Annotated in this window: 114 protein-coding genes and 4 tRNA genes (2 of these 118 only partly in view); 59 read left to right on the top strand and 59 right to left on the bottom strand. The window is 70.4% G+C overall.

From position 1 onward, the window contains the following. The 7 genes from NI26_RS01125 to NI26_RS01095 all read left to right on the top strand — a co-directional run. Positions 1 to 711: the 3' portion of an SDR family NAD(P)-dependent oxidoreductase gene (locus NI26_RS01125; RefSeq protein ID WP_066651536.1), read on the top strand. 75 nt of this gene lie to the left of the window's left edge; 711 of the gene's 786 nt are visible here — the last part of the coding sequence; the start codon falls outside the window, past its left edge; the stop codon is at positions 709 to 711. A 154-nt stretch (positions 712 to 865) separates the two neighbouring features. Continuing rightward, entirely contained in the window at positions 866 to 1,387 is a 522-nt protein-coding gene (gene msrA / locus NI26_RS01120; protein ID WP_066651533.1) for a peptide-methionine (S)-S-oxide reductase MsrA, read from the top strand. A 136-nt stretch (positions 1,388 to 1,523) separates the two neighbouring features. Next, entirely contained in the window at positions 1,524 to 3,542 is a 2,019-nt protein-coding gene (gene glgX / locus NI26_RS01115) for a glycogen debranching protein GlgX (protein WP_066651531.1), read from the top strand. A 117-nt stretch (positions 3,543 to 3,659) separates the two neighbouring features. Further along, the gene (locus tag NI26_RS01110; RefSeq protein ID WP_066651529.1) at positions 3,660 to 4,370 is read left to right on the top strand and encodes a GntR family transcriptional regulator; all 711 of its coding nucleotides are present in this window, start codon (positions 3,660 to 3,662) and stop codon (positions 4,368 to 4,370) included. Beyond that, positions 4,367 to 5,383, top strand: a complete 1,017-nt coding sequence (locus tag NI26_RS01105) for an ADP-ribosylglycohydrolase family protein (protein ID WP_066651527.1) — start codon at positions 4,367 to 4,369, stop codon at positions 5,381 to 5,383. The genes NI26_RS01110 and NI26_RS01105 overlap by 4 nt, the downstream gene beginning before the upstream one ends. 144 nt (positions 5,384 to 5,527) lie before the next feature. After that, positions 5,528 to 7,012, top strand: a complete 1,485-nt coding sequence (locus NI26_RS01100) for a purine-cytosine permease family protein (RefSeq protein ID WP_066651526.1) — start codon at positions 5,528 to 5,530, stop codon at positions 7,010 to 7,012. Further along, positions 7,009 to 7,932, top strand: coding sequence for a PfkB family carbohydrate kinase (locus NI26_RS01095; RefSeq protein ID WP_081984544.1), 924 nt, complete (start codon positions 7,009 to 7,011; stop codon positions 7,930 to 7,932). Before NI26_RS01100 ends, NI26_RS01095 begins: the two co-directional genes overlap by 4 nt. Before the next feature lie 331 nt (positions 7,933 to 8,263). Here NI26_RS01095 and NI26_RS01090 read toward each other — a convergent pair whose 3' ends face one another. Beyond that, positions 8,264 to 9,169 carry a carbohydrate kinase family protein gene (locus NI26_RS01090; protein ID WP_066651525.1) on the bottom strand — a complete coding sequence of 302 codons (906 nt, stop codon included), beginning with the start codon at positions 9,167 to 9,169 and terminating at the stop codon, positions 8,264 to 8,266. Between the two features lie 129 nt (positions 9,170 to 9,298). On the opposite strand from NI26_RS01090, the gene NI26_RS01085 reads away from it, so the two are divergent. Together NI26_RS01085 and NI26_RS01080 are read left to right on the top strand one after the other, a co-directional pair. Then, positions 9,299 to 9,718: a BLUF domain-containing protein gene (locus NI26_RS01085; protein ID WP_066651524.1), complete on the top strand. Its 420-nt coding sequence runs from the start codon at positions 9,299 to 9,301 to the stop codon at positions 9,716 to 9,718. A gap of 81 nt (positions 9,719 to 9,799) precedes the next feature. After that, positions 9,800 to 10,843, top strand: coding sequence for a hypothetical protein (locus NI26_RS01080; RefSeq protein ID WP_066651522.1), 1,044 nt, complete (start codon positions 9,800 to 9,802; stop codon positions 10,841 to 10,843). Positions 10,844 to 10,939: 96 nt separating this feature from the next. Here NI26_RS01080 and NI26_RS01075 read toward each other — a convergent pair whose 3' ends face one another. Continuing rightward, the gene (locus tag NI26_RS01075) at positions 10,940 to 12,055 is read right to left on the bottom strand and encodes an N-acetylglucosamine-6-phosphate deacetylase (protein WP_066651520.1); all 1,116 of its coding nucleotides are present in this window, start codon (positions 12,053 to 12,055) and stop codon (positions 10,940 to 10,942) included. Next, positions 12,052 to 13,101, bottom strand: a complete 1,050-nt coding sequence (locus NI26_RS01070) for an ROK family protein (protein ID WP_066651518.1) — start codon at positions 13,099 to 13,101, stop codon at positions 12,052 to 12,054. The genes NI26_RS01075 and NI26_RS01070 overlap by 4 nt, the downstream gene beginning before the upstream one ends. Positions 13,102 to 13,232: 131 nt before the next feature. Here NI26_RS01070 and NI26_RS01065 point away from each other — a divergent pair, with 131 nt between their 5' ends. The 5 genes from NI26_RS01065 (at position 13,233) to NI26_RS01045 (ending at position 18,747) form a co-directional block, all read left to right on the top strand. Next, the gene (locus NI26_RS01065; RefSeq protein ID WP_066651516.1) at positions 13,233 to 14,021 is read left to right on the top strand and encodes a DeoR/GlpR family DNA-binding transcription regulator; all 789 of its coding nucleotides are present in this window, start codon (positions 13,233 to 13,235) and stop codon (positions 14,019 to 14,021) included. Positions 14,022 to 14,224: 203 nt separating this feature from the next. Then, positions 14,225 to 15,463, top strand: coding sequence for a Gfo/Idh/MocA family protein (locus NI26_RS01060; RefSeq protein WP_066651513.1), 1,239 nt, complete (start codon positions 14,225 to 14,227; stop codon positions 15,461 to 15,463). After that, complete coding sequence (locus NI26_RS01055) at positions 15,460 to 16,773, top strand: ABC transporter substrate-binding protein (protein ID WP_066651512.1); 1,314 nt, start codon at positions 15,460 to 15,462, stop codon at positions 16,771 to 16,773. The genes NI26_RS01060 and NI26_RS01055 overlap by 4 nt, the downstream gene beginning before the upstream one ends. Positions 16,774 to 16,882: 109 nt before the next feature. Further along, positions 16,883 to 17,842: a carbohydrate ABC transporter permease gene (locus NI26_RS01050; RefSeq protein ID WP_081984542.1), complete on the top strand. Its 960-nt coding sequence runs from the start codon at positions 16,883 to 16,885 to the stop codon at positions 17,840 to 17,842. Next, positions 17,839 to 18,747 (top strand): carbohydrate ABC transporter permease, encoded by a 909-nt coding sequence (locus NI26_RS01045; RefSeq protein WP_235426419.1) that lies wholly within the window; start codon positions 17,839 to 17,841, stop codon positions 18,745 to 18,747. The genes NI26_RS01050 and NI26_RS01045 overlap by 4 nt, the downstream gene beginning before the upstream one ends. 328 nt (positions 18,748 to 19,075) lie before the next feature. On the opposite strand, the gene NI26_RS01040 is transcribed toward NI26_RS01045, so the two are convergent. The 5 genes from NI26_RS01040 to NI26_RS01020 form a co-directional block, all read right to left on the bottom strand. Next, positions 19,076 to 19,978 (bottom strand): carbohydrate ABC transporter permease, encoded by a 903-nt coding sequence (locus NI26_RS01040; protein ID WP_081984540.1) that lies wholly within the window; start codon positions 19,976 to 19,978, stop codon positions 19,076 to 19,078. Further along, positions 19,975 to 20,925 carry a carbohydrate ABC transporter permease gene (locus tag NI26_RS01035; RefSeq protein ID WP_066651510.1) on the bottom strand — a complete coding sequence of 317 codons (951 nt, stop codon included), beginning with the start codon at positions 20,923 to 20,925 and terminating at the stop codon, positions 19,975 to 19,977. The genes NI26_RS01040 and NI26_RS01035 overlap by 4 nt, the downstream gene beginning before the upstream one ends. A gap of 9 nt (positions 20,926 to 20,934) precedes the next feature. Further along, complete coding sequence (locus NI26_RS01030) at positions 20,935 to 22,290, bottom strand: ABC transporter substrate-binding protein (protein WP_081984538.1); 1,356 nt, start codon at positions 22,288 to 22,290, stop codon at positions 20,935 to 20,937. 41 nt (positions 22,291 to 22,331) lie between these two features. Further along, complete coding sequence (melA, locus tag NI26_RS01025) at positions 22,332 to 23,648, bottom strand: alpha-galactosidase (RefSeq protein WP_066651509.1); 1,317 nt, start codon at positions 23,646 to 23,648, stop codon at positions 22,332 to 22,334. A 234-nt stretch (positions 23,649 to 23,882) separates the two neighbouring features. Next, complete coding sequence (locus NI26_RS01020) at positions 23,883 to 24,671, bottom strand: DeoR/GlpR family DNA-binding transcription regulator (protein ID WP_066651508.1); 789 nt, start codon at positions 24,669 to 24,671, stop codon at positions 23,883 to 23,885. Between the two features lie 158 nt (positions 24,672 to 24,829). Here NI26_RS01020 and NI26_RS01015 point away from each other — a divergent pair, with 158 nt between their 5' ends. From NI26_RS01015 to NI26_RS01000, 4 genes are read left to right on the top strand one after another with little or no spacing between them, the layout of a single operon-like run. Next, positions 24,830 to 26,161: a D-tagatose-bisphosphate aldolase, class II, non-catalytic subunit gene (locus NI26_RS01015; protein ID WP_235426417.1), complete on the top strand. Its 1,332-nt coding sequence runs from the start codon at positions 24,830 to 24,832 to the stop codon at positions 26,159 to 26,161. Continuing rightward, the gene (locus NI26_RS01010) at positions 26,158 to 27,291 is read left to right on the top strand and encodes an SIS domain-containing protein (protein WP_066651506.1); all 1,134 of its coding nucleotides are present in this window, start codon (positions 26,158 to 26,160) and stop codon (positions 27,289 to 27,291) included. Before NI26_RS01015 ends, NI26_RS01010 begins: the two co-directional genes overlap by 4 nt. After that, complete coding sequence (locus tag NI26_RS01005) at positions 27,288 to 28,271, top strand: N-acetylglucosamine kinase (protein WP_066651504.1); 984 nt, start codon at positions 27,288 to 27,290, stop codon at positions 28,269 to 28,271. Before NI26_RS01010 ends, NI26_RS01005 begins: the two co-directional genes overlap by 4 nt. Positions 28,272 to 28,329: 58 nt before the next feature. Next, the gene (locus tag NI26_RS01000) at positions 28,330 to 29,835 is read left to right on the top strand and encodes a glycoside hydrolase family 36 protein (protein WP_066651502.1); all 1,506 of its coding nucleotides are present in this window, start codon (positions 28,330 to 28,332) and stop codon (positions 29,833 to 29,835) included. Positions 29,836 to 29,856: 21 nt separating this feature from the next. On the opposite strand, the gene NI26_RS00995 is transcribed toward NI26_RS01000, so the two are convergent. Beyond that, positions 29,857 to 30,786 carry an NADP-dependent oxidoreductase gene (locus tag NI26_RS00995; RefSeq protein WP_066657609.1) on the bottom strand — a complete coding sequence of 310 codons (930 nt, stop codon included), beginning with the start codon at positions 30,784 to 30,786 and terminating at the stop codon, positions 29,857 to 29,859. A 105-nt stretch (positions 30,787 to 30,891) separates the two neighbouring features. On the opposite strand from NI26_RS00995, the gene NI26_RS00990 reads away from it, so the two are divergent. From NI26_RS00990 to NI26_RS00975, 3 genes are all read left to right on the top strand, one after another. Continuing rightward, positions 30,892 to 31,404, top strand: a complete 513-nt coding sequence (locus NI26_RS00990) for a MarR family winged helix-turn-helix transcriptional regulator (RefSeq protein WP_066651500.1) — start codon at positions 30,892 to 30,894, stop codon at positions 31,402 to 31,404. A 993-nt stretch (positions 31,405 to 32,397) separates the two neighbouring features. Then, positions 32,398 to 32,727, top strand: a complete 330-nt coding sequence (locus NI26_RS00980; protein ID WP_066651492.1) for a hypothetical protein — start codon at positions 32,398 to 32,400, stop codon at positions 32,725 to 32,727. Between the two features lie 329 nt (positions 32,728 to 33,056). Further along, a complete protein-coding gene (locus tag NI26_RS00975; protein WP_066651491.1) occupies positions 33,057 to 33,245 on the top strand; it encodes a hypothetical protein in 189 nt (62 codons plus the stop codon). A 38-nt stretch (positions 33,246 to 33,283) separates the two neighbouring features. Here NI26_RS00975 and NI26_RS00970 read toward each other — a convergent pair whose 3' ends face one another. Together NI26_RS00970 and NI26_RS00965 are read right to left on the bottom strand one after the other, a co-directional pair. After that, a complete protein-coding gene (locus tag NI26_RS00970; protein ID WP_144411198.1) occupies positions 33,284 to 33,670 on the bottom strand; it encodes a hypothetical protein in 387 nt (128 codons plus the stop codon). Positions 33,671 to 33,690: 20 nt separating this feature from the next. After that, complete coding sequence (locus tag NI26_RS00965; RefSeq protein ID WP_066651486.1) at positions 33,691 to 34,212, bottom strand: hypothetical protein; 522 nt, start codon at positions 34,210 to 34,212, stop codon at positions 33,691 to 33,693. Positions 34,213 to 35,260: 1,048 nt separating this feature from the next. Between NI26_RS00965 and NI26_RS00960 the strand changes: the two genes are divergently transcribed. Then, on the top strand, positions 35,261 to 36,445 hold the full coding sequence (locus NI26_RS00960) for a permease (RefSeq protein WP_200884126.1): 1,185 nt from the start codon (positions 35,261 to 35,263) through the stop codon (positions 36,443 to 36,445). A 34-nt stretch (positions 36,446 to 36,479) separates the two neighbouring features. Here the strand turns inward: NI26_RS00960 and NI26_RS00955 are convergent, their stop codons facing one another. After that, complete coding sequence (locus tag NI26_RS00955) at positions 36,480 to 36,980, bottom strand: DUF4396 domain-containing protein (RefSeq protein ID WP_066651481.1); 501 nt, start codon at positions 36,978 to 36,980, stop codon at positions 36,480 to 36,482. Between the two features lie 203 nt (positions 36,981 to 37,183). Here NI26_RS00955 and NI26_RS00950 point away from each other — a divergent pair, with 203 nt between their 5' ends. The 3 genes from NI26_RS00950 (at position 37,184) to NI26_RS00940 (ending at position 39,439) form a co-directional block, all read left to right on the top strand. After that, the gene (locus NI26_RS00950) at positions 37,184 to 37,639 is read left to right on the top strand and encodes a hypothetical protein (protein WP_066651479.1); all 456 of its coding nucleotides are present in this window, start codon (positions 37,184 to 37,186) and stop codon (positions 37,637 to 37,639) included. A 107-nt stretch (positions 37,640 to 37,746) separates the two neighbouring features. After that, positions 37,747 to 38,343: a DUF305 domain-containing protein gene (locus NI26_RS00945; protein WP_066651478.1), complete on the top strand. Its 597-nt coding sequence runs from the start codon at positions 37,747 to 37,749 to the stop codon at positions 38,341 to 38,343. 382 nt (positions 38,344 to 38,725) lie between these two features. Continuing rightward, positions 38,726 to 39,439, top strand: coding sequence for a M23 family metallopeptidase (locus NI26_RS00940; RefSeq protein ID WP_066651477.1), 714 nt, complete (start codon positions 38,726 to 38,728; stop codon positions 39,437 to 39,439). 105 nt (positions 39,440 to 39,544) lie between these two features. On the opposite strand, the gene NI26_RS00935 is transcribed toward NI26_RS00940, so the two are convergent. Next, the gene (locus NI26_RS00935) at positions 39,545 to 40,609 is read right to left on the bottom strand and encodes a TDT family transporter (protein WP_232750747.1); all 1,065 of its coding nucleotides are present in this window, start codon (positions 40,607 to 40,609) and stop codon (positions 39,545 to 39,547) included. 163 nt (positions 40,610 to 40,772) lie between these two features. On the opposite strand from NI26_RS00935, the gene NI26_RS00930 reads away from it, so the two are divergent. Continuing rightward, a complete protein-coding gene (locus NI26_RS00930; RefSeq protein ID WP_066651474.1) occupies positions 40,773 to 41,678 on the top strand; it encodes a LysR family transcriptional regulator in 906 nt (301 codons plus the stop codon). A 40-nt stretch (positions 41,679 to 41,718) separates the two neighbouring features. On the opposite strand, the gene NI26_RS00925 is transcribed toward NI26_RS00930, so the two are convergent. Both NI26_RS00925 and NI26_RS16385 read right to left on the bottom strand, forming a co-directional pair. Continuing rightward, positions 41,719 to 42,687: a helix-turn-helix domain-containing protein gene (locus tag NI26_RS00925; protein WP_066651473.1), complete on the bottom strand. Its 969-nt coding sequence runs from the start codon at positions 42,685 to 42,687 to the stop codon at positions 41,719 to 41,721. A 441-nt stretch (positions 42,688 to 43,128) separates the two neighbouring features. Next, on the bottom strand, positions 43,129 to 43,629 hold the full coding sequence (locus tag NI26_RS16385; protein WP_139266334.1) for a hypothetical protein: 501 nt from the start codon (positions 43,627 to 43,629) through the stop codon (positions 43,129 to 43,131). 503 nt (positions 43,630 to 44,132) lie between these two features. Here NI26_RS16385 and NI26_RS00915 point away from each other — a divergent pair. Continuing rightward, positions 44,133 to 45,242 carry a fatty acid desaturase family protein gene (locus NI26_RS00915; protein WP_066651471.1) on the top strand — a complete coding sequence of 370 codons (1,110 nt, stop codon included), beginning with the start codon at positions 44,133 to 44,135 and terminating at the stop codon, positions 45,240 to 45,242. 275 nt (positions 45,243 to 45,517) lie between these two features. On the opposite strand, the gene NI26_RS16380 is transcribed toward NI26_RS00915, so the two are convergent. Both NI26_RS16380 and NI26_RS00905 read right to left on the bottom strand, forming a co-directional pair. Next, positions 45,518 to 45,697 (bottom strand): hypothetical protein, encoded by a 180-nt coding sequence (locus tag NI26_RS16380; protein WP_139266335.1) that lies wholly within the window; start codon positions 45,695 to 45,697, stop codon positions 45,518 to 45,520. Positions 45,698 to 45,949: 252 nt separating this feature from the next. Beyond that, positions 45,950 to 46,264, bottom strand: coding sequence for a hypothetical protein (locus tag NI26_RS00905; RefSeq protein WP_071282834.1), 315 nt, complete (start codon positions 46,262 to 46,264; stop codon positions 45,950 to 45,952). A 668-nt stretch (positions 46,265 to 46,932) separates the two neighbouring features. Here NI26_RS00905 and NI26_RS00900 point away from each other — a divergent pair. The 3 genes from NI26_RS00900 to NI26_RS00890 all read left to right on the top strand — a co-directional run bounded on the left by NI26_RS00900 (position 46,933) and on the right by NI26_RS00890 (position 47,988). Further along, positions 46,933 to 47,166 (top strand): hypothetical protein, encoded by a 234-nt coding sequence (locus tag NI26_RS00900; protein ID WP_139266336.1) that lies wholly within the window; start codon positions 46,933 to 46,935, stop codon positions 47,164 to 47,166. A 21-nt stretch (positions 47,167 to 47,187) separates the two neighbouring features. Next, complete coding sequence (locus tag NI26_RS00895) at positions 47,188 to 47,601, top strand: hypothetical protein (protein WP_066651463.1); 414 nt, start codon at positions 47,188 to 47,190, stop codon at positions 47,599 to 47,601. Between the two features lie 96 nt (positions 47,602 to 47,697). After that, positions 47,698 to 47,988, top strand: coding sequence for a hypothetical protein (locus NI26_RS00890; RefSeq protein WP_066651462.1), 291 nt, complete (start codon positions 47,698 to 47,700; stop codon positions 47,986 to 47,988). 158 nt (positions 47,989 to 48,146) lie between these two features. On the opposite strand, the gene NI26_RS00885 is transcribed toward NI26_RS00890, so the two are convergent. The 3 genes from NI26_RS00885 to NI26_RS00880 form a co-directional block, all read right to left on the bottom strand. Continuing rightward, positions 48,147 to 48,722 carry a hypothetical protein gene (locus tag NI26_RS00885; protein ID WP_144411197.1) on the bottom strand — a complete coding sequence of 192 codons (576 nt, stop codon included), beginning with the start codon at positions 48,720 to 48,722 and terminating at the stop codon, positions 48,147 to 48,149. A 1-nt stretch (position 48,723) separates the two neighbouring features. Then, positions 48,724 to 48,942 carry a DUF4177 domain-containing protein gene (locus NI26_RS16375; protein WP_144411196.1) on the bottom strand — a complete coding sequence of 73 codons (219 nt, stop codon included), beginning with the start codon at positions 48,940 to 48,942 and terminating at the stop codon, positions 48,724 to 48,726. 445 nt (positions 48,943 to 49,387) lie between these two features. After that, positions 49,388 to 50,479 (bottom strand): tyrosine-type recombinase/integrase, encoded by a 1,092-nt coding sequence (locus NI26_RS00880; protein ID WP_066651460.1) that lies wholly within the window; start codon positions 50,477 to 50,479, stop codon positions 49,388 to 49,390. A gap of 841 nt (positions 50,480 to 51,320) precedes the next feature. Here NI26_RS00880 and NI26_RS16370 point away from each other — a divergent pair. Next, entirely contained in the window at positions 51,321 to 51,575 is a 255-nt protein-coding gene (locus NI26_RS16370) for a hypothetical protein (protein ID WP_144411195.1), read from the top strand. Positions 51,576 to 52,215: 640 nt separating this feature from the next. Here the strand turns inward: NI26_RS16370 and NI26_RS16365 are convergent. After that, the gene (locus NI26_RS16365; protein WP_144411194.1) at positions 52,216 to 52,695 is read right to left on the bottom strand and encodes a hypothetical protein; all 480 of its coding nucleotides are present in this window, start codon (positions 52,693 to 52,695) and stop codon (positions 52,216 to 52,218) included. 996 nt (positions 52,696 to 53,691) lie between these two features. Between NI26_RS16365 and NI26_RS00870 the strand changes: the two genes are divergently transcribed. After that, positions 53,692 to 54,042, top strand: a complete 351-nt coding sequence (locus tag NI26_RS00870; protein ID WP_066651456.1) for a histone-like nucleoid-structuring protein Lsr2 — start codon at positions 53,692 to 53,694, stop codon at positions 54,040 to 54,042. Between the two features lie 51 nt (positions 54,043 to 54,093). On the opposite strand, the gene NI26_RS00865 is transcribed toward NI26_RS00870, so the two are convergent. After that, a complete protein-coding gene (locus NI26_RS00865; RefSeq protein ID WP_066651454.1) occupies positions 54,094 to 54,396 on the bottom strand; it encodes a hypothetical protein in 303 nt (100 codons plus the stop codon). 36 nt (positions 54,397 to 54,432) lie between these two features. Beyond that, on the bottom strand, positions 54,433 to 54,621 hold the full coding sequence (locus NI26_RS00860) for a hypothetical protein (RefSeq protein WP_066651452.1): 189 nt from the start codon (positions 54,619 to 54,621) through the stop codon (positions 54,433 to 54,435). A gap of 396 nt (positions 54,622 to 55,017) precedes the next feature. Between NI26_RS00860 and NI26_RS00855 the strand changes: the two genes are divergently transcribed. The 4 genes from NI26_RS00855 to NI26_RS00845 all read left to right on the top strand — a co-directional run bounded on the left by NI26_RS00855 (position 55,018) and on the right by NI26_RS00845 (position 56,759). After that, entirely contained in the window at positions 55,018 to 55,668 is a 651-nt protein-coding gene (locus NI26_RS00855; RefSeq protein ID WP_066651450.1) for a hypothetical protein, read from the top strand. Continuing rightward, positions 55,665 to 55,904, top strand: a complete 240-nt coding sequence (locus NI26_RS16360; protein WP_144411193.1) for a hypothetical protein — start codon at positions 55,665 to 55,667, stop codon at positions 55,902 to 55,904. The genes NI26_RS00855 and NI26_RS16360 overlap by 4 nt, the downstream gene beginning before the upstream one ends. Before the next feature lie 91 nt (positions 55,905 to 55,995). Then, the gene (locus NI26_RS00850) at positions 55,996 to 56,337 is read left to right on the top strand and encodes a hypothetical protein (protein WP_066651448.1); all 342 of its coding nucleotides are present in this window, start codon (positions 55,996 to 55,998) and stop codon (positions 56,335 to 56,337) included. Between the two features lie 209 nt (positions 56,338 to 56,546). Further along, positions 56,547 to 56,759 carry a hypothetical protein gene (locus tag NI26_RS00845; RefSeq protein WP_066651446.1) on the top strand — a complete coding sequence of 71 codons (213 nt, stop codon included), beginning with the start codon at positions 56,547 to 56,549 and terminating at the stop codon, positions 56,757 to 56,759. Positions 56,760 to 57,004: 245 nt separating this feature from the next. Here the strand turns inward: NI26_RS00845 and NI26_RS00840 are convergent, their stop codons facing one another. The 4 genes from NI26_RS00840 to NI26_RS00825 all read right to left on the bottom strand — a co-directional run bounded on the left by NI26_RS00840 (position 57,005) and on the right by NI26_RS00825 (position 61,427). Then, positions 57,005 to 57,394 (bottom strand): hypothetical protein, encoded by a 390-nt coding sequence (locus NI26_RS00840; RefSeq protein WP_066651444.1) that lies wholly within the window; start codon positions 57,392 to 57,394, stop codon positions 57,005 to 57,007. 103 nt (positions 57,395 to 57,497) lie between these two features. Then, on the bottom strand, positions 57,498 to 58,373 hold the full coding sequence (locus NI26_RS00835) for a competence protein CoiA family protein (protein WP_144411192.1): 876 nt from the start codon (positions 58,371 to 58,373) through the stop codon (positions 57,498 to 57,500). Positions 58,374 to 58,618: 245 nt separating this feature from the next. Continuing rightward, positions 58,619 to 61,000, bottom strand: a complete 2,382-nt coding sequence (locus tag NI26_RS17025; protein ID WP_200884125.1) for a hypothetical protein — start codon at positions 60,998 to 61,000, stop codon at positions 58,619 to 58,621. A 337-nt stretch (positions 61,001 to 61,337) separates the two neighbouring features. After that, a tRNA-Ser gene (locus NI26_RS00825) sits at positions 61,338 to 61,427 on the bottom strand. 140 nt (positions 61,428 to 61,567) lie between these two features. Between NI26_RS00825 and NI26_RS00820 the strand changes: the two genes are divergently transcribed. Both NI26_RS00820 and radA read left to right on the top strand, forming a co-directional pair. Further along, entirely contained in the window at positions 61,568 to 62,623 is a 1,056-nt protein-coding gene (locus tag NI26_RS00820) for an SGNH/GDSL hydrolase family protein (RefSeq protein WP_144411191.1), read from the top strand. 9 nt (positions 62,624 to 62,632) lie between these two features. Beyond that, positions 62,633 to 63,994, top strand: a complete 1,362-nt coding sequence (gene radA / locus NI26_RS00815; RefSeq protein WP_066651439.1) for a DNA repair protein RadA — start codon at positions 62,633 to 62,635, stop codon at positions 63,992 to 63,994. A gap of 151 nt (positions 63,995 to 64,145) precedes the next feature. Here the strand turns inward: radA and NI26_RS00810 are convergent, their stop codons facing one another. Continuing rightward, positions 64,146 to 64,529, bottom strand: coding sequence for an SseB family protein (locus NI26_RS00810; RefSeq protein ID WP_066651438.1), 384 nt, complete (start codon positions 64,527 to 64,529; stop codon positions 64,146 to 64,148). 343 nt (positions 64,530 to 64,872) lie between these two features. On the opposite strand from NI26_RS00810, the gene cspE reads away from it, so the two are divergent. Continuing rightward, positions 64,873 to 65,079: a transcription antiterminator/RNA stability regulator CspE gene (cspE, locus tag NI26_RS00805; RefSeq protein WP_022904520.1), complete on the top strand. Its 207-nt coding sequence runs from the start codon at positions 64,873 to 64,875 to the stop codon at positions 65,077 to 65,079. 333 nt (positions 65,080 to 65,412) lie between these two features. On the opposite strand, the gene NI26_RS16725 is transcribed toward cspE, so the two are convergent. Then, positions 65,413 to 65,562 (bottom strand): hypothetical protein, encoded by a 150-nt coding sequence (locus NI26_RS16725; RefSeq protein ID WP_158407719.1) that lies wholly within the window; start codon positions 65,560 to 65,562, stop codon positions 65,413 to 65,415. Positions 65,563 to 65,720: 158 nt separating this feature from the next. Between NI26_RS16725 and NI26_RS00800 the strand changes: the two genes are divergently transcribed. Beyond that, on the top strand, positions 65,721 to 66,452 hold the full coding sequence (locus tag NI26_RS00800; protein WP_066651435.1) for a DUF3800 domain-containing protein: 732 nt from the start codon (positions 65,721 to 65,723) through the stop codon (positions 66,450 to 66,452). Positions 66,453 to 66,565: 113 nt separating this feature from the next. Here NI26_RS00800 and NI26_RS00795 read toward each other — a convergent pair whose 3' ends face one another. Beyond that, positions 66,566 to 67,264 carry a hypothetical protein gene (locus NI26_RS00795; protein ID WP_144411190.1) on the bottom strand — a complete coding sequence of 233 codons (699 nt, stop codon included), beginning with the start codon at positions 67,262 to 67,264 and terminating at the stop codon, positions 66,566 to 66,568. A 139-nt stretch (positions 67,265 to 67,403) separates the two neighbouring features. After that, positions 67,404 to 67,946: an amino-acid N-acetyltransferase gene (locus NI26_RS00790; protein ID WP_066657606.1), complete on the bottom strand. Its 543-nt coding sequence runs from the start codon at positions 67,944 to 67,946 to the stop codon at positions 67,404 to 67,406. Positions 67,947 to 68,056: 110 nt separating this feature from the next. Here NI26_RS00790 and NI26_RS00785 point away from each other — a divergent pair, with 110 nt between their 5' ends. Both NI26_RS00785 and NI26_RS00780 read left to right on the top strand, forming a co-directional pair. Next, entirely contained in the window at positions 68,057 to 68,509 is a 453-nt protein-coding gene (locus NI26_RS00785; protein WP_066651432.1) for an SRPBCC family protein, read from the top strand. A gap of 106 nt (positions 68,510 to 68,615) precedes the next feature. Beyond that, the gene (locus NI26_RS00780) at positions 68,616 to 69,425 is read left to right on the top strand and encodes a hypothetical protein (RefSeq protein WP_144411189.1); all 810 of its coding nucleotides are present in this window, start codon (positions 68,616 to 68,618) and stop codon (positions 69,423 to 69,425) included. Positions 69,426 to 69,678: 253 nt separating this feature from the next. On the opposite strand, the gene NI26_RS00775 is transcribed toward NI26_RS00780, so the two are convergent. Next, a complete protein-coding gene (locus tag NI26_RS00775) occupies positions 69,679 to 72,195 on the bottom strand; it encodes an ATP-dependent Clp protease ATP-binding subunit (RefSeq protein WP_066651428.1) in 2,517 nt (838 codons plus the stop codon). A gap of 167 nt (positions 72,196 to 72,362) precedes the next feature. Between NI26_RS00775 and NI26_RS00770 the strand changes: the two genes are divergently transcribed. Next, positions 72,363 to 73,295, top strand: a complete 933-nt coding sequence (locus NI26_RS00770; protein WP_066651419.1) for an NAD(+)/NADH kinase — start codon at positions 72,363 to 72,365, stop codon at positions 73,293 to 73,295. A 164-nt stretch (positions 73,296 to 73,459) separates the two neighbouring features. On the opposite strand, the gene NI26_RS00765 is transcribed toward NI26_RS00770, so the two are convergent. From NI26_RS00765 to tilS, 15 genes are all read right to left on the bottom strand, one after another. Continuing rightward, on the bottom strand, positions 73,460 to 74,533 hold the full coding sequence (locus NI26_RS00765; protein ID WP_066651417.1) for a sigma-70 family RNA polymerase sigma factor: 1,074 nt from the start codon (positions 74,531 to 74,533) through the stop codon (positions 73,460 to 73,462). A gap of 346 nt (positions 74,534 to 74,879) precedes the next feature. After that, positions 74,880 to 75,011 carry a hypothetical protein gene (locus NI26_RS17250; RefSeq protein WP_268746767.1) on the bottom strand — a complete coding sequence of 44 codons (132 nt, stop codon included), beginning with the start codon at positions 75,009 to 75,011 and terminating at the stop codon, positions 74,880 to 74,882. A gap of 74 nt (positions 75,012 to 75,085) precedes the next feature. Then, positions 75,086 to 75,229, bottom strand: a complete 144-nt coding sequence (locus tag NI26_RS16720) for a hypothetical protein (RefSeq protein ID WP_158407718.1) — start codon at positions 75,227 to 75,229, stop codon at positions 75,086 to 75,088. 54 nt (positions 75,230 to 75,283) lie between these two features. Further along, positions 75,284 to 75,487: a hypothetical protein gene (locus NI26_RS00760; protein WP_066651415.1), complete on the bottom strand. Its 204-nt coding sequence runs from the start codon at positions 75,485 to 75,487 to the stop codon at positions 75,284 to 75,286. A gap of 113 nt (positions 75,488 to 75,600) precedes the next feature. After that, a complete protein-coding gene (gene lysS / locus NI26_RS00755; RefSeq protein ID WP_066651413.1) occupies positions 75,601 to 77,136 on the bottom strand; it encodes a lysine--tRNA ligase in 1,536 nt (511 codons plus the stop codon). Between the two features lie 120 nt (positions 77,137 to 77,256). Then, positions 77,257 to 77,949, bottom strand: coding sequence for a Rossmann-like and DUF2520 domain-containing protein (locus NI26_RS00750; RefSeq protein WP_235426412.1), 693 nt, complete (start codon positions 77,947 to 77,949; stop codon positions 77,257 to 77,259). After that, complete coding sequence (locus NI26_RS00745) at positions 77,946 to 79,709, bottom strand: PH domain-containing protein (RefSeq protein ID WP_081984531.1); 1,764 nt, start codon at positions 79,707 to 79,709, stop codon at positions 77,946 to 77,948. Before NI26_RS00745 ends, NI26_RS00750 begins: the two co-directional genes overlap by 4 nt. Before the next feature lie 9 nt (positions 79,710 to 79,718). Further along, positions 79,719 to 80,240, bottom strand: a complete 522-nt coding sequence (locus NI26_RS00740) for a PH domain-containing protein (protein WP_066651411.1) — start codon at positions 80,238 to 80,240, stop codon at positions 79,719 to 79,721. A gap of 22 nt (positions 80,241 to 80,262) precedes the next feature. Continuing rightward, complete coding sequence (locus tag NI26_RS00735; protein WP_066651410.1) at positions 80,263 to 80,751, bottom strand: DUF3180 domain-containing protein; 489 nt, start codon at positions 80,749 to 80,751, stop codon at positions 80,263 to 80,265. Beyond that, positions 80,748 to 81,281 (bottom strand): 2-amino-4-hydroxy-6-hydroxymethyldihydropteridine diphosphokinase, encoded by a 534-nt coding sequence (gene folK, locus NI26_RS00730; RefSeq protein WP_235426411.1) that lies wholly within the window; start codon positions 81,279 to 81,281, stop codon positions 80,748 to 80,750. The genes NI26_RS00735 and folK overlap by 4 nt, the downstream gene beginning before the upstream one ends. Further along, entirely contained in the window at positions 81,278 to 81,667 is a 390-nt protein-coding gene (folB, locus tag NI26_RS00725; protein ID WP_066651406.1) for a dihydroneopterin aldolase, read from the bottom strand. The genes folK and folB overlap by 4 nt, the downstream gene beginning before the upstream one ends. Then, complete coding sequence (gene folP / locus NI26_RS00720; protein WP_235426409.1) at positions 81,664 to 82,668, bottom strand: dihydropteroate synthase; 1,005 nt, start codon at positions 82,666 to 82,668, stop codon at positions 81,664 to 81,666. Before folP ends, folB begins: the two co-directional genes overlap by 4 nt. A gap of 6 nt (positions 82,669 to 82,674) precedes the next feature. Beyond that, positions 82,675 to 84,663, bottom strand: a complete 1,989-nt coding sequence (ftsH, locus tag NI26_RS00715) for an ATP-dependent zinc metalloprotease FtsH (RefSeq protein ID WP_066651404.1) — start codon at positions 84,661 to 84,663, stop codon at positions 82,675 to 82,677. Positions 84,664 to 84,828: 165 nt separating this feature from the next. Continuing rightward, on the bottom strand, positions 84,829 to 85,380 hold the full coding sequence (gene hpt, locus NI26_RS00710; RefSeq protein ID WP_031272831.1) for a hypoxanthine phosphoribosyltransferase: 552 nt from the start codon (positions 85,378 to 85,380) through the stop codon (positions 84,829 to 84,831). A 9-nt stretch (positions 85,381 to 85,389) separates the two neighbouring features. Then, on the bottom strand, positions 85,390 to 86,409 hold the full coding sequence (gene tilS / locus NI26_RS00705; protein ID WP_066651402.1) for a tRNA lysidine(34) synthetase TilS: 1,020 nt from the start codon (positions 86,407 to 86,409) through the stop codon (positions 85,390 to 85,392). Positions 86,410 to 86,460: 51 nt separating this feature from the next. Here tilS and NI26_RS00700 point away from each other — a divergent pair, with 51 nt between their 5' ends. Further along, on the top strand, positions 86,461 to 86,952 hold the full coding sequence (locus tag NI26_RS00700) for an inorganic diphosphatase (RefSeq protein WP_066651400.1): 492 nt from the start codon (positions 86,461 to 86,463) through the stop codon (positions 86,950 to 86,952). A gap of 153 nt (positions 86,953 to 87,105) precedes the next feature. On the opposite strand, the gene NI26_RS00695 is transcribed toward NI26_RS00700, so the two are convergent. Together NI26_RS00695 and NI26_RS00690 are read right to left on the bottom strand one after the other, a co-directional pair. Further along, positions 87,106 to 88,551, bottom strand: coding sequence for a C40 family peptidase (locus NI26_RS00695; protein WP_066651399.1), 1,446 nt, complete (start codon positions 88,549 to 88,551; stop codon positions 87,106 to 87,108). Between the two features lie 33 nt (positions 88,552 to 88,584). Further along, positions 88,585 to 89,868 (bottom strand): M23 family metallopeptidase, encoded by a 1,284-nt coding sequence (locus NI26_RS00690; RefSeq protein ID WP_066651398.1) that lies wholly within the window; start codon positions 89,866 to 89,868, stop codon positions 88,585 to 88,587. 255 nt (positions 89,869 to 90,123) lie between these two features. On the opposite strand from NI26_RS00690, the gene NI26_RS00685 reads away from it, so the two are divergent. From NI26_RS00685 to NI26_RS00675, 3 genes are all read left to right on the top strand, one after another. After that, positions 90,124 to 90,196 (top strand) — tRNA-Glu (locus NI26_RS00685). A gap of 50 nt (positions 90,197 to 90,246) precedes the next feature. Then, a tRNA-Asp gene (locus NI26_RS00680) sits at positions 90,247 to 90,323 on the top strand. A gap of 1 nt (position 90,324) precedes the next feature. Further along, positions 90,325 to 90,397: transfer RNA gene (locus NI26_RS00675), tRNA-Phe, on the top strand. A 171-nt stretch (positions 90,398 to 90,568) separates the two neighbouring features. Here the strand turns inward: NI26_RS00675 and NI26_RS00670 are convergent. Beyond that, the gene (locus tag NI26_RS00670) at positions 90,569 to 91,579 is read right to left on the bottom strand and encodes an aldo/keto reductase family protein (protein ID WP_066657594.1); all 1,011 of its coding nucleotides are present in this window, start codon (positions 91,577 to 91,579) and stop codon (positions 90,569 to 90,571) included. A 208-nt stretch (positions 91,580 to 91,787) separates the two neighbouring features. Between NI26_RS00670 and NI26_RS16355 the strand changes: the two genes are divergently transcribed. Both NI26_RS16355 and NI26_RS00660 read left to right on the top strand, forming a co-directional pair. After that, entirely contained in the window at positions 91,788 to 92,453 is a 666-nt protein-coding gene (locus tag NI26_RS16355) for a hypothetical protein (RefSeq protein ID WP_144411187.1), read from the top strand. 58 nt (positions 92,454 to 92,511) lie between these two features. Then, positions 92,512 to 93,507, top strand: coding sequence for an SDR family oxidoreductase (locus tag NI26_RS00660; protein WP_066657592.1), 996 nt, complete (start codon positions 92,512 to 92,514; stop codon positions 93,505 to 93,507). Positions 93,508 to 93,767: 260 nt separating this feature from the next. On the opposite strand, the gene rocD is transcribed toward NI26_RS00660, so the two are convergent. Next, entirely contained in the window at positions 93,768 to 95,039 is a 1,272-nt protein-coding gene (rocD, locus tag NI26_RS00655; RefSeq protein ID WP_066651395.1) for an ornithine--oxo-acid transaminase, read from the bottom strand. 2 nt (positions 95,040 to 95,041) lie between these two features. Next, entirely contained in the window at positions 95,042 to 95,929 is an 888-nt protein-coding gene (gene ddaH / locus NI26_RS00650) for a dimethylargininase (protein ID WP_066651393.1), read from the bottom strand. 235 nt (positions 95,930 to 96,164) lie between these two features. Here ddaH and NI26_RS00645 point away from each other — a divergent pair, with 235 nt between their 5' ends. The 5 genes from NI26_RS00645 (at position 96,165) to NI26_RS00625 (ending at position 100,075) form a co-directional block, all read left to right on the top strand. Beyond that, positions 96,165 to 96,602 carry an Lrp/AsnC family transcriptional regulator gene (locus tag NI26_RS00645; protein WP_058729711.1) on the top strand — a complete coding sequence of 146 codons (438 nt, stop codon included), beginning with the start codon at positions 96,165 to 96,167 and terminating at the stop codon, positions 96,600 to 96,602. Between the two features lie 111 nt (positions 96,603 to 96,713). Next, positions 96,714 to 97,085, top strand: a complete 372-nt coding sequence (locus NI26_RS00640) for a hypothetical protein (RefSeq protein ID WP_066651391.1) — start codon at positions 96,714 to 96,716, stop codon at positions 97,083 to 97,085. Positions 97,086 to 97,112: 27 nt separating this feature from the next. Beyond that, on the top strand, positions 97,113 to 97,943 hold the full coding sequence (locus NI26_RS00635) for a nitroreductase family protein (RefSeq protein ID WP_066651387.1): 831 nt from the start codon (positions 97,113 to 97,115) through the stop codon (positions 97,941 to 97,943). Beyond that, a complete protein-coding gene (locus NI26_RS00630) occupies positions 97,940 to 98,722 on the top strand; it encodes a YqjF family protein (protein ID WP_066657590.1) in 783 nt (260 codons plus the stop codon). Before NI26_RS00635 ends, NI26_RS00630 begins: the two co-directional genes overlap by 4 nt. Positions 98,723 to 98,803: 81 nt before the next feature. Next, positions 98,804 to 100,075 carry a phosphatidylserine decarboxylase family protein gene (locus NI26_RS00625; RefSeq protein WP_066651385.1) on the top strand — a complete coding sequence of 424 codons (1,272 nt, stop codon included), beginning with the start codon at positions 98,804 to 98,806 and terminating at the stop codon, positions 100,073 to 100,075. Between the two features lie 48 nt (positions 100,076 to 100,123). Here the strand turns inward: NI26_RS00625 and NI26_RS00620 are convergent, their stop codons facing one another. Then, the gene (locus NI26_RS00620; RefSeq protein ID WP_066651382.1) at positions 100,124 to 100,747 is read right to left on the bottom strand and encodes a hypothetical protein; all 624 of its coding nucleotides are present in this window, start codon (positions 100,745 to 100,747) and stop codon (positions 100,124 to 100,126) included. Positions 100,748 to 100,832: 85 nt separating this feature from the next. On the opposite strand from NI26_RS00620, the gene NI26_RS00615 reads away from it, so the two are divergent. Together NI26_RS00615 and NI26_RS00610 are read left to right on the top strand one after the other, a co-directional pair. Beyond that, positions 100,833 to 101,828: an SDR family oxidoreductase gene (locus NI26_RS00615; RefSeq protein WP_066651378.1), complete on the top strand. Its 996-nt coding sequence runs from the start codon at positions 100,833 to 100,835 to the stop codon at positions 101,826 to 101,828. Beyond that, positions 101,825 to 102,190, top strand: coding sequence for a hypothetical protein (locus NI26_RS00610; RefSeq protein ID WP_066651376.1), 366 nt, complete (start codon positions 101,825 to 101,827; stop codon positions 102,188 to 102,190). Before NI26_RS00615 ends, NI26_RS00610 begins: the two co-directional genes overlap by 4 nt. A 10-nt stretch (positions 102,191 to 102,200) precedes the next feature. Here NI26_RS00610 and NI26_RS00605 read toward each other — a convergent pair whose 3' ends face one another. Then, positions 102,201 to 102,413, bottom strand: coding sequence for a hypothetical protein (locus NI26_RS00605; protein ID WP_066651373.1), 213 nt, complete (start codon positions 102,411 to 102,413; stop codon positions 102,201 to 102,203). A 97-nt stretch (positions 102,414 to 102,510) separates the two neighbouring features. Between NI26_RS00605 and NI26_RS00600 the strand changes: the two genes are divergently transcribed. Further along, the gene (locus tag NI26_RS00600; protein ID WP_066651371.1) at positions 102,511 to 104,085 is read left to right on the top strand and encodes a glycosyltransferase family 39 protein; all 1,575 of its coding nucleotides are present in this window, start codon (positions 102,511 to 102,513) and stop codon (positions 104,083 to 104,085) included. 48 nt (positions 104,086 to 104,133) lie between these two features. Beyond that, a complete protein-coding gene (locus NI26_RS00595) occupies positions 104,134 to 105,735 on the top strand; it encodes a glycosyltransferase family 39 protein (protein WP_066651369.1) in 1,602 nt (533 codons plus the stop codon). Positions 105,736 to 105,809: 74 nt separating this feature from the next. Here NI26_RS00595 and NI26_RS00590 read toward each other — a convergent pair whose 3' ends face one another. After that, complete coding sequence (locus tag NI26_RS00590) at positions 105,810 to 109,388, bottom strand: proline dehydrogenase family protein (protein ID WP_066651367.1); 3,579 nt, start codon at positions 109,386 to 109,388, stop codon at positions 105,810 to 105,812. A 118-nt stretch (positions 109,389 to 109,506) separates the two neighbouring features. Between NI26_RS00590 and NI26_RS00585 the strand changes: the two genes are divergently transcribed. After that, complete coding sequence (locus tag NI26_RS00585) at positions 109,507 to 109,971, top strand: MarR family winged helix-turn-helix transcriptional regulator (RefSeq protein ID WP_158407717.1); 465 nt, start codon at positions 109,507 to 109,509, stop codon at positions 109,969 to 109,971. A 25-nt stretch (positions 109,972 to 109,996) separates the two neighbouring features. Here NI26_RS00585 and NI26_RS00580 read toward each other — a convergent pair whose 3' ends face one another. The 4 genes in view from NI26_RS00580 to NI26_RS00565 are tightly spaced (at most 7 nt apart) and all read right to left on the bottom strand, a layout consistent with a single transcriptional unit that may run on beyond the window. Beyond that, a complete protein-coding gene (locus NI26_RS00580; RefSeq protein ID WP_066651363.1) occupies positions 109,997 to 110,872 on the bottom strand; it encodes a serine hydrolase domain-containing protein in 876 nt (291 codons plus the stop codon). A 7-nt stretch (positions 110,873 to 110,879) separates the two neighbouring features. Then, entirely contained in the window at positions 110,880 to 111,614 is a 735-nt protein-coding gene (locus NI26_RS00575) for an anti-sigma factor family protein (protein ID WP_066651362.1), read from the bottom strand. Then, positions 111,611 to 112,126 (bottom strand): sigma-70 family RNA polymerase sigma factor, encoded by a 516-nt coding sequence (locus NI26_RS00570; RefSeq protein WP_066651360.1) that lies wholly within the window; start codon positions 112,124 to 112,126, stop codon positions 111,611 to 111,613. Before NI26_RS00570 ends, NI26_RS00575 begins: the two co-directional genes overlap by 4 nt. Beyond that, positions 112,123 to 112,261 carry the end of a YceI family protein gene (locus NI26_RS00565; protein WP_066651358.1) on the bottom strand. The gene runs 560 nt beyond the window's last position, so only the last 139 of its 699 coding nucleotides appear in the window; its start codon lies beyond the right edge, outside the window — the gene reads right to left on this strand; the stop codon is at positions 112,123 to 112,125. Before NI26_RS00565 ends, NI26_RS00570 begins: the two co-directional genes overlap by 4 nt.

Below are 112,261 nucleotides of genomic sequence, written 5' to 3'. Positions count from 1 at the left end.
CGCGGCATCGGTGCCGCCGCCGCCCGGCTCTTCGCCGACGAGGGCGCCGCAGTCGTGCTCGCGGCGCGGAGCACCGGGTCCCTCGACGCCGTCGTCTCCGGCATCCGCGACGCCGGCGGGACTGCGGACACCGTCGCGCTCGACCTCGCCGACCCGGCGAACATCCGGGCCGCCGTCGACCGGGTCGACGAGCTGCACGGGCGACTCGACGGCGCCTTCAACAACGGAGCCGCGATCCAGCAGCCCGGCCCGCTGGACGCCACGAGCGACGAGGACATCGACACCCAGTTCGCGGTCAACTTCCGGGGCCACTGGGTCGCGATGACCGCCGAGGCCGCCCTGATGCGCCGCTCCGGCGGCGGGGCGATCGTGAACACGTCGAGCATCGGCAGCCGCCGGGCCAACCCCGCACTGCCGGCCTACGGGGCGATGAAGCGCGCCCTGAACAGCATCACCGAGACGGCAGCCGTGACGTGGGCGCCCGAGGGCATCCGGGTCAACGGCATCACCCCGGGTGGCACCGCGACGGACATGATCGCCGCGTGGGAGGCGGCGACCCCGGGGATCACGGAGCAGATCGACGCCTCGGTACCGCTCGGCAGGATGGCCCGCCCCGAGGAGGTCGCCGAGGTGGCGGCCTGGCTGCTCAGCGACCGGGCCTCGATGGTGACCGGAGCGAGCATCCCGGTGGACGGCGGCGCCGGGGCCTGACGCACCCGCGGTGGCGCCCGGCTGGACGTGGGCCGTCCGTGCACCGACGACCGGGGCGCACGATGGACCACGACCCGGGAACACGCGCCCGGGGTCGCCGGTTGCACCCGGTGATGCCGCAGCCAGCGGCAACGACGACGCCCAGGAGGCCAGCATGACCACGACCGAGACCGCCATCCTCGCCGGCGGGTGTTTCTGGGGAGCGCAGCAGCTCCTCCGCCGCCGACCCGGCGTCATCAGCACGCGCGTCGGCTACTCCGGCGGCGACACCCCGAACGCCACGTACCGGAACCACGGCGACCACGCCGAGGCCGTCGAGATCGTCTTCGACCCGTCGCAGATCTCCTACCGCGACCTGCTCGAGTTCTTCTTCCAGATCCACGACCCGTCCACGAAGGACCGGCAGGGCAACGACGTGGGTCGCAGCTACCGTTCGGCGATCTACTTCACGAACGACGAGCAGCGCCAGGTCGCACTCGACACCATCGCGGACGTCGACGCCTCCGGCATCTGGCCGGGCAAGGTCGTCACCGAGGTCGAGCCCGCTGGCGACTTCTGGGAGGCCGAGGAGGAGCACCAGGACTACCTCGAGAAGTACCCCGCCGGGTACACCTGCCACTTCGTGCGCCCGGGCTGGAAGCTCCCGCACCGCGACGAGGCGACCGCCACGGTCTGACGTGACGTCGTGACGACGTGACGGTCTGAAGGCGCGGTGCCAGCTGGCACCGCGCCTCCCGTCCGTCGTCGGTCCGGCATGTCCGGGGTACGTCACCGACCCGAGGACACAGTCGCCGACCACTACAAGTGGGAGCATGACCACTTCCTCCCGCACCCCGCTCGGCGTCACGCTCGTCGACGGGGGCGCCAACGTCGCGCTCTTCTCCAGCACCGCCGAGCGGGTCGAGTTCTGCCGCTTCGACGAGGACGGCACCGAGCACCGCACCGAGCTCCGCAACCGCACCGGCTACACGTTCCACGACGTCGTGCCGGACGTGACCGTCGGCACCCGCTACGGCTTCCGCGTGCACGGCGCCTGGGACCCGGCGAACGGCCTGCGCCACAACGCCGCGAAGCTCCTGCTCGACCCCTACGCGACCGCCGTCGACGGCTCGTACGAGTGGGGCCAGGCCCTGTTCGGCCACGACATGGAGGACCCCGAGCAGATCGACGAGACCGACTCGGCGAGCGCCATGCCGAAGTCCGTCGTCGCGGACCGCGAGTTCGACTGGGACGGCGACACGCTGCTCCACACCCCGTACCGCGACACCGTCGTCTACGAGGTGCACGTCAAGGGCTTCACGAAGCAGCACCCGGACGTGCCCGAGGAGATCCGCGGCACGTACGCGGGCCTGGCGCACCCGGCCGCGATCAAGCACCTGACCGACCTGGGCGTCACGGCCGTCGAACTGCTGCCGACGCACCAGTTCGTGCAGGACTCGACCCTGGCCGACAAGGGCCTCCGCAACTACTGGGGCTACAACAGCATCGGCTTCTTCGCCCCGCACGACGAGTACTCGTCCTCGGGCACGGCGGGCCAGCAGGTCACCGAGTTCAAGGAGATGGTCAAGGCCCTGCACGCCGCGGGGCTCGAGGTCATCATGGACGTCGTCTACAACCACACCGCCGAGGGCAACCACATGGGCCCGACGCTGTCCTTCAAGGGCATCGACAACCAGTCGTACTACCGCCTGGTCGAGGGTGACGAGGCGAACTACTTCGACACGACCGGCACGGGGAACTCGCTCAACGTGTCGCACCCGTCCGCGCTCGGGCTCATCACGGACTCGCTCCGCTACTGGGTCGAGGAGATGCACGTCGACGGCTTCCGCTTCGACCTCGCGACGACCCTGACCCGTCAGGACGGCGAGGCCGAGAAGCACTCCGCGTTCCTCGACATCATCCACCAGGACCCGGTGCTCCGCGAGGTGAAGATGATCGCCGAGCCGTGGGACACCGCCGGCTACCAGGTGGGCGGGTTCCCGGCCGACTGGTCGGAGTGGAACGGCAAGTACCGCGACGACCTCCGCGCGTTCTGGCGCGGCGACGAGGGCACGCTCGGCGACGCCGTGCAGCGCACGCTCGGCTCCCCCGACGTGTACGAGGGCTCCCGTCGCTCCCCGCTCTGCTCGGTGAACTTCGTCACCGCGCACGACGGCTTCACGCTGGCCGACCTGACGATGTACGCCGAGAAGCACAACGAGGCCAACGGCGAGGACAACAACGACGGCGAGAGCAACAACACGTCCTTCAACGGCGGCATCGAGGGCCCGACCGACGACGGCGCGGTGAACGACTACCGCGACCGCCAGCGCCGGAACTTCCTCGGCACGGTCATGCTCTCCGCGGGCATCCCGATGATGCTCGGTGGCGACGAGATCGCCCGCTCGCAGGGCGGCAACAACAACGCGTACTGCCAGGACGACGAGATCTCGTGGTTCGACTGGGAGGCCGCCGACCAGGACCTGCTCGCCTTCACGACCGCGGCGATCGCGTTCCGCAAGCAGCACGAGGCGCTCCGCCCGCTCTGGTACCGCACAGCCCCCGGTGACTCGGAGTCGACGGTGCAGGTGCTCCGCGCGGACGCGCAGGGCTTCGAGGACGGCGACTGGGCCGACGCGGGCAACCGCGCGGTGATCCTGGTGCTGCAGCAGGGCGACGACACCGTCGCGGTGCTGCTGAACGCCTCGGGGACGACCGTCGAGTTCACGCTGCCCGAGAAGCCGGGCGGCGGCACGTGGTCGCTCGGCCTGTCGAGCGACCACGACCAGGCCGTCGAGGGCGACGCGACGACGCTGCTCGTGCGCGACGCGTCGTTCACCGCACTGGTCTAGTCCCCGGACGCACGGACACGAGGACGGGAGGCGCGGTGCCAGCTGGCACCGCGCCTCCCGTCCGTCGTGTGATCGCCTCGGTGACTGGACAGGCGTTGTACATGTACACTCCTGTCCATGCCCGTCTCATCGAAGCGACGCCTCGTCGCCGACGCCCTCCGCGACGCGATCGCGACGGGCCGGTACCGCGCCGGTGAGCGCCTGCCCGGCGAGCACGACCTCGCCGCCCGCTTCGCGGTGAGCCGCGGCACCGTCCGCGCCGCCCTCGCCGACCTGGCCGACGACGAGTACATCTCGACCCACGGGGGCGTCGGCTCGGTCGTCACGTTCGACGGCGCCGCCCTCGACCCGCGGGGTGGCTGGGCGCGGTCGATCGCCGCCTCGGGCACCGAGGTGACCACCCGCATCCTGCGACTCGCCCGCGTGGACGACCCGGGCCTCCAGGCCGAGGTGGACGCGGCGGACGCGGCGTTCGTCGCGGTCGACCGGCTGCGCACCGTCGTGGGCGGGCGGCCGGTGTCGCTCGAGCGGAGCATCCTGCCCGCCGTCGGCCGTCTGGCCGCTGCACCGACCGACGGACTGGTCGAGGACTCGCTCACGGCGACCATCGCCGAGGCCGGCCTCGTGCCGGCGAGCGCCGAGCAGTGGGTCGACGTCGTGCCCCTCGACGCCGAGGACGCCCGCCTGCTCGACCGCGCCGAGGGAACCCCGTTCCTCCGGAGCCGACGTGACTCGCGCACCGCCCAGGGCGCGTTCGTCGAGCGCGTCGACAGCCTCCTCGACCCGGACCGCTTCCGCCTGCACATGCGCTTCGGGACCGCACGATGACGACTCGACAGGACACCGTGAACGACCAGACCCACGCCCTCGGAGCCCTGACCGGCCTCGCGATCGGCGACGCCCTCGGCATGCCCACGCAGTCGATGTCCCTCGCGCAGATCCGAGCCGACCACGGCACGATCTCCGGGTTCGTCGACGCCGGACCGCACCAGCGGATCGCCGCCGGCATGCCCGCGGGCACGATCACCGACGACACCGAGCAGGCGGTCATGGTCGCCGAGCTCCTCGTCGAGGGCGAGGGGCACATCGACCCCGCCCGCTTCGCCGAGGCGCTCATCGCCTGGGAACGCGCGATGCAGGCCAAGGGCTCGCTCGACCTGCTCGGCCCCAGCACGAAGACGGCCGTGCAGCGCATCCTCGACGGCGTCCCGGCGTCCGAAGCCGGGTCGACGGGGACGACGAACGGCGCCGCGATGCGGATCGCGCCGGTCGGGATCGCCGTGCCCTCCGGTGACCTCGTGCGTCTGGTCGACGCCGTGCAGGACGCGTCGCGCGTCACCCACGACACGGGGATCGGCATCGCCGGGGCGAGCGCCGTCGCCGCCGCCGTGAGCGCGGGCGTCGGCGGCGCCTCCCGGACCGAGGCGCTCGACGCCGCGGTCGCGGCCGCCACGATCGGCGCGGGCCGCGGCCACTGGGTCGCGGGCGCGGACATCGCTGCGAGGACGACCTGGGCGCGCGGCTTCCTGCCGACCGTCCCCGCCGACGACCGGATCGACACCGTGTCGCAGCTCGTCGGCACGAGCGTCGCCAGCCAGGAGTCGGTCGTCGCAGCGCTCGCCCTCGTGGCGCTCGACCTCGACCCCTGGGAGACGCTCTGCACGGCCGCGTCGATCGGCGGCGACACGGACACCATCGCCGCGATGGCCGGTGCCGTGCTCGGTGCCGTGCACGGTCCGGACGCCTGGCCCGTCGACGCGGTCACCACCGTGACGGCCGTGAACCACCTCGAGCTCGGCCCGCTGGTCGACGGACTGCTCGCACTCCGTCACCGGGCCTGACCCGACGCCGGACGGCGGCGGTCCCCCCTCCGCCGCCGCCCGGTCACCACCCCTCCCCGCAGCACCCCGCTCTCCCGCAGCACCCGCTCCCCGCGGCACCCTCACCTCCCCCGCAGCACCCTTCCGATGACGTAAGAGGACCCCATGGCCCAGGACACCACCACGCGCTCCGGCGGCACGCTCTCCAGCGGCACGCTGACGAGCGTCGAACAGCGCGGCATCGAGCCCGTGCCCCACGACGAGCGGAACGGCGCCCCCGGGGCCCTGTTCTGGGTCTGGTTCGCCGCGAACATCTCGATCCTCGGGCTCCCCCTCGGTGCGACGCTCGTGGCGTTCCAGGGGCTGACGATCTGGCAGGCGCTCGTCGTCGCGGTGATCGGCGCCGCCGGGTCCTTCGCGGTCGTCGGGGTGATCTCCATCGCCGGACGCCGCGGCGGGGCTCCCGGTCTGACCCTGAGCCGCGCGGTGTTCGGCGTGCGCGGGAACATCGGTCCGACCGCGGTGTCGCTGCTCTCCCGCCTCGGCTGGGAGACCGTGAACACGACGACCGCGGCCTTCGTGCTGCTGTCGCTCTTCACGATCCTGTTCGGCACCGAGGGCGACGCGAAGGCGAACCCGGTGCTGACGATCGTCGCCATCCTCGTGTTCGTCGTCGCGACCGTGCTCGTCTCCGGGCTCGGCCACGCGTTCATCGTCGCCGTGCAGAAGTGGGCGACGTGGGTGTTCGGCGCCCTCAACGTCTTCGTCGCCGTGTTCCTGGTGCTGCGTGTCGACTGGGACGTCGTCGGGTCGCAGCCCGCGGGCCCGGTCGCCGCGATGGTGATCGGCATCGGCACCATCGCCGCGGGCACCGGCATCGGGTGGGCGACCGCCGGTGCGGACATCGCCCGGTACACGCGCACCTCGGTGAAGGCGGGCGCCCTGATCAGCGCCAGCGCCGCCGGCGCGGGCATCCCCCTCGTGGTCCTGGTCGGTCTCGGCGCCCTCGTCTCCGCCGGCGACCCCACCCTCGCGCAGGCCGGTGACCCGGTCGCGGCGATCCGCGACCTGCTGCCGAGCTGGATGGCGATCCCGTACCTGGTCGCGGCCTTCGGCGGACTGCTGCTGTCGAACCACCTGTCGGTGTACTCGGCGAGCCTCACCACGCTGACCCTCGGCATCAAGGTGCCCCGCGTGTGGGCGGTCGGCGTCGACGTGGTCGTCACGACCCTCGGCGCGATGTACTTCATGCTCGTCGCCGACGGCTTCTACGCGCCCTTCATCACGTTCATCTCGGTGCTCGCGGTGCCGATCACCGCCTGGCTCGGGGTGTTCATCGCCGACATGGCGAAGCGACGCTGGTACGACCCGGCCGCGCTGCTCGACCTCCGCGCCGGAGGCCGCTACTGGTACCGCGGCGGCGTCGCCTGGGGCGCCCTCGCCGCCTGGGTCGTCGCGATCGTCGTCGGCTTCCTCTTCACCTCGGTGCAGGTCGGCGACGCGGACCCCGTGTTCGTCGGAGCACTCTCGGACAGCTGGATCGGCGCGAACGGCCTCGGGTGGATCGTGACGTTCGTCGTCGCCGCCCTCGTGTACCTGCTCACCGGCGGTGCCCGCGGCCAGCTGCACGCTCCCGAGGAGCGCGCGTGAGCCGCCTCGTCTCGGTCGGCAACGTCGTCGTCGACATCGTCATGCGCGTGGGCGCGATCCCCGAGCCCGGCGGTGACGTCATCGCCTCGGCGTCGGAGATCACCGCGGGCGGCGGGCTCAACACGATGGTCGCCGCCGTCCGCGACGGCCTGCCCGTGGTGTTCGCCGGGCAGTACGGCACCGGGCCGTTCGGCGACGTCGTCCGTGCGGCGCTCGTCGACTCGGGCGTCGAGGTCCTGCAGCCCGGGCTCGACGACGTCGACAGCGGGTACTGCGTCGCACTCGTCGACGCCTCCACCGAGCGCACCTTCGTGACGAGCGTCGGCGCCGAGGGCCGGCTCGGCCGCGCGGACCTCGACCGCGTCGCGCTCCGGCCGGACGACACGGTCGTCGTCTCCGGCTACGGCCTCGCGCACGCCGTCAACGGTCCGGCCATCGCCGACTGGCTGACGACGGTGCCCGACTCCGTCCGTGTCGTGCTCGACCCGTCACCGCTGGTCGACACGCTGCCCCCGGCGGTGCTCGGCCCCGTCATGGCGCGCGCGGACGTGGTCAGCGCCAACGGCCGGGAGGCACGGCTCATGGCACCGACCGCCGCGGGACTCCCCGAGGCGGTCGCGGCGATCGCCGCATCCGCCCGCGGCACCGCGCTGGCCCGTGACGGCGCAGCGGGCTGCTGGGTCGCCGAGCCGGGGCGCGCCCCGGTCCTGGTGCCCGGGTTCCCCGTCGACGCGGTGGACTCGAACGGCGCGGGTGACGCCCACGGCGGCGTGCTCGTCGCTGCCCTGGCGCGCGGTCACTCGCTGGTCGACGCAGTCCGGCGTGCCAATGCCGCGGCGGCACTCGCGGTGACACGGCGGGGGCCGGCGACGGCTCCGACGGCCGCGGAGACCGACGCGTTCCTCGCCGCGCACGCCTGACGGCGGGGGCCCGGCCGGTGCGCGGCCGTGCGCCCGCGCGGGCCGCAGCGGTCGCGCGGTCGGCGGTCGCGCGGTCGGTGGTCGAGCGGTCAGCGGTCGCGCGGTCGGTGGTCGAGCGGTCAGCGGTCACGCGGTCGGTGGTCGGGCGGTCAGCGGGCACGCGGTCGGCCGCCGGTGCGATGTGCTCGCGCACAACCGGGAGCACCTCGCGCCACGTCGATCCGCGGCGCCACGTGCTCCCCGTTGTGCGGGCGACGCGAGGCTCACCCGTGGCGAGCACCGGTCGCTGCCCCGTACGTCCGGTCCGGGCGTGCGGCAGGGCGACGAGCGGTCAGGCGCCCAGGACCCCGGCGGCGTCCGTGTCGAGCTCGGCCCGGACGGGTGGGTCCGCGCCCGGGCGGGACACCGTGACGGCGGCACAGGCCAGCGCGAGCGACGCCAGGCGTCCGAGCTCGTCGGTGTCGAGGCCGGTGGGCGCGGATCCCCGTGCGAGCACGCCGGCGAGCAGCCCCGCCATGAACGAGTCACCCGCGCCGATCGTGTCCGCGACCTCGACGCGCGGCGCCGGCACGGTGGTCCGCGCGCGGGCGGACGCCATCGCGCAGCCCGACCCGCCGAGCGTCACCGCGGCGAGCGCCGCCCCGTGCGCCAGCAGCCCGTCGAGGACCTGGTCGACGCTGCGGTCCGGCCAGAGCCACGCGGCGTCCTCGTCGCTGAGCTTGATCACGTCGGCCTCGGCGAACAGCGGTTCGAGGGTGGCGAGCACGGCATCCCGGTCGGGCGTGATCGACGGACGGACGTTCGGGTCGAGGGAGACGAGGGCGTCCGTCGGGCGGGTACGGAGCGCCTCGAGCACGGTCCGTGCGCCCGGCTCCAGCACGGCACCGATGGAGCCGACGTGCACGAGCGGCGTGCCGACCGGCACCTGCACCGGGTCGAGGCGCCAGTCGAGGTCGAACTCGTAGGACGCACCGCCGTCGTCGCCGATCGTCGCGACGGCGGTGGAGGTGCGCTCGATCGCGGTCGCGTCGACCTCGACGTCGCTCGCGCCGACGTGCGCCCGGATCGAACCGCCGTGGTCGTCGTCGCCGAGCGCGCACACGAGCCGTGCGGCCCGGCCGAGGCGAGCGAGGCCGACGGCGACGTTCATCGGGCTCCCGCCCGGGTGCTCGACGCGCCCATCGGGGCGGTCGACCACGTCGACCAGGGCTTCTCCGATGACGATGACGGGGTCCATGGCACCAGCCTCCCAGAGCCGACGGCCGTGCGACGTCGGCCTGGCCGCTCGTCCCCCGGTGGTCCGTGGACGCACGGGTGCCGCGGAGTTGACTGACGGACCCGGCACGACCGCCACCAAGGAGCCCCGATGCTGTCCCTCATCTACTCGAGTGTCGCCACCCGATCCCTCGACGACGACGACCTCGCCGGCCTGCTCGCGCAGAGTCGGCGGGCGAACGCGGAGAACGACATCACCGGCGTCCTGCTCTTCCGGAACGGCTACTTCCTGCAGCTGCTCGAGGGTCCGGACCAGGCGGTCCGCGCGAAGATGGCGACGATCAAGCACGACGACCGGCACACCAAGGTCACGGTGCTCACCGAGGAGCTCATCGAGGAGCGGCAGTTCCCGGAGTGGACGATGGGCTACCCGGCCGAGGACACCGACGTCGAGCAGGCCCCGGGCTACCGGACGACCTTCGACGACCTCGACGCCGCGGACGGCACGCAGATCAGCTCGCTGCCGGCGCTCCGCGAGCTGATCCGCTGGTTCCGACCCTCGCCCCGCTGACGACCCGGCCCGACCGCGACGGCACGCGGCGTGCGAGGATCGGCTCGGTCGGACAGGGGGTCCGACGGACGGGGGCACAGCGTGGGCGACACGACCAGCGAGCAGACCAGGACGCACCCCTGGGTGCACGTGCTCGGCGCGACGGCGATCGGCGTCGGCGCCGCACACCTCGCGCGCGCGGCCGCCCTCCTCACGTTCTTCGTCGGCGTACCCGGCCTCGTGGCACTGCTGGTCCACACGGTCGTGGCGTGCGGAGCACTCGGCGGTCTGGCGGTCCTCGCCACCCGGCGTCGCCGGACGGCGTGGCTCGGTGCTGCGGGCCTCGTCCTCGTCCCCGCGGTCCTCGTCGCGGCGCTGCTGCCCGCTGCCCTCGCCGGCCCCGAGCCGACGTTCCCGCTCCTCGCGTCCACGCCCACGCCGTACCTGGTGGGCGCGGTCGTCGCCGCGGTCCCGGCGATGCTCGTGCACCGCGGGGTCCTGCGGAAGCTCGGCGTCGTCCTGGGGACGGGCGCCGCGGTCGCGGTCGTCGCGGTGGTCGTCGCGGTCGGCGTCCGCGTCCACGGGAGCGACGCGCAACGGGACGAGCAGGCCATCGCGCGGGCGCAGGTCGCCATCGGCGCGGACTTCCGGCCCGTCACGATCTCCCCCGACGGGTACGGCTCCGTGTACGAGGCGAACATCGAGCAGCGGCTGCCGGGGTTCCTGCAGGTGTTCTCCTCGCCTGCCGAGGAGGCGCACGCGCCCGGCGACGCGTCGGGATCGGACCTGACGGTCGTCACGCTCGCGGCGACGACCCCGCCGTGCGGCCGACCGATCGAGGGCGTCGCCCCCGGGGGCGGTTCCGAGGCGGAGACGTCGTGCGACGAGGACGGCGGGGTCGTGCGGCGGACGAGCGAACACGGCCACGAGGTCGCCGCGGTCGTGGGCGACACGCTCGTGGCCGTCAGCGCCCTGCCGGAGGTCGACGACAGCCTGCTCGAGGCTGCCGTGCGCTCCGCGGAACCGATCGACGACGAGGCGTACCGGCACGTGCTGCTCGGTGACGGCGACGAGTACACCGACGAGCTCGACGGCAACCGGTGTCCGCTCGTCGGCGCGGCGTGCGGCCCGCCGGCGCGTCGCTGATCCGGACGGGAGGCACGTGGCGGGCCGGCACCGCGCCTCCCGTCCGACGGCGCCGGCTCCGTGACACGGGCCGCCCGGGCAGGCGGCCGCGCTCGGTCAGGCGGCCGGTCCGAGCGGCAGCGGGTGGATCCGCCCGTCGGGTCCGATCACCACGAGGTCGGCGGCGGATCCGACGCTGAGCGGCGGACGCAGACCGAGCACCGACGCCGCTCGTGTGGAGGACGCGTGCACCGCCGCCGGCAGCCGGTCCGGGCGACCGTCGACGAAGCGAGCGACGGCGTCCGCCACCGTGATCGTGCTCCCCGCCAGTGACGAGCCGTCCGCGAGCCGGGCGACTCCGTCGGAGACGACGACCTCCGAGCCGGCGATCCGGTAGCTGCCGTCGGGGCAGCCGGTCGCGGCCATGGCGTCCGAGACGAGCACGAGGCGGTCACCCGCGGCTCCGCGCACGACGTCGACGGTGACCGGGTCGAGGTGGTGGCCGTCCACGATGCACTCCACGGTGAGACGCTCGTCCGACAGCGCGACGCCGACCGGGCCGGGCGCACGGTGGTGCAGCGGCGGCATCCCGTTGAACAGGTGCGTGACGAGGGTCGCACCGGCGTCCACCGCCGCCCGGACCTGGTCACCGTCGGCGTCGGTGTGCCCGATCGCGACGACGACGCCCGCCGCCACCAGTCGCCGGACCGCGTCGAGCGCACCCGGGAGCTCGGGCGCGAGGGTGACGATCCGGAGCGCCGCACCGCCGGCGTCCACGAACAGGTCGACCTCGTCGGGGGTCGGCGGGTGCAGCAGCTGCGCGGCGTGCGCACCCCGGCGGGCGGGTGCGAGCCAGGGCCCCTCGAGGTGCAGTCCGGCGAGCGTGCCGTCGTCGACGAGCGGTCGCAGGCGGTGCAGGGCGGCGACCGTGTCCGGGACCGTGCCCGTCGCGATCGACGCCACCAGGCGGGTGGTCCCCCGCGCGGCGTGGTGGTCGGCGGCCGCCCGCGCCTCGGCGACCGAGCACGAGGCGAAGTCGTGCCCGAGGGCACCGTGCGCGTGCAGGTCGACGAAGGCCGGCAGGACGGTGCCCGGCGCCTCGACCACACGGTCGTGCACCGGTGCCGCACCGGTGCCGACCGCGGCGACCCGGCCGTCCTCGACGGCGAGCCACGCCTCCGACAGGTCGACCGCGGCGGTGACGATCCGTGGGGCGCGGACGAGGACGGTCACGCGGTCACCGCCACGTCCGGCACCGACCCGGCACGCACCGACGCGGCACGCGCGGAGCCGGCCTGCGCCGAGCCGGCTCGGGCCTGGCGGGCGAGCAGCACCGCACCGATGGCGCCGGCCGCATCGCCGTGGCGCGCCCCCACGAGTTCGGGCAGTCGGACCCCGGCGAGGCGGTCCGCGACGGCGGCGCGCAGCGGGTCGAACAGCAGCGGCCCGGACTGCGCCAGCCCGCCGCCGACGATCAGGGTGTGGCACCCCGCGACGGCCGTCAGCCAGGCCAGGGTGTCGGCGAGCACGTCGACGCAGTCGTCCCACGCCCGTCGGGCGACCGGGTCCCCGTCGAGGACCCGGAGCATCGCGTCGTGGGCGCTCGGAGCACCGCTGCGGCGTGCGACGGCGCCGGCCGAGGCGACCTCCTCGACCCGGAGGCCCGCGTGCGCGCCGTCCCGGATCCGGACCTGGCCGACCTCCCCGGCCCACCCGCCGCCCGGCACGACCCGGCCGTCGACGACCAGGGCACTCGCCAGGCCGGTCCCCACGGGGACGAAGGCGACGGTGCCACGGCCGAGCGCGGCGAGGGTGTCGGTGTCGGTGTCGGTGTCGGTGTCGGTGGCGAGCGGACCGCCCGGGGCCGCTCCCGGACCGGCGGCCCGGACCTCGGCGAGCGCTCCGGCCCGGACGTCGTGGCCGAAGGCGAGCGGGACGGCGTCCACGCCTGCCGCGCGCAGGGCGTCGTCGACCCGTGCCCGGACCGGAACGTCCCGCCAGCCGAGGTTCACGGAGAGCACCGATCGGCCGGCGTCCTCGTCGACGACCCCGGGGACGACCAGACCGATCGCCCCGAGTTCCGTCCCCCGTCGCCGGGCGACCGTCCGGGCCCGCTGTCCCAGCGTCGCGACGAGCTCGGCCAGCGCGGTGGCCTGCGGGTCCTCCCGGGGTGTCGGGACACGCTGCTCCTCGAGCACCCGCCCGTCGTCGGCGACCAGGCGCACCTTGATGCTCGTGCCCCCGACGTCGATGCCGAGCGCTGCACCGTTCGCGGTCATCGCGAGCCCTCCGGTCGTGCCGATCGGGACTGATCGGACGCCGACAGCCTGCCGACCGATCGTGATCGGTGCAAACAACGCGCATCATTTCCGCTCACATCGCGCAGCGAACACGCCCGTAGGATGACGCCATGACCCCGCAGCAGAGGCTCAACGCGCTCCTCGAGCTCGTGAGCGACCGCGGGAACGTCTCCATCGCCGAGATCGGCGAGGCGCTCGGCATCTCCGCTGCGACCGCCCGGCGCGACCTCACGACCCTGGCGGACCAGCGGCTGGTCACGCGCACCCACGGTGGGGCCGCAGCGCTGGGCGCGGGGTACGAGCTGCCGCTGCAGTACAAGATCGCCCGGCAGGCCGAGGCGAAGACCGCCATCGCCCGGGCGACCGCCGCGCTCGTCTCCCCGGGGGACACCGTCGGCCTGAACGGCGGGACGACGACGACCGAGGTCGCGCGGGAGCTCGGCAAGTCCGAGCGCTTCATCCGCGCCGACGGCGAGTGCGGCATCACCATCGTCACCAACGCCCTGAACATCGGCTACGAGCTGTCGATCCGCGCCAACGTCAAGATCGTCGTGACGGGCGGTGTGGCACGGCGGCAGTCGTACGAGCTCATCGGCCCGACGGTCCGGGACACCCTCGACGGGTTCGCGCTCGACGTCGTCGTGCTGGGGGTCGACGGGCTGTCCGGCCAGTACGGCGCCACGACCATGCACGAGGGCGAGGCCGAGGTGAGCCGGCACTTCGCGTCGGTCGGACGGCGGATCATCGTGGTCGCCGACTCGACGAAGATCGAGCGCTCCACCTTCGCGCGCATCTGCCCGCTCGACCGCATCGACGTGCTCGTCACGGACCAGGCGGTGCCGGCGTCGTTCGCCGCAGACCTGGCGTCCGCCGGCGTGGAACTCGTCGTCGCGAGCTGACGCCCCGCGGCCCAGGTCACCCCGGATCCGCCCGTCGTCGGCTGCGCAGCCGCAGTCGGCCGGCGCCGTCCCGTGCCGTCGTCGTGACGTTGCCGACATGTAACAACCTCGGATGCACGCTTCCGTGATCGAGCCGTGCGTGCTTATTGTGCACTCATGATCGATTTGGCAACATTGCCGTCACATTCACGCAAGGGAGCGAGATGACCACCACGAGCACACGCCTGCTCCGGGTCGGCGTCGTCGGCATCGGACAGCGGTCGGCCATCGCCGACCACGTGGCCGCTGCGGGGCTGGACGCCGACGGCGTGGACGCCCGGATCACGGCCGCCGCCGACACCACGGAGGGCGGCCGGACACGTGCCGCCGCGCACTGGCCGGAGGCCGAGGTGGTCGCCGACCACCGGGCACTGATCGGCTCGGACGGCGTGCCGAACCTCGTGGACGCGGCGATCGTCACCACCCCGGACTGGACCCACGCCGAGATCGCGATCGACCTGCTCCGTGCCGGCATCGCCGTCTACCTCGAGAAGCCCCTGGCGATCACGGTCGAGGACGCCGACGCCGTCCTGAACACCGCCGCCGAGACCGGGACGCCCCTGTACGTCGGCCACAACTTCCGGCACGCCGCCGTCGTCCGACTCATGCGCGAGGTGATCGCCCGCGGTGAGATCGGCGAGGTCAAGGCGGTGTGGGTCCGCCACTTCGTCGGCAACGGCGGCGACTACTACTTCAAGGACTGGCACGCCGACCGCAGCCGCGTGAACTCCCTCCTGCTGCAGAAGGCGAGCCACGACCTCGACGTCGTGCACGCCCTCGCCGGTGCGTACACGAGCCGGGTCGTCGGGATGGGGTCGCTCTCCGTGTACGGCGACGTCACCGACCGGCGGGACCGCAGCGACGAGCTCATGACCGACTGGTTCTCGTTCGACAACTGGCCGCCCGCCGAGCAGACCGGCCTGAACCCCGTCGTCGACGTGGAGGACGTCTCGATGGTGATGATGACGCTCGACAACGGCGTGCAGGCGAGCTACGAGCAGTGCCACTTCACGCCCGACTACTGGCGCAACTACACGGTGATCGGCACCCACGGACGGCTCGAGAACGTCGGCGACACCGGCGGTGGTGTCGTCAAGGTGTGGACCCACCGCCGCAACTGGGACGTCACCGGTGACGTCGAGTACCCCGTCGACGGCGTCGAGGACGGTCACGCCGACGCCGACCTCCTCACGATGACCGAGTTCCTCCGCTCGGTGGCCCTCGGCGAGCCGACGACGCTGTCCCCGATCGCGGCGCGCATGGCGGTCGCCGCCGGCGCACTCGCCACCCGCTCGCTCCGCAACGGCTCCGTCCCGCTCGACGTGCCGCCCCTCCCCGATGCCACGATCCGTCACTTCTCGGCCGCCGGCCGCGACGACCTCTCCGGAAGGAACACCCGATGACCCTCCCCTCCCCCCGTCACGGCCGCGGTCGCCGCCGCGCCCTGCTCGGTCTCGCTGCCGCGGTCAGCGCCGTCGCCCTCCTCGCCGGGTGCAGCAGCGCCTCGTCCGCCGGCTCCGACTCCGGGAAGGGCACCGTCGCGAAGGACACGAAGGCCGACCTGACGTACGCCGTGTGGGACCAGAACCAGGTCGACGCGATCAAGGCGAACATCAAGGGCTTCAACGAGGAGTACCCGGACATCACCGTCAACGTCGACGTCACGCCGTACGCCAACTACTTCACGAAGCTGCAGACGCAGGGCTCCAGCAACACGCTGCCCGACCTGTTCTGGATGAACGGCCCGAACTTCCAGCTCTACGCGGGCAACGGCAAGCTCGCACCGATCACCGGCGCCGTGGAGTCGGGCGCGATCGACCCGTCGAAGTACTCGAAGGCGCTCGACGACCTGTACACCTACGACGGCAAGCAGTACGGCGTGCCGAAGGACTTCGACACGATCGGCGTCTGGGTGAACAAGGCCCTGTTCGAGCAGGCCGGCGTCGCGATGCCGTCGAAGGACTGGACGTGGCAGGACTTCCAGGACACCGCCGCCGAACTGTCGCAGAAGCTGCAGGGCGACGGCGCGTACGGCGCCGCCGGCGGCATGGACGGACAGACCACCTACTACGACACGATCTTCCAGGCCGGCGGGTCCGTCATCGACGACGGGAAGTCGGAGTACGACACGAAGGCCGCGCAGGAGGGCATCCGCTTCTGGACCGACCTGATCGACTCGGGCGCTTCGCCGACGATCAAGCAGCTCACCGACACCACGGCGGACCAGTGGTTCACCTCCGGCAAGCTCGCGATGTACCAGGGCGGCAGCTGGTTCCGGTCGGCGCTGATCGGCACCGACATGGAGCAGGACGTCGTCGTCTACCCGCTGCCGAAGGGCAAGGAGCAGGCGACCGTCATCCACGGCGTCTCGAACGTCGTCGCCGAGGGGTCGGGGAACAGGGCCGCAGCCCAGGCACTGCAGGCGTACCTGGCGAGCAAGCCGGCACAGCAGCAGCAGGGCGACATGGGCGCGGTCATCCCGGCGTACGAGGGCACGCAGGACGCCTTCACGAAGACCATGCCCGACGCGGACCTGCAGGTCTTCCTCGACGCGGTCGACTACGCGAAGCCGCTGCCGGTGTCGAAGAACACCGCCGCGTGGAACACCCTCGAGACGAACCTGCTGCCGAGCGCCTTCGACGGCTCCGAGCCGGTCGACCAGGTGACGGAGAAGCTCGCCCAGGAGATGGACGCAGCACTCGCGAAGGAGTGACGACGAGCCGGTCGGTCGGGCCCGCGCCCGGCCGGCCGGCTCCGTCCCGTCCGCCCATCCGCACCGCACGGACCACCCGATCCGACCGCCCTGGCCGAGGAGCGACCTGATGACGATCAACACCCAGCAACCGGACGCCACACAGATGGCCGCACCGCCCGACACCAGTCCCGACGGCCCCTCGCGACCGTCGCGGGCACCACGCACCGACGGCATCTGGCCGTGGTTGTTCGTGCTCCCGCTGCTCATCGGCGTCGGGACGTTCTTCATCTGGCCGATCCTCCAGACGTTCTGGTACTCGTTCACGAGCTGGGGCGTGTTCGGCGGCGCCACCTTCACGGGCCTGGCGAACTACGGGCGCCTGCTGACCGACCCGCAGCTGTACCAGTCGCTGGTCAACACGATCGTCTACACGGTGATCGTCCTGCTCGGCATCCCGATCGCGGTCTGGCTCGCGAGCCTGCTGAACACGCCGGGCCTGCGCTTCGCACAGTTCTACCGCGTGCTGTTCTTCCTGCCCTACGTCGCGATGCCCGCCGCGATCGCCCTGGTGTGGCGCATCATGTACAACGGCGACTTCGGCATCGTGAACTGGTTCCTCGGGCTGGTCGGCATCGACGGCCCGTACTGGATCTCCACCCCGGGCTTCGCGCTCGTCGCGGTGTCCCTCGTCGGCCTGTGGTCGTCGCTCGGCTTCTCGATGATCATCCTCGGTGCCGGGCTCAAGGACATCCCACCCGAGCTGTACGAGGCCGCAGAGCTGGACGGCGCGAGTCGCTGGCGCCAGTTCCACGCGCTCACCGTGCCGCTGCTGACCCCGAGCATCTTCTTCGTGCTCGTCGTCACCACGATCTCGAGCTTCCAGCTGTTCGACCTGCTCTACGCGATCCTCGGCTCCACCAACCCGGTCATCCCGAAGACGATGTCCCTCGTCTTCTACTTCTACAACGCCGGGTTCATCGACAACGACAAGGGCTTCGCGGCTGCCATCGCGATGGTGATCTTCGTGCTCATCGGCATCATCACCGTCCTGCAGTTCCGGGTCCAGCGGAAGTGGGTCCAGTCATGACCGGCATCATCGAAGCGCGCGGCAGCAAGGTCGCGGCGGCCACGAGGGCGGCGAGCCGCAGCCGGGCGCAGACGACGACGCGTCCGGGGCGCCGCGGGGGCAGCCACTGGTGGATCCACGTGGTGCTCGGCATGGGTGGGTTCGTCATGGCGTTCCCGTTCCTGTGGCAGATCGTCATGGCGCTGTCCACGAACGCGCAGGTGACCTCGCCGACGCCGACCTTCTGGCCCGGTGAGCTGCAGTGGAGCAACTTCGCCCGGGTGTTCGAACGGCTCCCCTTCCTCGACCAGCTCGCGACCTCGATCTGGGTGACCCTGATCCGCACCCTGGCGCAGATCGTGCTGTGCACCCTGGCCGGGTACGCGTTCGCCCGCATGCGGTTCCGCGGCCGCGCGGTCATCCTCGGGATCGTGCTGTCGATCCTGCTGGTGCCGTCGCAGGTCTACCTGATCTCGCAGTACCAGATCGTCCAGGGCCTCGGGTGGCTGGACAGCCTGGCCGGCATCGTCGCACCGGGCCTGTTCAGCGCCTTCGGCACCTTCCTGATGCGGACCGCGTTCCTCAACATGCCCGCGGAGCTCGAGGAGGCGGCACGCATGGACGGGGCCAACCCGTTCCAGACCTTCTGGCGGATCATGCTGCCGCTCGCCCGCCCGTCGATCAGCGTGCTCGCGATCACGACCGTGCTCTGGTCGTGGAACGAGCTGCTCTGGCCGCTGGTGGTCTCCACCCGGGCCGAGGACATGCCGCTCGCCGCCGGGCTCGCGACCCTGTCCAGCGACCGGACCATCGACTACCCCCTGCTCATGGCGGCGAGCCTGATGGCGATGGCCCCGGTGCTGATCCTGTTCATCGTGCTGCAGCGGCGGGTGATCGACGGACTCGCGTCCTCCGGCCTGAAGTGAGCGGTGGCCGACACGGCCACCGGACGGAGCGCCCCTCGGGATCCGAGGGGCGCTCCGTCGTGGTCGCTGCGGCCGCGTGGACGGCCGATGCGCCCGGACGGGAGGCACGGTACCGGCCCGCCCCGCGGCTCCGGTCCGTCCGTGCGCACGACGGGAGGCGTGGTACCGAGCCGACCCGCGCCTCCCGGCCGGCAGTCCGCGCCCAGCCGGCGGCTCGGTTCCGGGCGGACCCGCGCCTCCCGGCCGGCAGCCGTGCCTGCGGACCGCCCGCACGGACGACGGGAGGCACGGTGCCAGTGAGCACCGTGCCTCCCGTCGTCCGTGCTGCTCAGCCCTTCAGACCGGCCGAGGCCATCGTCGCGACGAACTGCTTCTGCGCCACCAGGAAGAGCAGGATCAGCGGCAGCGTGGCGACCACGTTCCCCGCCATCAGCAGCGACCAGTCGGTCCGCCGCGCCCCCTGGAAGTTCGTCAGACCGAGCTGCAGCGTGAACGAGTCGGCGTCGTTGATCGCCACGAGCGGCCAGACCAGGTCGTTCCACGACCCGAGCAGCGTGAAGATCGCGAGCGTCGCCAACGCGGGACGGGCGAGCGGCAGCACGATCCGGAAGAACACCTGCAGGCGGGTGCACCCGTCGATCTGGCCGGCCTCCTCGAGCTCGGCGGGCAGGGACAGGAAGAACTGCCGCATCAGGAAGATGCCGAAGGCCGAGGCGAGCCAGGGCACGATCGCGGCACCGAGGCTGTCCACGAGGTGCAACCGGGCGAACATGACGTAGGTCGGGATCATGAGCAGCTGCGACGGGATCATGATCGTCGCGAGGATCGCCAGGAACCCGAACGTCCGCCCCGGGAACCGCAGGCGCGCGAACCCGTACCCGGCCAGCGAGCACAGGACGAGGTGCGAGACGATCGCCGACGCCGACACGATGACCGTGTTGAGGAGCCAGTGCAGGATGTCCGACTCGGCGAACAGGCGCGTGTAGCCCGACAGCGTGAACTGCGTCGGGAGGAACGACGGCGGGAACTTGTTGATCTCCGAGGCCGGTTCGAGCGACGTCATGAACATCTCGACGAACGGCAGCAGGAAGAGGAGCGCCACCGGTGCGAGCAGGAGGTGCCACGGGCTGAACGGCAGGCGACGTCGACGACGGGGTGTGGTGCGCTCCGCCGGTGTCGCGACGGCGTCCGGCCGGTTCGGGGTCTCGAGTACTCGGGTCTCGACGGTCATCGTGACGCGTTCCTTCCGGCTCGGCGCTGCACGAGCGTGACGATCACGGTCGCGGTGAGGGTGACGAAGAACATGCCGTAGGCGATGGCGGACCCGTAGCCGAACTGCAGGTTCTGGAAGGCCGTCTTCCACAGGTAGTAGACGATCGTCTGGGTCGCGTCGAGCGGTCCGCCTCGGGTGGTGGCGTAGACGAGGTCGAAGAGCTGCACGGCCTGCAGGGTCTGGTAGATCCCGACGAACGCGGTGACGGGCGCCAGCTGCGGCCACACCACGCGCCAGAACGTCTGCCAGTTGTTCGCGCCGTCGATCCGGGCCGCCTCGAGCACGTCACCGGGGACGTCCTGCAGGGCGGCGAGGTAGATGACGGTCGTGAACGCCGCCTGCCCCCACAGGGACATGATGACGATCACGACCATCGCCTCGGCGCGGTCCTCGAGCCAGCCCTGCGGCGGGACGTGCAGCACGCGCAGCACGTTGTTGACGATGCCGAACTGCGGGCTGAACAGGTAGGTGGTCAGGATGCCCGTCGCCGCGGCCGAGGCCACGAACGGCACGAAGATCGCCGTGCGGTACAGCCCGATGAACCGGATGCGCCGGTTCAGCGCGACGGCCAGGGCGAGCCCGAGCAGCAGGGACGCGGGGACGAACAGGACCGTGTACAGCAGGGTGTGCACGGCGGCCGCGAGCGCGCTCGCGTCGGTGGCCAGGTCCTGGTAGTTCTCGATGCCGGCGAAGGACGGCGGGCTGAAGCCGTCCCAGCGCTGGAAGGAGAGGACGAGCGCCCAGACCCCGGGGAAGATCGTGAGGCCGAGGACGACCGCCAGGGCCGGGGCGACGAAGCCCCAGCCGGCGAGGCCCTCGCGGGCGGCGGCCGATCGACGTCGGCGCGGTGGCCGCGGCGGCGCGGTGTCGGTGGTCGGACGGGTGCGGAGTGCGGGAGTGGTCACGGGGGCCTCCTAGCCCTGACGGAGTGCCTTGTCGGCGGCGACGGTCGCCTGCCGGAGTGCCTCGGCCGGTTCGCCCTCGCCCTGCAGCACGCGGGACACCGCGTTGCCGAACGCCTCGGACAGGCCGTTGTAGCCGGGCAGGGTCGGGCGGACCTGCTTCGCGTCGGCGGAGTTCGCCTGGATCACGTCGAGTCCGGGCAGGGCGTCGACCTGCTTGCGGAACGCCTCGCTGTCGGCCTCGCTCGAGCGCAGCGGCAGGTTGCCGACGGCGACGTTGAACCGCTCGTCCTGCTCGGGTGAGGTCAGCCACTTCGTGAAGTCCTTCGCCCAGTACGCGCGGTTCACGTCGTGGTTGTCGAAGAGGGTCCAGAGGTCCGGCCCGGACACCGTCTGGTGGTCACCGTCGGTGCCGGGGAGCCGCACCACGCCGTACGAAGTGCCGGCCGTCTGCAGGGCGGAGAGCTCCCACGGACCGGAGGTGATCATGCCGACGCGGTCGCTCTCGAACAGCTGGGCGAACTTCGTGTCCGTCTGGTCGAGGTACACGCTGCGGTCGGTCACGGCCATGGACCGCATGAACTCCAGGGCCTCGACGCCGGCCTCCGAGTCGAACGCCGCGTGCTCGCCGTCCTCGGACAGGATCGAACCGCCGTTCTGCCAGAGGTGCGGCCACATCTGCCACGTGGTCTCCTCGCTGCCCGAGACCGAGTAGCCGTAGCCGAAGGTCTGGCTGTCCCGGTCCGTCAACGCCTTCGCGGCGCGACGGAAGTCCGACCAGTCCCAGTCCGCCGTCGGGTACGGCTCGCCGGCGGCGTCGAAGACGGTCTTGTTGTAGAAGAGCGAGATGTTGTCGACGACCGCGGGGAAGCCGATCACCTTCCGCCCGGTCGGCTGCGCGGTGCCGCGAGCCGCCGGGGAGAACTCGTCCCAGTGCGTGTCCGGGTCCTCCGCCTCGGCGCGCAGGTCGAGCGTCCGCCCGGAACGCTCGAGCTGGCTCGCCCACGACCCGAAGGTGTACGAGATGTCGGGTGAGTCGTTCCCGGCGAACGACGCCGCGAGCTTCTGGAGCAGTTCGTCGGTCGACGAGGCCCCGGAGGACATGTCGATCGTCACGTTCGGGTGCTCGTCCTCGTACTCGTCGACGAGCTCCTGCAGGAGCTTCGCCGCCTCGTCGCTCTGGCCCGACCACATGGTCAGGTGGACCGGTGCCGTGGTGTCGAGCTCGGTGGCACCCTGCGGTGCGCAGCCGGTGAGGACCGTCGCGGCGACCGCGATCGCGACGGCGAGCGCGCCGCGTCCGGTGCGGCGGCGGGCGGTGCGTGTGCTGCTGCTGGTGCGTGTGCTGCTGCTGGTGGTGCGTGTCACTGCGGACTCCTTCGTCGTCAGTGGTGCGTCGGCCGGCGAGCTCAGATCCCGCGTGCGGGGATCGTCGCGCGCAGCGGTTCCGGCAGCAGGTCCCCGTGGGCGACGACGAGGTCGTTGCACAGCTCCCAGATCTGCTCGGGCGTGAGCGTCGAGGACGCGTTCGGGTCCATGAGCACCGCCTGCCGGATCGCGACCGGGTCACCCGTCCGCGCGGCGTGCACGGTGAGCTCGTTCACGGAGACGTACGGCCGGTTCAGCGCCGCTGCCTGCACGGGGAGCGCCCCCATCGGGATCGGTGCGATGCCGCCAGCGCCGACCGTGGTCGGGACCTCGACGACGCACCCGTCCGGCAGGTTGTCGATCAGGCCCCTGTTCGGCACGTTCGCGTGGATCTCGCGCTCGGTGCCGGTGACCAGCGAGTGGATGACCTGCGGGGCGTACTCCGAGGCGCCCTCCTCGAGCTGCACGGGTCGGCCGGCCGCCAGGTCGCGCTCGGCGGCCTCGAACTCGGCGACGTTGTCCTCGGAGATGCCGACGTACTCGAGCGGACGCAGGCGGAACCGGTCGACCTGCTCCGGCGAGCGGAGGAACCACGACAGGTACTCGGAGGAGTGCTCGCTCGTCTCGGTCGGGTAGGAGCCGATCCGCTTGAACACCTCGACCCGTACCCGCCGCTCGAGCTCCGGGTCCTGCCGGATGCGCTCGCGGAGCCGCGGGTACAGGTCCTCGCCCTCGTGCGTCCACTCGAGCAACCACGACTGGTGGTTGACGCCTGCTGCGCGGAACCGAGTCTGCTCGACGTCGAGGTCGAGGAGTCCGGCGAGGTCGTGCGCGGTCCAGTAGACGCTGTGGCAGAGCCCGAGCGCCGTGATGTCCGGCGCGACGGTGTCCGCCCACCAGATGTTCATCGCCATCGGGTTCGTGTAGTTGAGCAGGACCGCGTCCGGGGCGACCTCGCGCATGTCCGCGGTCAGCTCGGTGAGGAACGGGAAGGTGCGGAGGGCACGGAAGACGCCGCCGACCCCCGTGGTGTCACCGATGGTCTGGTGCAGGCCGTACCGCTCCGGGATCTCGAGGTCGGTCCGGGTCGCGGCGATCCCGCCGATCTGCACCATGTCGACGACGAAGTCCGCGTCGGCGAGGGCGCGGCGTCGGTCGGTCGTCGCCGTGAGGGTGACCGGCCGGCCGAGGCGCTCGCTCACCTGGCGGGCGGTGGCCTCGGCGACGGCGAGGCGACGCTCGTCGACGTCGAACAGCCGGAGGTCCAGCTCGGGGAGGTCGTCGTACCGGAGGAGGTCGGCGAGCAGCTGTCGCGTGAAGACGACGCTCCCGGCGCCGACGAACACGATGCGGGTCATGGGAAGCCCTTCGTTCGGGGTACCGCCGAGGGACGACGGTCGGGGCCACCCGGCGGGTGGCAGAGGGCACGGAGGGGTGGGAGGTCACGCGTCCCGACGCGGGCTCCTGCGGCGTCCGGGTGCGCGGCCTCGACGGGGTTCGCCGGCCGGGCCCCACGGTAGGGCGCGGTGGGCACGACCACCACGCAGCCTCGCGAAACGCGCAGGACGAGTGCGCGTTCGGGCGTGGAGCGCTCAGGCGATGAGGACCTCGACCCCGGCCGCGGCGATCTGCTCGAGCGCCTCCGCCGGGGCGTGCTCGTCGGTCACCAGGACCGACACGTCGCCGATGTCGGCCATCCGCGCCATCGTCTGCCGCCCGACCTTCGAGCCGTCGCACACCACGACCACGCGGTCGGCGTGCGTCACCATCACGCCGTTCGTCCGCGCCTCGGTGTCGTCGTGCGTGGTGACGCCGCCGGCCGCGCTGATGCCGTCCGTGCCGAGGAACGCCGTCGTGACCTTGAACGCCGCGAACGCGGCCTCGGCCAGGGGACCGACCGCCTCGAGCGAGGTGGCGCGGAGCGTGCCGCCGGTCAGGATCGTCTTCACCCGCGGGCTGCGCGAGACCTCGAGCGCGATGGTCACGGCGTTCGTGATCACCGTCAGACCGTTCCGGTCGCCGAGCGCCCGCACGACCTCCTTCGTGGTGGTCCCCCCGCTGACCGCGACGGCCTGTCGCCCCGGGGGCAGGAGCCGTGCGGCGAGCCGACCGACCGCGCGCTTGGCGGCGTCGGCCTCCGAGGCACGCATCACGACGGGCAGCTCCGGGAGCGCACCGACGGACTCGACCCGGCCGTAGCTGCGCACGACGAGACCGCGCGCCTCGAGCTCGCCGAGGTCGCGTCGGACCGTGGCCGCCGAGACGCCGCAGGCCCGGATCAGCTCGTCGGTGCTCGTCGAGCCCTGCTCCCGCACCCGCTCGAGGATGTCCCGCATCCGGTCCCGCCGCTTGCGGCCGACGTCCGGCGAGTCGTTGTCCATGGACCCATCATGCGCCAGAACGATCACTGCGAATGACCGGAGTGATCGTTGTGGCAGCGGAAGTGATCGGTCGTTGCCGACACTGGGTCCGGACGCGGCGCCGGACGGTGCCGCGTCGGCAGCGCCGCCGACCGCGGCGCACGCACCAGGAGAACCACGTGAACCCCATCACTGCGCTCGTCGCTCGCCACCGTGCCGGATCCGGTGAGGGCATGTACTCGGTCTGCTCGGCGAACCCGTACGTCCTGCGGGCCTCGATGCGCCAGGCACTCGAGGACGACGCCCCCCTGCTCATCGAGGCGACCTCGAACCAGGTCGACCAGTTCGGCGGGTACACCGGCATGACCCCCGCGGACTTCCGGGCCGCGGTGCTCGACCTCGCCGAGGCCGAGGGCTTCCCGGCCGACCGGCTCGTCCTCGGCGGCGACCACCTCGGCCCGAACACGTGGCAGGACCGCCCGGCCGCCGAGGCGATGCCGCTCGCCGTCGACCTCGTCCGCGCCTACGTCACCGCCGGCTACACGAAGATCCACCTCGACTGCAGCATGCCGCTGCAGGGCGAGGTCGCCCCGCTGACCGACGCGGTCGTCGCCGAGCGGGCCGCCGTGCTGCTCGCCGCCGCGGAGTCCGCCGCCACCGACGCCGGGATCGACCGCGACGGCATCGTCTACGTCATCGGCACCGAGGTCCCGACCCCCGGCGGGGCGAAGGAGACGCTGCACGACCTCGAGCCGACCCCGGCGACGGCCGCGGTCGGGACGCTCGACGTGCACCGTGCGGCGTTCGAGCGCGCCGGCCTCGCCGACGTGTGGCCACGCGTCGTCGCGCTCGTCGTGCAGCCCGCGGTGGAGTTCGACCACCTGCAGGTCATCGACTACGTGCCCGAGGCCACGACCGCGCTGCAGGAGGTCATCGAGGCGACGCCCGGACTCGTGTACGAGGCTCACTCGACCGACTACCAGACGCCCGAGGCGCTCCGTGCCCTGGTCGACGACCACTGGGCGGTGCTCAAGGTCGGCCCCGGCCTGACCTTCGGGCTCCGCGAGGCGCTGTTCGCCCTCGACGCCGTCGAGTCCGAACTCGTCCCGGACGGCAGCGCGGTCGACCTGCGCGGCGTCGTCGAGCGTCGGATGCTCGCGGAGCCGGACCGCTGGGAGCGCTACTACGAGGGCGACGCGCACGAGCAGCGCATCGCCCGCACCTACAGCTACAGCGACCGCATGCGCTACTACTGGCCGGACCCGGAGATCACCGCCGCGACCGAGGCGCTCGTCCGCAGCCTCGACGAGGTCGGCATCCCGCTCCCGCTGCTGAGCCAGTACCTGCCCGTGCAGTACGAGCGGGTCCGCGAGGGCCTGCTGCCGAACCGTGCCGAGGACATCGTGCTCGACCGCGTCCGCGACGTCCTGCGTCCGTACGCCGCCGCCGTCGCCCCGCGCGCGCAGGCCACCGGTACGGTCACCACCACCACCAGCAAGGAGTCCCTGTGACCACCACCGCCCCCGTCCGCGCCGACGAGACCGCGACCCACCGCGAGATCCTGCAGCAGCCCGACAGCTGGCAGCGCCTCGTCGCGTCGCTCGACGACCGCCGTGCCGCGCTCGACGCCTTCCTGCAGCCGCTGCTCGCCGACGAGGACCTGCGCATCGTGCTCACCGGGGCCGGCACCTCGGCCTTCGTCGGGGACATCGCGAGCGTCGACCTGCGCCGCCACCTCGGCCGTCGCGTCGAGTCGATCGCCACGACCGACATCGTCGCCGACCCGCACGGCTCGCTCGGCGACCCCGGCCGGGTGCTCCTGGTCTCGTTCGCCCGCTCGGGCAACAGTCCGGAGAGCGTCGCAGCGACCCGCGTCGTCGACGACGTCGCGCCCGGTGCGCACCACCTGGTCGTCACCTGCGACCCCACGGGCGCCCTCGCCCGCGAGCACCGCGGGCAGGACCGGTCCTTCGTCCTCGACATGCCGGCCGAGACGAACGACACCGGCTTCGCGATGACGTCCAGCTTCTCCACGATGCTCCTCGCCGTCCTCCTGGCCTTCCGGCCGGAGCTCGTGGCCCGCACCGGCGCGCTGGTCGCGGCGGCACGGACGATCGCCGGCCTGGAGGCACGGATCGCCTCGCTCGCGGAGGGCACCGAACGCGTCGTGTACCTGGGCAGCGGAGCGCTGCAGGGCCTGGCACGCGAATCGGCGCTGAAGCTGCTCGAGCTCACCGCCGGCGGGGTCGTGTCGTTCTTCGACACCCCGCTCGGCTTCCGGCACGGCCCGAAGGCCGTCGCGGGCGCGCACACCCTGGTGGTCGTCTACGGCTCGTCGGACCCGTACACGGCGCGGTACGACGCGGACATCCTCCGCGAGCTCCGCGCGGACGGAGCCGTCCGGGTCGTCTCGGTCGGCGGGGACGCGGACGACGAGCGTTCCTTCCCGCTCGACGACCTGGCGGGCCTCGACGACGCGTTCCGCAGCGTCGCCCTGGTCGGCTTCGCCCAGCTCCTCGCGCTCGCCACGTCCGTCGCGCACGGGTGCACCCCGGACAACCCGTTCCCGGGCGGCACGGTCAACCGCGTCGTCCAGGGCGTGACCATCCACGACCACCGCGCGGGAGCTGCACGGGCATGACCGTCTTCCTCGGCATGGACGGCGGCGGCACCAAGACCGCGTTCCTGCTCACCGACGGCGAGGGCACCACGCTCGCCGAGTCGCGGCAGCCGGCCTCCTCCTGGTTCGACGCGGGGACCGGTCTCGTCGGCGACGTCGTCCGTGCGGGCGTCGACGCGGTGACGTCGGCGGCCGGCATCGCCCCGGCGGACATCACGTTCGCGCACTTCGGCATCCCCGGTCACGGGGAGTCGAGTCGTGACACTCCCGTGCTCGACGCCCTCCCCGCCGACGTGCTCGGACACGACCGGTACTCCTGCGGCAACGACATGGTCGGCGGCTGGGCCGGATCGCTGGCCGGCCGCGACGGCGTCAACGTGATCGCCGGCACCGGGTCGATGGCCTACGGCGAGCGCGGCGGCACCGCGCACCGCGTCGGCGGCTGGAGCGAGGTGTTCGGCGACGAGGGGTCCGCGTACTGGGTCGCCGTCCAGGGGCTCAACGCCTTCTCGCGGATGGCGGACGGCCGACTCCCCCGGGGTCCGCTGCACGCACTCGTGCGCGAGCGGGTCGGGGTGACCGAGGACCTCGACCTGATCGGCGTCGTCATGGACGAGTGGGGCGCGGACCGCGGCACCGTCGCCGACCTGGCGAAGGTGGTCGTCGCAGCCGCCGACGCCGGCGACGACGCTGCTGCCGACGTCCTGCGCCGCGCCGCCGCGGAGCTCACGACCCTGGTCGGCACGACGGTCCGCGCGCTCGGCTTCCCCGCCGACGAGCCGGTCCCCGTGTCGTACTCCGGCGGGCTCTTCCGGGCGCCGCGGTTCCGCGAGGCGTTCGCCATCGCACTGCTCGCCGAGGACACGACCCTCGAGCTCGTCGAACCCCGACACGATCCGACCGTCGGCAGCGTCCTGGTCGCGATGCGCCGGGCCGGGGCACCGATCCCCGAGCGGTTCACCGCGGAGACGGTCCCGGCCACCTCCAGCGCCGCCCGCTGACACCACGCACCGACACCAGGCATCGACACCACGCACCGACACCACGAGGAGACCACCCGTGCAGTACACGTTCGAGTTCGACGGCCTCCGGGTGCCCGCGAACGTCTCCGGACCACCCCGCCGGACGGCGGACGGGTGGCTCGTCCCGGCGGGCCCCGTCGCGCTGCTCCACCCCTTCGGGCACCGCGCCGAGTTCTACCGGCACGGCTGGAACTCGTGGAGCCCGAGCGGGTGGACGCGGGTCGACGGCGACACCATCGGGATCAAGGACAGCCCCGAACGCCTGCTGACCGCCGACGACGCCGCGAACGAGACACCGCACGCGCACTCCGGCAGCGCGGTGGGTGCGGTGACCGGTCCGGACGGCGGCACCCTCCTCGTCGGGGCGCTCGGGCTCGGCACCCCGCGGGTCGGCGCCGACGGCAACGTCCTGTGGGCGTCGAGCGAGCAGGACGACGCGGAGTGGTTCGTCGCGTACGGCGCCGAGCAGGACGTCTTCGCCGCGTACGCCGACCGGGTCACCGAGCGGCTCGGTCGCCGGACGGCCCGCGCCGGCACCGTGTGGAGCAGCTGGTACTCGTACCACGAGGACATCACCGAGGACCGGATCGCGCGGGCGGCCGCCGACCTCGAGGGCTACCCGGTCGACGTCTTCCAGCTGGACGACGGGTGGGAGCCCATCGTCGGCGACTGGACGGCGGGGCCCGACTTCCCGAGCGGGATGGCGGCGACCGCACGGACCATCGCGCGCCACGGCTTCCGTCCGGGCATCTGGCTCGCGCCGCTGATAGCCCTGCCCGGCTCGACGATCGCCACCGAGCGCCCCGACCTGCTCGTCGCGGGTGACGACGGCCGTCCGCTCGTCACCGGGCACAACTGGGGGTCGCACTACCACTCGCTCGACACGACGAACCCGGAGGTGACCGACCACCTCCGCGGGGTGTTCGACCGGATCACCGCGGACGGCTACAGCTACCTGAAGCTCGACTTCATGTACGCCGGGGCGATCGCCGGGCACCGACACGTCGACCTGCCCCGCGAACAGGTCTACCGGCAGGCGATCGAGCACATCCGAGCCACCGTCGGCGACGACGTCTACCTGCTCGGGTGCGGGGTCCCGATGATCCCCTCGGTCGGGGTGTTCGACGGAGCCCGTGTCGGACCGGACGTCGCGCCGTTCTGGGACAACGCCGAGCGGGTGGGCGACCCCTCCGGCGAGGGCGCCCGCAACGCGCTGGTGTCCTCGGTCAACCGGGTGTGGATGCGGCGGCTGTACGAAGTGGACCCCGACTCGGTCTACTTCCGCAGTGCGCGGAACCTGCTCGGTCCGGACGAGCGTCGGGCGCTGCAGGACACCGCGGCGGTCCTCGGGTTCCGGTCGACGTCCGACCCCGTCGACTGGCTCCGACCGGAGGAGCGCTCCGAGGCCGCGGACTGGCTCGGCCGGAGCGCCGTGGTCGAGCAGGTCGGCCGGTACGTCTTCCGCCTCGACGACCGGGTGGTCGACCTCACCCCGTACGTCACGGGCGAGCACGCGGTCGACGCGGCGTCCTTCATCGGCTGACCGGCCGGCGGTCGTCCTCCCTCAGACGGTGACGACGACCTTGCCGGCGATCCGCCCGGCCGCGCCCTCGGCGTGCAGCGCCGGGAGGTCCTCGAGCCGGATGCGCCGGGTGACCTCGACCGTCAGCTGCCCGGCGTCGACGAGCGCGACGAGCTCGGCCAGGCGCCCGCGGTCCGGCAGGACGAACACCGTGGCGGCGCGGACGCCCCGGGACTCGTCGTCCGGCGTCGCCATGAACGCCGTGGTGCTCACCACGACCCCGCCGTCACGCACGGCGGCGACGAGCGCCCGGAACTGCTCCGGCTCGATCGGCGCGAGGTTCAGCAGCACGTCGACCGGCTCGTCGACCGCCGCCAAGACGTCGGTCGTGGTGTGGTCGATCACCTGCTGGGCCCCCGCGGCGCGGACCGCGTCGGCGCTCCGCGGGCTCGCGGTGGCGACCACGTGCACACCGGCACGGACGGCGAGCTGGATCGCGTACTTCCCGACCACGCCACCGGCGCCGTTGATCAGCACGCGCTGGCCCGCCTCGAGGCGACCCTCGTCGAACAGTGCCTGCCATGCCGTCAGCGCCACCGACGGGAGTGCCGCGGCGTCCACCAGCGGGACGCCCGTCGGGGCGGCGACCAGTGCCTCCGCGGGTGTGACGACGTACTCGGCGGCACCGCCGTCGCGTTCCATCGGCAGGAACCCGACCACCGCGTCGCCCACGGCGAGGCCGTCGACGCCCTCGCCCAGCGCGGCGACCGTGCCGGACACGTCGTAGCCGGGAACGTGCGGCAGCTGGACCGGGATCGGCAGGAACCCGCCGCGCATGCCGTTGTCGGCGGCGTTGTAGGCGGAGGCGGTGACCTGCACCAGCACCTCGCCCGTGCCCGGAACCGGGCGCTCGACGTCCTCGATCCGCAGGACCTCCGGACCGCCGACCTCGTGGAACCGCACTGCCTGCATGGTGTCCTCGTTCATGATGTTCCCCTTCATTGTTTGCTTCGAATTCGAAGCGATGGGTCGACCGTACACCTGCTTCGAGTTCGAAGCAACAGGTAGGATCGGGGCATGGACTCTCCCCCGTCGGCGCTCACCCCGACCCAGCTCGGCGCGTACCTGTCGTTCACCGAGGTCGCGGCCCTGCTGCGCCCAGCCGTCGAGCAGCAGCTCCGCGACGCCGGCGAACTCAGCTACGTGCAGTTCCAGCTGCTCGCCCGGCTGGGCGATGCGCCGGACGGGCGGCTGCGGATGACCGACCTGGCGGACGGGGTCGTCTACAGCCGGAGCGGGCTCACCTACCAGGCACAGGTGCTCGAGCAGCGCGGGCTCGTCACGCGGGGACCGTCACCCGACGACGAGCGGAGCACCGTGGTCTCCCTCACCGACGCCGGGCGCGACGCGCTCGCCACCGTGCTGCCCGGGCACATCGCGACGGTGCACGGACTGCTGTTCGCGCACATCAGCGACGACGACGCCGCGCAGCTGGGGGACGTCCTCGGGCGGATCAGCGGGCACCTGCGGCAGCACCCGCCGCGGTCGGCGGGGCGGGTGCGGCGGAAGACGGCGGGCGACTCGACGTGACGACGGCCGGACGGGAGGCGCGGGGCGGGCTGCCCCCGCGCCTCCCGTCCGCCAGTGGCGAGCCGACAGGCGTCCGGTCCGGCCCGAACAGGGGCCCGCGGTGGTCCGGGCCGCCTCAGCAGCCTCGCCGCGTGGAGCACCTGCCGATGAGGACGTCCGTGCACGTCGTGCGGGCGCAGATGCGGACAGGCGGGTCGCTCGAGGCGGCGCGTCCGCTGGTGGGACCTCGCCGTCGACACGGCACTGGCGATCGGTGCGCAGGACGACCGCTCCTCGGACACCGGGGTGGCGCCCGACCGTCTCCGTCGCCGACGTGCGCAGCGCCAGACGGGGCGCTGTGGCTCGGTGCGAGCCTCTCGATCCTGGCGCTCGTGGCCGGGGTCGGCAGCTGGGTGACCCCGACGCCCGAGCCGGACCGGCCTCAGGCGGTCCTCCTGGACGCGGCCGCCGAACCCCTGCCGACGCCCACACCGACCACGACGTCGACACCGACCGGTGGCGCACCCCGCGGCGCGCGCGGTCTCCCCGTCGCACCGTTCACCGTCGAGGGCGGGGCCCTGCGCATCGCGCAGTTCGACGAGGAGGACGCGTGGGCGGCGATCTGCGAAGCGGCCATGGGCGACTCCGACTGCCTGGCGTGGGGCATCGTCGCCTCGATCGAGTGCGACCTGCTCGTGAGGAAGCTGGGGAGAAGGCGCGCATCGCGGCATACGGTGCAATCTCTTGTGACCGACCAGCTGGCAGCATGGACAGCTGGACGGGGAACAGCATCGCATTCGGTGCCATCCCGCTCGTTCGCTCCTGTTGCTCCTCGAACGACTTCGTCTGCCAGGTCGGGAGTACGGCGAGCTTCGGACCCTCCGACTCCTACAACGAGGACACCAAGATCCGCTCGGATGCGTCGAGCTTCCTCCGGAACGTCATCACGGATCCCCAGCGGCGATTCGCTGACGAGTCGGAGCTCGGTCAGGATCGAGCAAGCGAAGGGATGAAATGACCACCTCACTCGGGCGGGACGTGACCTTCATTCTCCTGAACGTCGTAGCGGTGGTCACGGCGACGTTCGTCTGGTTCATCTACCAGTTCGCCCTCATGGTCTACACGCCCTGCGGGGGAACGGAAACGTGCTCAGAGGGCGCGCAGCAAGGAATCTACATCGGCTTCCTCATCGCAGAGCTCCTGAGCATCGTGCTCCCGCTCTGGGGAGGTCTTTCTCGTCGCAGGAAGGGCGTGAGCTTCTGGTGGCTCCCGCTCATCTCGATCGTCTGCGTCATTGCGGCGCTGGTGCTGTCCTGGCCACTCAACCTGTGGGCGGCGTCCTGAACCGAGGTTCGACGCCTGCGGCGTCCCGCGGCCCGCGTCGACGCTCGCGTCGAGCCCCGCCATCCGCCGGCGGTCCTGGTGTCTGCGTCGTCGCCCCTCCTCGTGCACGATCATCGCGCCACACCAGTGTCGGCGCATGGGCTTCTGGGGCAGACGCAGCGCGCTCCACTGAACGTCCGAGCGCTCGTCGCCATCGCGCTGATCGTCGTGACGGGAGGCGTGGTCTGGCCCCCGCGGCGTTCGATCTTGCCGCCCGCACACCGCCCTCCCAGTTCGACCACGACGCAGAGGACACGCCGCCCACCTCGGAGGATCGCGCCATCGCTACTGTGCAGGCTGTCGCGCTGATCGGGACCCCGCCCGCGGCCGTGGTCGCCCTGGTCATCGCGACGAGTTCACTCCGGCTCTGGAAGGAACAGGCGTCCGCGATCATCGCGACCAGTCTCGTGAGCCTTGCAGCGCTGACCGGCGTCGCCTTCGTCTGGATCGGCATCGGCACACTGGTGTTCTTGACCTAGCACGCGCGGCGGTCGGGCCTGCACCCCGAAGCGGTCCGTCATGAGCTCAGGATCTCCAGGACGGCGAGCACTGCGAGAACGACACCCGCGACGGAAGTGGTGACCCCAGCTACTGTGACCGTCTGCGCGAAGGTGTGGACCGCACCCTGGGCGCAGAAGCGGTCGATGGCCGATACGGCCAGCATCGTCGCGGCCATCGCCACGGGGACAGTCGCCATCCAGATCAGGGCGAGAGCCCGCCGCGCCGCCCAGACACCCGCCGGATGAGCGTGCAGGACGCCGCGGAGACGCTCAGGGTCGGCCTCCCATGCCGCGTCGATCGGAGCCACGTACCGGTAGGCGAGGACGCAGGCCATGATCTGCGCGATGAGGACGACGAGGGCTGCACTCGGCAGGATCCATGTCAGCCTCGAGGCACCGCGCACGCTCGGGCTCCGCGAGGCGCTCACTTGTCGAGGAAGTGGCCGAGGTAGACGTACGAGCCGCCCGAGCAGGCCCCTCCGAGCTGGAGCCACTGGTCGGCTCCGAGTGCCGCCGCTCGATGCACCTCGAGGTCCGTGGGCTGCTTGTCGGACCAGTCGCGGCGTTCGGGGTGGTCGGAGGGTGTGCGCGGGACGAAGCCGTCGGCCTCGGCCGCGTCGAACACCCGCTGCGCCTCCGGTACGCACGCCACCGCCCACGATTCGTCCGCCTTGAACATGTCCCGGCTCCCGGAGGAGACGAGTCGTGTTCCTGCCGGGAGGCTGATCCCGACCATCTGCTCGACGGCAGAACGCGAGAGCTGGCTGCACTCACCGCCGAGCGGGCTGCAGGTGCTGCCGTCCGCGGTGTGCGAGGGCCCGAGCGTGCGCTGAGCTGCGGTGCCGACGGCGGCGAGCACGCCGATGACGAGCGCTCCGGCCAGGACCAGCAGGCCCGCGAGCGTGACGAGCAGTCGCGTCAGGCTCGGACCGCGTACGTCTTCCACGCGGCCACCCTAAGCGGCAGGGTCACCGCCGACCACGAGGGTCCTCGTGGATGTGTCCCAGGGGCCACGACCGGGACCATCAGCTCAGGCCGGCCTGATCGCGACCCCCTCGGTACCCGTCGACGTCGCCGGTCTGGATCGCGCCGGTCACGCCAGCGTCGAGCTCGTCCTGGAGCACGCCCGACCGCGGCGCCAACGAGCTGGCGCGTTGCCGGGAAGCCCGACGAGCTCGAACTCGCCCTCACCGGTCTGGATCGTGAGCGTGCCGGTGGCCGGATCAGCGTCTGCGTGCAGGAGCCCGCCGGGGCGCCCACCCAGATGTGCGCCGGCAGCGCCGGTGGCAACGGGAACGGCACCGCACGGGCGGGCTCCTCAGCTGCGCGGTCGGGGATCTCGCTCGACGTCCCACTGCGCCGGGTCACGAGCACGAACGCGGCCGTCCGCGCCGCGGGCCCGTTCTGCACCGCGGAGACGATCGCCGGCACAGGGTGCGGCAGGTCCTCGAAGCCGACCTCCACCTCGAGGCGGTCGATGATCAGCAGGTCGTCGCGATCGAGGACCTCGGCGGCTCGACCGATTCCACGTGAGAAACAAGAAGACCCCCGCGTGAACGGGGGTCTTCTGTGGCGGTACCGGTGGGATTTGAACCCATCGCTGCGTGTTCGTGCCTTCACGGGCGCGCCCCCGATCGCCGGATTCATGGGGAAGTTGCCGACGGGTCGGGCCAGTCGGAGCCGTTCCCGGACAGGTGGTAGTGCACCAAATTGCACCACAGCGCTGCTGGGGGACGCCCGCTCCCGAGAGCGGCGCGGAGACGCAGCACCCGCCCCCGGATGGGCGTCCGGATAGCGCCCCGCCATCGCGACTGTCTGCGGACCACCTATGTGAGACAGATGGTGAGCGCTGCGTGCGACCGCGATGACTCGTACGCCGGAGGACCGTCTATTGAGACAGTGGCCCGGGCTTATCGTGTGTGACCTCACATGCTTGCTGTGACACCCAATTCCTTACGGCGGAGCAAGCTCGAACACCGATGGAGGAGGTAGCGGTGTTCGTGCTGCAGGCGATTGGTGACGCGTTGGCTGCGGCTGGCTCGATGGGGTGGGAGATCCTCTGGCCCCTCGTACTCGGCTTCACCCTGTCCGGCATCATCCAGGCCGTCGTCCGGACTGACCAGATCACCAAGCTGATGCGCGACGACTCGCCACGCGCGATCAGCGTCGCGACCGGGCTCGGCGCGCTGTCATCGTCGTGCTCCTACGCCGCGGTCGCGCTCGCGCGTGCCCTGTTCCGGAAGGGCGCGAGCCTGTCATCCGCGATGGCGTTCGAGGTGGCGTCGACGAACCTCGTCGTCGAGCTCGGGCTGATCCTGGCGTTCGTGATGGGGTGGCAGTTCACCATCGCAGAGTTCGTCGGCGGGCCGATCATGATCATCCTCATCGCCCTCGGGTTCCGGCTCTGGATGCGCAGCAAGATCCTCGACGCCGCCCGTGAGCAGGCCGACAAGGGCCTCGCCGGATCGATGGAGGGGCACGCGGCGATGGACATGTCCGTGCAGGGCGATCAGGGGTTCTGGCGACGGCTGTTCTCGAAGCCTGGGCTGACGAGCGTGTCGCAGTACTTCGTCATGGACTGGGCGTCCGTGCTCCGCGACATCATCATCGGTCTGCTCATCGCCGGCGCGTTCGACGCGTGGGTGCCGAACGCGTGGCTGCAGGCGGTGTTCTTCGAGGGGCATCCGACGTTGGCGTTCATCATCGACCCGATCATCGGCCCGGTGCTGGCGATGGTGAGCTTCGTCTGCTCCGTCGGGAACGTGCCCCTCGCCGCGGTGCTGTGGAACGGCGGGATTAGCTTCGGTGGGGTGATCAGCTTCATCTTCGCGGACCTGATCATCATCCCGATCATCGTCATCTACCGGAAGTACTACGGCTGGAAGGCAGCCCTCCGCATCACCGGGATCTTCTACGGGGCGATGGTCCTCGCCGGCTACGCCGTCGAGCTGCTGTTCACCCCGCTAAGCCTGATCCCGACGAATCGGCATCTGAGCATCGTGACGACCTCGATCAGCTGGAACTACACGACCTGGCTCAACATCGTGTTCCTGCTGATCGCCGCGTTCTTGCTCGTCGTGTTCATCCGCAGCGGCTCCTGGTCGATGCTGCGAATGATGAAGGGCGCACCCGACGACGGTGGCCACGACCACGCCGCACACGAGCACTCACACGCCTGACAGCATGCCGCGATCGAGCTAACCCGCGGACCGGTCAGTGGTGGCCGTGGACGACGGCGTGGCCGAGACCGCGGCTGATCATCCACCGGTTCACGGGCGTGGTGATCACGAACGCGATCGCGAGGGAGAACAGCAGCGCCGTCCAGAACAGCCAGTCGCTGAGTTGCGCGTCCATCGCACCGGGGATCGCAACGATGACGGTGTTGTCGATCAGCTCCATGACGGCGATCGATACGGTGTCCGCGGCGAGAGCGACCTTGAACGCGGCTCCCAGGGTCAGGCCCGACTTGATGACGCCGCGCATGGTGAGGGCGTAGCCGAAGATGAACGCGAGGACGATCGACAGGACGATCGTGCCGGCGTTGTGGAAGCCGGCAGCGGTACCGATCACCATGCCGAGGACCTCGCCGATTGCGCAGCCGGTCAAGCAGTGCAGCGTCGCTTGCGCCGCCATCGACCACGTCGTCGCCCCGTGACCACCGCCGTGGCCGGCGTGCTCGTTCCCGCTCATCTGGTGGTGCTCGTGCGTGTCCATGCTGCTCCGATCCGACGCCGCTGACGCCAACAGTTCACGTATACCCCTGGGGGGTACCATGCGCTGTAACGCTGAACCTTCCGCCGTGTTCCCGATTCGTCCGGTCGCGGCGGGTTCGGTGTGAATCCGGACACCAGGTTGCCGCCGCCCGCGGGGTACCGCACCATAGAAACGCTCACTCCACCCGTCTGCTCGAAAGACTGATGCTCACCACCACCGCCACCCCGCGTCGCCGACTGCTATTGCAGGCCACGGCGACGCTGGCATTGCTGCTGCTGGTCGGGTTCACGGTCCTGATGCACACGATGGCCGGGCACACCGCCGACCACGAGCATCCGATGGCGGCTCCCGCTGCCGCGGCCGAGCACGGCCATGTCGCGGCCGCCGGCCACTCCGAGCACGTAGCTCCTGCGACTGCGGTGATGACCGTCCTCACCGACGCGGGTTGCGACAGCGGCCTGTGTGCGCTGATGTGCTCGCTGATGGGGATGGCGTGCGCGCTGACGATCGCGCTGTTCACGTGGGCGCTGCTACGTGCACGGACCGGCGGTGTCCTCCACCTGATCGCGCGGCTGCTCGCGCTGGCCGACCGGCTGCCGCGCCGCATCGCGGCACCGAAACCGCCGTCGCTGACGGCGCTGCAGATCATCCGCATCTGATCCGCCCCTGCGGGACCCCACCCCCGAAGGGTGGCTCCCGCATGCCCAGATCCGGGAGGCGTCCGCCTGCCCGGACCACCTGACGCATCCACGGGAACGGACCAACCATGCACACCACCACCACGCGCACACTCGCAATCGCTGCTGCACTCACCCTCGGCCTCACCCTCGCCGGCTGTTCGACCGGCAACAGCGGCTCCGACACGGGCTCGTCGTCCTCGTCGACGTCGGCGGCGTCGGCGCACAACGACCAGGACGTGATGTTCGCGCAGATGATGCTGCCGCACCACAAGCAGGCCGTCGAGATGAGCGACATGCTCCTCGCCAAGGGCTCCGGCGTCGACACCGACGTCACCACCCTCGCGAAGCAGATCAAGGCCGAGCAGTCCCCGGAGATCAAGCAGCTCACCAGCTGGCTGCAGGGCTGGGGTGAGCCGACCGAGTCGGAGCACTCCGGGATGGGGCACTCCATGTCCGGGATGATGTCCGACTCCGACATGAGCGACCTCGACCAGGCGTCCGCGAAGGACGCCGCGAAGCTCTACCTCGAGCAGATGGTCCAGCACCACAAGGGCGCCGTCGACATGGCCAAGACCGAAGTCGACAAGGGCAAGAACACCGACGCCATCGCGATGGCGAAGTCGATCGTGTCGAGCCAGACCGAGCAGATCACCCAGATGCAGGACATGCTCGCGTCCCTCTAAACCCCGGCGTGGGTCGCGGCAGGCTCCCCCCTTCCTGCCGCGGCCCACGACCGGCCCCACCCTCCCCTTCCCGCTCGACCCGCGTTCGGGCCACCCCACGTTTCGGCCTGCCGGCCACCACCCCTCTTGGAGCCTGCCCGTGCCTCAGCAGCACCCCCAGACCCCCACGACTCCCGCACCCCGGACGCGCCGCGAAGCCCTCGCCGCCGAACGCGCCGCCGCAGCCCCGACCGCCAGCCGCACCCGAACCGCGACGATCACTGCCGCTACTCAGCCGGCACTGCGGCCGCTGCCGACCGTCGCGACTGCACCCGCAACACCGGTCCGCTCACTGCGGTCACGCGTTCTCGCCGCGGTCCCGATCACTGGTGCCACGGCCGCGATGGCGCTGTTCACCGCTGCCGCAGCGCTGCCCGCGCAGGCAACGACCGGCCCCGCGGCAGTCGTGCCCGGTGTCGCTCCTGCCACCGCCGAGCAGAGCTTCACCGCGTCCGGGTTGGCTCTCGCGGTCGACCGCGACGGGTACACGATCACCAAGCCGGCCCCGAAGCCCGTCATCACCAAGACCGCACCCGCCTCGCAGGCCGCGTCAACGGGGGGCGCACCGGCCTCGACGAAGCAGAGCGTTCCCACGACCACGGGCGGCACGATTGTCAACACCGGCACCGGCGACATCCGCTGGCCCGTCGCCGGAACCATCACCGTCAGCTCACCGTTCGGCCCGCGAAGCGCCCCGTGTGCGACCTGCTCGTCGATTCACCAGGGCGCGGACCTTACCCCCGGCGCCGGCACCCCCATCGGAGCTGTCGCTGCCGGTACTGTCCGAGTGTCGACAACGCACCCCGAGTACGGGCAGTACGTCATCATCGACCATCAGATCGACGGTCGGCTTGTGTCCACCTTGTACGCGCACATGATCTTCGGCTCCTCGCCGCTCCGCCCAGGTGACACCGTCGCCGTCGGGCAGCTCGTTGGCCTCGTCGGCAACACCGGCGCGAGCACCGGTGCGCACCTGCACCTGCAGGTCATGCCCGGCGGCACCACACCCATCGACCCGATCCCGTGGCTCACCGCCAATGCCGGACGTACGCTGTAGGAGCTGGTCCCAGCGGTGTCCGGCCAGCCATCGGCTACCGAGACGCGGTCATGGATCCTGGTAACGCCCTATGGCTGGTCGCAAGGCTGATCCGCGCCAGGGTCGTCACGCTGTCTTGGGTGGTGCGAGGAGTGTGCCGCGGATGACGGAGCCGTGGAAGGTGCGGACGGCGACGGTGATCCATGCGGCGACGAGGCCGGCGTAGTAGACGACTGCGAGCACGGCGACGACAGTGAGTCCGGAGTGCAGGGCCAGGCCGTTCAGGCCGGTGACGCAGGTACCGACGGGGAACGTGAACGACCACCACGTCAGGCTGAACGGCAGGTGCTCGCGGGCGGTCCGGATGGTGATGGCAAGGGCGATGACGGTCCACAGCAGCGCGAAGCCGAGCATCGCGAACCCGTACACCAACGCCACGACCAGCAGTGCGTGGGCGGTGGAGGCGTCGACGACGGTGGGGGCGTTTGAGGCGAGGAGGTTCACTGCGGTGATCGACTGCCCGACCGGTCCGAGCACGATCCACAAAGTCGGGACCATGCCTGCGGCGCCGACCTTGTGCTGCGCGAGCCGGTTCCAGATCAGTGTGATCACGACCAGGGACGTGATGAGGCTGAGGCCGAAGAAGCCGTAGCAGGACCACAGCAGTGTCTCCCGCGCCTGCCCGGCGGGCGCGTACGGCAGCAGGAGCGCGCCGGTGGAGGCGGACACCATCGGCGGGACGATCGGCATCAGCCAACCGCCAAACGCGGAATCGGGCGTGTTCTCGTGACGGGTGAACGCCAGGTACGGCACCAGGACCGCCGTGAACAGTCCGCCGACGGTACCGATGCTCCAGAGGACCCAGTCGACGGTGACGGCGGCGGGAAGGCCGATCCAATCCTTACCGAGGAGGATCGTGCCGGCGCCGACGGTGAGGAACGCCATCGGCGGTGCCCCGTAGAAGTGGGAGATGACCGGGTTGAGGTGGTGCTTCGCTGCGGTGCTCCGGTAGCGGACCCAGTGCAGGGCCGTCGCGATGGTGAGGGCGACCAGGAGGGCCGCCGCGATCGCCCACACGATCGTCGCCGCCGTCCGGACACCGGGGAACTGCAGCGGCAGCGATGCGGCCGCGACGGCGACGATCCCGGTGCCCATGATCGACGCGAACCAGTTCGGGGTCAGATTCGACACGATCAGACCAGGCCGCTCCAACTCCCGGAACAACCGCCGATCGCGCACACCATGCTCGGACGTCGCGGGTGCGTGGGCGAGGTGAGCGGACATGCACCCAGCGTGCGCGTGTGCCCCGTGGTTCTGGAACGGCGAACTCGTTGGCAGGGCACAATGGTTGCTTGTGGCACTGCGGCGGCTGACGGACCGGACTCTGGACCTCGACACCCTCGAGGTCCTCGTCCGCGTCGCGGAGACCGGTTCGTTGACCCGAGCGGCCGACGTGTTGGGGGTGACACAGCAGGCGGTGTCAGCGCGCTTGCGTGCCGCGGAACAGGCAATCGGCCAGCCGCTGGCGCACCGGACGGCATCAGGGACCGCGCTGACCGACGCAGGCCGAGTGGTGCTCGGCCTGGCCGTCCCGGTGTTGGAGGCCTCCCGGCGGCTCGAAGCAGGAGTCGCCGCGCTTCGAGAACCCGCGGGATCCCTCGTGGTCGCAGCGTCGCAGACGATCGCCGAGCTGCTGCTGCCCGGATGGTTGCTCGCCCACCGGGCTATCGCGCCGGATGCGTCGGTGCGCCTGATCGCGGGGAACTCCGCCGCCGTGATCGACCTCGTTCGCTCCGGCGCTGCCGATCTCGGATTCGCGGAGACCCCTGCTGCGCCACCTGACCTGTCCTCGCTGGTGGTCGACGAAGACGAACTCGTCGTCGTCGTCGCTCCGCACCATCCGTGGGCAAGCGCGTCGGGCATCACCGCGGATGACCTCGCGGAGACGCCGCTGCTACTCCGAGAGGAAGGGTCCGGCACCCGCGCCACGGTCGAGGCGTGGCTCGACCGTGCTGGGCTCCGCCTGGTCGTCCCAGCGGCGGTGCTGGAGACGACGGGCATCATCCGCGCCAACGCGCGGGCGGGCATCGCGCCCGCGGTGATGAGTCTCCGCACCGTCGGCAGCGACCTCTCCGACGGTGCCCTCGTCCGGGCACCGCTGCTCGGCCCGCCACTGATCCGATCGCTGCGCGCAATCTGGACCGGCCACCCGGGGCCCGCCGTCATGGCATTCCTCGATAGCGCTCAGCAGTCCCGATAGCCAATCGGCTATCGGGACCCAATTCTGTGTTGCTGCTGAGTCACCGTGACGGTCTGCGGAGCGTGTCGGATGGTCGTTCTCCGAAGGTGTCGGCGTAGTAGCTGGCGAATCGTCCGAGGTGTCCGAAGCCCCAGCCTCGTGCGACGTCTGCGATGACGGTCGTTGGGGCTTCGCCGGCGACGAGCTGTGCACGGACCCGGTGGAGCCGGATCTGGCGGAGGAAAGCCATGGGGGTGGTGTCCGCGTGGCGTTGGAAGGCTGCTTGCAGGGCGCGGGCGTTGATGCCGGCCGCCTGAGCGACGTCAGTGCTGGTGATGTGTCGATGAGCGTTAGCGACCATCCACTCCTGCGCAAAGCGCATCGTCGCTGGGCCGTCGTGGAAGACGATGTCGACGTCGGGGGTGGCGTGGAAAGCGTCGACTGTTGCTTCTGCGACAAGCATGTTCACAGCTGCTCGTCGCCACCGGCCCGTTCCGGAGTGCAGCAGCTCGGGTGCTGCCGCACGGATCACCTGTCTGAGGCGTTCGAGTTGTTCCGGGTCGGGAAGGTTCCGGAACTGCAGCGGACCGGGGATTGCGCCGAGCTGGGCTGCGGCGACGTTCTCGAGGAAGGTGCCGTCGAAGCGGATCATGTGCTGGGTACCTGGCGCAGCGTTGAACTCGAACGGGCGCCCCGATGGGTACATCACGGGCACGTTCGGTGGCATCGCGATCGCGTCTCGCGTGTCGACGTCGAGGACGATGCCCGGGGTGGTGGTCCAGGCGAGGATGTAAGTGCCGTGTTGGCCGATGGTGCCCCAGCGGTTCGCGTCGACAGCGGATGTGCCCAGCGTGAGCTCGTCGTCGTCGTCGTCGCCGACGGCGCGGTACCGCCATGTGAATCCGTCGGCGGTGGGCTTGCCGATGTGAATGTCCTGGCTCGCGTAGACGTCTTCGTAGAACGCGACCGCTTCGTCGACATTCGTACCTCGGCGGTCGACGGCGACTGGGGGCAGGTTGTCCGACGGCATCCGCGAGTCAGTATGCCGCCAACCGCCGACATCGTTGCTCGCGGCTGGAACCGTTTCACGCCTTCCGGTGATTCGGCGGTCTGCGACGGAGCTGTCAGGGGTGTTCCGGGGAAGCTTTCGGGGGTTGCAGGAGCGTGTACTGGTAGCCGTTGCGGGCCATTGGTCGATGGAGCCGGTGGTGGGTGGCTGCCCAGATCCGCCCGTTGTACTGCAGCGTTTCTGGGGCGGTTCCGCGGAGAGTGAGGGTGATGTCTGGGTGGTCGGGCTCTTGGAGGACGAGGGTTCGCAGTACTCCGGCGGGGTCGAGCGTGACGTGGGTTGCGTGATCCGGCATGCTGTTCTCCTTCGTCGCCGCCGTCAAACCGGTGGTGATCAGCCCATCCGGACGGAGCCGCATCCTGGACGGTTCCGCAGAGACCGTCACTGCCGGGGAAGGCTGGCTCACCGGGTTGCCGGCTTCGGCTCTGCGACCGTGTTCGGCGCGCCGTTGTCAGGCGTGATGGACGTGTCGGGGGTGAAGTGGATGCGTTCGGCTGCGCGGGTGGTGTCTTGGGCGCGAGCGAGTTGTGCATCTTGCGCGGTCTGCGCGTCAGCTCGTGACTGGCGGATCGTGGCGAGGGCGTTGCTGCTGATCTGGTGCACCAGGTTCGCGATGGTGGTCGAGAGGCCCCGTTCGAGTTGGCCGAGGTTGGTGTTGCCGATGATCAGACGCCGGTCGTGCACAGCGAGCGTCACATCCGGGTAGCCGGCGCGCTGTAACGAATGGTGACTTCCGGAGCCTTCCAGCGCTGCGATCTCTTCAGGATTGGGTCGTCGGTTGAAGACTGCGGGGACGTCGTAGAACCGTTCGGCGGCGTCGGTGCCGAGCGATGCCGGCAGGCCGGATGCGACGACGCTGGTCAGGGCGAGGTGCTGGTCAGCGGTTGTGGATGGGCCGGTCATGATGACTGCTTCCGTTGACGGTGGTGACCGCCAGGATGCGTGCGCTTCGGCGAGCATCGTGGTCGGAACCGTCTGAGATGAGTCTCCTCCTGCCGGTTGGTCGCAGCATGCAGGTTGCAGACGGACGCGTCCGGCGGTTCCTCTGTTGCCGGCCATCTGCGTACGAGGAGGGTCAGGGGATGACCACACGACTCTGTGCACGCGGCCGATGGGGATGGCCGATCGGCGAGGTCGGGAATCCGGTTGGCCGAGTTCGGCCGCAGCGGGATGGATTTCGGGCGTTGGCTCATCAGGAAGACGGTGTCGTCCGGCTCCTGGGCCTGTTCGATAGCAGGAGCCGCGCAGCCGCTGCCGTGGAGACAGCAGACCGCAGCTTGAGGGCGGAGGTTCCTGCCGACTCACGGGTGGTATGCATCCCGGCGCCGTAGCGTGACGGCAAGCGCGGATGCGTGAACTCTCCGGACCGGTCGAAGGATCGCTCAGCACCAGAAGGTCGGTCCTCGATGACGACGATCCCGCTCGCCCCCGGTTTCACCCGCACCCGTCCCGGGAACGGCGGCCGCTCCGGCACCTCCACCTACTCGGTGCTGCTCGCGCAGGTCAAGGACCACGGTCTCCTGCGTCGCCGCACCGGCTTCTACTGGTCGCTGTTCGGCGGCCTCGTCGCCACCCTCGCCCTGGCGTGGGTCGCGTTCTCGTTCCTCGGCGACTCGTGGTTCCAGCTGATCGTCGCGGGGGTGCTTGGCGTGCTGTTCACGCAGTTCGCGTTCTTGTCGCACGAGGCCGCGCACCGCCAGGTGTTCGCGTCGCAGAAGTGGAACGACCACGCGGGCCGCTGGGTCGGGACCTTCCTGGTGGGCTTGAGCTACTCGTGGTGGATGAACAAGCACACCCGTCACCACGGCAACCCGAACACCGTGGGCAAGGACCCGGACATCGCCCCCGACGGCATCCGTTTCCTGCCCGATGACGCCGCCGCGGCGAAGGGCCCGCTGATGCGGACGTTCCTGCGCTTCCAGGGATGGCTGTTCTTCCCGCTGCTGACGCTCGAGGGCGTCAACCTGCACCGGTACGCCGTGACCTCGGTCCTGACGGGCACCGGCACCAAGGCGGACGTCCGACACCGCTGGCTCGAGGGCGTCCTGCTCCTCGCCCGCTTCGGCATCTACCTGACGGTGGTGTTCTGGTTCCTGCCGTTCGGGATGGCGTGCGCGTTCCTGGGTGTGCAGCTGGCCGTGTTCGGCGTGATGATGGGCGCCTCGTTCGCGCCGAACCACAAGGGCATGCCGACGATCGCGCACGACGCGAAGGTCGACTTCTTCTCGCGCCAGGTCCGGACCTCGCGCAACATCCGCGGCGGGTGGTGGGTGTCGTCCCTGATGGGTGGCCTGAACTTCCAGGTCGAGCACCACCTGTTCCCCTCGATGCCACGGCCGGCGCTCCGGCAGGCGCGGCTGCTGGTGCGGGACCACTGCGACACCCTCGACGTGCCGTACACCGAGACCACGCTGCTGCGCTCGTACGGGATCGTCGTGCGGTACCTCAACCGGGTGGGTCTCAGCGCCCGCGACCCGTTCTTCTGCCCGATGGTCGCGCAGATGCGGATCCACTGACGTGAGCGGAAAACGGATCTCACCGTTGCACTGGAGCTCACATGACACGGAGCTGTGGACTGCGACGGACGATGCCGGAGCGGTCGTCGGCTCCGGCATCGCCGCAGGCGACTACACAGCGGTGACCTTCGATGGCTCCGTTCACGGCACCCACCACTCGCTCGAAGCCGCACAAGACCAAATCGACGCCTGGCACCGCTGGACCACCAGCACCTAACCGGCAGCCATCCACATCACGGCGACAACCGGCTCGGATCGGCGGTCTGACGGGCCGTTCACCGCTGACGATACTTCGCAGCGATCTCGGCCCGCGCCCGCTCTGCGGTCAGGTCGCCGGCGAGGATCCGTGCAATGCGGTCAGTGGTGTCCGCATCGACGACATGACCTCGTGCCCGCAGAGCACCGACCACGAACGCCATCGTCTCGGCCGGGCTTCCTCCCGGCTCAGCTTCCATGGGCCTTCCGATCTCCGATGTGCAGCAATCCGCTCGGGCTCTGCCCAATGACCTGCCCAGCGGGCACAACGATGCAGCTCGGCTCCGTATCAGGCGCGCGCAAGTGGACCGCCTGAGCGCCGGTGCGCGCAATCGGCTGTTCACCACCGTCACGTCACCGCGCGGTACGAGACGAGGGCTGACGGTGCACAGGCTTCTTGCTGGTCCCCCGGGAGCCGCTACAGCTCTTCGTGGCACCTCTGGTGTGCCTACTCATCTGCGGTCCCGGGCATCGGGACCGGTTGGGGGAAGGGCGCTGATTCTCCAGCGCGCATCCGTGAGGAAGTCTTGCGCGGCGAGGTCGCCTGCGTCCTCGAGGGCGTCCTCCGGCGCCGGCTCCAACAGGATCGGGATCGCCGGAGCGAGCATGACCTGCACCGTCACCGGTAGTCCAGCATCATCAACGGTCGGCACTGCGACGGTGTCAGCGACCGCGGCTTGCGCCAACGAGGCGCTGTAGGCCAGCACCGCTTTGCCGACCATGTCGGTGACGAGGATGCGGGTATGCCCGTAATGGAGGTACTGCACGATCAACCGCTCTCGCCGCGGGACAAGGCGGGATTGAGAAGACGGCGACCGTGAAAATCATCCCCGACGCGCCCAGTCCAACGACGCTCCTGTACCGTACGCGCCGCTCCCGGAGGCACATCCAACGGGTGTCCCTCATGCGCGGGCCGAGGAGACGCACCGGTGGCTGGAACTGTCATCGCGGTGCCCAAACGCGCGGGGCGATGTCAGCTCCTTAGCGCGATGTCGACACGGGAACGATTACCTCGCAAAAGATCCTTCTGGCAACGACCTCGCAGCGATCAGCCTGCAGCCGCTGGTGACGAGGACCAGTACGGCGTCGGCCATGCCGATTGCGCCCGACCCGTGTTCAGATTCGAGTCACGCTCATCGCAGCGGACGATCAGATCAGGCCGTCCGCTGACGGCCTGACGCACTCCAGCTTCACCACCTGTCGACGGACGCCCGCTCCGAACTAGCCAGGCGATGCGAACGAGTGACCGCTTACCTCAGATCAGTCGAATGCATGAGACGGATACCTCGACCGCGTCACAGGCGCCTTGACGATCAGCAACGTAATCCCGCTTGACCAGCGAGGCGACCGGTGGCCCATGGTTCATCGGGACCGCCAGCATCACCCTGAGTACCGTCGAATCGACAGCTACCGAGGCGAATGGGACTGTAGCTGTGTGGCAACGATGTCGAAGCGCGCCAAGGGCTGGGTCTTCATCTGGGTCAGCCTGCTGTTTCCCGCGATGGCGATCAGCACGCTCGTCTCCGGGGCGCTCGGCGACCCGGACCGTTCCGACTGGCTCATCTGGACGGTGGTGATCGTGCTCCTGTCGGCAGTCATCGTCGTTGCGTACATCTGGGTGTTCCGCAGCATGCGCGCTCTCCGAGCGCCGGATCGTAGCGGCCGATAAGCCACCGGCCACACCGCGCGCGTGAGCATCGTGTCATACCAGCAACCAAAGGGCGCAATCCAGCGTCTCGCCGCACCGTGGCGTCCGCTGCTCGGCAATCGCTACGCCGTCGAGATCGCGCGCAGGAAGCTCTCTTTCGCCATCGCGTTCCCCGCGCAACTCACGATCTGGGCGCTGGCTTGGGCCCTCGGGCTCATGCATATCGGTCCGACCTGGATCTTCCCGGTCCTGATCATCGGGTCGGGCGCAGTGACGGTCGCGACGATCGTGCGCTTCGGCCGATTCGGTGCGCGGGTCCGGCGCGACCTCGCAGCTCACGACGTGCACGTACAGGAGCTCCTGGTCGCCCGACGACCAAACGACGTCCAGCAGTGGGCCGGTCGCAACCGTGTTGATCTCCACGTCGTCGCCCAGATCGGAGACGATCATCGCTGACAGCGATTCGCCCAGCCCTCTCCAACCGGCGCCAGAGCTGTCCTGTGATCGATCGGCCACCGGACGGCGTTTTGCCTGCTGTGCGATCCTGCGGGTATGCGCTACCGGCTGATGAACGAGTACAGCGTCGACTGGCCGCTGTGGGACGACGACGGCCCTTGCGACGCTGGCACGCCGTCGTTCTCGCCCCAACTTGAGCGCGAGATTCTCGAATGGGCTCGCGACTTCAACGAGAACTACGGCATCGAAATTGGCTGGCCGACTGAGGCGGCTGCGCGCTCCCACGAACGCCAAGGACGTCGTCTGCTGCTGCTCGTCGAACGAGAGCTGCCGGAGGATGACGTGGTACTCGGCTACTGGGAGACCAACAAGCGCAAGGGGTTGTAGACCGCAGAACCGTCCGCCCAGGCATCCGCTCTCGGACACACTCGTTCGAGAACGCATCGACCAGTGCGCAGCGATCAGCCCTGGTCGCGCTCGCCACCGTCGTCGAATGGCTCTCTCGGGCATCCAGGCCGCCGCCGAGCGAAGGCTGAGGACCTGATTTAGTCGCTCGGCAGCTGCCAGGCATCGCCCATGAGCTTCTCCCAACGCTCCCGGATGTTCTCTTCCTGGGCGCGACTCATCACCAGCGGAATGCGAACGCCCTCGAATGTCTGGTCTATGAACCGCTCCAAATACCCCGCGATCTTCTCGTAGTAGTTCGCGACTTCCCTCGCGTCATCGAGTGTCCAAACGGCGTGCTCTGACGTCGATGCACCGTTTCGGGAGGTGGCGGGCCGGCTGCTCCGCTCACCGTAGTGCTCACCGGGCGTCTTCATCCGGTACCAGACCGAGTGCACGAGGAAGTTGCGCTGCGGCCGAGCCGCGGTGATCGCCCTGTCAATCGCGATCAGCTGTTCCAGCTGCGCCTCGGCGATCTTCTTGTTGTAGCGGGCGACTCGTAGGCACATCTGCTGAAGCCGGGAGATGTCCTCGCCCGCCGCGAGCACCCGGCCGTAAGGCGACTCGATCAAGAGCGCGAACAACTCGCGCAGGTTCTGCTCGACCCGGGCCGACTCCGCCGCCGTGCGTCCAATCGCGGCGTACATCGCCTGGGTAGGGCGTTCTGTGCGAGCCACCTTAAGCTTCGTCTCGCTCGAAGAGCACCCCAAGTGGACCGACGACGGACGGGCGAACCATCTGCGCGACCGTCCATCCCTCTGCCGCGTAACGGTTGATGGTCTCGTTGAAGGCCGCGACGTGCTTCGGCTCATCGCCAGACACATTGATAGTGACGTACTCGTAGCGCTTCATGATGCCCTCTCGACTCGTGTCGACAGTAGCAATCTGGGAGGGCACGATTGCCCTGCTATGAAGCGACCCTCAACCCTGGCGCACGATCGCCGTTCCCTGCCGACGGCCCGGATCTCCGCGAGGTCTTGGCGCTGTGCCTCGATGTTCGCGAGCATTACGAGGTTCCCGGGTGCAGCTGACACCAGGATCAGCCGGGCGCACCGTCCATCGCGACGCCACGCCGATCGTCGCCGTCCCGCATCCATATCCGAAAAGGCGGCCTTTTCCGTGACGTCTCAGTAGCCGGTCGTTCACCGAGACGGAGCGTCGTCTGTCTCCGTTCACGTACTTCCGGGGCTCCGACTGTCTCAGATAGCTGGTCCGAAACTGATTCCGGCAAGGTGCCCTATGCGAGACGGTGTCCTGCAATGGGGCTCGGGCATCAAGACGGATGAGGTCGCGCCCGCGGACGCGGCCGCCACCACGACCACGACCACGAGCACGACCACCGCTACAGCTGTTCCGCTCGTTGCCGGCTCAACGCGGAGGTAACGTTGTCCAGATCGTCGGGGAACAGCGCCGCGTAGGTGTCAAGAGTCACCTTCGCCGACTTGTGGCCCAGCATCCGCTGTACGACTTTGACGTTGGCACCAGCGCTGATCGCGAGTGACGCAGCGGTATGCCGGAGGTCATGTGGTGTGACTCGACGGAAGCTTGCGTCGGCCGCCATCGTCCGCTGGACGGCCTTCGCGAACCATCCCTGACTGGAGTGCCCTGGCCGGAGGAAACCTCCGGCCGAAGACGACCAGAGACGATCGTCGGGGTGCTTGTCTCGACAGGCCGCGGCAACAGCCGAGTCGAGGAAGTCAGGAAATGCGACGGAGCGCCGCTCATGCGACTTCACACTGCCCAGGACGTGTTGACCGTTCACCTCCGTCACTCCCTCGCGGATGTTCAGACGACGTCGACCGGGGTCAACGCTACGAACCCGCAAGGCAGTCGCCTCGCCCCATCGGAGCCCGGTGTACGCAAGTAGCCGGACAAGCTCGCCATACCTGGCCTCCGAAGCCAGCGCCTCGACCTGCCGATGCGTCAGGAACACCTCGTCGGGGATCGGTTTCTTCTTGACTGTGAGGCCGCGCGCAGGATTCTTCACCACCCGGTTCTCCTCGACGGCTTCATCGAGGATGCCAGCGAGCAGGTCTCGTGCCCTCGCCACCGAGGTGTGCGAGAGCGAATGCCCGAGTTCGTTCAGCCACGTTTGGACGTCTCGCTTGGTGACTCGGCCTACGGCGTACCCGCCCCACTTTGGTTCGACATGCACGCGCCAGCAGCTTTCAACGGAGTGGAAGCTACTTTGGGTGAGCTTGAACCGGTGCATCTCGAGCCAGGCTCTCCCGAGCTCGCCGATGGTCACTCGCGCATCCGTTGGATCGACGTAGGAACCTCGCAACTTCGACACCTCGACAGTGTTGAGGTAGTTGAAGGCATCGGTCTTGCGGCGGAAGCCGCGGTCATGACCGCGAGTCCCATCAGGTTTGGTGTACCAGACCTCGTAAAGCTTGCCCCGCGTCTTCGTCTCGTAGGACTTGACTGTTCCCATCGATCAGCGCAGTTCGTCGGCGGTGCTGGCGTACTCCTGCTCGAGAAGCCATGCCTCGACGGCTTCCGGACGGTAGAGCGGGAATCGTCCGACTCGAACGAATCGCGGGCCTGCCCCAGTGACACGCCACTGGCGCAAGTTGCGGGTCGTCACGTGGAGCCGAGCAGCAAGGGCGTCCGGAGTGAGCAAGTCGCCGGTCTGAACTGAAGGACTAAGGGCGGCCTTAGACATGGGTACTCCTCGAAAGTCGATGCTTTCGAGGAGGCCGTTTAGCCGAACCTGTTAACGGTTGCTTGGCGTACCTGCTCGTCGAGCCGTCAATGGCTCTGGCCCTTTTCAATCATTCAGACCTGCAGCAGACCATACACGTCCAGCCAGTTGGTGACAAACGTACGCGGATGAAGCAGCTGACGATGCCCCTCGGACGCGTCTGAGGCTGCGACAGCGCGCCCGCGACCAACCAGCTTCTAAGCCAAGGGCTTCGCCGGAGGTCACTGAGCACGCGTGAGACGCCCGCTCTGGGTTCAGATCCGACTGCACTGAAATCATTTCCGAAATCATTCAGCGGATCGTGTCGGCCAGCGCCAGGAGCACCGACGCACCATTGCCCGTTCCGGGTCCACGCCTCGCAAGAGCGTGGTCAGCCGACGGTGTCCGTAGGGGAGCGGAGCGGAGGGGCGGCACCGACGGAAGGCACCCAAGGACGCCCCCGATGGGGCGTCGGAGGGCAAGGAGCGTAGCGACGCAGTAAGGGCCATGAGGAGCGCAGCGACGAGTGGTGAGGGGGACCCGGAGACCGAGCGCAGCGAGAGTCTCAGGGGCTCCCGAAGAGGTGTCGGCTGTGCCGACCGACGAGCAAGGTTCCAGGTCGCGAAGCGGACTGGAAACGCAGCTCGGCGTCACCTCCCCTTATGCCCTTTTCTTCTCCTACTCGCATCCGGAGCTCCAGCGACGGATCGAGGTCACGATTGCTGCTGTGATCGGGGGAAACGGATGGATCAGCCTCATCTTGATCACCACCAGATCCGAAGGATCAAGCCTGGTGGTGGTGATCAAGTGGCATCCGTTTGCCCCGGAAAGTCGGGGTTTGGGTTGATCCACGGTTCTGGGCGTCGTGACGCCGGGGATCAACCCATGGAGCGCAGCGACGCCAGGGGCTGAGGAGCCTGCGGATCAGCACCTGATCAACCCCGACGCAGACGCGGGCACGCGGCTGCCTTCGCCCTCGCAAGCAGCGCAGGTCGGAGCATCGCGGAGACCTCTCGCGTAGCGCCGTAACCTCATCGTCGCGGGGGAGGAACGACGCCATGACGGGCCTCGCTGCCGCCGCTTCAGCGGCGCCCTGCGGTTCTCCTTTCGCCCCATCGGGCACGACTGTGGAGTGGACGTGAACGAGGCTCGTGACAACAGGTCAGGCTCAGATCCAGCCACGCGACCGGGCGCCCTCACGATGGGAGCCTCAGCCGATGCGTTCAGCACCGAGCTTCTGTGCCCCGTACCTGGCCACGGCTGATCCAATTGTGGGCAAATGCTGCCCAGGGGTGGCCTGCTCTGGGCCGCGAGGCGACCGCCGAAGCTCCCTCGACGGCAAATGGAAGGAAAAGAGGGCCACCCGGACGCGTTCAGCGTCGGATGGCCATGCTGTGACCGGTTGGCGGTCATGTGTGGGTCAGCAGGTGGGCGGATCGGTCCGCAGCGACCAGCGAGCGACAGCGAGAGGGAGCGTTGCGGCCCCGCTACGGCCAAATATGGCCCACAGTCGGCCGCGCCGTGACCGACCAGTGCCGGCGGCCCCCAGTCGGTACGCTGCGGCCGAGAGCCCAGCGCACGCATCCGACTCCCTCGCTCAGCGCGACGCCGAGCCGCTGATCATCGCCGCGATCGCGGCGCACGTTGGGATGCTGCTGGCGCCGGCGCGCGTCGAGTTCGACGACGGTGTCCGTGTCGAGCTCGACGGAGCACCCTAGGACCGGAGGGTCCTCGTCGAGGCGTACGCGCACATCGGCGCGCTTCGAGGCGGGCAGCCGAAAAAGCTCCCGACGGACGCCTTCAAGCTCCTCTGGGCTGGCCGGAAGCTCGAGGCGGCGCGGCTCGTCATCGCGGTCATCGACGTCGAGGTCGAGCAGTACCTGTTGCGGCCGAAGGCGTGGCTGACCGCGGCACTTCGTGACAGCGGCGTCGAGGTCGTCCGAGTCGCGATCGACGACGAAGCGCACGCGCGCGTCGAGGCGGCGCAGGGGCTGCAGTTCATGGAATCTTCCACATCGCGAGGACTGGGCGAGTCATCCGCTGCTGACAGACCGAGGGCGGCAAGTCCACCTTGACGCGCTCACCCGCCAACGGCGGCCAGAGCAACGGGACACGTCACCATGGGGTGGCGCGCCCAGCCCGTGCGAACACGCCGTGCCGGCGTCGACCACACAAACCAACCCACGATGAGCGCCTGCTCCCCGGGGGATTCTTCCTCGTACCGGTTTGTACCGGATTTCTCGGTACACGCTCGCGCTCGACGACGCAACGAAAAGCCCAGTTCAGGCGGCGAGTCCTGGCCGCCTCACCGGTCCTGGGCTCGCGGTGTTCCACTTCGCGTACCCGACGCAGGACGGCCTGAAACCGGATCTGATCAGGGGAAAGCACGCCCTGTACCAGCTGTACCGCTTTTTCGAGGGAACTCTATGCGTGTGCGTGTGCGTGTGCGTGTGCGCGCATGCGCGCATGCGCGCGTAGAGGTCCGCAGAAACCGGTACAACCGGTACAAACTGCCTCTCTACCCTTCTACTTCCTTGAGAAATCAGGGAAGTAGGGCTCACGGGGGGTACCGGTTCTCGAAAATCACGGCTCAGAACTGGTACACGACTCACACCTGCACGAGCCCTCAAAAGCCGGTTTGACCTGGGGAAAGCTGCCTCGTGGGCCTGTACCGGTTTCTGAACGCAAAAGTGGTACACCCGGTCCGTGCAGACCCTCGAGTAGGTCGAACTGACCGGCGAGCCTGAGCGCCGGTGCCCGACGAAGGCCGCGGCGCCCCGCTGCAGCGATTCAGTGCCACCGAGTCGCAGGTGACCCGACGGCCTCCGCAACGGCGACTCCGAGCTTCGCCCGCCGCATTCGATCGACATGCCCTGAAACGCGCACGTCGACTATTCATTTCCCACAGTGATCAACCATCTGTCATAGTGAGAGCGCAATAGCCCCGCAATAGGAGAATCACCATGGCGCAGAAAGTCATCACCACCCTCGTCGACGACCTCACCGACGAAGAGCTGCAGGACGGCGCCGGCACCACGGTGCACTTCGGCTTCGACGGCAACAACTACGAGATCGACCTGTCGAACGACAACGCGGACAAGTTCCGCGAGGCGTTCTCCGACTACATCGCAGCAGCCCGCAAGGTCGGCGCGAGCGCTTCTCGACCCACTTCTTCCGGGTCTGCCTCGAAGCCTCGCGGGAATGCGGACGAGCTCGCGAAGATCCGCGAGTGGGCCAACGCCAATGGCTACGAGGTCTCCACCCGCGGTCGCATCGCACAGAGCGTCCGCGACGCCTACGACGCGGCGCACTGATCTCGAGCGGGGCCAGGAGTGCTCACGTAGCCCTGGCCCCACGAGCCTCGTTCAGCGCTCCCTCCCTGCGCGGGTCACCGCGCCCCTCCAGACCCACACCCGGTACGTCGAGCCGTCGCGCCTGGAGACCTCCACCCGCACGGCGCGGTCCGTGTAGCCGGTCACGACCGCCCGCTCCCGCACGCGCACCTCGACGAACCTGAGCCAGACGTCCACGGTGTCCCCGTCGACGACGTCGACGACCGGCATCGGGCCGATCTCGTCTTCGGACAGCGAGACCGGCGAAGGCCTCGTCAGGGACTCGTTGATCGCGTTCCGCGAGACGTCGGTGCCGTGCCTGCGGTTCTGTCCCATCGCCCCATCATCGCACTCAATCGAACATACGTTCGATCAGAGTTCGCGGCGCTGCTTCTGAACGGCCGCAATCGCCTCCGCATCCGCTTCGATGCTCGCGATCCGCTGGGCCTCCGGGTGTCCTCCTCGGATCTCCCTGTCGTAGTCACGCACCAGCCGTCTGCGCCGCGCGGCAAGCTCCTCGACGGTGAGCCACTGCAGGGCCTCACGCTCGTCGTCGTTCACACCGCTGACGGTAGGCCCCGAGCCTCCACGAGCGTCCCCGACAGCAGGAGCATCCGTCTGCGGACGCGCGACATCTTGGGCTGCCAAGCGGACGATCCCGGCCCGCACTCGGCCGCAACAGCTCAGCCTCATGTCACTTCAAGGGGTCGGATCCAAGCCGACGAGAATCACAGTTATCGCAGCTATTCGGTCGACCCAGCGCTTGCCGCTACAGCAACCGCACCGCCGGCCAATCCTCGTGAGTCGACGAGTGCGCCTCGCGGCTGATCACCGGAGCGTCTCTCGATGGCTTCGGAGCGTTTTTTCCTCGTATACGTGGGGAAAATAAGAAGCCCAGATCAGAACCAATTTCGGCGCACTGGACAGCACCCGGCTTGAGCGTGCAAGCTGCAGCCCATGCAAGGTCACTCAGAGCCGCCAGCCGCTCCCTCGCACCTGCCAACAAGGGAGGCGATTGAGCGCTTCGCGCAGGCCGTCGCTCGGCTCGAGGTTGACGGCACATGGCTTGTCGAAGCGCTGACGCAGTACATGCGATCGATGCAGCCAGCCGATCCATCTCTGTCCGCCGACGATTGGAAGCTCCTCCTCGAGGGCGTGGCGTCCAGCTTGGGGATCCCCATCCGCGAAGAAGCAAGGACAATCGGCCGGGGTGACCTGCACCTGAAGATCGTTAAGACGTGGCTCAACTCGGTCTGCGCCACCCTTTCCGTTGACGAGACGAAAGCCTTCCTCCAGATCGATGACGAGGAGCTTATTCGCCGAGTCGCAAGTCGACACCTGATTCCTATCAAGCTAAATGAGGAACTGCGTTTCCCCGACTGGCAGTTCGACCCGCGCAATCCGCCGACGAAGACGATTCGCAACCTTCCAGAGATTTTTGAGTCCCTCGAGGCCGACGGAGCTGGTTGGCAGAGCGACGCGGCGTTTATGGCGACTCCACAAGACCCGTTGCGGGCGGCCATCGCCACGCCCCCTTCTCAGTGGTTACGGGCGGGCGGCGCGGTGTCCGCGGTCCTGAATCTTATCGATAGCAGGGATGCCTGGTGAGCGCATCGCTCAGCTCAGAAGAGATCAATTTTCGTCAAGTTCACATCCAAGAAACCGCTCGAGTAGTCACGGGGCATTTGCGGACATCCGGCAGAGCCACCTTCGGCTCTTGGGAGCACCTGACCGACGAGGAGCGGGGCAACATCTCCGACTGGGTCGAGCTTGTCTTCCTGTCTCAGATCGAGGCGTACGGGCCCGCGCTTCGACGCCTGGGTATTGACGACGTCGGCGATTAAGCGGGAGACCGCGAAGCGGTCCCCAGTGGCCGGCGACACCTCTGTGCTCGGCCTCCATAATGACGACTGCAAACTCTCAGAAGGAACACCGATGAACTTCGAAGACGGAATCGATGCTGAATTCGATGACGACGACTACGAACTCGGGTTGGACAGCGCACTCGACGAAGTACTGGTGCTACGAGGATGGCTTTCGCTGCGACGCGGCCACCTCGGGCCGGCGCGATTGTACGACACGTGGTACTTCGAGCTTCCATCTAGTGTCGCGATGTTCCTCGCTCCCGTGGAGAAGCGCGGCTACGAGGTGGTTCACCGCGTGGGCTCGGCAATTCAGGAGCCACGGCTGTACTCGATCTCACGAGAACGCCTGATCGAGCAGTTGAACCGCCTCGAGACCAGGGGAACGCTTGCCTCGTCCACGCTCATGTCCTAGGTCGCCAGAGGGTCTGACCGTCGGCCGGCGTGTGCGGCTTACGCCGTTGACATGACGAAGGACCCTGATCGATCTCGGTGGCAACACTCTCCGCCGTGGCTCTCTTCGCTCGAGATGTCAGCGCCAAACAGGATCAGTCCGGCCCGTCAGGTCGACGTCGCCCAAGAAGGACAGGAGACTGGGGAGCGAATCCCCGATCGGAACAGGACATGATGGCGAAGATGGAAGCCGCGGACGGCACGTCCGAGCGCAAGCGGATCTCGATCCCGAAGGTCGACACCTCAGTGCTCGACTGGTGGGACCGTCAGCATGATGCCGGCATGTCCATCAGACTCCTCATCCGGCGAGAGATCGAGCGGTCTGGCTATACGGACATCGTCCACGGCCGAGTAGAACAGCGGCTTCGCAACGATCAGGTGTGATGCGGTCGTCGTCGCGCCGAGCTTGACCGGACTACCAGACGAGCCCGACCCGCATCCGCTCTTCGCCTCGTGGGAGGACGTCACGATCGGATTCGCCGGCCCGGGCGGGAAGACGGCCGCCCCTGGGAGGTTTCCAGCCGTCATACGCATCGCGCAGACCGTGCGCGATGCGTATGACGCCGCGCACTGAGCGTTCGGGCGTGAGCACCCGCCCACACCGCCGCCGCCCGTCGCGCGAACCCGACTCAGCGCGAGCACACAGGATGCGTCAGCAGTCCCTGTTCGACGAGGAACGTCGCGACCGGGAGCCCACAGCGCGCGCACGCGCGTTCGCCCGGTCCCGGCACCCTGAAGGTCGACGACACAGGCGACAGGTCGGGGAGCAGTCGCCGAGAGCTGCCCGTGAACGCGCCAGGGCCGCGCCGGTAGTCGGTACTCGACGTCGTGCTTCCGCTGCCGCCAGCAAGGCTCGCCTCGCGCTCCGACGCCCGCCGCATGACCTCCGCACGCTGCTCTGGCGTCAGCGGCTCGCGAACGCTGCCCCTCGTGAACCAGAAACGCTTCACACCGAAGCGCTTCTGCTCATGCCGGGACGCCAGGCTCGGCCGCTGCATCGCGCTCAGCATGGCGATCACAGCCGCTCGTAGGGATCCCCCCGGTGCGCCTGGCTTGACGACCCCAACGACGTCGCCAAATCGTGTGACCAGCTTCGCGAGCAGGTCGCTTGAGCGAACGCGCTCATCCTTCGCGATTGGCCGGATCACCTCCGACCAGAGGAACCAGCGCCAGCGCTCGCCCGAGACCCGCGAACCGACCGGGTCCTCGCCGGCGAGCCACGTTGGCCACTCCCCCCACCGCGGCCATCGCGGCAGCCCGCTCGCTGCTCGCCAACCACGCTTCGTGATCGCGCTCCCGTGCCACGACGATCTGCTCTCGCAACGCCTGTCGAGCGGCCTCGTCGGCGGCCCGCGCGACAGAGGCCGCTGCCTCACGGGCCAGGTGCGCAACGGTGGTGTCCCTGAGTTCGACGAGCTCCCGCGTGAACATCCCGTCCTCAAGGAGTCGCCACTGCGTCAGCGGCACGACGCGAAGCGGACCCTCCTCCAGCGGAATGATCGTCGCGCGCCCGCTCGACCACGCCGTGCTCGTCGCGTACGCGACCTCCTCCGTGAGCGGGTTGATCCAAAGCACCGGTGCCCCTGACGCCGCGATCTCCCGCTGGGTAGCGTTGAGGTACATCACCCCGTCTCGCCACCGTGACTGTGCGCCGGCGTGGCCGAAGAGCCACACATCGATGATGCCGTCGCGCCGGTAGGACTCGTGCCGTTCTCGCCACGCCTCAACGCTGAGCGCGGAGTACTGCACCTCGAGCGCGAACTGCGCCCCACCGGGCAGTCTTACCATGACGTCAGCGATCCGCTCGCGGGCATCATTCGACGGGTGTTCCTCGATACCGGTGGCCCCGGGCACCGCCCATCGGGCCCACCGGGCCAGGAGCCCCTTCGCGAGCACGTGGTGCATCCGCTCCGCGCCGTGATCGACACTCGTTGCCAGGTGTCGGTACCCATCCCGCCGACCCGCCCTGCTCCGGTCGACCGTGGTGAAGTCCGGCATCGGGCAGCCTGGCACCGGACACATCAGCTCGCTCTTCGTCGGTGCCCGTCGGGCCTCGGCTGCTCTCTCGGGAAGTAGTACAAGCCCAGGTGCGCCGTGACGCCGTGCGCCGTAGATGAACCGCCGCTCGCCTCCGCGCACGAACCTGGCGAGGTGCTGCGCGTCTTGGTCCGGCGTCCCCACTCGCGCATCGTAGATCCAAACGCCGACGATGTCGCCGGTGACTGAGTCATACGCCATCTGTGTCATTCGCCTCGGTCGATGGCGCTGTCACCTCTCCTTCGCAGCATGGAATAAGTCAGCCAGTCGCCCTGATTCTCCTTTGCCCGCGTCACCAACATCGTAACGAAGGCGGCCTCCCTGACATCAATTTCGTCTCGCGACATCGAGCGCAACTCGAACGGATCACCACCTAACGCCCAGATCGGATGCTCCTCAAGCAGCTGATCGTAGGTCAGCCATACACGATCATAAGAACCATCACTGTTAAATAGCGCTAGCGACTCGTCCATACCCAGATCTACCTCGGACCGGTACTGGCAAGCAGCGACTCCACTCCAAGGAGCCTTAAGCGTTCCAGCCAGAGCAGAGAGTTTAGCCAGTTCCGTCGGCGTAAATCCAGACGCAGTTCGCTTCACCTCGATGGGTACGAAGTCCCCACCGCGGGTGAGCATCAGCAGGTCGGCCTCGCCCAACTCGTCTCCGCCATTTGACGGGTTCACGCTCATACCGGGGTGCAGGCCGATGAGCTCGCTACGACTGCCGAAGTCGAATAGGAAAGAGAAGAAGCGAGCAACGAGAATGTGCCCCATTCCATCACTCTCGTACACGCGCCGCACCTGCTCACTCAATCGATACTTGAAATCGACGGAGGTACGGTCACCGAAAGGGCGTTCAATGATGACCGTACATCCTCGGCAGACGATCGGGGGCGAGAAATTGCCGACGGGTATCCATTGCTTCGCACCGCAGTTCGGACATTGTAGCGGGAACCCCTTGATTAGTACGTTCGCCCTCTCTGCCCACGCTAACCAGTATCTTGACGCAAAATCACTGTTTCCGAGAACTCGTTTGAACTCATGGAAAGAGCGCTCTGGGAGCTCATCGATGGACCCTCCCACCGCATCAATCGGCGACACTTCGATCCCCCGTCGTCGAAGGCCAGCTTTGTACCAAGGAAAGCCTTGCCGCGCCGCCATCTCCTCGAGAAGTCGCAGCAAAGGCGCATGGCAAAGCATGTGAGCTTCAGGCAGTCCGCCGAGCATGTCGATAAAAATGCGGGCCGCAATACCCGGCGCCGACTCCCTGAGCTTGAAGCCGCGAATCGCCGCCAGGCTGTTCGCAACAAGCTCACGAGACGGCCATTGCAGGGTGCTAATGGAGAAACCGGACCTAGGCGAGGACCAGACGGTATGGGCATTGTTGTAGAATGAGCCGTTGTACGGATCGACGCGATAATCGCTGCTCTGAGGTAGTGGGGCAGAATCTAGTGAAACGTCATAATGCATCACTAGCAGATCGTTGACGTTTCTCGTCCCTAGAACGTTGTAGTACGAGGCCTCATCTAGTGGCTTGTAAGACGCCCGACCCTCCTTCCAGACGAGAATTTCATCCCGGCTCAAACCAAACACAGTTCCAAACATCAAGAGGTCGACTGCAGGGCGGACAGCTACCCCCGACACGCCCATCAGAACTTGCGTCAGAACTTCCTGATCGACACTCACACTTGTGACGTAGAGAGATGACACGGCAAAGCCGTGATGCGCCACGCCTGGAGAGGAGAGTATCTCCTGTATTGCTTCCGCGGTAAACGCATCGGAAGGGATACCGAGAGGTGTGACATAATTGTCTCCGTGCGCTGCCCTCAAGTTCCACAAGAGAGCGAGATCCTCATTCGACCCGGGCGTGCACACGACTACGATGTTCGGCCCCGCATCCCGTCGCGCGAAACCAGGGTCAGGCAGGGTGATCTTGTCCGTGCGGATATAACTACTGGCCGTGTTCGCATAGGACAATCGAGCCATAGAGACTTGGCGGGGCGTCAACATCGGCTCCTTCGGCCGGAGCCGCGAAATCAAATCCGCCAGTGACCCCTCCACGTCCCTCCGCCGAACCTGCAGAAAATCCTCAAAGGCGAGGTCAGGTAGCCAGCCGCCGGAATAGATTAGACCAGCGTTTGGGTGGTCCGGGAGAAGGCCCAAACATGCGGAATAAACATCTCTCCAGGGGTCATCCGCTTCAAGGCGCACAACTTCCAGTGGCGGGAACTTCTTCTGATTTTGGTACTCAAATAGGCTTACGGCAAGCTGGGATCGTGATAGATCGCGTGGGTCGCCTGTTATCTGCAGATCTCGAAGCAACATCTCCGGGTCGTGTCCGGCGCCAACCACTCGGTCTATCTGCGACCCAGGAAGCACTCCCCGATAGTAATCAGGGATTTCTCCCTCAGCCGTCACCGGCAGGAGAGCGTTGGCTGCGCCACCCCAAACCTGACACTCCACTTCAACGGCTTGTCTAAAGGCGTCCTGCTTTGATGCGTCAAGTGGCACAGCGATGCGCTCAGGCCGAGCACTGATGCGTGCGGCATGAGGTCCGTCGAGCTTCGCAGAGTCCAGAAGGTGAGCCATCCCCCGATACTCGCACGATCATCCGTCATCACCTGTGGTGCGAACGGCGCCACGCGGACACGGGATCCGATACTCGGGCGTCTTCTTCAGGTACAACCCAGTGCCACGGTGGCCGGTGGTTCTGGGGTCCTTCCCTAGCCGTCGCTGCATGTCTGCCCGCTGGATAAGCGCACGGATCTAACTCCGACAGAACGTCCGGACGAAGGTCGCCTGCGCCTGCGCCTGCGTCGCGCGAGCGGCGACACAGCTCAGGACGTCCTGCGCACGATCTGCACCAAAGACGCACCACGGGCACCCTCAGAAGCGAGAAAACCCCCGCGTGAACGGGGGTTTTCTGTGGCGGTACCGGTGGGATTTGAACCCACGGTGGAGTTGCCCCCACACATGTTTTCGAGACATGATCCTTCGGCCGCTCGGACACGGTACCGGGAAAGAGTTTACACGACTCCGGCGGTGCTCACGACCACCACCGGCCGCTCCCCTTCACAGCCGGCGCTGTCCCGCCGTCCATCCACGGGCCAGCCTCGGCAGAGCCCAGGGTGAGCGAGCCCGCGTACGGTCTCCGGCATGAAGACCCGCACCCTCGTCGCCCTGCTCACCTCCGTCATCGGCGGGCTCGCCGTCGTGGGTGGTGGCGCGTTCGGCGCCCGAGCGGGGATCCGCGGGCAGCGAGCCGCATCCCAGCGCGTGGTCGACATGCTGCCCGTGCACGCCGACTGGTGGCGGGAGCGCCTGCAGCACGAGGGCCAGCTGACGTACCTCGCGATCGGCGACTCCGCCGCACAGGGCGTCGGCGCGACCGCTCCGGGGCGCGGGTACGTCGGCCTCCTGGCACGCCGCATCCGGCACCGATCGCGCATGTCGGTGCGGGTGGTGAACCTCAGCGTCTCGGGCGCGACGACGTGGGGTGCGAAGCACGACCAGCTCCCGAAACTGCGTCAGTACTCGCCGGACATCTGCACGGTGTCGATCGGGGCGAACGACATCGCGGACTTCCACCCGGACAAGTTCGAGCGGAACATCCGTGCGATCTACAGCGCCGTGCCCTCGCACGCGATCGTCGCCGAGCTCCCGTGCATGTTCGTGCCCGACCGCGAGCGCAAGGTCGCCGTGGCGAACGAGATCGTGCACCGTGTGGCCACCGAACTCGGGTTGACCGTGGCGCCGCTCCACGTCATCACGAAGCGCGTCGGGCTCCGTCGGACCTTCTTCAACAGCTACGGCGACCTGTTCCACCCGAACGACCGCGGGTACGAGATCTGGGCGAGCGCCTTCGAGCCCGCGGTCGATGCCCGCGTGGACACCGTCGCCGCGATCCGGCACTACCTGTCCGCTCGCGAGGCCGAGGACCTCGGACGCGAGGCCGGCGCCGTCGCGAGCGCCCGGGCCGAGCAGGACGTCGAGCACGCAACGGAGCTCGACCACGGCGGCCGACCCGGTCGCGTGGAGCGGCTGCGGCAGCGGATGACGGGCGGCATCCCCCTGCCCGAGCAGCCAGGCGGCCACGACCGGACACCCGCGCACGACGAGGACGACGAGCGCGGCGCCGACGACGAGCACGGCGAGGACACCGGTCACGGCCGGCATGCTCCGCGGCACCGCGGTGTCGGCGGGGCGCTCTAGCCTCGAGCCATGGCGCGCACCCAGTCCCTCTACCGCTGCACCGAGTGCGGGTGGACCAGCATCAAGTGGGTCGGCCGCTGCGGTGAGTGCCAGGCGTGGGGCACGGTCGAGGACACGACGGCGGCCGCGGCGAGCTCGCGCGGGCCCGCTGCCGTCTCCGTCGCTGGAGCGCGCGTGGCCCGACCGATCACCGAGGCCCGCGGAACGGGGGTCCAGCGGTGGACGTCCGGGATCGGCGAGTTCGACCGCGTGCTCGGCGGCGGCATCGTGCCCGGGGCCGCCGTACTGCTGTCCGGCGAGCCGGGCGTGGGCAAGTCGACACTGCTGCTCGAGGTCGCCTCCCGTGCGGCAGCGACCGGCAAGCGGGTCCTCTACGTCAGCGCCGAGGAGTCAGTGGACCAGGTCCGACTCCGCGCCGAGCGCACGAACGCCATGCACGACCAGCTCTACCTGGCGAGCGAGGTCGACCTCGGCGTCATCCTCGGCCAGATCGACCAGGTGCAACCGGACCTGGTCATCGCCGACTCCGTGCAGACGATCTCGTCGAGCACCGTGGACGGCATCGCCGGCGGCACCTCCCAGGTGCGCGAGGTCGCCTCGACCCTGATCCGGGTGGCGAAGGAGCGGTCGCTGCCCGTCCTCATCGTCGGCCACGTCACGAAGGACGGCACGATCGCGGGTCCGCGACTGCTCGAGCACCTGGTCGACGTCGTCTGCCACTTCGAGGGCGACCGGCAGACCGCGCTCCGGTTCGTCCGGGCGCTCAAGAACCGCTTCGGCCCGACAGACGAGGTCGGCTGCTTCGACATGGCCGGCGACGGCATCCACGAGGTCCCGGACCCGAGCGGACTCTTCATGTCGCGGAACGGCACCCCGGTGTCGGGCACGTGCGTGACCGTGGCACTCGAAGGACGCCGTGCGCTCCCGGTCGAGGTGCAGGCGCTCGTCGTGCCGAGCTCGGCTCCGCAGCCGCGCCGGGTCGTGAACGGCGTCGACGCGTCACGCGTGGCGATGCTGCTCGCCGTGCTCGAACGACGCGCCGGCCTCAAGCTGTCCGATGCGGACGTCTACGTCTCGACGGTCGGCGGGATGAAGCTCACCGAGCCTGGCGCCGACCTGGCGATCGCGCTGGCCCTGGCGAGCGCTGCGCGGGACCGTCCGTACCCGCACACACTGGCGGCGGTGGGCGAGATCAGTCTGGCCGGCGAGATCCGTCCGGCGACGGGCGCGAAGCAGCGGGCGAACGAGGCCTCGCGGCTCGGGTTCACGACCGTGCTCGGCGCGGACGCCGAGCACCTGCGCGAGGCGCTGCGCGTCGCGTTCTCGCTGACGCAGTCGGTCCGTGAACGCGAGCTCGACCGCGCATTCTGACCGGAACCGGCACCGACGGCCCTGACCGGACCGGACCGGACCAGCTCTGACCGAACCGGACCAGGCCGGACCGGACCGATCGCCCGTGGCGAGCCGCAGGACGGGCGCGCGTCGCGCCTCCAGAGCGAACCGACGCCGCCCAGGCCCGCGCCTACGCGCGGAGCGCCGCCAGCAGGTCCGCCGGTGCCGCCTGCATCGTGTGTGGCCCGGCGATGTCGAAGAACACGCCCTCGAGCGAGTCGAGGTGCGCCGCCAGGAACTCGTCGAGCCGCGGCCCGTCGTAGACCATGACCTGGCGGACCTTCTCGTCCGGCACCATCGCGGTGTACGCATCGGCGGACGAGAAGAGCAGCAGGATGCGCTTGTCCGAGCCCTCGCGGCCGAAGACGCGGACCTGCATGTCCTTCTTGCCGGTGACGAGCCGGGGGACGATCACGATGTCGTTCCGCAGGGCGAACGCGACCGCGGCGACGTCCTGCTTCGCGAGGGCCTCCTCGAGCTGCTCGCTCCGGAAGCGCTGTTCCTTGTCTGCCATCACCCCTAGTCCACCAGATCTGCACGCCGACGGCGAACAGGAACGGCTGCGAGGCGGAGATCCTGCACAGAAGTGGGCGCTGCCTCTTCCATTGCGGCCACAGCACGGTAGGTTGGTCTCAACCGCTTCGGCGGGAGTCCATCGTTCTTCCGGTGCTCTGCACCTTCGAGCGCCATCGGTCACTGATCTTCCCAGGTCGCCTGGCCCCGAACCCGTCCCACCGGCCCATGCCCGCGGGACGCACTGATCTGACGACAACCGTCGGTGGATCGGCGGCAGCAAGAGCCGTCTCGCAAGACAGGCAACGAACGTGGCCTGGCAAGAAAGTTAAGGAAACGCCATCATGGCAACTGGCACCGTCAAGTGGTTCAACAACGAAAAGGGCTTCGGCTTCATCGCTCCGGACGACGGCAGCGCCGACGTCTTCGCGCACTTCTCCGCGATCGCTGGCAACGGCTACAAGTCGCTCGAGGAGAACCAGAAGGTCGAATTCGAGATCACCGAGGGCCGCAAGGGCCCGCAGGCCGAGAACATCTCGGTCATCGGCTGACCTCAGCTGCTCGGAACGGGCTCGTCGTCTTCGGACGGCGGGCCCGTTCGCATGTCCAGGCAGCGTCGCCTCCGGGCAGGGACGCCTCCGAGCAGCCTCGCCGCCAGGAAGCATCGCCTCCGGGCAACGCCGCTTCCGGACAAATTGCTAGACGACCTAGCAATGTGACGTAGCGTGGTGGCATGACTTCCACGCACCACGGACCGGAAGACAGCGCGCAGCCGTTCGACATGCAGACGTTCCTCGACGACTTCATGACCGGACTCGAACCGGGTTCAGTCGAGGAGCAGCTCTAGGAGGAGGTGCGGGAGCAGCCCCTCGGCAGCAGCGCCGCTACTCGCTCCGGACGCCGTCCGACCAGATCGTGTCGTCCGCGGGCTCGAACAGACCGCGCTTCGCGCGCTTCCGGAGCCCCTTGAGCGTCGCGATCTTCACCGGCTCGACGCCGTGATCACGCTCGTAGGCCGAGGCTGACTCCCGCACGATTCCTTGATCCGACACTCTGTCAGCATGACGCAGCGTGGACAGCTCCCGGCGCGGAGTGCGTCACTTGGATGACGTGCCGGGCGCGCCGCAGCCCCTTGAGACGCAGACCATCGGCGCACGAGCGCAGGGGACGCCTGCTGATATGCTGCCGTTTCATGGGGAGCGGCTTCGTGGTCTACGTCGACGAGAGCGGGGATCACAGTCTCACCAGCATCAACCCGGACTACCCGATGTTCGTGCTCGCCTTCTCGATCTTCCCCATTGACCTCTACGTCGACCGGATCGTACCGCTGGTGCAACGCCTGAAGTTCGACTTCTTCAACCACGACATGGTCGTGTTGCACGAACGCGAGATTCGCCAGTCGAAGCCGCCTTTCGACATCCTGCTCAACGCCGAGACGAGGGCGGCCTTCATGAGCCGCATCGATCAACTCTTCGAAGAACGGTTCGGCGTCGTGGCCACGGCGATCAGGAAGACCGAGTTCCGGGATCGCGTCGGGCTGGACACGAGCCCGTACCACGTCGCACTCGAGTACGGTCTTGAGCGGGTCTTCCTCCAGCTGCAGGCTCGGGGCGTCTCCCGCCGCGAGACAACGGTCGTGTTCGAGAGCCGCGGACGGTTGGAGGATCGAGAGCTCGAGGACGAGTTCGACCGCATCATGCGACGAACCAAGATGCGCGGCATGCCCGAGACCTTCCGCTTCTGCATCGCCCACAAACAAGCGAACAGCACCGGTCTGCAGCTGGCTGATCTCGTAGCCAGGCCGATCGGCACCCACCTTCTGCACCCGGACAGGACGAACCGGGCTTGGGAACGAATCCTGCAACGGATGCCGAAGTCTCCGGGCGGCTCCGTCGCTGGGTGGGGACTGAAGGTCTACCCCTGAGCAGCGGGACCCCGCTCCGGACAAGCGAAAACCCCCGGCAGAGCCGGGGGTCGGACGCCGATCGGGCATTCCCAATCCACTTGCGTTCAGGCTAGCACGCGCGGCGTATCAGCTCAGTTCAGCACGAACTGCGCCGACTCCTTCGACTCCAGGTCCCCCACCGACACCTGCAGGTGGTAGCTCGCCCCGCCACCGGGCACCGACGGCCGAGCACCGTCGCACGTGGTCGTCGACGAGCGCGTGCGGTCCCAGGCGATCGCCGGCGTGGTGAGTTCCTGCCCCGCCTTGATCGTGACGTCCTGGTTCGTCCCGCCCGTCTGGCAGTCCTTCGACGACCAGTACTGCTCCTGCCCGGAGCTGATCGTCAGGACCTGCTGCGCCGAGCCGAGGTCCATGTGGCACGAGTCCGAGCCGGTGTTCGTGATCGACATCGCGATCTGCGGGTCCTCGGTCGGCCCGTAGGTGCCCTTGTCGACGACCGGCGTGAGCTCGATCTGGTCCTCGGAGCACGTCGTGGCGTCACCGGAGGCCGAAGCGGGTGCCGTGGCGGACGCCGACGGGGCTGACGAGGAGCCGTCACCAGCGGGTGCGGACGCCGCCCCGGACGCGGCCACGGAGCCGTCGGACGCGGCTCCACCGCCAGCCGACGGCGAGGCCCCCGGCGCCGACGCGGACGAGGCCCCACTCCCCCGCCCGACCACGATCAGCACGACCACCACGACGACGAGCAGCAGCACGCCGGCGACGAGCGCGCGACGACGCCAGTAGACACCGGACGACTCGGGTCCGACAGGGTGACGGAACGACGACATGCGCACAGGGTAGGGCGAACGGGTCTCTCCGCAGCGACGCGACGCCGATGCGTCACCGAACGCGTCAGCAATCCACAGGCAGCGGATCGCCGATCAGTGGCCCCCGACCAACCGAAGGATCCCGGTCAGCGGATCCCGGTCAGAGGATCTTCAACATGCGGGTGTTGCCGAGCGTGTTCGGCTTCACCCGGGCGAGGTCGAGGAACTCCGCGACCCCCTCGTCCGACGAGCGCACGAGCTCGGCGTACACGTCCGGCAACACGACCTGCTCGCCGATCTCCAGGTACCCGTGCTTCGCGAAGAACTCGACCTCGAACGTCAGGCAGAAGATGCGGGCGACGCCGAGCTCCCGGGCGTCGTGCTCGAGCGCCTCGAGCATCCGGTGGCCGACCCGCTTGTGGATCCAGTCGGCGTCGAGCGCGAGCGTGCGGACCTCGGCGATGTCGTCCCAGAACACGGCGAGGGCACCGCAGCCGATCGGCGTGCCGTCCGGCCCCTCGGCGATCCGGAACTGCTGGATCGAGCCGTAGAGCGCGACGTTCTCCTTGCCGAGCAGGATGCGCCGGTCGACGTACGGAGCGATGAGCCGCTGGATGTGCGGCACGTCCGAGGCCAGGGCCGGGCGCACCCGGATGCCGTGCTCGTCCCGTTCGTCGAACGCGTGCTTCCCGTTGCCACTCATCCCGTCGAGCATACGGCGCAGCAGGGGGACACTGCCCTGGGGACCCTCCAGCCGGACCGGCATAGCGTCGGTCACGAACCCGAAGAGCACGACGAAACGAAGGAGCGACCATGCCCCAGATCATCGAGACCGTCGACGTCAACGTCCCCGTCCGCCAGGCCTACGACCAGTGGACCCGGTTCGAGGAGTTCCCCCACTTCCTCGACGAGGTCGAGAAGATCGTCCAGGTCGACGACAAGACCACCGACTGGACCGTCAAGGTCGCCGGTCAGGAGCGCGAGTTCCGCGCCGTCATCACCGAGCAGCACCCGGACGAGCGCGTCGCGTGGACCGTCAAGGACGGCGACACCGACCACGCGGGCGTCGTCACGTTCCACAAACTGTCCGACAACGAGACCCGCGTCACCGCGCAGATCGACTGGGAGCCGTCGGGCTTCCTCGAGAAGCTCGGCTCCGCCGTCGGTGTCGGCGGCCACGCGGTCAAGAAGGACCTGCAGAACTACAAGGAGCGCGTCGAGAACGCCCCGACCGAGCCGGGCTGGCGCGGCGACGTGCAGGCCTAGGACCCGCAGCACGACGGACGGGAGGCGCGGTGCCGGCTGGCACCGCGCCTCCCGTTCCGCTGTGGAGGGGACCGCACGCACACGTCGCCCTGGCAGGGTGGACACCATGCAGCTCGTCCGCACCGCCGTCACCGGCACCGTGATCGCCACCGCCGGCAGCGTCGCCCTCGGGGCCGCCGCCGCACGCCGGCTCCTCCGCCCCGCACCGTTCGTGCCCCCGGAGTCCGAGCTGGTGTACGCCGACGAGCGGTCCGTCCCGGGCACCGAACCGGACGGCGTCGTCGGGCGCACCCACGTCGTCCACGTGCACGGGCAGTCGCTCGGCCCGCAGCAGGTCCTGCGTGGCCTGCGCGTCTGGCGGGAGCTCGGCGCCTCCAACCAGGTGGTCGACACGTCCGACCTGCCGCTGCGCTCCCTCGATCCCGCCGCGGTCGATCGCGTCGCCGCCGCCGCGCACGCCGCGCGTGCCCGCGGCGCCGAACGGGTGGTGCTGCAGGGTTGGTCCGCCGGCGCCCTCGCCGCCTCCGCCGCGGCGGCACGCACGCCGGTCGACGGCATCGTCGGGGTCGCACCGCTCCTCGACGTCCGGTCGGCCCTGCGCGGCACCGTGACGACCGCGCGCTTCCCGGCGGCCGTCGGTGTGGTCGCGGGACGGATCGCGACCACACCGGGTCTCAGCCGCCTCGCCGGGGTGCCCTACCCCCTCACGGTCACCCGCTGGCAGGACGACCGCACGCCGACCCTCCTGCTGCACTCGACGGCCGATGCCCTCGTGGCAGCGGCCGACGTCGAGACGCACCGCGCCCGCGGTGCCCGGGTCGAGACCTTCGCGCACGCCCGGCACACGCTCGAGTGGAACGAGGACCCGGAGCGCTGGGAGCGCGCCGTCAGGGAGTTCGCCGCGACGCTCGGCTGACGGACACTCACCGGAACGAGAAGTGGCCCCGGTCGGGGGGAGACCGGGGCCACTGACGTCCGACCTGTTGGGGGAACCAGCCGGACGTCGGTCGCGAGGTGTTGGGGGGAACCCTCGCACGAACAACGGTACCCCCCGCCCGGGGGTCGCGTCCGCAGCGCACGCCGGAACCCGCACACGGATCCGCGACCACGAACGGACGGGAGGCGCGGTGCCAGCCGGCACCGCGCCTCCCGTCCGAGTGGAACCGGTCCTAGGACTCGATCTCGCCCTGCGGGGTCTCCGCGGACTCGACCGCGGGAGCCCCGGCGAGGACCTCCTCGCGACCCGGCTGACGCCCGGTCTCGAAGTCGAACTTCCCGTCCACGAAGTCGACCTTCACGTGGTCGCCCGCGTTCAGCTCACCCTGCAGGATGTGCTCGGACAGCTGGTCCTCGACCTCGTGCTGCATCGCGCGACGCAGCGGACGAGCACCGAGTGCCGGGTCGAAGCCGACCTTGATGAGCTGCTCCTTGGCGGCGAGCGTCAGCTCCACCGTCATGTCGCGGTCCAGCAGGCGGTCCGCCAGGCGCTTCACGAAGAGGTCCACGATCTGCAGCAGCTCGGACTGCGAGAGCTGCGGGAACACGATCGTGTCGTCGACACGGTTCAGGAACTCGGGCTTGAAGTGCTTCTTGAGCTCCTCGTTCACCTTCGAGCGCATGCGGTCGTAGCCGACGGCCGAGTCACCCTCGACCTGGAAGCCCACCGGGCCACCAGCGATGCCCTGCGAACCGAGGTTCGTGGTCATGATGATGACGGTGTTCTTGAAGTCGACCACGCGGCCCTGACCATCGGTCAGACGACCCTCTTCGAGGACCTGCAGCAGCGAGTTGAAGATGTCCGGGTGGGCCTTCTCGATCTCGTCGAACAGGACCACGGAGAACGGCTTGCGGCGCACCTTCTCGGTGAGCTGGCCGCCCTCCTCGAAGCCGACGAACCCGGGAGGGGCACCGAACAGTCGCGAGACCGTGTGCTTCTCACCGAACTCCGACATGTCGAGGGAGATCAGCGCGCCCTCGTCGTCGAACAGGAACTCGGCGAGCGCCTTGGCGAGCTCGGTCTTCCCGACGCCCGTGGGGCCGGCGAAGATGAACGAGCCCGAGGGGCGGTTCGGGTCCTTCAGACCGGCACGGGTGCGGCGGATCGTCTTCGAGAGGGCCGAGATGGCTTCCTCTTGACCGATGACGCGCTCGTGCAGGGCCTTCTCCATGAAGACGAGACGCGAGGTCTCCTCCTCCGTGAGCTTGAACACCGGGATGCCCGTGGCCTGCGCCAGGACCTCGGCGATGATGCCCTCGTCGACGGTGCCGGACGCGGCGACGTCACCCGCACGCCACTGCTTCTCGAGGCGGAGACGCTCGCCGAGGAGCTTCTTCTCCTCGTCGCGCAGGCTCGCGGCCTTCTCGAAGTCCTGCTCCTCGATCGCGGCTTCCTTCTGTCCGCGGACCGTCGAGATCTTCTCGTCGAACTCGCGGAGCTCCGGCGGCGCCGACAGGATCGACAGGCGGAGGCGTGCGCCGGCCTCGTCGATCAGGTCGATGGCCTTGTCCGGCAGGAAGCGGTCCTGCACGTAGCGGTCCGCCAGGTTCGCCGCGGCGACGATCGCGCCGTCGGTGATGGACACCTTGTGGAACGCCTCGTACTTGTCGCGGAGGCCCTTGAGGATGTTGATCGCGTGCGGCAGCGACGGCTCGTTGACCTGCACCGGCTGGAAGCGACGCTCGAGTGCGGCGTCTTTCTCGAAGTGCTTGCGGTACTCGTCGAGCGTGGTCGCACCGACCGTCTGCAGCTCACCGCGGGCGAGGAGCGGCTTGAGGATCGACGCGGCGTCGATCGCGCCCTCGGCAGCACCGGCACCGACGAGCGTGTGGATCTCGTCGATGAAGACGATGATGTCGCCGCGGGTACGGATCTCCTTCGTGACCTTCTTGAGGCGCTCCTCGAAGTCACCGCGGTAGCGGGACCCGGCGATGAGCGACCCGAGGTCGAGCGAGTAGAGCTGCTTGTCCTTCAGCGTCTCCGGGACGTCACCCTTGACGATCGCCTGGGCGAGGCCCTCGACGACCGCGGTCTTGCCGACGCCCGGCTCACCGATCAGGACGGGGTTGTTCTTGGAACGGCGGGAGAGGATCTGCATGACCCGCTCCATCTCCTTCTCGCGCCCGATGACCGGGTCGAGCTTGCCGTCGCGCGCCGCCTGGGTGAGGTTCCGACCGAACTGGTCGAGGACCTGCGAACCCTGCTGGGCGTTCTGCTGCTGCTCGCCGCCGACGGCGACCGCTTCCTTGCCCTGGTACCCGGACAGGAGCTGGATGACCTGCTGACGGACGCGGTTCAGGTCCGCACCGAGCTTGACGAGGACCTGGGCGGCGACGCCCTCGCCCTCGCGGATGAGGCCGAGCAGGATGTGCTCGGTCCCGATGTAGTTGTGGCCGAGCTGCAGCGCCTCGCGCAGGGACAGCTCGAGCACCTTCTTGGCGCGCGGCGTGAACGGGATGTGCCCGGTCGGCTGCTGCTGGCCCTGCCCGATGATGTCCTGGACCTGCTCGCGGACGGCATCGAGCGAGATGCCGAGCGACTCCAGCGCCTTGGCGGCGACGCCCTCGCCCTCGTGGATGAGGCCGAGGAGGATGTGCTCGGTGCCGATGTAGTTGTGGTTGAGCATCTTCGCTTCTTCTTGAGCGAGGACGACAACACGACGGGCTCGGTCGGTGAATCTCTCGAACATGTGCTCTCCCTTGCCGGGCTCGTGGGAGCTCGGTGACGTACATCGAGACTAACCAGCGGACCCCCGCAGGGCTGCCCCTGTTCGCCGTGGGCGTGACCTCTCTTCGCCCGGTGGCCCGCGACCTCCGCACCTGCCGTCGACCAGGCCCGGACGGTTACGATCTGGGCATGGAGCAGCCCGTCGTCGGACTCGTCGTCCACCCCACCAAGAACGTGCAGGAGTCGATCGCGACCCTGCAGGGGTGGAACGCCTCCGGACTGGGCCGGCTCGTCGCCCGGCGGGCGGACGCCCAGCGCATCGGCGGCGACGTCGAGGTGATCGGCGACGACGACTTCACCGACCAGGTCGACCTCGTCGTCGCGCTCGGTGGGGACGGCACGATGCTCGGTGCGATGCGGCTCGTGGCGAAGCGTCCGGTGCCCGTGCTCGGCGTGAACTACGGCAACGTCGGCTTCCTGGTCGAGATCGAGCCGCCCGAGCTCGAGGCCGCCCTCGACCGGTTGTCCGCCGGCGAGTACCAGCTCGAACCGCACCACGCACTCGAGGCCCGGCTGTCGTGGGGTGGGGCGCGGACGGACTACCTGGCGTTCAACGACCTGACGATCGTGCGACGGCCGGGAGCCGGGCAGGTGTCCGCCGACCTCAGCGTGAACGGGCTCGGCTACGGGTACTACCGTGCGGACGCCATCGTCGCCGCGACCCCCGCGGGGTCCACCGCGTACAACTACGCGGCCGGCGGCCCCGTGCTCTCCCCGGCGCTCTCCGGCTCCGTGGTGACGCCGGTCGCCCCGATGGCGGGCATCGACCGCGCCGTCGTCCTGGCGGCACGGGAGCGCTACCGCTTCGACATCGCCGAGGGGACCCGGAGCGCGGCCCTCGAGGTCGACGGCCTCGTCGTGGGCGAGGTCGCCACCGGCGCGCAGATCGACATCCGACTGCGGAAGGACGCCGGCAGCGTGGTGCGCCTGGACGCCGAGCGGCACGGACGCACCGGCCGGGTGAAGCTCAGCCTGCTCGACCTGCCGGTCCGCCCGGACCAGCTCATCGAGCTCATCCCGCAGGACCTGCGCCAGAAGCTCGGCCGCGAGATCGAGGACTAGCGGCCCAGGCAATGACAGGGCGGGACCGCAGCGCCCCGGACAGCGAAGTGGCCCGCCCAGGCAGTGCCTGGACGGGCCGTCCCATCACCCCACCGGCCCGTCTTCCCACAGGACGACCCGGTTCCCCGTGCCGACGCTCACGCGCCGGCCGAAGCCTGCTGACCTCAGTCGGTCAGGTACAGCTGCATGTCCTGGCTCACGGCCTTCGCGAACAGGCGCAGCTTGGCACGCGACTCGACGCGGCTGACCGCCTGGCGCGTGGTGTGCACGATCTTCGAGATCTCGTCGAGCGTCATCGGCTTGTCGTCGTCCAGGCCGTAGCGCATGCGGATGACGTTGGCCTCGTCGGTCGGCAGCTCGGAGACGATCGACCGGATGTCTCGGTGCAGGAGGGTCGTCTCGGTCAGCTCGTTCGGGCTCGCGGCGTCCTCGTCCTCGATGAAGTCGCCGAGCTCGCTGTCGTCGGAGTCACCGACGACGGTGTGGATCGACACCGGCTCGTGCGAGCGGCCCTTGAGGTCGAGGAGTTCCTCGGTGCTCATGCTGAGCTCGGCGGCGACCTCGTCGGGCATCGGCGCGCGGCCGAGGTCGACGGTCAGGTCACGCTCGGTGCGCGAGATCTTGTTGATGAGCTCGACGGTGTGCACCGGGATGCGGATGGTGCGCGCCTTGTCGGCGAGACCACGCGAGATCGCCTGGCGGATCCACCAGGTGGCGTAGGTCGAGAACTTGTAGCCCTGCGTGAAGTCGAACTTCTCGACCGCGCGGACCAGACCGAGGTTGCCCTCCTGGATGACGTCCATGAACGGCAGACCGCGCTGCGAGTACCGCTTCGCGATGCTCACGACGAGTCGGAGGTTCGAGGTGATCATGCGCTCCTTGGCGCGCTCACCGTCGCGGACGAGCCACCGCAGCTCGCGCTGCAGCGTCTTGTCGATGCCGGCCTCGGTGGCGAGCTTCTCCTCGGCGAACAGACCGACCTCGATGCGGCGGGCGATGTCCGCCTCTTCCTCGGCGGTCAGGAGCGAGAGGCGCCCGATGTGGCGCAGGTAGTCGCCGACCTGGTCGACCGAGGCGCCGCGGACACCCGCGAGCTGCTCGTCGGCCTCGACCTCGACGGCGTCGAGCGTGGTGGTCTCCACCGCGGTGACGGCGGTCTTCGCGGCTGCTGCCTTCTTGCTGCGGCGCGCGGTGGTGCCAGTGGTCGTCGTCTTCGGTGCTGCGGTCGCGATCGTCATGGTGACTCTCCCTGCGGTTCGACGGTGATGGCCTCGGTGGGGGGTGTTGACGAGTAAAGCGGTCCCGAGGTGTACCCCACAAACCGATCGGATCGATTCCCAGGGAACGTCGTGCTTCACCCGCAGAACTGTCCCCCGCGGGGTACAGGCCTGGTGTCAGCATGGCCCCGTCCGATGCCCGCGCACAAGGGGATGTCGCCGTGTTTCCGGTGTTGCAGGGATGTTTCATCGACGATCGCAAGCGTGTACCCCGCGCCGCTGCGCCGAACGGACACGGAAAAGGGGTACGGCGTTCCGGATCGTCGTGATCCGGGTGCCGTACCCCGAAGAGCGCAGGGGCCCGGTGTCACCAGGAGGGTTCGAGCCACCCGTCCCGTCGCTCGGCGACCTCGAGGTCGGCGTCGAGGTCGAACTCGTCGTACTCGCTCTCGATGTCGCCGACGAGGCTGCGGCCGGTGAAGACGTGCGTGATGGACATGCGGACGATGCTCACCCGCGCGGACGACCGCCCGGCGACGACCGGGTGAACGGTCGGTGACCGACGCCGGGCGCTCAGACGTCGACGTCGTCGTCGTCATCGTCCTGCCAGACCGCGTCACGTGCGGCGTCGGGCAGGACGGAGTGCCCGAAGGCGTCCTCGGGGTCGAGGTCAGCCGGGTCCGAGGGGGTCCACGACGGGGAGGGACGTGCGGTCACCACGTCACTGCAGCACCCGTCGGTGAACGGGTGGTGACGGACTGCCGGGGAGGGCTACTCCGCCGAGCTCGGCGCGGGGGCCGGGCGGCCGTGCTCGCGCTCGAAGCGCGCTCGCTCCTCGGCCTCGACCTTGGCGTACGCGGACCGCTCGGTGCGGTCGGCCCGCATGATCGCGCGCATCACGAACCAGAAGATCAGGCCGACGACGACGGTCGGCGTCACGGCGAAGATGATCCCGGTCACGACTCCATCTGGCACCGGAGCATCGTACCTCGCCCCGGTGACCGCCACCTGCCCGCGACGAGTGCCGCACGGACGGGAGGCGCGGTGCCAGCCGGCACCGCGCCTCCCGTCCGTCTCCGGTCGCGTCCCTACTTCACCAGCGGGAACAGGATCGTCTCGCGGATGCCGAGGCCGGTGATCGCCATGAGCAGGCGGTCGATCCCCATGCCCATGCCACCCGACGGCGGCATGGCGTGCTCGAGTGCGCGCAGGAAGTCCTCGTCGACGCGCATCGCCTCGGGGTCACCGCCGGCGGCGAGCTTCGCCTGCTCGACGAAACGCTCGCGCTGCACGACGGGGTCGACGAGCTCGGAGTACGCCGTCGCGAGCTCGAAGCCGCGGACGTACAGGTCCCACTTCTCGACCACGCCGGGACGGGTGCGGTGCTCGCGGGTGAGCGGCGAGGTGTCGACCGGGAAGTTCATCACGAAGGTCGGCGCGTGCAGGTCGTCCCCGTGGAAGTGCTCCCACAGCTCCTCGACGTACTTGCCGTGGGTGGCGTGCGCGACCTCGACGCCCTCGGCCTCGGCGAGCGCCACCAGCTCGGACAGCGGGGTCTCCGGGGTGATCTCCCGCCCGGCGGCCTCGGACAGCGAGCCGTACATGTCCATGCGGGCCCACTCGCCGCCGAGGTCGTACTCGGAACCGTCGGCGAGCGTCACGACGAGGGAGCCCCTGGTGACGGCCTTCGCCGCGTTCTGCACGAGCTCCTGGGTCAGGTCGGCCATCTGCTCGTAGTTGCCGTACGCCTGGTACGCCTCGACCATCGCGAACTCGGGCGAGTGCGACGAGTCGGCGCCCTCGTTCCGGAAGTTCCGGTTGATCTCGAAGACCCGGTCGATCCCGCCGACGACGGCGCGCTTCAGGAAGAGCTCCGGCGCGATGCGCAGGAACAGCTCGGTGTCGAAGGCGTTCGAGTGCGTGACGAAGGGTCGGGCCGAGGCGCCGCCGTGCTGGGTCTGCAGCATCGGGGTCTCGACCTCGAGGTAGTCGTGTCCAGTGAACGTCTGTCGCAGCGAGGACATCACGGCAGCACGGGCGCGGACGGTCTCGCGGGCCTGGTCGCGGACGATCAGGTCGAGGTACCGCTGGCGGACCCGGGTCTCCTCGTTCAGTTCGTTGTGCAGGTTCGGCAGCGGCAGGATCGCCTTCGCCGCGATCGCCCACTCGTCGACCATGATGCTCAGCTCGCCACGACGCGAGGAGATCACACGGCCGTGCACGAAGACGTGGTCGCCGAGGTCGACGAACTCCTTCCAGCGGGCCAGGGCCTCGTCGCCGACCTCGGCCAGCGAGACCATCGCCTGCACGCGGGCGCCGTCACCGGACTGCAGCGTCGCGAAGCAGAGCTTGCCGGTGTTGCGGGAGAACACGATGCGCCCGGCGAGCCCGACGACGTCCTGCGTCTCCTCGCCCGTCTCGAGGTGCGCGTACTGCTCGCGGACGGCGGGGATCGTCGTGGTGATCGGCAGCTCGGCCGGGTACGCCTCGATGCCGGCGTCCAGCAGCTTCGCCCGCTTGTCGAGCCGCACCTGTCGCTGTTCGCTGGTCTCGGCGGCGGCGAGCTCCTCGGCGGAGGGGCCGTCGCCCGAGGGCTCGGTGGCGGATGCGGTCTCGTCGGTCATGCTGTGCGGCTCCGATGGGGTCGTGGGGATGCACCGATGGTACCGGCCGCTCCGCTCCCGCCCGTCCTCGTGGCCCCCAGCGGCGTGCAGGGCCCGCCGGGTGTCGGCGGGGAGCGGGCGCTAGTGGTCCGCCCGACCGTCGGCCGCGGCCAGCGCGTTGTCGACGGCCGAGCGCACGAGGGCGCCGAGCACGAGTCCGGGGCGCTCGACGCCGATGCCGGACAGCGTCCCGGCGGACTGGTCCACGATGGCGGTCGAGAACGACACCGCGGCGCGCACGGCATCCGCGTACGCCGGCCGGTCCTGCTCGGACACGACGAACGGCTCCGCACCCATCTCGACCACGAGCGCCTGGGCGATCGGCAGCACGGGCGCCGGGGCGGTCACCGCGCAGTGGGCGTCCCGGAGCCGGGCGAGGTCGACGCTCGTGCCGGTGAACGCCATCGCCGGGTGGATCGCGAGCGGGATCGCGCCGGCCGACAGGGCGGGCCGCAGGACGTCGACACCGTGGTCCGGACTGGTGTGCACGACGAGCTGGCCCGGCTGCCAGATCCCGGCGTCCGCCAGGCCCTGCACGAGTCCGGCGAGCTGGTCGTCCGGGACGGCGAGCAGCACGAGCTCGCTGCGCTCGACCAGGTCGGGGGTCGCGAGGACGGGGGCACCGGGGAGCATCGCCTCGGCGCGGTCGCGGCCCGCGTCGGAGACGGCCGTCACACCGACGACGGCGTGCTCGGCGTTCGCCAGGGCCGCCCCGAGCACCGGTCCGACCCGGCCCGCGCCGACGATGCCGACGCCGAGTCGTCCGGCCCTCACCGGAGCGCTCCGGGCGGCGGCACGTCGGACCAGCGGCCGGGAGGCACGGCCTGCGTCCCCCCGTCGGCCCGCCACGTTCCCGTGGGAGCTGCGTCGGCGGCGGTCGCCACCACCTGTCCGTCCGGGGCGTGTGTGGCGGGGGTGCGGCGGGCCTCCCGGGCGCGCCAGCGGTGCGTGGTGTCGACCGCCGCGGCCTCGACGGCGCGGTGCGCGCTCTCCGACCAGAGGCGCTGGGCGTCGAGCGCGTCCAGCGCGCCGATCCGCGCCGAGACGGGACCGGACACGGTGTGGACGTGTGCGGTCGCGAGCCGGAGCACCCGCTCGAGCGGCCCCTGCTCGACCTTGACGCTCTGCACGCGCGGCAGCGGCACGATCACGAGCGAGCGCCAGACGGCTCCGAGACGGAGCAGCACCGCGCCCTGCACGAAGCGGTAGCCGTTGCGGCGGAACGAGAACGGGCGGAGCCAGGCGCCGCGACGCGGGGAGTGCACGAACCCGCCGCGGTCCCCCGTCGTCGTGAGGCTGTCGTCGACGACGTTGACCGCCTCGGACGAGCCCTCGCGGAGCTCCTCGCGCGACGCCGTCGGTCCGGCGACCGCGGTGCCGACGAGCCCCGGCAGGATGATGTCGAGGACCTCGCGGACGTCCTCGGCGCGACCGACCGGCAGCACGATCGAGGACACCTGCTGGTTGTTCGACGCCCCGTTGCCGGCGTTCGTCGCACGGTTGATGCGGACGTCCCACCAACCGAACGGACGCCAGAGCAGCGGCTGCGCGACGCTCACCGCGTGGATGCGCCCGGGCGGCAGCGTCTCGTTCGACGTCGAGACGAGACCGAAGCCGATCCGGATGCCGTCGCGGGTCTCGGCGATCGTGTACTGCAGCGAGCGCGAGAACTTCCGGACGGTGTAGCCGCCGGCACCGATCACCACCGGGAACAGACCGATCAGGATGCCGTACTCACCCGTGATCGCGATGCTGACGATCATCGCGACGATCACCACGACGAAGAACACCGTCGTCCCGGAGAGCAGCATCGACGCGATCAGGCGTCCGGGGTGCACCTTGACGATGCGCGTCGCGTGCACGGCGGCGGGGTCGAGCTCCGGCGAGAAGAGCTCGCCGACACGGTCCTGCAGCACGCCGTTCGAGTCGCGACGGGCCGTCTCCTCGTCGTCCTGCGCGCCGGAGGCGAGCACGAGGATGCGCTGCCGGAGGTCGTCGGCTGCCCGCGCACCCAGGTACGCGAGCTGCACGTTGGCGTCGTTGCCGGCCTGGGCGATCTCGAGCTTCGCCGTCCCGAAGATCCGCGGGACCACCGGCCGCGAGATGTTGATGCCCTGGATCCGGTCGAGCCGCGCCTTGCGGTGGCTGCGGAACAGCACGCCCGAGCGGACCTCGACCACGTCGCCGGTCACGCGGAACTCGTGCATCCGCCAGGAGACGGTGAAGAGCCCCAAGAGCACCAGCAGGAGCACGACCACCCCGAGCAGCACCCAGCCGACGGCGCCGTGCTCCCAGACGTAGCGGACCGGGTCGCCGTCGTCCTGCGGTGCGCCGCCCGGGACGAAGAACTCGAGGAGCTGGTCCCGCAGGTTGTTGAGCACGTACCCGAGGATCACGATGAGGAAGATGCCGCCCTTGAGCAGCGGCGTCAGCGGGTGCAGGCGGTGCCACTCGCCGTCGGTCAGCGGAGCGGCAGCGGCAGCATCGCCACGCCGCGGGGGCGCGGGCGGCGGCGGTCCGGGTCGGAACGTCACGACGACTCCCTAGAGCCCGGCGCGGCGGGACTCGGCGAGCTCGACGAGCCGGTCGCGCAGCTCGTCGGCGTCGGCGGCGGGGATGCCCGGGATCCGCACGTTGGTCGCGGCGGCCGCGGTGACGAACTTCAGCTCGCTGAGCCCGAGGATCCGGTCGAGCGGTCCGCGGTTCACGTCGACGAGCTGCATGCGGCCGTACGGCACCGCGGTGAAGCGCTGCCACATGAGCCCGCGGCGCAGCACGAGGTCGTCGTCGCGCAGGGCGTAGCCGATCGCTCGGACCCGACGGGGCGTCAGGACGGCGGTGACCAGCGCGACGAGGGCGACCACGATCGCGACGCAGCTCCACACCGTGCCGGCGGCGCCCCCGAACCCGCCGAAGAGCACCGCGAAGAGCACGCACCCGGCGGTCACGACGACCCCGACCACGATCGTGCTGACGAGCTCCGTCCAGACGAGCTTCGGCGACACCCGCGTCCACGTGGTCCCGGTCAGGCCGAGGCCCGGCTCGTCGAGTCGTTCCAGCGGCATCACGGCCTCCTGCGGTCGTCGGTCAGTTCGCCGTCGTCCCACCCCGCGGCAGGTCGTCGTCGTCGTCGCCCGGTGGCGGCGCCATGCACATCCGCTCGGCGACGAGCGCACACACCACGAGCACGAGACCGCCCCCGACCGCGACGGCGTTCGGCAGGACCGAGCCTAGCGGCGGCAGGGCCGACCTGGTCAGGAGGTACAGCAACAGCCCGGCCGCGAACGCCCCGAAGAGCGCACCGGCCAGGCTCGAGGCCTTCGCCAGGACGACCACGCGCGTGGCGTAGAGCGGGTCGACGGGGTGCTGCCGGGTCGCGCCGTCGCGGGCGTGGCGGCGCACGGGTCGAGCCATCGCGACGACCGCGACGCCGATCAGCGCGAGCGTCACGCCGAGGGGCGTCGAGAGCAGCAGGGTGGGCGCCTGGCGCGAGGCCAGGACGGCGTCGAGCGCGAACCCGGCGACGACGGCGACGACCGCGACGCTGATCAGGGTGGAGGCGCGGGTGGGGTTCACGCGGCGGACCCCGACCCGGGCACGGCGTCGAAGAGCCGGGGCTCGTCGACGCGCTCGGTGTCGTCGCCGAGTCCGTCGAGCAGGTCCGCGACGCGTCCGGCGCCGGGCAGGACCGCGTCCGGGTCGGCGTCGAGCCACGGTGCGAGCACGAACGCGCGCTCCCCCGCCCGCGGGTGCGGGACGGTGAGCGTCCCGGAGTCGATCAGCAGGTCGTCGACGGCGATCACGTCGAGGTCGAGGGTGCGGTCGCCCCAGCGGACCTCGCGGGTGCGTCCGTGGTCGTCCTCGATGCGGTGCAGGGCGTCGAGCAGGTCGTGCGGCGCCAGGTCGGTCTCCACCACGACGACGCCGTTGCGGTACCGGGGCTTGCTGTCGTCGAGCCCGTCGAGCGTCAGGGCGACGGACTCGACCTCGTGGCTCGACGCCACCGGCCGGATGCCCGGCACGGCCGCGATCGCCTGCGCCGCGGCCCGCAGGGTGCTCCCGCGGTCCCCGAGGTTCGCACCGAGGGCGATGACTGCCCGGCTCACTCTTCTTCCTCGTGGGACACCGATCCACCGCGGGTGCGGCGGATCGTGATCGAGACGTCGGAGAACGGCACCGTGATCGGCGCCTGGGGCTTGTGCACGGTGACCTCGACCGCGAGCGCCGCCCGGTGGGTGAGGACCGCGGACGCGATGCGCTCGGCGAGGGTCTCGATGAGGTCGACGGGCCCGCCCTCGATCTCGGCCACGACCTGCTCGGCGACGACCCCGTAGTGCACGGTGTCGGCCAGGTCGTCGGACCCCGACGACACACGGGCGTCGACCTCGACCGCGACGTCGACGACGAAGTCCTGGCCGTCGGCGCGCTCGTGGTCGAACACGCCGTGGTTCCCCCGGGCACGGACCCCGGTCAGTCGGATGGTGTCCCTCACGATCGTGCTGCCCTCCAGGCATCCCAGACGTCGAGCACCGCACGGGTCGGTGCGGGGTCGTGTACGCGCACCCCCCACGCGCCGCGTTCGGCGGCGAGCAGGCTGATGGCGGCGGTGGCGAGGTCGCGGTCGCGCGGCGGTGCGCCGGCAGCACTGCCGACACCGTCGAGGAACCGCTTGCGAGAGGCGGCGACGAGCACCGGCAGGCCGATCGAGGCGAAGCGCTCGTACCCGGCCAGGATCTCCCAGTTCTGGGCGCCGTGCTTGGCGAAGCCGAGGCCGGGGTCGATGACCACCTGCTCCTCGCGGATTCCGAGGACGATCAGTTCGGCGACGCGGAGCTCGACCTCGCGCCGGACCTCCTCGACCGCGTGCGCGTACTCGGCGTTCCGGTGCATCCGGTCGCTGTGCCCACGCCAGTGCATCACGACGAAGCCGGCACCGGTGTCGCGCACGACCCTCGCCATGTCGTCATCGGCGAGGCCGCCCGAGACGTCGTTGACGATCGCGGCGCCGGCCTCGACCGCGCGCTCGGCGGTCGACGCGTTCATGGTGTCGACGCTCACCGCGATGCCCTCGGACACGAGCTGCCGGACGACCGGCAGGACGCGCTGCTGCTCGACCGCCACGGGCACCCGCTCGGCACCGGGTCGGGTCGACTCGCCGCCGACGTCGACCAGGTCCGCTCCTGCGCGGACGAGGTCGCGGGCGTGCGCGATCGCGGCGTCGACCGCCAGGTGCAGGCCGCCGTCGCTGAACGAGTCCGGCGTGACGTTGAGGATGCCCATCACCCGCGTGCGGTCGTCCGGTCCGCCGGCGCTGCCGCTCGACGCGCGGTCACGCCGCCGGCCGGTCACGATCTCGGGCACCGGTGCCGGCGCACGGAGGTCGATCGCGACCGTCGGCAGTTCCGCCGCGGCGGTCCGCGCCTCGTGCTCGGCGGCACGGGCGCGGTCCGCCTCGGCGAGGCGACGGGAGCGTCTCGTCGGCAGGTCGGTCATGCCGGCCTACGCGGGGGCGATACCGGGGTTGCCGAACGGGCGACGACGAGGCTTCGACGACGACTCGGTGTCGCCCTGCTCCGCCGCGGTCGACGCAGCCTTGCCCGGGAACTCGATCGCGGGCAGGTTCGAGACCGGACGACGGTCGCTCGAGAGCCACTGCGGGCGCTCCGGGAGCTTGCGGACGTCCTTGAAGATCTCGACGAGCTCCGGCGCGTCCAGCGTCTCCTTGTCGAGGAGCTCGCCGGCCAGGCGGTCGAGGATGTCGCGGTTGTCGTTGAGCACCTGGTAGGCCTCGTCGTGCGCCGCCTCGAGCAGGGCACGGGTCTCGGCGTCGACCGTCTCGGCGATGTTCTCCGAGTAGTCGCGTCCGCTGCTGCCGCCCATCTCGCGGCCGACGAACGGCTCGCTCGAGCCCGACCCGAGCTTGACGGAACCGACGGCACGACTCATGCCGTACTCGGTGACCATCTTGCGTGCGGTCGACGTGGCCTTCTCGATGTCGTTCGACGCACCCGTGGTCGGGTCGTGGAACACGATCTCCTCGGCGACGCGGCCACCCATGGCGTAGGTGAGCTGGTCGAGGAGCTCGTTGCGGGTCACGGAGTACTTGTCCTCGAGCGGGAGCACCATCGTGTAGCCGAGGGCGCGACCACGCGGCAGGATCGTGATCTTCGTCACCGGGTCGGTGTGGCGCATCGCGGCGGCGGCCAGGGCGTGACCACCCTCGTGGTACGCCGTGATCAGCTTCTCCTGGTCGGACATGATGCGCGTGCGGCGCTGCGGACCCGCCATGACGCGGTCGACGGCCTCGTCCAGGGCGCGGTTGTCGATGAGCTGCGCGTTCGACCGGGCGGTGAGCAGGGCGGCCTCGTTGAGGACGTTCGCCAGGTCGGCACCGGTGAAGCCCGGCGTCTTGCGGGCGAGGAGCTCGAGGTCGACGCTCGCAGCGAGCGGCTTGCCCTTCGCGTGCACCTCGAGGATCTGCTTGCGGCCCTGCAGGCTCGGGGCGTCGACGCCGATCTGGCGGTCGAAGCGGCCCGGACGCAGGAGCGCGGGGTCGAGGACGTCGGGGCGGTTCGTCGCCGCGATGAGGATGACGTTCGTCTTGCCGTCGAAGCCGTCCATCTCGACGAGGAGCTGGTTCAGCGTCTGCTCGCGCTCGTCGTTGCCACCGCCGATGCCGGCGCCACGGTGGCGGCCCACGGCGTCGATCTCGTCGATGAAGACGATCGCGGGGGCGTTCTGCTTGGCCTGCTCGAACAGGTCACGGACGCGGCTCGCACCGACACCGACGAACATCTCGACGAAGTCCGAACCGGAGATCGAGTAGAACGGCACGCCGGCCTCGCCCGCGACGGCGCGTGCGAGCAGGGTCTTGCCGGTGCCGGGAGGGCCGTACAGCAGCACGCCCTTCGGGATCTTCGCGCCGACCGCCTGGAACTTCGCGGGCTCCTGCAGGAACTCCTTGATCTCGTGGAGCTCCTCGATCGCCTCGTCCGAACCGGCGACGTCGGCGAAGGTGACCTGCGGGTTCTCCTTGTTGTTCATCTTCGCGCGCGACTTGCCGAACTGCATGACCTTCGAGCCGCCGCCCTGGGCACTCGAGAGCAGGAACCAGAACAGGGCGCCGATGATGAGGAACGGCAGGATGATCCCGAGGAGCGACAGGAACCAGTTGCCCTGGTTCACCACGTCGTTGTACCCGTCGGGCAGGTTCGCGTCGTTGACGGCCGAGACGACCTCTTCGCCACGCGGCGTGGAGTAGTAGAACTGCTCCTTCGCGTTGCCGTCCTTGAGGGTCAGGTCGACGCGCTGCTCGGTCGAGTTGACGACCACGGACGAGACCTTGCCGTCGGCGAGCTGCTCGAGACCCTTCTGGGTGTCGATCTGCTGCGTGCCGGACTGTGCGATCACGCTCCAGCCGATGAAGATGCCGACCAGCGCGATGAGCACGTAGAGGTACGGGCCGCGGAAGATGCGCTTGAAGTTCATGTGATCCGGGCGCGATGGCCCGACACCTTTCTCTGCCGGAGTTGCGTGGAGGTCAGCATACGGCGGTGACTCTGTGGCGAGAATGGGTGTCCTCTGCGGGCGAACTCCACCTGTGCCCGGAGGGAGCCGTACGGGCCGCCCGTGGTCCGGACGGCCCGGCGGGCCTCAGGAGTAGACGTGCGGCGCGAGGACGCCGATGCCGCGCAGGTTGCGGTAGCGCTCGTCGAAGTCCAGGCCGTAGCCGACCACGAACGCGTCGGGGATCTCGAAGCCGGCGTACTTCACGTCGACCTCGACCTTGGCGGCCTCGGGCTTGCGGAGCAGCGCGACGATCTCGACGCTCGCGGCACCGCGGGACTCGAGGTTCTGCTTCAGCCAGGACAGCGTCAGGCCGGAGTCGATGATGTCCTCGACGATGATGACGTCGCGGCCGTGCAGGTCGGTGTCGAGGTCCTTGAGGATCCGCACGACGCCGGACGACTTCGTGCCGGAGCCGTACGACGAGACCGCCATCCAGTCCATGCGCGCCTGCATCTTGAGGTGCCGCGAGAAGTCCGCCATGACCATGACGGCGCCCTTCAGCACGCCGACGAGCAGCGGGTCCTTCCCCGCGTAGTCACGGTCGACCACCGCGGCGAGTTCGGCGAGCTTCTCGTCGATCTGCTCGGGGGTGAAGAGCACTTCGGACAGGTCTGCCTGGACGTCGGAGAGTTCCACCAGAGCACTCTAACGGGCGGCGAACGCGATGCGCTCGCCCTCGCGCGACGCCCGGACCCCCGGCAGGTCGACCGGGCCCTGCCCGCGCCAGTCGGTCACGAGCCGGCAGACCTCGAGCGTCTGCGTGCGGGACAGCGTCACGCCGAACTCCCCCTCGACCGCCAGGCGGACGAGTCGCTGCCGGAGCGCCGGCGGGTTCGCCAGCAGCTCCGGCACGGAGAGCGAGATGCCTGCCTCGGAGTGCTCGGCGAGGTCCTCCGCCATCTCCTCGGCGAAGTGGTCGAGTGCCGCGGCGTCCTCGCGGAGCTGCTCGGCGGTGCGGGCGAGCGCCTCGGGCACCCCCGCGCCGAGCTCCCGCTCGAGCGCCGGCATCAGCGTGCTCCGGACGCGCACCCGTGCGTACGCGGGGTCGTCGTTCTGCGGGTCGTCCCACGGCACGAGGCCCGCGGCGACCGCCGCCTGCCGGGTCGTGTGCCGGCGGACACCGAGGAGCGGCCGGCCGTACGCCGGCCCGGTCGCGCGTCGCGCGAGCGGCGGCATGCCGGACAGCGCGTCCGGCCCGCTGCCCCGCAGCAGGCCCAGCAGCACGGTCTCGGCCTGGTCGTCGAGCGTGTGGCCGAACAGCACCAGGGGTGACCCGGTGTCGGCGGCGACCTCCGCGACGGCGGCGTGCCGTGCCTCCCGGGCGGCGCCCTCCGGACCACCGTCCGTGCCGACCGCGACCCTGCGGACCGTCACCGGGTCGAGACCCACCGACGCGGCCGTCCGGGAGGCACGGCTCGCCACCGCCTCGCTGCCCGCCTGGAGCGCGTGGTCGACCACGACCGCGCCGGCCCGCAGGTCCTGCTTCGGTGCCTCGAACGCGGTGGCCGCGGCGAGCGCGAGCGAGTCCGCTCCCCCGCTCAGCGCGACCGTGACCAGGTCGCCGCGGTGCAGCAGCCCCTCGTCACGAGCCTGGGCGAGGAGCGTCCGGACCGCCAGCCGGGTCGCGGCGACGGCCGGGTCCAACCGGGGACGCGGAGTGTTCACCCGGTAACGTTAGCCGCGCTTTCTTCCCGCACATGAGACCAGGAGCGCACCATGACCGCGTACGACGTCGTCGTCGAGATCCCCAAGGGCAGCCGCAACAAGTACGAGGTCGACCACGAGACCGGTCGTGTGTACCTCGACCGCGTGCTGTTCACGTCCTTCGTCTACCCGACCGACTACGGGTTCTTCGAGAACACGCTGGCCGACGACGGCGACCCCGTGGACGCGCTCCTGCTGCTCGAGTACCCGGTGTTCCCGGGCGTCGGCGTGAAGGTCCGCCCCGTCGGTGTCTTCAAGATGAGCGACGAGGCCGGCAACGACGCGAAGGTCCTCGTGGTCCCCGCGAAGGACCCGCGCTGGCAGCACATCCAGGACATCTCGGACGTCGACGAGCAGACCAAGGCCGAGATCGCGCACTTCTTCGAGCGCTACAAGGACCTCGAGCCGAACAAGTGGGTCAAGGCCGACGGCTGGGGCGACGCCGCGGAGGCCGAGGCGATCGTGCAGGCCGGCCAGGCCGCGTACGTGCCCGCCGGTCACTGACGCTCGCACGAACGACGGCGCCCGCGCTCCCCGAGGGGAGCGCGGGCGCTGTCGTTCGTGCTGGTCGCCGGTCGCTCGGACTCCGGTCGTCGGTCGTCGGTCACCGGTCGCCGGTGCCGGTGCCGGTCGCCGGTCGCCGGCCGGTCGCTCGGGCTAGAGCGAGCCGCTCGGGCGGGCGACGTACGGCAGGAGCTGGTTCGGCAACCAGATGCCGCGCTCGACCACGCCGACACCGGGGCGGGCGGCCTCGACCATCGTGCCGTAGCTCGTGACGATGCTGTCGTGGTAGGCGCCGGAGACGCTGCCGTTCGACGAGTAGAAGAGGATGTCGCCCGGCTGGCGCTGCGACAGCGGGACGAGCCGGCCGATCGACGCGAAGTGGTTGTACTGCCAGACGACGTTGTGCCCGCCGGTCGCGATGCCCTGCGAGTTGTACGCCATCATCACCAGGCCGGAGCAGTCCCAGGTGTTCGGACCCGCGCCGGTCAGCACGTACGGCTTGCCGAGCTGGGCACGGGCGAACGCGATGGCGCCGGCGGCCTTCGACGGGCTCGAGACCGGTGCCGGTGCGGGGGCCGGAGCGGGGGCCGGCGCCGGCGCAGGGGCCGGCGCGGGCGCGGGCGCGGGAGCCGGACGTGACGGGGTCGTGTTCGGCTGCGTCGTGCTCGGGCGCGACGGGCTCGTGCTCGGGCGCGAGGGGCTCGTGTTCGGCTGCGTCGTGCTCGGCTGGTTCGTGCTCGGGCGCGACGGCACGGACGGCGACGCGGGGTCGCTGCTGCCACCGGAGTCGCCGGCGCTGGGTGCCGTGTCACGGGAGGCGGCGGCGGTCCTGGCAGCGAGCTGCTGCTCGGCCCGCTTCGCCTGCTGCTCGTTCCAGTACGCCGTCTCGGTCGCCTTGCTCGTCCCCTTGAGGAACGCCAGCTGGTCGAGCACCTCGGACTGCTCGTCCTGCTGCTGCTGCACCCGGGCACGAGCCGAGGCGGACGCGTCGTTGGCGTCGTCGAGGGCACGCTCGGACTTCGTGGTCGCTGCGGCGAGGGCCTTCGTCGCCGCCGACTGCTGCGCGGCGATCGACTCGACGGTGTTCTGGTCGGTCTGTGCCTGTGCGAGCACACGGGCCGAACGCTCGGACAGGTGCGAGACCGTTCCCACGCGGTAGAGCAGGTCCTTCGCGTCCGAGGCGTCGACGAGCATCGAGGTCGACAGGTCACCGCCGCCCGTGCGGGAGAGCTCGACCACGAGCCCGGCGACCTGGGCCGCCGACTCGTCCGCCCGCCGCTCGGCACGCTTCGCCTGCGCCGTCAGGTCGTCGAGGGACGCCTGCGCCTCCTGCTGCTGCGACACCGCCATCGCGTAGTCCTGCGCCGCCTGGAGCTCGGAGACCTCGGCGCTGTCCGCGGCGTCCTGCAGCGTCTGCAGCCGGGCACTCAGCTCGTCCGCCGTCGTCTGGGCCTGCGCCGTGTCGGCCTTCGCCTGGCGCACGTCGTCCCAGCTCGGGGCCGAGGGAGCTGCCTGGGCGGGACCGGCGAGGACGACCGACAGACCGATGCCGAGGACGGCGACGACCGCGGTGCAGCCGGACAGGGTGGAGGGCTTCATGTCTCGCTCAGGGCCTCTCGACGGCGCTGTTGCTCATACCGAGATCCCCCGCGCTGCCATGAAGGGGACCGGGTCGACGGCGGAGCCGTTCACCCGGGTCTCGAAGTGGAGGTGGCATCCGGTCGACCAACCGGTCGAGCCGATCTTCGCGATCTGCTGTCCGGCCTCGACGTGCTGCCCGACGGAGACGAGGATGCCGCCGTCGACGATGTGCCCGTAGGCGGTGGAGATGCCGCCGCCGTTGTCGAGGACGACCTCGTTGCCGTAGCCGCCGCCGTTGGCCGCGAACGTCACCGTGCCGGCGTGGGCGGCGTAGATCGGGGCGTAGCAGGCGGGCGCGAGGTCGACGCCGGCGTGCAGTGCCCGGTAGTGGGTGTACGGGTCGACGCGGTAGCCGTACGGGCTCGTCTGGTACCCGCCGGCGGGACGGACCCACCCGGAGGAGTTCGGGGCCCCGCCGCCGGAGCCGCCCTGGCCCGTCGCGGCCGCCTGCTCGGCAGCCTTCGCGGCCGCCGCAGCCCGGGCCGCCTCACGGGCCTTCTCGGCAGCGACGCCCTTGTCGTACTCGGCCTCGACGTCCTTCGCGTTCGTGGTCAGCAGGGTGAGCTGCGCCTCGAGGCGGGCCTTGTTGTCCGCCTGCGCGTCGACCGCGGTCTGTGCCCGGTCGGCGGCGTCCTGGGCCGCCTGCATCTTCGCCTGGGCCGCGTCGGCGAGGGTGCCGAGGGCCTCCTTCGCCTGCTCGGCGCGGTCGGCGAGGCCCTGGGCGACACCGCGGTCCTGCGAGGCCTGCGAGTAGATGCCGTCGGCCTGCTCCGTGAGCTTCGACATCGCGCCGAGCTCGTAGAGCAGGTCACCCGAGTCGGACGGGTGCGTGAGGATGTCGGTCGTCACGTCGTTCGCACTCGCGCGACCGAGCTGCGCGGCGAGCTGGCCGGCCTGCTCCTCGGAACGCTTCGCGGTGCGGTCGGCGTCGTCCGCCTGGTGCTGCAGCGTCTGCTGCTCGAGCGTCGCCGCGTCGTACTTCGTCTGCGCCGTCTGGTAGGCCGTGCCGGCTGCCTCGGACTCCTGCTGCGCGGCCGATGCCTTCGCGGTCAGGTCCTGCAGGAGCGCCTTGATCTCGGTGACCTTGGCCTGCTGGGCGTCCTTCGATGCCTTGGCCTGCTCGACGTCCGACCAGCTGGGGTACCCAGCAGCCGATGCCGCGGAGACCGGGCCGACCGCGGCGAGTGCCCCGGCGGAGAGCACGACGGCGACCGCGGCGGCGATCACGCGGCGGCGGGAGCGGGGGCGGGGGATGCGGTGGGGTGCAGGCGACATGGTCTCGGTTTCGTAACGGTGCGGCGAGGCTCGGGCACGCCACACTGTCAACAGACGCAACAGTAACAACACGGGTCACGGCAGGGACACCCCCGAGCGAGGGCCTCGGCCGCCCATGATGGTCGCACCGAGCGCCCGACCGATGCCCACGGGGACGGCGCGACACGCCGGGGATGCACGCTCGGGGGCACTCGATTTGTGCATCACGCAGAGCGTCCGTATGCTTGACTCCCGGTAGCGCACGGCGCAGCTTGCGGCCCTATCGTTTAGTGGCCTAGGACACCGCCCTTTCACGGCGGCAGCACGGGTTCGAATCCCGTTGGGGTCACTCCACGTGAGTGAGCAAGCAGCAGTACGACACCGAACACAACACAATATGGCCCTGTAGCGCAGTTGGTTAGCGTGCCGCCCTGTCACGGCGGAGGTCGCGGGTTCAAGTCCCGTCAGGGTCGCCACGGCTGGATAGCTCAGTTGGTAGAGCGTTCGACTGAAAATCGAAAGGTCCACGGATCGATGCCGTGTCCAGCCACGGTGAAGAGCCCCTCACGAGAGTGAGGGGCTCTTTTGCGTTCCCGGCCGTCGCTCGTCGCACTTCGGCGGCTCGACCTGCGCGCGCACAACGAGAAGCACGTCGCGCCACGGACTTCCCTGGCGCGACGTGCTTCCGGTTGTGCAGCGGGACCGCTGCGGCTCCGCAGCCTCAGGCCTCGCGGGTCTTCGGGCTGCTGTCGTTCGTCTTCGCCGGGTCGCGCTCGACGACCGACCCGAGGGCGTCGTCGATGCGGGACATCAGCTCCGCGGGGATCTGCACCCCGGCAGCGCCGGCGTTGTCGTGCACCTGCTCCGGACGCGAGGCACCGATGATCGCCGACGCCACGTTCTCGTTCTGCAGCACCCAGGCCACCGCGAGCTGCGCCATCGACAGGCTCAGCTCGTCCGCGATCGGCTTCAGCTCCTGCACCGCCGAGAGCGTCTCGTCGTTCATGAAGCGCTCGATCATCTTCGCGCCGCCCTTGTCGTCAGTGGCGCGCGAGCCCTCGGGCAGCGGCTGACCGGGCTGGTACTTGCCCGTCAGGACGCCCTGCGCGATCGGGGACCAGACGATCTGCGAGATCCCGAGCTCCTTCGACGCGGGGACGACCTCGCCCTCGATGACCCGCCAGAGCGCTGAGTACTGCGGCTGGTTCGAGATGAGCTGGAACCCGAGGTCCTTCGCGAGCTCGGCACCGGCCCGGAGCTGGTCCGCGGTCCACTCCGAGACGCCGACGTACAGAACCTTGCCCTGCCGCACGACGTCGGCGAAGGCCTGCATCGTCTCCTCGAGCGGCGTCTCGTGGTCGAAGCGGTGCGCCTGGTACAGGTCGACGTAGTCGGTCTGCAGCCGCTCGAGCGAGCCGTCGATCGACTCGAGGATGTGCTTCCGGCTCAGCCCGGTGTCGTTGTGCCCCTTCGGGCCGGTCGGACCGAAGACCTTCGTGGCGATCTCGAGGGACTGGCGCCGCTCCCCCTTGAGCGCCTCGCCGAGGACGGTCTCGGCGCCGGTGTTCGCGTAGACGTCGGCGGTGTCGAACGTCGAGATGCCGACGTCGAGCGCGGCCCGGACGCAGGCGATCGCCGCGTCGTTCTCGACCTGGGATGCGTGGGTGAGCCAGTTGCCGTAGGTGATCTCGGAGACCTTGAGGCCCGAGTTGCCGAGGTAGCGGTACTCCATGTGCGTGTCACTCCTGTCGTGGAGCGCGTCGGTGCGCCCCGACCCGTGACGGTAGTCCGCGTCGACCGTGCCGCCTCCACCGTTCACTCCGGAGCCGCTACCGTGAAGTATCAGTTGCTCGGGGCAAGACGAAACCCCGGCGATGTGGCCGAGGCCAGTGATCGTTCCGGGGTCTTCGGGAACGATGCTACACGGAGGGGGATCGTCGGTGGAAGGACGGCAGGTCACACGCGACGACGCGCTCGTCGAGGTGCTCACCAGGGAGCGGCTGGCGTCCTACGAGCGATCTGCGGGGCGGGTGGCGGGAGCGCTCCGGCTCTACGAGTGGAACATGCGGGCTGCTGCAGCCGTGACGGAGTTGACCGGTGTCGTCGAGGTCGTGGCAAGGAACGCCATGGACACCGAACTGCGGCGCTGGGCAAGATCTCGGCGTCGAGAGGCGACGTGGTTCGACGTCGCGCCGTTGGACGGACCGGGACGCCGCGACCTGGCGAAGGCACGGGCCAGAGCGACGCGCGGTGGGCGGCGCCCGGAAGTGCACGGTCGGGTCCTGGCGGAGCTCTCGTTCGGCTTCTGGCGGTACCTGGTCGAATCCCGCTACCTCACGTCGCTCTGGACGCCGGCTCTGCACCGCGCCTTCCCCTGTGGTCCGGCCGACGTCCTGACACGGCAGCGACAGGTCCGGGCTCGCATGCAACAGCTGCACTTCGTCCGGAACCGCGCCGCGCACCACGAACCGATCCACCAGCGGGACCTCCACCGCGACCTCGACGATGCGCTCGAGCTGCTCGGCTGGATCCACCCCGCCGCCGCCGAGTGGGCGGCGGACGTGACGTCGCTCAGCGCGGTCCTCGACGCCCGACCCAGCGGATGAGGGGCAGGATCGCAGGGGCGCGGTGCACAGCGGCACCGCCGGGAGCAAGGGAGCATCCATGTCGGGACCGAGCGTGCTGTTCATCGGCGGCAGCGGCATCATCAGCGCCGCGTGCGTCCGCGAAGCCGTCGAGCAGGGGTACGACGTCACCGTGCTCAACCGGGGCGCGACGGACAAGCGGCCGATCCCGGATGCCGTGACGCGCCTCCAGGCAGACGTCTCCGACCGCACCGCGCTGGAAGCCGCGATCGGTGACCAGCACTGGGACGTCGTCATCGACTTCGTGGCCTTCACGCCCGACCAGGTGCAGCGGGACATCGAGGTGTTCACGGGTCGGACGAACCAGTACGTCTTCATCTCGTCGGCCTCGGCGTACCAGACGCCCGCGACGCACCTGCCGATCACCGAGTCGACGCCGCTGAAGAACCCGTTCTGGCAGTACTCCCGCGACAAGATCGCGTGCGAGGACCTGCTCACGAAGGCGTACCGCGAGGACGACTTCCCGATGACGATCATCCGGCCGTCGCACACCTACGACGAGACCCTCGTGCCGTTCTCGGGCGGGTGGACGGTGCTCGGACGGATGCGCGCCGGGAAGCCGATCGTCGTGACCGGCGACGGCAGCTCGCTGTGGACGATCACGCACGCGCGGGACTTCGCGGTCGGGTTCGTCGGGCTGCTCGACCGTGCCGAGGCGATCGGCGAGGCGTTCCACATCACCGGCGACGAGGCCCCGACCTGGGACCGCATCGCCCACGAGCTGGCGGCGGCCGCGGGGGTCGAGGACCTGCAGCTCGTGCACGTCCCGGCCGACGCGATCGACGCGCTCGACGCCGACTGGGGCGCGAGCCTGCTCGGAGACAAGGCGAACACCTCGGTCTTCGACAACACGAAGGTGCAGACGCTCGTGCCCGAGTTCGCGCAGACGACGTCGATCCGGCAGGGGGCGCGGGAGATCGTCGCGTGGTTCGACGCCGACCCGTCGCGCCAGGTGACGGACGAGCACCTCGACGGGCTGATGGACCAGCTCGTCGAGCGCTGGCAGGTGCGCTGACGCGGGGCGGGTGCGACGCGCGCGGCGCACGGCGCGACGTGCGCGGCGCACGGCGCACAGCGCGAGGCGCCGGTGCACAACCGGAGGCACGTCGCGCAACGGAATCGCGTGGCGCGACGTGCCTCCGGTTGTGCGGACGGGTGCTGACGCGCGCGGTGAGCGACGCGGGCGCGGTGGGCGACGCGGGCGCGGCCGAGCGCAACGGACGGGAGGCGCGGCACCCGCTGGCACCGCGCCTCCCGTCCGTCGGGTGGTCGCGTCTATCGCGCGGCCAGCACCTCGCCGAGGGTCCCGATCGCCAGACGCACCTCGTCGTCGGTGACGACGAGCGGCGGCGCGAAGCGGATCGTCGACCCGTGCGTGTCCTTCACGAGCACGCCGCGGTCGGCCAGGTCGTGCGCGATCTCCTTGCCGGTGCCGAGCGCGGGGTCGATGTCGATCCCCGCCCAGAGTCCGGCGACCCGGTGCGAGACGACCCCGTGCCCGACGAGCTCGTCGAGCAGCCCACGGAGCAGCGGTTCGCCGTCGAGCGCGCGCTGCTGGAACGTGCCCTCGCCGAGCATCGCGACGACCTCGGACCCGACGGCGGCCGCGAGCGGGTTGCCGCCGAACGTCGATCCGTGTTCGCCGGGACGCAGGACGCCGAGCACCTCGCGGGAGCCGACGACGGCCGACACCGGGACGATGCCGCCGCCCAGGGCCTTGCCGAGCGTGATCAGGTCGGGTCGGACACCGACACGCGAGACGGCCAGGGTGTGCCCGGTGCGCCCGAGCCCGGACTGGATCTCGTCGGCGACGAACAGCGCACCGAACTCGTCGCAGACCGCGCGGACCTCGGGCAGGTAGGACTCGGGCGGGATGACCACGCCGCCCTCGCCCTGGATCGGCTCGAGCAGGACGGCGACGACGGTCTCGTCCATCGCCTCCCGCAGCGCCGCTGCATCGCCGTACGGCACCGTGCGGAAGCCCGGCGTGTACGGGCCGAAGTCCTCGCGGGCCGAGGGGTCGTCCGAGAACGACACGATCGTGGTGGTGCGCCCGTGGAAGTTCCCGGACGCGACGATGATCGTGGCCTGCCCGGCCGGCACGCCCTTGACGCGGTAGCCCCAGGCGCGCGACACCTTGATCGCGGACTCGACGGCCTCGGCCCCGGTGTTCATCGGGAGCACGAGTTCGGTGTCGGTCAGCGATGCCAGAGCGGCGGCGAAGGGTCCGAGCCGGTCGTTCACGAACGCGCGGCTCGTCAGGGTCACCCGGTCGAGCTGGGCCCGGGCGGCGTCGAGCAGCCGGGGGTTGCCGTGGCCGAAGTTCACCGCGGAGTACGCGGCGAGTCCGTCCAGGTAGCGCTTGCCGTCGACGTCGGTCACCCACGCACCCTGGCCGGACGCGATGACGACCGGCAGCGGGCTGTAGTTGTGGGCGAGGGAGCGGTCCTCGACGGCGAGCGCGGCGGCGGTGGCACCACCGGCTACGGTGGCGTCGCCGGACGCGCCGGCACCCGCGTGGGTGCCGGCTCCGGTCGCGGTGCTCACGGTTACCGCGCGACCGAGGTGCCGGTGCCGACGGGGTGCAGGTCGAGCGTGCAGCACTTCACGCCGCCGCCGCCGAGCAGCAGCTCGGACAGGTCGACACCGATCGGGTTGTAGCCCTTCTCACGCAGCTGCTCGGCGAAGGTCGTCGCACGCGATGCGATCACGACGTTGTAGCCGTCGGAGTACGAGTTGAGGCCGAGGATCGCGGCGTCCTCCTCGGTCGCGATGACCGCGTCGGAGAAGCGCTCGCGCAGGATCGCCAGCGAGGGCTCGTCGAAGGCGCTCTCCAGGTAGGCGATGTTCGAACGGCCGGTCGCGTCGGGCTCCGGGTCGAGCACGGCGATGGCGGTGTCGAGGTGGTAGAAGCTCGGGTTGATGAGCTTGAGGGTGACGACCTCGCGGCCGTAGATGCGGGCGAGCTCCTCGTGCGAGGTGCTGTCGGAGCGGAAGCCGGTGCCGGCGAAGATGGTGTCGCCGATCAGCAGGAAGTCACCCTCGCCCTCGTTGGTCTCCTCGGGCTCGGCGACGGTGAGGCCGGCGCTGCGGAACCAGTCCATGTACGCGGGTCCCTCGGGCTGGCGCTCGGGGTACTGGAACTTCGCGCCGTACGCGACGCCGTCGAGCACGAAGCCGCCGTTGGCCGCGTAGACCATGTCCGGCAGGCCCTCGATCGGCTCGATGTAGGAGATGTCGAAGCCGAGCTGCTCGTAGACGTCGACGAGCGACTGCCACTGCTCGACGGCCTTCGACGTGTCGGTCGGCTCCTCGGGGTGCATCCACGGGTTGATCCGGTAGCTCACCGTGTAGTGCGTCGGCTTGCACATCAGGATCGTGCGCTTCGTGGCGACACGGGCCGGTGCGGCCTGCGGTTCGGTTGCGGTGTTCGACATCAGTCCTCCTGGGACCGGGGCCCGAGTCTGCCAGGAACCACCACGGATGAAGCACTCCGATGAGATGCAGGCTCACTCACCGCAGCGGACCAGGTCGACGCCAGCAGCAGTCTGACACGAACGGTCCGATCGGTGCAGTACCCCGTCCACGAGCGCATGGCACCCGTTCGGGTGACGCACGATTCCTGCGTCGGACGCACCTGGCTCGCAAGAACCCCGCGTACGATCGACGAACATGGACACGCTCGACCACCGCATCCTGGACCAGCTCCGGGAGAACGCCCGAGCCGGCTACGGCGACATCGGGTCGGTGGTCGGCCTCTCCGCGTCGGCGGTCAAGCGTCGGGTCGACCGCCTGGTCGCCGACGGGGTCATCCAGGGCTTCACGATCAAGGTCGACCCCGCGGTCGAGGACCGCGGGACCGAGGCCTGGGTCGAGCTGTACTGCCGCGGCACCGTCTCCCCCGACGAGCTCCGTACGCTGCTCGACACCGTGCCCGAGGTCGTGGACGCCGGGACCGTCACCGGCAGCGCCGACGCCGTCGTGCACATGCGCTCCCGTGACCTGCCGGCGCTCGAGCTCGCGCTCGACCGGGTGCGCCTGGCCCCGCAGGTCGACCACACCCGCAGCGCCATCGTCCTGTCGAAGCTCGTCTCCCGCGAGTCCGCGTAGCCCCCGTCTCCTCCGCGGAACGCAACGTCGGCGACGGTGCGCAGCGGCACAGCGGTCCGAGGGAGCGCCCACGTTGCGTCTTGCGAGCGTCCCGCGCGTAGGGTCGCGGTCGTGGGAATCGGGAGGACGGCCGGGAGGCGCGGCGCCACTCCCACGCGTCCGCCGGCGGCCCGGCGCCTGGTCGCCGCAGCCGCCGCCGCGTACGTCGCGAACTGCCTCTGGGGCACCGCGGTCGCGGTCCGGGTCATCCGCACGGAGAAGCTCCGCGTCGTGCACCACGGCCTCTTCGTCGTGACCGCGACGCTGACCGGGGTCGCCGCGACCACCCCGGCCTGGACACGGGACCGCTCCGCACTGTTCCTGCTGCCGGCGCTCGTCCCCCTCGCCCTCGCTCCACGCACGAACCCCCGCTCCGGAGCACACTGGAGAGTCGCGGTCGCCGCCGCACCGTCCTACCTGGGGGCGTTGCTCGCACGGCGCTGACCGCGACGACGAGACACGAGGGATGCAGTGGAGCTCTTCGAGGCCATCCGACGCCGGCGCACGACCAACGGCGCGTTCCTGCCCGACCCGGTGTCCGAGGAGCACCAGCGGCTGCTGATGGAGCTCGCAGGACGTGCACCCTCGCAGTTGAACAGCCAACCGTGGCGCTTCGTCATCGTCGAGGAGCGCGACACCATCGACCGCATCGCCGACATCAGCGGCCGGTCGATGACGCAGACGATGGCCGAGGGGTCGTTCTTCACGCGCTACCGTCCGTACTTCCGGTTCTCGCAGGCCGAGATGGACGAACGTCGGGACGGGATGCTGTTCGACAAGCTGCCGGGACCGCTCAAGCCCTTCACGAAGCAGGTGTTCACCAAGCGCGGGCAGCTCCTCATGAACACGCTCCGGGTACCGCAGACCCTCGGCGAGGAGAACCGGAAGCTCGTCGCCGGGTCGCCGCTCCTGCTCGGGGTGATGCTCGACCGCGACGAGTACCGGAAGGAGGCGCGCAACGCCTTCTACTCCGTGTTCAGCATGGGCGCGGCGATGGAGAACGTCTGGCTCGCGACGACCGAGCTCGGCCTCGGGATCCAGTTCGTGTCCTTCCCGATGGAGGTCGAGGAGGCCTGGGCCGAGGTCGAGCGGCTCCTCGCGGTGCCGCCGGAGCTCGAGCTGATGGCCGTCTACCGGATCGGCTACCTGCCGCCGGAGCGTCGACGTCCCGCCATCGACTGGGTGTCGAACGAACGGAAGCGCCCGTCGCAGTACGTGTTCCGCGGGACCTGCGCCACCCCGCAGCAGGGGTGGGACGACGCGCCGGACGCTGCCCGCGCGACCGACGGGACCGTCTCGTGACCGCCGGACAGCGGGGCGGGGGCGAGCCGGGCCTCCCGGCCGTCTCGCCGGAGGCACCGCCCCTGCGCGGGACGCCGTGGATCTCGCAGGACTGGCTCGACGTGGTCTTCGTGCACTGGCGCGTCGACGTGTCGGCGGTGGCACCGCTGCTGCCCGCCGGAGCGCACCCGGACACGATGGCGCCGGACGGGACGGACGACGGCGCGACCACCTGGGTGGGCCTCATCGGGTTCCGCTTCACGGACACGCGCTTCCCGCCGCTCGGCGGGCTCGGACGGGCCAGCAGTGTCGGCGACTTCGTCGAGGTCAACGTGCGCGTCTACACGTGCGACGACCAGGGCCGTCGAGGCGTCGCGTTCCTGTCGCTGGACGCCGGGAAGCTCCTGCCGACGATCGGCGCACGGGTCGCGACGGGCCTGCCGTACTGGTGGGCGCACGCGGCGATCCGGAAGACCGACGGCCGGGTGGGCTACGCGATGCGTCGGCACGGGACGCACCTGCGGTCGACCTTCGACGTCCGGGTGGGCGACGCGGTCGACGAGCCGACGCCCCTCGAGACGTTCCTGACGGCACGGTGGGGCATGCACGTGCGGCGGGTCGGTGCGACGCGCTACTGGCCGAACGAGCACGAGTCGTGGCCGCTGCACCGGGCGTCCCTCGTGTCGCTGCGGGACGACCTGGTGGCGGCTGCGGGGCTGCCCTTCGGACTGTCCGGACTGGAGCCGGACTCGGTGCTGTACTCGCCGGGGGTGACCACGCGGTTCGGGCGGGGACGCTGACTGTCGTGCCGATCGTGCCGGCCGGGAGGGGCGGGGCGGCTCCTGGGACCGTCACGGTGGGCGGTGGGTAGCCTCCTCCGCGTGACCGGTGCATCGCAGCAGCAGGACGTCCGACGCCGCGCGGGATGGCTCCCGCAGGACCAGAGCGGGCTCGAGGCCTGGCTCCGCGGGCGTCGCGAACGCCACCAGGAGCGCGACCCCGACCGGGCCCTGCACCCGGCGGTCTCGGCCCTCCGCGACCTCGTCGAGGGCGACCCCGTGCTGCGGATGCACGCGCACCAGATGATCGAGCAGGTCCCCGCCGGTCGCGAGTACCAGGACCGGCACCTCGAGTCGTTCGGGGAGCTGCTCGAGCTCGTCGACGAGGTCATCACGACCGCGCCCGAGTACAGCGACGAGCAGATGGTGATGACGCCGCTCGACGGGGTGCTCGACTGGACGAAGGCGACCCCGGCGGGCTTCGCCTTCTACCGGGACCCGCGCGTGAACGACGCGCTCCGGACGATCCTGCAGGGGTGGTGCGACTTCCTGTCGAGCGACAAGTCCCTCGAGGTGCTCGTGGACGCACCCTCGGGGTGGTGCAGCGATGCCGCTCGTCGGGCGGTCGGCATGGACCGGTTCGAGCACGATGCCGACGCCGAGCACTGGGGCTTCGGGTCGTGGAACGACTTTTTCACGCGGCGCTTCCGGGACGGCGAGCGCCCGGTCGCCGCGCCCGACGACGACGCGGTCGTGGTGAGCCCCTGCGAAGCCACCCCGTACCGGATCGCCAGTCGCGTCCACCGGCTCGACGCGTTCTGGGCGAAGGCGGAGCCGTACTCGGTCGAGGAGCTGCTCGCCGGCGACGAGACCGCCGACCTGTTCGTCGACGGCACCGTGTGGCAGGCGTTCCTCAGCGCGCTCGAGTACCACCGCTGGCACAGCCCGGTCGCCGGGACGGTCCTGCGCGCCTGGGTCGAACCGGGGACCTACTACTCCGAGGCCTCGTCGCAGGGCACCGACGCCGCCGAGCCGCAGCTGTCACAGGGCTACCTGGCACACGTCGCCACCCGCGCGATCGTGCTCATCGACGCCGACGACCCCGCGATCGGGATGATCGCGGTCGTGTTCATCGGGATGTCCGACGTCTCCTCGTGCGTGATCGGCGAGGGGATCTCGGACGGTGCGCACGTCGGCAAGGGCGACGAGCTCGGGTACTTCCAGTTCGGCGGGTCGTCGGTGTGCGTGCTGTTCGGGCCGGACGTCGTCGAGTCGTTCTCGCTGGGAGCGCTGCCGCAGGCGCCGGAGGAGGAATCGGCGGTCCTGCCGGTGCGGTCGCACCTGGCGACGGCGCTGCGGCGGTCGTCCGACTGACGGAACCGGTCGACGTCGGCTCCACGAACGGTCGGCTGCCGCCGCCCGTCACCGCGACGGGGCTCGGCCTGCCCGCTGTGCGTGCACGAGGGCGAGCACCGCGGCGAACACGGCTCCCGCGATGCCGCCACCGACCCAGGCCGTCGCGCGCCAGCCGGGGAGCACCGTGCCCTCGGGGAGCGCGAGTCCCAGGACGACGAGGACCGCGCAGCTCACGACCACGCCGAGGAACGCCCAGGCCACGGCCGAGAGGTCGAAGCGTGGAACGGATCGGGCGTACCGACTGATCTGCGAGAAGCCACCGACGATCCCGATCGACGCCGCGATCGGGATCCCGACGACGAGACTCGCGACCATCACCGCCGCTCCGGCGGTGACCCCGACCACGACGCGCACGCGGTGCAGGTCCCACGACGCGCCACGCGTCTGCTCCCGGTACGCCCGCAGCGCCGCGACGAGGAGCACCACCGCGCACGCGATCCCGAGTACACCGGCGACGGCCCCGGTGACGAGGGCGAGCGCATCGCCGAACGTCCTCCCGACCAGGACGGCGACGACCGCCAGCACGAGTGCGAGGACCGGTGACCCGAGGACCTCCCGGTACCGGGTCGGGGTCCGCAACACCCAGCCGGGAGGTGCCTCCTCGGCCTGCTCCTCGTCGTCCGTCTCCACCGCGCCATCCTGCCCCACGCCGTCCGGCGGCCGGGGGGACAGCGGCTGGACCGGTGCGGAGACGAGCCCGCGTACAACGGACAGCATGACGCGCGTGGCAGTGGTGACCGGTGGTTCGGCAGGGCTCGGACGGGCGACCGTCCGCGAACTCGCGGCCCGGGGGTGGGACGTCGCCGTCCTGGCCCGTGGACGCGACGGTGTCGACGCCGCCGTCGCCGAGGTCGAGGCCACGGGACGCCGAGGCCTCGCGCTGATCGCCGACGTGGCCGACCGACAGGCCGTCGAGGCCGCCGCCGAGCGCACCGAGCAGGAGCTCGGACCGATCGACCTCTGGGTGAACTGCGTGATGGTCGGGGTCTTCGGGCGCTTCACGGACACCGGCCCCGACGACTTCGAGCGCGCCGTCGACGTCAACTTCCTCGGCTTCGTCAACGGCACCCGCGCGGCGCTGGCACGGATGGTCCCCCGTGACCGTGGGCACGTCATCCAGGTCGGTTCCGCACTGGGCTTCCGGGGCATCCCCCTGCAGGCCGCCTACTGCAGCGCGAAGCACGCCATCGTCGGGTTCACCGAGTCGGTGGTGTCCGAGCTCACGGAACAGGGCAGCAGGGTGGCCGTGAGCCGCGTCGACATGCCCGCGCTCAACACGGTGCAGTTCAACTGGGTGAAGTCGCTCCTGCCGCACCACCCGCAGCCCGTCGCACCGATCTACCAGCCCGAGGTCGGCGCCCGCGCGATCGCCGTGACCGCGGAGCGGCCGCGCCGCCGCACGTGGGTGGGCGAATCGACGGTCTACACGATCCTGGGCAACCGGATCAGTGGACGCTTCGCCGACTGGTACGCCGCGAAGACCCTGGTCAGCGGACAGCAGGCCGAGCAGAAGGACGGACAGTCGCTGCCGACGAACCTGCACGAGCCCGTCCCGGGCGACCACGGTGCGCACGGGGTCTTCGACGACTCCGCGCACGCCTGGTCGCCGCAGACGTGGTGGGTCGAGCACCGCAGGCTCGGCAACGGGATCATCGGAGCCGCCGTCGGCGTCGCGGGCGCGATCGCCCTGGCCGCGGGGAAGCGCCGATGAGCCGCCGCTCCCGCAGGGACCGCCGGCAGCGTGCGCGGTGGGTCGAGGGGCTCCGCGCCGGCATCGGCGTCGCACACCTGCTCGCCTCGCGTGGGTCGACGGGCCGGGTGGCCGTGTTCGGTCGGGTGCTCGGCGCCCGGCAACTCGTGCAGGCCGCACTGCTCACGCGCGCAGCGTCACCGGAAGCGCACGTCCTCGGCGCAGCGGTCGACGCCACGCACGGCGTCTCGATGGTGCCGCTCATCGCCCTCGACCGGCAGACACGGGGGTTCGCGGCACGACAGCTCGTCGTCGCCGTGGTCCTCACCGTGCTCGAGGTCGGCCTCGTCGGCACGGGACACGGTCGCCCCGGCCGACGCTGACCGCCGCTGCCTACTCGACCTCGTCGTTCGGCTGCTCCTCCTCGACACCCGTCTCGTCCATCCGGTCGCGCAGGTGGTCGGCCATGGCCCCGGCACCCTCGTGTCCGTGGTCGTGATCGACCTGCTCGACCAGGCCGGCGAGCTTCTCCTCGTTGGTGGCCTCGGTGGCACCGTCCATCACGGGGGCGGTCTGGACCTCGTCGTCGTTCGCTCGTGCGTTCATGCACGGGACGCTACGCCGCTCGGCCCGCGCGTCGGCGGCGGACGGTCAGGCACCGCCGCACAGCGGAGCGCGCAGACCCCGCTGCTAGCCTGGCCGGATGTCCGACCTCGGGATCGAGTCGCGGACCGGATCCGATCCCGCGCCGGTCACGCGCCGTCGCGCCAGGGGGCCCCGTCGCTCCCTGCTGGCCGCTGTCCTGGTCGGTCTGGTCGCTGCAGCCGTGTCCTTCGCCGGCGCCTGGAGCACCCCGTCCGCGCTGGACGAGGCGGCCACGATGAGTGCCGCGAACCGGTCCCTGGTACAGCTGTGGCAGATGGCACAGCACGTGGACGGCGTGCACAGCCTGTACTACGCCCTGGTGCACGTGTGGCTCGACGTCGTGCCGTTCGAGTTCTGGACACTGCGACTGCCGGGTGCCGTGGGCATCGGGATCGCCGCCGGGCTGCTGGTGGAGCTCGCGCGCCGTCTGGTCGACCTGCGGACCGGGATCGTCGCCGGGCTGGTGTTCGCGGTCCTCCCCCGGGTGACGTCGGCCGGCATCCAAGGGCGCTCGTACGCGTTGACGACCACCACGGCGGCCGCCCTCACGCTCGTCCTCGTCATCGCCGTGGACCGCTCTCTCGCCCGGCGGCGCAGCGCCTGGGCCTGGTGGTCCGCGTACGTCGTCGTCGGCGGACTGAGCACCTACCTCTTCCTCTACTCGGCGCTGCTCGTCGTCGCGCACGCCGTCGCGGTGGTCGTGTGGTTGCTCGTGCGGCGTCGTCGCTCCGACTGGATCGAGGTGGCCCTGCCCTTCGCGGCCGCGACGGCCCTGGTCGCTGCATCCACCGTGCCGCTCGCCCTCCTCACCTCCGGGCAGGCATCCGAACAGCTCTACTGGATGAGCTCGCGCCTCGCCCTCGACGGACGGCTCGCGGACTCGGTCTTCGTCCAGCAGTACTTCGCCCGGTCGCTGCCGCTCGCGCTGGTCGGATGGGCCCTCGCGGTCCTCGGGGTCGTCGCCGCGTTCGTCGACCGCCGGTCGCGCTCCCGACGGCTCGCAGTGTGGCTCGCCCTCTGTACCGTCGTCGTCCCGACCGCAGCCGTCATCGTCGTGTCGGTGGTCGTGCAGCCGTACTACAACTCCCGGTACCTGACCTTCGCCGCACCCTTCGTCGCCCTGCTCGTCGCCCTCGGCGCGACGTCCTTCCGCGCGCGGCTCGTGGCACCCTTGGCGGTCCTCGCCGTCGTGGCACTCGCCACGCCCGCGATCGTCGCGCAACGGGCCGGCGAGGGATCGCCGGGGGGCGAGTGGGAACGGGTCGCGGCGTACGTCGCCGCGGACCGGGCCGCCCACGACGACGGGGACGGCCTCGACGCGGTCTACTACGGACCGTTGCCCGGGCACCCGAAGCGGACGACGGAGTACGTGTCGTCCTCCTACCCGGCCGCCTTCGCCGGCATGCGCGACCTGACGGTGATCCGCAGCGCTGCGAGCATCGGCCAGCTGTGGGCCGACCGACTCGCTCCGGGGGACGACCTGCCGCTCGAGGGTGTCGAGCGTGTCTGGTACGTCGGCGGACGGACGAGCGTCCAGCCCGCTGCTGCACGCGAGGCGCTCGCACGGGCCGGCTGGTCGGAGGACGACCGGGAGCGCATCGGCGACTTCTACGTGATCGCCTACACCCGGTGAGGCCCGGACGAGACGGTGGGTCGTCGACCGGACGGTAGGCTCGGCTCCGTGCGCCGATCCCTGACGACCAGGGACGCGGGATCGGACGACGTGTCCGACGTGCCCGCGTCCGACACCGCCCGACCGGCCTGGCGTCACCCCGCGGTGCCGGCCTCGCTCGTCGGCATCGTGGCGTTCCTGGTCTCCTTCGCTGGGACGTGGGCTGCGCCGGCAGGGATCGACGAGGCCGCGACCATGTCGTCCGCGCGCCGCTCCCTGCCGGAGCTGTGGCACATGGCGCACAACGTCGACGGGGTGCACAGCGCCTACTACGCGCTGATGCACCTGTGGTTCTCGGTCGTGCCCTACGACATGCTCACCCTGCGGCTGCCGAGCGTGATCGCCTCCGCCGTCGCGGCAGCGCTCCTCGTCGAGCTCGGCCGACGGGTCGCCGACGCTCCGACGGGGGTCGTGGCGGGACTCGTGTTCGCCGTCCTGCCGCGCGTCACCTCCGCGAGTGGCCAGGGGCGCTCGTACGCGTTCAGCTTCACGTTCGCGGTCCTGCTCACCCTCGTCCTGGTCGTCGCCGTGCAACGCACCCGCGACCGTGTGCCGCGCGCCTGGGTGTGGTGGCTGGGCTACGCGCTCGTCGCCGCAGTCGGCTCGTACTTCTTCCTGTACTCGGCGCTGCTGGTCGTGGCGCACGGTGTGACGGTCCTGGTCTGGCAGCTGACCCGCCGTCGGCCCGCCGGGATCCTGCGTGCCGGGCTCTGGTGGCTCGGCGCTGCGGCGGTCGCGGGGCTCCTGGTGCTGCCCCTCGTCCGGATGACCTCGGGGCAGGCGGACAAGCAGCTCTACTGGATCGGCACCACGTTCGACTTCAACCGCAAGGTGGTGCAGTCGATCCTGGTCGAGCAGTACTTCGGTGACTCGGAACGTCTCGCGCTGGTGGGGATCGTGCTCGCCGTCGTGGGCGTCCTCGTGACGGTCGCGGTCCCGCGTCTCCGCCGACGGGTCCGCGCCGTGGAGCTCGCGGTCCCCGCCGTCGTCGTGCCGCTCGTCGCGGTCCTCGCCGTGTCGATCCTGGTGAAGCCGCTGTACAACGCGCGGTACCTGACCTTCACGACCCCCTTCGTCGCCCTCACGATCGCGCTCGCCCTCACCGCGTTCGGTGCACTCCTGCGCTGGCGTCTGACCCTCGCCCTCGCGACCGCGGGAGTGGTGGTCATCGCCCTGCTCGCGTACCCCGTCATCGCCGCACAGCGCGCACCGATCGGCAAGACGGGCACGCACTGGAAGATGGCGACGGACCACCTGGCCGCCGAGCGCGCGCAGGAGCCCGCCGGCAGCCGCGACGGCGTCTACTACGGTCCGCTGCCGCGGCACGAGATCCGGACGACCGAGTACGTCTCCTCGGCCTACCCCGACGCGTTCGCGGGCATGCGCGACCTGACGCTCGTGCGCCCGGCCTCGGAGATCGGCGAGCTGTGGGCAGAGCGCGAGCCACGCGACCGCGAGCCCGACGTGTCGGGGCTCGACCGAGTCTGGTACCTCGGTGCCGAGACGAGCAGCCAGCCCGCGACGCTGACCGCGCAGCTCGAGGCCGACGGATGGCGTGTCGAGTCGCGGAAGTCCGTGCAGACGCTGGAGATCATCAGTTACATCCGCTGACGGAGGTCGACAGGCGCGAGGTCAGCAGGCCGAGGACGGCCGGCTGAGGACGCCCGCCGCCCGCCGCTGGCCCGTCAGAGCCGGAGGCGGCTGACGACCCGGGAGACGTCACCGTGACGGTGCGCGGTGACGGACACCGTCTGCTCCCGCAGGAAGTGCAGCATCTCGACGATGCCGGACTCCACCACGGGGTCGTCGTGGATGGTCGTCTCGGTGCCGGCGCCCAGGGCCTCCTCGAGGGCACGGGCGTCACCGCCGAGCAGCCGGACGCGTGACCCGGGGCCGCCGAAGGCCGCGTGCCGTCGGGGCTCCGCTCCCTGCGCGAGCACCAGGTCGATCGGGTCGACCTCCGGCTCAGCGCCGTCCGACCACCCGTCCTGCAGCAGGGTGCCCGCCGCAGCCCGTCCCAGGAACGTGGCGTCGTCCTCGACGACCTGGTCGACCACGTCGAGGGGCGAGCGCGCCGTCGAGAACAGCGGCAGGAGCTCGGCGGGCAGCGGACGGGCGGTGCTGAGGAGCACGTGCGCGCGCGCTGCGGTCGCGGCGACGAGCACGCGGACGAGGTCGCCGGCGCCGACCCCCGAGGACTGCCGGACCACGACCGACTGCGGGCGGAACCGGATGACGTTCCGCTCGACGCCCAGGTCCGCCGTGTCCCGCGATCGTCCGTACAACGATGCCCGGGCAGCGGCATCGCTCTCGGCCCCGGCACGGACGCGGTCGAACTCCTCGAAGGACAGTCCGGCCCGCGCCGCCTCGATGACGGCGGTGACGCGGTTGCCGAGTCCCTGCAGCTGGATGTTCCGGTGCGGCTGACGTCGGGTCGGGTCCCACCGGTCCGCCCCGATCACGGCCAGCGGCCCGCCGCGGTGCACGGTCGGACCGACCGCGGTCCCGCGCCACCCGCCGACGGGCTGGCGTCCCGGCCGGGCCCCGGTGGTCGGGCGGTCGACCACGAGCACGCCGGCCCGGGTCCGGTCGGACCAGGTCGCGACCTCGTCGGGGTCGAGGGTGTGGAGCGCCGCGACGGAGCCGCCGTCGACGGAGTGCTGCAGGGCGATCGCCTCGTCGAGGGTCTCCACGCGGACGACGTCGAGGACGGGTGCCGGCACGGCCGTCCGCGCGAGGTCGCCCGTGGCGCGGACGCCCTCCCGCACACCCGGCGACCAGAGTCGGCCGGTGTCGTCCAGCGCGACCGGTTCGACGAGCCATGACTCTCCCGGGCGCAGCTCGGTGAGCGCGGTCCGGACGGCGCCGGTCGGCTCGGCGACGAGCGGCCCGACCTGGGCGGTCGCGTCCGTCGGCCACGCGGTGCGCAGGCCACGGACGGCATCGGCGAGCTGCTCGCGGAAGCGCGGGCTCTCCCCCACGGACCCGACGAGCACGAGCAGCGACACCGCCGACGACGCCTGTCCGGAGCGGGCGAAGGCGGAGGCGACGACGTCGCGCACCGCCTGGTCGAGGTCGGCCGAGGGGGTGACGACCGCGGTGACGACCCCGGTGAGCTCCGCCACGAGGGGCAGGTCCGCGCGCCACCAGCGGTAGGACCGAGCGGTCTCCGGGGTGCCGGTCAGGACGACGCGGTCGACGGCGGGGTGCGCCACGAGGTCGCGTGCGAGGTCGCTGCCGTCGAGGTCGACGAGCTGGAGCAGGGAGTGCGGGACCCCGGCGTCCCAGAGCACGTCGGCGAAGACGGCACCGGTGCGTCGGGCGGCGGTGGCGGGCTGGAGCACGACCCCGCTGCCCGCGGCGAGCGCGGTGAGCACACCGTCGGCGGCATCGAGGAGCGGGGCGTTCCACGAGGGCACGACGACCGTCAGGCGCGGCGGGACCGGGACCGCCCCGTTGATGTCCTCGAGGTGTCGCGTGCGGTCCGCGGCGTGCGTGGCGGCGTCGACGGCCCGGCTGACCTCGCCGTCGGCGTCGGTCAGGGTGAGCCCGAGCTCGCCGATCATCGTCTCGACGAGTGCCCCGCGGTGGGTCTCGAGCGCGTGGCCGATCAGGTCGAACAGCTCGGCACGGTCCTCCGGGTCCTGGCGGCCCCAGTTCACACCGGCCTGGGCGGTGCGGGCGACGAGACGCTCGAGGCGTCCGCGGTCGGTGATGCGGGCGGCACGGATCGTCCTGGTGCCGCGCTGCGACTCCGGTACCCGGGCGAGCACCTCGGCGGCCCACGCGCGGTTGCCCGGCGTGGAGGGGTCGGTGTCCTGCGTGTTCTCGGCAGCCGAGCGCAGCACCGGGTCACCCGGCGGCCGTCGGCGGTCCTGGGTGCGGCGCGTGGGCGGCGCGGGACGGAGGAGCGCGGCCACGGCGTCGACGTGCTCGGCGGTGGCACGCTCGACGGCAGCGGTGTCGTCGGTCGAGCCGGTCGTGTCCGCCGCCGTCGACCCGGCCGTGGTCGAGCCGTCCACCGGGCGGTGGCCGGCGACCTCGCGCAGTCGACGAGCGAGGTACGGGACGGCAGCGTCGAACTCGTCGGGCCGCACCAGTGGCACACCGAGAACCACGTGGCCGAACGCCGTGCGCAGCACCTCGGCGTACCGCGTCGTGCCGAGGAGCAGCTCGGGTTCGACGACGTCGAGCACGCCGCGGCGCTCGGCGAGCACGTGCGCGGTCGCGAGGGCGAACGGGTCGTCGGTGGCGACACCGACGTGCACTGCGTCGGTCCGCTCGGGGTCGATCGCCGTGTCGAGCAGGCGCAGGAACGCGGTGTCCGTCGTGCGGGTGTCCGCGGTCACGGCGAGCGGCCGGCTCTCGAGCACGGCGTCGACCCCTTCGGTGGCGAGGAGCGTGCCCTTGGTGAAGCGGACGCGCACGGGTGCCCCGCCGGATGCGCGACGCTCCCGTGCTGCGGTCGTCACCCGGTCGAGCAGGTCGAGCGACTCGGGGAGTTCGGCGGGCAGGGTCACCCCGAGGGTGAGCTCCCGCCCGCCGTCCTGCTCGAGCAGCGCGCTCAGGACCGCGACGGCCCGTTCGACGCCTCGGGCGCGGCCGGACTGCAGGGTGACCATGGGCGGTGTCGGCCGGCTCGCCGCGGTGTGCAGGAGCGGTGTGAGGTGCCGGACCGCGTCGGCGACGGCGTCGTCGAGGTCCCACGGGGACACCGGCGGCAGCACAGCGTCGAGGTCGACGGTGACGGCGGCGACGTCCTGGTGCAGCAGGTCGTCGAGTGCCGCGAGCCGTCGGTCGCGGCCGGCCGGTCCGAGCACGGCTGGGCCGAGCAGGTCGACGTCGAGTCGGGTGTCCGGTCCGCCGACCTTCGCGAGTGCCGCGGGGGTCCGGGCGGGCGTGGCGTCGACGACGAGGTGTCCTGCGAGTCGCCGGAGCACCTTCCGCGCGGAGGGGACGACCGCCCACGGCGCCATGGTCGCGAAGCCACCGCCCACCGTCACCGCGCCGCGGAGGTACCAGGCGAGGTCGTCCGGTACCGCCCGGCTCGCACGCTCGAGGTTCCGGGCGACGACCTTCGGGTCCTCCGGCCGGACCACGACGTCGACGAACGCGCGGGCGAACTCGGCGCCACGGGGGTCGGCGAGCAGCTCGGCCAGACGTGCGGCCGCGGGCTCCGGCTTCATCCCGCGGGCGGCCTCGATCCACCCCTGTGCCCGCGTGACCGCGTCGTCGGTGCAGTCTCGGAGGTGCGGGGTCGGCATGGAGTGATCGTATTCCGGGCGTCCGACGTGACCTCTGAGCGCGCCGAGTGCTGCCCCGGAGTCAGCCGAACGGATGATCCTCGGTCCCGCGGCACGCCCGCTGGTTACGCTGGCGGTCATGGCGGAGCAGGGCGGCGAGGGGCACGACTGGGCGACCTGGGACGCGTTCCACGACGTCTGGCGCCGGCTCGACCGGGCGCTCGACCAGGCCGTCCAGCAGGGTGCCGGCATCTCGATCCCCGAGTTCGAGATCCTGATCGGCCTGCACCGCGCTCCCGACCACCGGTTGCGGGTCCGTGACGTCGCCGCGGGCATCGGGTGGGAGAAGTCGCGCGTGAGCCACCAGGTCACGCGGATGGTCGGGCGCGGGCTCGTCGCCCGCGCGGACTGCCCGGCGGACGGGCGTGGCAGCTGGGTGACGATGACGACCGAGGGTCGGCGCGCGGTGCTCGCCGGCATCCGCGCGCACACCGCGGCACTCGAGGAGCTGTTCTGGAGGCCCGTGGCTGCGGATGCGGACACCCTGCGGTCCGTCTCCCACCGCGTCCTCGACGCACTCGGTCCGGTCGAGCCGGAGGCCTGAGGAGAGCCCGCTCGGCGGGACCGGCTCAGCTGGAGCCTGCGAGCACCTCCGCGACGGCCGCGGCCGTCACGTCGGCACGCTCGTGGTCGTCCGCGGTGAGGGTGACGACGGCGTCGGCGACCGGGTCCAGGAGCACGAGCTGCCCGTACGCCCCGTGCAGTCGCCAGGTCCGTCCCGGGCCGCCCCAGCCCGCGAGGGCGTAGCGGTCGTACGACGGTGACGACCCCGCCGCGACCCAGTCGGTGTGCATCGCGTCGACGACCGCCGCGGGCACGAGCTGACGCCCGTCCGCCGCGCCGCGGTCCCGCAGCAACCGGCCGATGCGCGCGACCTCGGCGGTGCGGAGCCACAGGCCGCCGCCCGCGACGACGTGACCGAGCGGGCAGCGGTCCCAGCGGACGTCGTCGATGCCGAGCGGGGTGAAGATGCGGTCCTGCGCGTACGCGCCGACGTCGCCGACCCGTGCGGCCAGGGCCCTCGCGGCCGTGTAGGTGCTGGCGTTCGCGTACCGGAACGACCGTCCGACGGTCGGGCGTCCCAGGAACTCCCGTGCCAGGTCCGGCCAGTCGGTGGTCTGCGTCGGCGACCACGGCATGTCGATGCCGCTCGTCATGGTCAGCAGGTGTCGGAGCGTGACGTCCCGCACACCCGGTCCGAGCACGACGTCGGGCAGCAGCGTGCCGACGGACTCGTCGAGCGCGATCAGCCCGTCGTCCGCGGCGGTCCCGACGGCCAGGACGACCACGCCCTTCGCGACGGAGTGCACGTCACGGCGGACGTCGGCGGACCAGTGGTGCTCGGCGGTGTCGTCGCCGACCAGCACGTGCAGGCCGTGGGCGCGGAAGCCCGTCCGCGCGACCGCGCGGACGACGTCGTCGAGCACTGGTGCGGCGCGGTCCACCCCGCCATCATCCCGTGTGTCGAGCGAGGTCGGTGCTCACCAGGGACCCGCGTTCGCCGCGCAGTCGGACCTGCACCTCGGCGATGTCGTCGCGCGGGACGTCCGTCGACGCCGACAGCCCGCGGGCCTCGGCCCCGGCTGCCGACCACGAGGCCACGGTCTGCACGGAGCCGTCCTTCCGGACCACCACGAGGTCGTACATCACCGAGCCGTCCGCCGACCACTCCCTGCCGCCGTACGAGCACCCCCAGTCGAAGCGCGTGCCCCACTGCTCGCCGCTCACGGCCAGGTCGACGTCGAGACCCTGCGACCCGGTCATCGTGTAGCGGTCGCCCGCGGTCGTCGGTGCGGACGTCGTGGGCGCGCCACCGGCCTGCACCGTCGCACCTCGTCCACCGGCCGTGCCGACGGCGAGGCCGCCGAGCACGGCGGCGACGACCGCCAGCCCCGCGGTCACGGCGACCCATGCCCGACGGCGGCGACGACGGTGTCGGACGCGGTGCGCGACGGCGGCGAGGGTGCTCTCGGGACGCGTGTCGGGCCTCCCGTCCGGTGCCGCGATCTCGACCGCCTGGTCGGCCGGGAGCTTCGCGAGCAGACCGGGCAGGCCGACGAGCTCGGCGACGGCCGCCGTGCAGCGGTCGCACGTCTCGAGGTGCCGCTCGTACTCGAGCCGCTCGTCGGGCGTGAGCGAGCCGAGGACGTACGCCGCGTCCCACTCCGCGTACCGGTCCTCGCTCATCGGGTCACTCCTCGTTCCTGCAGTGCGAGCCGGAGGGCCCGGAGCCCGTAGTGCAACCGCGACTTCGCGGTGCCCTCGGGGATGTCGTGTCGTCGTGCGATCTCCGGCACGGTGTGGCCGAGCCAGTAGGCGTCGACCACCACGCGGCGGTGGTCCGGGCTGAGCGACGCGAGTGCGTCCGCCACGACGATGCGGTCGAGCACCGCGTCCGTCCGGTCGGCCTCGGCACGGTCGACCGGGTGCTCGGAGCCCTGCTCACGCCGGTTGCGTGCGGAGCGGGCGTCGTCGACGACCAGGTTCCGGGCGACCGTGAAGAGCCAGGCCCGTGCGCTGTCGGGCGCCCGCTCGAGCACCGCCGGACGCTGCCAGGCGCGGACCATGGTCTCCTGCACGACGTCCTCGACGGTCGAGCCGTCCCGCGTCAGGTGCCGGACGTACCGGGTGAGCGCGTCGCCGTGCTCGCGGTACAGCGTCGCCAGCAGCTCGTCGGCGGAACGGCTCGTCACGGTCACTTCGCCAGGTCGAGGGAGAACTCGACCGAGCCCTTCCCGTCCACGGTGACGAAGCCGAGCGACGGGGCCTCGACCCCGTAGTCGGCGAAGGTGATCGGGACCGAGCCGACGACCTGGACGGACCCGTTCTTCGTC

It is taken from the genome of Curtobacterium sp. MR_MD2014 (assembly GCF_000772085.1).
Taxonomy (GTDB): Bacteria; Actinomycetota; Actinomycetes; order Actinomycetales; family Microbacteriaceae; genus Curtobacterium.
This window is presented reverse-complemented; position numbering and strand designations above follow the sequence as displayed.

What these genes read in the sequence shown, in the direction of transcription:
- msrA (WP_066651533.1), top strand. Translation starts at nt 866, where the DNA reads ATGACCACGACCGAGACCGCCATCCTCGCCGGCGGGTGTTTCTGGGGA.
- glgX (WP_066651531.1), top strand. Translation starts at nt 1,524, where the DNA reads ATGACCACTTCCTCCCGCACCCCGCTCGGCGTCACGCTCGTCGACGGG.
- NI26_RS01110 (WP_066651529.1), top strand. Translation starts at nt 3,660, where the DNA reads ATGCCCGTCTCATCGAAGCGACGCCTCGTCGCCGACGCCCTCCGCGAC.
- NI26_RS01105 (WP_066651527.1), top strand. Translation starts at nt 4,367, where the DNA reads ATGACGACTCGACAGGACACCGTGAACGACCAGACCCACGCCCTCGGA.
- NI26_RS01100 (WP_066651526.1), top strand. Translation starts at nt 5,528, where the DNA reads ATGGCCCAGGACACCACCACGCGCTCCGGCGGCACGCTCTCCAGCGGC.
- NI26_RS01090 (WP_066651525.1), bottom strand. Translation starts at nt 9,169, where the DNA reads ATGGACCCCGTCATCGTCATCGGAGAAGCCCTGGTCGACGTGGTCGAC.
- NI26_RS01085 (WP_066651524.1), top strand. Translation starts at nt 9,299, where the DNA reads ATGCTGTCCCTCATCTACTCGAGTGTCGCCACCCGATCCCTCGACGAC.
- NI26_RS01070 (WP_066651518.1), bottom strand. Translation starts at nt 13,101, where the DNA reads ATGACCGCGAACGGTGCAGCGCTCGGCATCGACGTCGGGGGCACGAGC.
- NI26_RS01065 (WP_066651516.1), top strand. Translation starts at nt 13,233, where the DNA reads ATGACCCCGCAGCAGAGGCTCAACGCGCTCCTCGAGCTCGTGAGCGAC.
- NI26_RS01060 (WP_066651513.1), top strand. Translation starts at nt 14,225, where the DNA reads ATGACCACCACGAGCACACGCCTGCTCCGGGTCGGCGTCGTCGGCATC.
- NI26_RS01055 (WP_066651512.1), top strand. Translation starts at nt 15,460, where the DNA reads ATGACCCTCCCCTCCCCCCGTCACGGCCGCGGTCGCCGCCGCGCCCTG.
- NI26_RS01050 (WP_081984542.1), top strand. Translation starts at nt 16,883, where the DNA reads ATGACGATCAACACCCAGCAACCGGACGCCACACAGATGGCCGCACCG.
- NI26_RS01045 (WP_235426419.1), top strand. Translation starts at nt 17,839, where the DNA reads ATGACCGGCATCATCGAAGCGCGCGGCAGCAAGGTCGCGGCGGCCACG.
- NI26_RS01040 (WP_081984540.1), bottom strand. Translation starts at nt 19,978, where the DNA reads ATGACCGTCGAGACCCGAGTACTCGAGACCCCGAACCGGCCGGACGCC.
- melA (WP_066651509.1), bottom strand. Translation starts at nt 23,648, where the DNA reads ATGACCCGCATCGTGTTCGTCGGCGCCGGGAGCGTCGTCTTCACGCGA.
- NI26_RS01020 (WP_066651508.1), bottom strand. Translation starts at nt 24,671, where the DNA reads ATGGACAACGACTCGCCGGACGTCGGCCGCAAGCGGCGGGACCGGATG.
- NI26_RS01005 (WP_066651504.1), top strand. Translation starts at nt 27,288, where the DNA reads ATGACCGTCTTCCTCGGCATGGACGGCGGCGGCACCAAGACCGCGTTC.
- NI26_RS00995 (WP_066657609.1), bottom strand. Translation starts at nt 30,786, where the DNA reads ATGCAGGCAGTGCGGTTCCACGAGGTCGGCGGTCCGGAGGTCCTGCGG.
- NI26_RS00990 (WP_066651500.1), top strand. Translation starts at nt 30,892, where the DNA reads ATGGACTCTCCCCCGTCGGCGCTCACCCCGACCCAGCTCGGCGCGTAC.
- NI26_RS00980 (WP_066651492.1), top strand. Translation starts at nt 32,398, where the DNA reads ATGACCACCTCACTCGGGCGGGACGTGACCTTCATTCTCCTGAACGTC.
- NI26_RS00955 (WP_066651481.1), bottom strand. Translation starts at nt 36,980, where the DNA reads ATGGACACGCACGAGCACCACCAGATGAGCGGGAACGAGCACGCCGGC.
- NI26_RS00950 (WP_066651479.1), top strand. Translation starts at nt 37,184, where the DNA reads ATGCTCACCACCACCGCCACCCCGCGTCGCCGACTGCTATTGCAGGCC.
- NI26_RS00945 (WP_066651478.1), top strand. Translation starts at nt 37,747, where the DNA reads ATGCACACCACCACCACGCGCACACTCGCAATCGCTGCTGCACTCACC.
- NI26_RS00940 (WP_066651477.1), top strand. Translation starts at nt 38,726, where the DNA reads ATGGCGCTGTTCACCGCTGCCGCAGCGCTGCCCGCGCAGGCAACGACC.
- NI26_RS00925 (WP_066651473.1), bottom strand. Translation starts at nt 42,687, where the DNA reads ATGCCGTCGGACAACCTGCCCCCAGTCGCCGTCGACCGCCGAGGTACG.
- NI26_RS16385 (WP_139266334.1), bottom strand. Translation starts at nt 43,629, where the DNA reads ATGACCGGCCCATCCACAACCGCTGACCAGCACCTCGCCCTGACCAGC.
- NI26_RS00915 (WP_066651471.1), top strand. Translation starts at nt 44,133, where the DNA reads ATGACGACGATCCCGCTCGCCCCCGGTTTCACCCGCACCCGTCCCGGG.
- NI26_RS16380 (WP_139266335.1), bottom strand. Translation starts at nt 45,697, where the DNA reads ATGGAAGCTGAGCCGGGAGGAAGCCCGGCCGAGACGATGGCGTTCGTG.
- NI26_RS00890 (WP_066651462.1), top strand. Translation starts at nt 47,698, where the DNA reads ATGCGCTACCGGCTGATGAACGAGTACAGCGTCGACTGGCCGCTGTGG.
- NI26_RS00880 (WP_066651460.1), bottom strand. Translation starts at nt 50,479, where the DNA reads ATGGGAACAGTCAAGTCCTACGAGACGAAGACGCGGGGCAAGCTTTAC.
- NI26_RS00870 (WP_066651456.1), top strand. Translation starts at nt 53,692, where the DNA reads ATGGCGCAGAAAGTCATCACCACCCTCGTCGACGACCTCACCGACGAA.
- NI26_RS00865 (WP_066651454.1), bottom strand. Translation starts at nt 54,396, where the DNA reads ATGGGACAGAACCGCAGGCACGGCACCGACGTCTCGCGGAACGCGATC.
- NI26_RS00855 (WP_066651450.1), top strand. Translation starts at nt 55,018, where the DNA reads ATGCAAGGTCACTCAGAGCCGCCAGCCGCTCCCTCGCACCTGCCAACA.
- NI26_RS00850 (WP_066651448.1), top strand. Translation starts at nt 55,996, where the DNA reads ATGAACTTCGAAGACGGAATCGATGCTGAATTCGATGACGACGACTAC.
- NI26_RS00845 (WP_066651446.1), top strand. Translation starts at nt 56,547, where the DNA reads ATGATGGCGAAGATGGAAGCCGCGGACGGCACGTCCGAGCGCAAGCGG.
- NI26_RS00835 (WP_144411192.1), bottom strand. Translation starts at nt 58,373, where the DNA reads ATGCCGGACTTCACCACGGTCGACCGGAGCAGGGCGGGTCGGCGGGAT.
- NI26_RS17025 (WP_200884125.1), bottom strand. Translation starts at nt 61,000, where the DNA reads ATGGCTCACCTTCTGGACTCTGCGAAGCTCGACGGACCTCATGCCGCA.
- NI26_RS00820 (WP_144411191.1), top strand. Translation starts at nt 61,568, where the DNA reads ATGAAGACCCGCACCCTCGTCGCCCTGCTCACCTCCGTCATCGGCGGG.
- radA (WP_066651439.1), top strand. Translation starts at nt 62,633, where the DNA reads ATGGCGCGCACCCAGTCCCTCTACCGCTGCACCGAGTGCGGGTGGACC.
- NI26_RS00810 (WP_066651438.1), bottom strand. Translation starts at nt 64,529, where the DNA reads ATGGCAGACAAGGAACAGCGCTTCCGGAGCGAGCAGCTCGAGGAGGCC.
- cspE (WP_022904520.1), top strand. Translation starts at nt 64,873, where the DNA reads ATGGCAACTGGCACCGTCAAGTGGTTCAACAACGAAAAGGGCTTCGGC.
- NI26_RS00800 (WP_066651435.1), top strand. Translation starts at nt 65,721, where the DNA reads ATGGGGAGCGGCTTCGTGGTCTACGTCGACGAGAGCGGGGATCACAGT.
- NI26_RS00795 (WP_144411190.1), bottom strand. Translation starts at nt 67,264, where the DNA reads ATGTCGTCGTTCCGTCACCCTGTCGGACCCGAGTCGTCCGGTGTCTAC.
- NI26_RS00790 (WP_066657606.1), bottom strand. Translation starts at nt 67,946, where the DNA reads ATGAGTGGCAACGGGAAGCACGCGTTCGACGAACGGGACGAGCACGGC.
- NI26_RS00785 (WP_066651432.1), top strand. Translation starts at nt 68,057, where the DNA reads ATGCCCCAGATCATCGAGACCGTCGACGTCAACGTCCCCGTCCGCCAG.
- NI26_RS00780 (WP_144411189.1), top strand. Translation starts at nt 68,616, where the DNA reads ATGCAGCTCGTCCGCACCGCCGTCACCGGCACCGTGATCGCCACCGCC.
- NI26_RS00775 (WP_066651428.1), bottom strand. Translation starts at nt 72,195, where the DNA reads ATGTTCGAGAGATTCACCGACCGAGCCCGTCGTGTTGTCGTCCTCGCT.
- NI26_RS00770 (WP_066651419.1), top strand. Translation starts at nt 72,363, where the DNA reads ATGGAGCAGCCCGTCGTCGGACTCGTCGTCCACCCCACCAAGAACGTG.
- NI26_RS00765 (WP_066651417.1), bottom strand. Translation starts at nt 74,533, where the DNA reads ATGACGATCGCGACCGCAGCACCGAAGACGACGACCACTGGCACCACC.
- NI26_RS17250 (WP_268746767.1), bottom strand. Translation starts at nt 75,011, where the DNA reads ATGTCCATCACGCACGTCTTCACCGGCCGCAGCCTCGTCGGCGACATC.
- lysS (WP_066651413.1), bottom strand. Translation starts at nt 77,136, where the DNA reads ATGACCGACGAGACCGCATCCGCCACCGAGCCCTCGGGCGACGGCCCC.
- NI26_RS00740 (WP_066651411.1), bottom strand. Translation starts at nt 80,240, where the DNA reads ATGCCGCTGGAACGACTCGACGAGCCGGGCCTCGGCCTGACCGGGACC.
- folP (WP_235426409.1), bottom strand. Translation starts at nt 82,668, where the DNA reads ATGACCGACCTGCCGACGAGACGCTCCCGTCGCCTCGCCGAGGCGGAC.
- ftsH (WP_066651404.1), bottom strand. Translation starts at nt 84,663, where the DNA reads ATGAACTTCAAGCGCATCTTCCGCGGCCCGTACCTCTACGTGCTCATC.
- NI26_RS00700 (WP_066651400.1), top strand. Translation starts at nt 86,461, where the DNA reads ATGACCGCGTACGACGTCGTCGTCGAGATCCCCAAGGGCAGCCGCAAC.
- NI26_RS00695 (WP_066651399.1), bottom strand. Translation starts at nt 88,551, where the DNA reads ATGAAGCCCTCCACCCTGTCCGGCTGCACCGCGGTCGTCGCCGTCCTC.
- NI26_RS00690 (WP_066651398.1), bottom strand. Translation starts at nt 89,868, where the DNA reads ATGTCGCCTGCACCCCACCGCATCCCCCGCCCCCGCTCCCGCCGCCGC.
- NI26_RS00670 (WP_066657594.1), bottom strand. Translation starts at nt 91,579, where the DNA reads ATGGAGTACCGCTACCTCGGCAACTCGGGCCTCAAGGTCTCCGAGATC.
- NI26_RS00660 (WP_066657592.1), top strand. Translation starts at nt 92,512, where the DNA reads ATGTCGGGACCGAGCGTGCTGTTCATCGGCGGCAGCGGCATCATCAGC.
- ddaH (WP_066651393.1), bottom strand. Translation starts at nt 95,929, where the DNA reads ATGTCGAACACCGCAACCGAACCGCAGGCCGCACCGGCCCGTGTCGCC.
- NI26_RS00645 (WP_058729711.1), top strand. Translation starts at nt 96,165, where the DNA reads ATGGACACGCTCGACCACCGCATCCTGGACCAGCTCCGGGAGAACGCC.
- NI26_RS00615 (WP_066651378.1), top strand. Translation starts at nt 100,833, where the DNA reads ATGACGCGCGTGGCAGTGGTGACCGGTGGTTCGGCAGGGCTCGGACGG.
- NI26_RS00610 (WP_066651376.1), top strand. Translation starts at nt 101,825, where the DNA reads ATGAGCCGCCGCTCCCGCAGGGACCGCCGGCAGCGTGCGCGGTGGGTC.
- NI26_RS00605 (WP_066651373.1), bottom strand. Translation starts at nt 102,413, where the DNA reads ATGAACGCACGAGCGAACGACGACGAGGTCCAGACCGCCCCCGTGATG.
- NI26_RS00600 (WP_066651371.1), top strand. Translation starts at nt 102,511, where the DNA reads ATGTCCGACCTCGGGATCGAGTCGCGGACCGGATCCGATCCCGCGCCG.
- NI26_RS00590 (WP_066651367.1), bottom strand. Translation starts at nt 109,388, where the DNA reads ATGCCGACCCCGCACCTCCGAGACTGCACCGACGACGCGGTCACGCGG.
- NI26_RS00585 (WP_158407717.1), top strand. Translation starts at nt 109,507, where the DNA reads ATGGCGGAGCAGGGCGGCGAGGGGCACGACTGGGCGACCTGGGACGCG.
- NI26_RS00575 (WP_066651362.1), bottom strand. Translation starts at nt 111,614, where the DNA reads ATGAGCGAGGACCGGTACGCGGAGTGGGACGCGGCGTACGTCCTCGGC.